The sequence below is a fragment of the Snodgrassella sp. genome (assembly GCF_024103505.1).
GTDB lineage: Bacteria > Pseudomonadota > Gammaproteobacteria > Burkholderiales > Neisseriaceae > Snodgrassella > Snodgrassella communis.
The window spans coordinates 1-115,343 of sequence record NZ_JAGGIJ010000001.1 but is presented as its reverse complement, the minus strand read 5'-3'; the positions used below and the strand labels follow the sequence as shown (position 1 = coordinate 115,343).

Sequence of the window (115,343 nt, the reverse complement as noted above, 5' to 3'; positions counted from 1 at the left end):
AACCAGCGTTAATTGATATCTGCGGGGTATTACCATGTCGTAACTCCTCGCGAATACGCTCGTTAATCAATACGTTTGAGTCGATGGCCATACCCAGTGTAAGGGCAATAGCAGCAATACCTGGTAGGGTTAGAGTAGCCTGCATAGCAGACAGGATGGCAATTAAAAACAGCAAATTACATGACAGCGCAACTACTGAAAACAGGCCAAACAGCCGATAGTAAAGCATCATGAATACGGCTACTATTACAAAACCCCATAGGGTTGAATGGAAGCCCTTGCTAATGTTTTCCTTACCCAGTGATGGACCAATGGTACGTTCTTCGATAATTTTCATAGGTGCAGCCAGAGAACCCGCACGCAGCAGCAAGGCGGTATCATTGGCTTCGGCAATATTCATATTGCCCGAAATGATAGTTTTGCCGCCCGGAATAGGTTCATTGATTACCGGAGCTGTAATGACTTCTGCTTTGCCCTGATCAATAAGAACCATGGCCATACGTTTGCCAACATTGTTGCGGGTAAGGTCGGCAAAGATGCTGGCACCTGTGCTATCAAAATTCACGCTTACACCCGGTTGGCCTCGGTCATTGAAGCTGGCCTGTGCATCATTGATGTTGTCACCAGTTAGCTCAACCTGTTTGCTGACCAGCGTTGGGGCACCATTGCCAGCTGATGACAGCAGTTCATAACCGTCTGGACTATGTCCCTGCAATGCCTGCTGATACTGATTTGGGTCGTCACTCACCATACGCACTTGCAGGGTGGCAGTACGGCCAATGATATCTTTAGCTTTGGCGGTGTCCTGAACACCGGGGAGCTGTACTACAATTCGATCCGGTCCTGCCTGCTGAATAACAGGTTCTGCTACGCCTAGTTCATTAACGCGGTTATGCAGGGTATTGATATTTTGTGTCACTGCATCGGTACGAATTCTGGCTAGCGCTGTGTTACTCAGGCTCACAATCAGCCGGTCGCCATTTAGGGTGAGTGTAGCGTCGTTAAGATATTTCTTTAATCCTGAAACGGCTGTATTGGCATCGGTAGCGGATTGAAATGGTACGATCAGTGTTTGTCCTTTTTTAACAATATTACCACTGCGAATTTGTAATTTGCGTAGCTGGCGACGAATATCACCGGCATAGCTGTCGAGCGTTTTGTCTACAGCTGATTCCATGTCAACCTGCATGGTGAAATGTACACCACCACGTAAGTCTAAACCCAGAAACATAGGTTTGGCATGGATTTTTTCCATCCATTCAGGAGTATTGGCCAATAGGTTTAATGCCACGATATAACCATCGCCGAATTTGGCTGCAATGGCATCGCGCGCTTTGAGTTGAGTCTCAGTATCGCTGAAGCGTACTTTTAAGCTACCATCGGCGATGAACATGCCCTGATGCTGGATATGTGCCGCAGCAAGTGCCTGTTGTACCGAATTTTCGGTTTGCTCATTAATGGTAATGGCCTGACGGTTGGTAGAGATTTGGACTGCCGGTATCTCGCCAAAGAAGTTGGGAATGGTATATAACAGCCCCAGTATTATTGAAACGATGATAAGCAGGTATTTCCACAAAGGATAACGATTCATATTTGCTGCCTTGCTTGCAGACTGTTGTTTTAGAATTTAGGTGAAGAAAATAAAGGCCGCAACTTTAAAGTTGCGGCAGGAAAACTGATTTTATTCTGGTACTTTGCCACTGATGGCATTGCGTTCAAATTCAACCTCTACTTTTGGTGCAATTTCCAGAGTAAAGTATTGTTCATTAACTTTGGTAATTTTGCCAACAATGCCTGCCAAAGTGATAACTTTGTCGCCTTTTTTCAACTCAGTTAGCATCTGCTGATGTTTTTTATGCTTGCTTTGCTGCGGACGAATGATGAGAAAATAAAAGATAACGAGAATTAATAAAAGTGGTAAAAATTGCATGAGGCTACTCTGTGAACCGGCAGAGTTTGCAGCATAAGCAAAATCAATCATGGGGATACTCCGTATGATTTAGGTAAATAACGCTATTAAACCAGACATTGTAATCGGCAATGGTAATTTTATCCAGTTTTGAACGGCAGTACCGGTGAATAAACTGCCTCTGGCTATTAAGGTTGTTACAACAGGCTTAAGTCTGCCATAGAGGTTATCTTTTCAGCGGTGATGATGAAATGATCGAGCAGCCGTATTTCCAGCAGGTTCAATGCAGCTTTAATCTGTTTGGTAAACTGGATATCACTGTTTGAAGGCATTGCAGATTGTCCCGGATGATTATGAGCTAGAATGATTGAGGCTGCGCGATGATTTAAAGCGGTGGTAGCAACTTCACGGATATATACTTTGGTCTCATTGATGGTACCTCGTGCCAGCTCGATGGTATGCATTAATTCATTGCGCTGATTCAGCAGTAATGCTACGCATACTTCAACTTTTTCATGGCCAATGTGTAGACGTAGGTAATCAGCTACTGCTTCGGGCTGGGTAAAAACAGGGCGACGTTGCATTTCTTCTGCCAGCATGCGCCGGCTGATTTCGCGAATAACGGCAAATTGGGTATAACTGGCCATACCCATACCATGGTGCTGGCACAACTGCTGACAGTCCGCTTCCAGTAAGGCTCGTAAACTGCCCATTTTTGAGATGAGCTCACGGGCAAGGTCTACCGCACTCATGCCACGTGTACCAGTACGCAGTAAAATAGCAAGTAGCTCAGTATCACTTAAGGCCGTAGCACCTAGTTTAAGAAGTTTTTCCCGTGGACGGTCATGTTGCGGCCAGTGCTTAATGCTCATTATTACGTTATTGTCATTTAAAGACATAATCATAATATAACTTGACAATAAAATAAATTGGCTCTGGGTATAAATTTCTCACTTCACTAAACAGCTTCCAACTCAGCGCATTTTTTTAAAATAAATCTACTCTTCTTGGTTATGATAGCGTTTATATGCTTGTTGAAAATGAAATTTCACTGTTTCACTGGGTTTTCTATCGCATAAGCTAAAAATTATAATAGCAATTGAAGCAAACAAAAATCCGGGAATCAGTGCATACAGATCAAACCATTTAAAATAGATCCACACTAATACGGTTATCGCACCAACAATCATACCGGCTAATGCTCCATTACGTGTCATGCGCGACCAAAATACTGAGAAAATGATAATCGGACCAAATGCGGCACCAAAGCCAGCCCACGCGTGGCTCACTAAATCTAAAACGCTATTATTTGGATTAATCGCTAATAAGATTGCAATCATAGATACTAATAAGACCATAATCCGTCCAACCCAGACAAGCTCTCTTTCTTTTGCTTTTGGTCTGAAGAAAGCTCGATAAAAATCTTCTGTTAGGGCACTTGAGCAGACTAATAACTGACAGCTTAATGTGCTCATTACCGCAGCAAGAATTGCTGCCAGAACTATGCCAGCAACCCATTGATTGAATAATAATTTTGATAGCTCTATAAATATGCGTTCATGCTTGCCATTATTAACCAGATAAGCCAGTTCAGGATGATTAGCAAAAAAAGCTATTCCAAAAAAACCAACGGTAATGGCACCGGCTAAGCATAGAATCATCCATGTCATACTGATGCGACGTGCATTTTTCATTACTTCGTGCGAATCAGCAGCCATGAATCTGGCTAAAATATGAGGCTGCCCAAAATAGCCTAAGCCCCAGCCAAGCAACGAGATTATTGCAATCACATCCATATGAGCAAATAGGTCTGTATATTCTGGATTAAGAGACTCAATATAAGCTATGGCGTCAGAAAAACCGCCAGCGTTTATCATCACCATGATTGGCGTTAAAATCAAGGCAAACATCATCAAACTAGCCTGAATGGTATCTGTCCAGCTAACAGCTAAAAAACCGCCAATAAATGTATAAATAATGGTCGCACCGGCTCCTGCTAACATTGCCCAGCCATAACTCATACCAAAAGTACTTTCAAATAATTTAGCCCCAGCAACTACGCCGGATGCACAATAAATAGTAAAAAAGATAAGAATGATTACTGCTGAAATGATGCGCAACAATGAGCTGTTGTCATCAAAGCGGTGAGCAAAATAGTCTGGTAAGGTTAATGAATTATGATTAATTTCAGTAAAAACACGTAGTCTGCCGGCAACCAATAACCAGTTCAGATAAGCTCCAGTTATCAAACCAATAGCAATCCAGCTTTGTGAAATGCCAAACAAAAATACAGCCCCCGGCAGCCCCATCAGCAGCCAGCCACTCATATCAGAAGCACCAGCTGAAAGTGCTGTCACCATGCTGCCAATACGCCGTCCACCTAAAATATAATCACCAAAGTTTTGCGTTGATCGATAGGCAAAAAAACCAATTGCGATCATTCCTAAAATGTACACAGCAAAGGTGACAATCATTGGTAAGGACATATCTTTGACAAACCCCGTTTATAAAATTAAAAAAATAGTAAGCTGGCTTTAGCATAACAGTTTCATGCTAAAACGCATGACAAATTATTAAAATAATAATATTAATAGTTTAGTATTTTAATAAACATTTGTATATGAAGTATATAATATTTTGTATACGCATATTGCTTACACTTGTTGTTTGGCACAGACCACTTGAAAGCAAACAGTGGAAAGTTAAAAGTGCATATTAAATATCCAATGAGCGAAGATGTCTATCAATTATTTACTTAAACTGATTTCTGCCATAGTATTTTCTGCTTAGATAGTAGATAACAGATGTAGAAGTTAACAAAGCTTTTACACCACTCAGTAATAGCCCAATATAGCTGAGTGATTTTAGCGTTAGGATTGATAAGTTAAAAAATATATTACGCGCATCAGCGCCTTGTTATATAGCTGCAATTCTTTTATGCCAGCAATTATATTAAGAATTGCTTAAGGCAAAATCGTTAAAAGAGTAGAAGAACAATAGTGTTAGAAAAAAATAAGATTAGCCGTCAGCCCAGATTAATTTGACAAGGGCGATGCACAATGAAGACATATCAATTTGCTGTTTTAGTTCCGCTATTAAGCAGCATACTGAAAGGACTGTATGATTTAACTTGAAATAAGATTACATAGTTATATAAAAGGATTATATAGGGTTTTACCATCACGCCAGAAGCTCAGGTAAAATAAAAATATCACTCAATGATTTTAGTCATCCCTATTGACGATAAACAGGTTATTAAAATATCCAATTGTTGATTCTGTAATCAGAAGAAATTGCATAATCGCGCCTACAGGCAAGCATCAGAATTAATGTGAGCAATATCATTCTTTGTTTTGCCAAATTTAGAGAAAATTTTATTGGAAAGATTGTATGGTAAAACAAAAAACTCAGTTTCAATGTCGCAATTGTGGCGGTAATTCACCCAAATGGCAGGGTCGTTGTCCGCATTGTGGTGAATGGAATACACTAGAAGAAACAGCAGTTTTACCTGCTGTTGCATCCAATAGCCGTTTTCAGTCATGGGCAGCCGGCCAAACGCAGGTGCAGTTGCTGGCAGAAGTGAGTGCGGTTGAGGTGCAACGCACTGCTACTGGCATGGGAGAACTAGACAGGGTTCTTGGTGGTGGCTTAGTTGAAGGCGCAGTCATTCTCTTGGGTGGGGATCCGGGGATTGGTAAATCCACATTACTGTTGCAAACAATAGCTCAGATGGCAGAGCAGGAATCAGTATTATATGTTTCCGGAGAGGAGTCGGCACAACAAGTAGCTTTACGTGCTCAGCGCTTGGGTGTACATGCAGACAAAGTACATTTACTGGCAGAAATCAGAGTTGAAGCGATCAGTGCTGCTATTGCACGCCAGCAGCCCAGAGTGGTTGTGATTGATTCGATTCAGACCATGTATTCGGATAGTATTACTTCTGCACCCGGATCTGTATCACAAGTGCGGGAGTGTGCAGCCCAGTTAACCCGACTGGCCAAACAGCAAGGCATCAGTATGCTGCTGGTTGGACATGTAACCAAAGACGGAGCGATTGCCGGACCACGTGTGCTGGAGCATATGGTGGATACAGTGTTGTATTTTGAAGGTGAAACACACTCAAATTACCGCATGATTCGGGCAATTAAAAACCGTTTTGGTGCTGCTAATGAGCTGGGTGTTTTTGCGATGACGGAAAAAGGACTAAAAGGGGTATCTAACCCTTCGGCTTTATTTTTATCAAGTTATCGTGACGATGTACCCGGTTCCTGTGTACTGGTCACACAGGAAGGTTCACGCCCGTTGCTGGTGGAAATTCAGGCACTGGTTGATGATGCGCATGGCTTTTCGCCTAAGCGATTAACTGTGGGACTGGCTCAGGAGCGCCTGTCCATGTTGTTGGCTGTGCTGAATCGCCATGCCGGTATTGCGTGTTATGATCAGGATGTATTCCTGAATGCTGTCGGTGGAGTAAAAATTACCGAACCGGCGGCCGATTTGGCTGTCATTCTGGCTATGTTGTCCAGTTATCGTAACCGCCCATTGCCGGAAAAACTGATTGTATTTGGTGAAGTTGGTTTATCAGGTGAAATTCGCCCTGTACCACGCGGACAAGAACGGCTACGCGAAGCAGAAAAGCTGGGATTTACGCATGCCATCGTTCCGGCGGCTAATTGTCCGAAACGTGTAGCTGATTTTCCCGGTTTGACTATTATCGGAGTAAACTCGGTACAAGAAGGTGTGGATGCAACCCGACGCGATTGAATTGATATTTGCCTGAGTCAGATTAAAAAATTAGGCTTAAGCTTGTAGCTATCATTTGCTTAAATATTATTTGATAAAAATTGATGGAGATGAAAATATGTCACAACCAATAAAGCTAGTTGCCATAATGGAACTGAAAACCGGTGCATGGCCGAATATTGCAGCAGCAGTTGAGGAGTGTGTGACACGGTCAAGTCAGGAGTCAGGCAATATTTTTTATACAGTTAACAATGATTTGGATAAAGCTGATCGCATTGTGTTTATAGAATGCTGGGCTAATCAATCTGCAATTGATGAACATAACCGTACCACCCATTTTCAAAATCTGATTAAAACTGTTGAACCATATTTGCGTGAACCTATGCAATTATTAAAATTAAGTGAAGTTACAACCTTTTAAACTGGATCTGTCTGCATTTTACTTAAGAATAACGGATAATGTGACCAGAATCTGTGATTTTAATAATCAGCTTTCGCCAGATTCATTAACTGGATTTTCACGTAACGGTTAACCTATTCTGGCTTAAACTCTATATTGGTAACGAACAATGAAAACCATTCAAATTGAAGGGCAGCGTGCTGCTTTAGGCAATATTTTTTGTATTGGACGAAACTATACAGAACATGTCAAAGAATTGCGCAATACCAAACCTGATGAACCGGTTGTATTCTTGAAACCAACTTCTTCTCTGGCTCAGGCTGGCGACAATATTAAACTACCTGCATATAGCCGTGATGTACATCATGAATGTGAGCTTGTCATTTATATTAAAGAAGATGCTGTTGATGTAAGTGAGGAAAAAGCACTGAACTATGTAGGAGGCTATGCCATCGGACTTGATTTAACAGCGCGCGATGTGCAGACAGAGTTAAAGAGCAAAGGGCTGCCATGGGAAAAAGCCAAGGGATTTCCTACAGCAGCTTGTGTTTCGAACTTTATTACGCCAGATAAAGTAAACGATATACAGTCGCAGGATTTTTGCCTTAAGGTTAATGGTGAAATACGCCAGCAGGGTAATAGCCGCGATATGATGTTTTCCTGCCAGCAAATAATCAGTTATTTGTCCCGTATTTATGGTTTGCAGGCTGGAGACATCATTTATACGGGTACACCAGCAGGTGTTGCGGCAATTGAGTCTGGTGATGTATTGGAATTAATCTGGTCGGAAAAACTTGCAGTTAAATTTCTCGTGGCATGAATTCATTCAGCCTGATAGTTAATACACAAGCGCAATTGTAATTAATTGCGCTTGTGTATTTTTACAACAAACTGATTGTTACACTATCCACTCAGTTTACTGCCAACGCTATATAGTGAAATTCCCCCAGAATCTTTACAGTACCTTTATAATGATGTGTTTTAAAAACTGATATCCGTACCATGCCCAGTAAACCGTTCTCAGTCCGGCTACCAATATGGTTAATCCTGTATTTTGTTTTATGGATTGTATTACCATTTGCGCTTTCTGCCAGCTATCCGCTAGATGTACCAGAAGGTATTTACTGGGGACGTGAATGGCAATTGGGATATTACAAGCATCCACCACTTTCAAGTTGGATACTGTATTCTTTCTATTATATTTTCGGTCACATCGGACCGTACATTCTTAGCCAGTGCACTATTGCGCTAAGTATATGGCTGGCTTATCTATTTGGACGACGCCTGATGAGCCCGGGCAGGGCATTTGTAGGTGCTCTGTTTTTATTGGCCATCTTTTACTACACCTGGCCATCACTGGAATTCAATCATAATATAGCACAAATGCCTGTATGGCTTGGCTTGGTATATCTATTTTATCTGGCTAGCCGAGAAAATCGCTGGCGATATTGGTTGCTGTTTGGTTTGCTGGCTGGCGCTGGTATGCTAGTAAAATATACGGTTGGCATATTAATTATTACCATGGTGTTGTATTCAATATGCACACCATATCGCCGTCTATGGTTGACAGCAAAACCGTGGTTGACAGTTCTGATAGCCTTACTGGTATTTGCGCCGAATCTATACTGGCTGATGCAGCATAACTGGCTACCATTAATTTATGCTTCTGCCCGTTCCGCCGAAGACGCCAGCCGCAACGGCCATTTGGCTGCTTTGGGTTATCTGGGAACACAGATAATCAATCATCTGCCCCTTATACTAATTCTGCTTATTACCCGTACCCGCCTGAGATTGCGCACACCCAGCCCGATATTGCATCGGTCTGACTGGCGTTTTCTGCTATGGATGGGAATGGCTCCTACATTGATACTCACTTGTGCAGGATTGATTTTCGGACTTGGCTTGAGAGACATGTGGGGTATGCCCATGTGGGGGCTATCTGGGCTGATAATCGTCGCCCTGATACCTGATGAAGTATTTAACAATAAAAGCAAGTGCTTACTGAAAGGCATAGCAATATGGGCGTTAATCGTCACCATATTAATGGCTATCTATGTAGAATTTGGTGCTCGTATACGCCACAAACCTTCACGCATGGACTGGCCACAAGTTGCGTTGGCCAGACAGGCTGATGAACAATGGCAAACGCTATCTTCATGTAAACTGGACAGCGTAACTGGTTCAGACTGGGTGGTTTTACTGGTTGCTTCCTATTCAAAATTTGCCCCATCCGTAATGGTGTCGGGTTCTGAGGCCTATTCACCGTGGATGAACAGTAGTCGTTTGCAACAGCATGGTACACTTGCTCTCTGGCCAGCTAACGAACAGCCGCAAGTACCATGGCTACAGCCCTTAGCGCAACAACCTAACTTAATTATGAAACAAGGGGAATGGACAATTGCATGGGATAAATTACCTGATCGTGAACCTCTGAAAGTAGTCTGGCAGGCTTATGTACCCAGAAACTGTTTCAAATAACATTGTGCTTGTTTCTTGTAAAACTGAAATCGGGCTTTATCTATACTGCGCTGAAATGGTCTCAATCAGCCAGCAGCCTGTGAGGTAAATTATATGGATAAAAATATCATTGGTTTAAGCATTATTCTACCAATATATAACGACGCGGCCGCACTAAGCCGTTTTTTGCCAGAATTATTTACTTTTACCAATCAACAAGACAAATCTTGTGAAATAATTCTGATTGATGATGGCAGTACTGATCATTTAACTGCTACATACGAACAACTCAGGCAACAGCTACCAACCAACACAGCCTTACGACTAGTACAGTTTTCACGCAACTTTGGTAAGGAAGCTGCCTTGACTGCCGGGCTGGCACAATCGCAGGGCGAACTGGTTACCATGATGGATGCTGATGGGCAACACCCAATATCTGTACTTGAACAGATGCTTGCAGTGATGCATTCCAATAATGTAGACGTAGTAGCCGCCGTACAAACCTCGCGTGAACACGAAAGCTTATTAATCCGCACATTAAAAAATGGTTTTTATCATTTTATGCAGGATACCCACCGCTTTGAACTGACACCCAACGCCGGAGATTTTCGCCTGATGACGCGTAGAGTAGTACAGGCTCTGCTTCAGTTACCTGAGCGACAGCGTTTCATGAAAGGATTATATGCTTGGGTTGGCTTCGCCACCATCTATATTCCATTTCAGGCATCCTTGCGCCAAACCGGTAAAAGTAAATTTAATTATCTTAGCCTGTTTGAATTAGCTCTGGTTGGCATCACTTCTTTTTCTCAGCGACCCTTACGCTGGATTTCCCGGATGGGGCTAATCATTTCTTTGCTGGCATTCATTTATGGTCTGTATATAGTGGCCGATACCTTATTTTTTGGCAAAGACCTTGCTGGCTGGCCAACGCTAGCTGCTGGAATTATGTTTTCTGCCGGAATTCAGTTGGTTTGCCTTGGCGTAATTGGTGAGTACATTGGCCGTATATATGAAGAAGTAAAACAGCGGCCACTTTATTTAATTGATAAAGTCTTAGATAGTCGCGATAAAAAATGAAAATTATTTCCAGACAGGGAATATTGTTTGGTTTGGTAGGAACTATTGCAGCCGCTATGCATTTTTGCTGCCTGTTGCTACTGGTACAGCATGTTCAGCTAAAACCTGTTTTAGCCAATCCATTAGCTTTTTTGTGTGCTTTTGTTATCAGCTTTATCGGACATTATCATCTTACCTTTAGTCAGACCCAGCATTCATGCTTCCAGGCTTTGTGGCGCTGGCTGTGCAGCGCCCTGGCCGGTTTCGCCCTCAATCAGATTTTATTCATGGCCGGCATAAAATGCTTTGGTAATCAGGCTTACTGGTGGCTATGGTTTATTGTTACCATCATAGTAACGTTTTTATCTTTTGTTTTGGGTAAATTCTGGGCCTTTAATGAGAAAGTAAATCATGAAGCCAGTAATGATTAATGTAGATGACTTAGGTTTGTCGGCAGCGGTAAACGAAGCCGTGCTGCGTTTAGCACAAATAGGGCGTATACAAGCCACTAGTTTTATGAGTATGGGTACCATTGCATCGGATGAAGTGGCTGAGCTGAAAAAACAAAATATTGATATCGGCCTGCATTTTGACTTAACCGGTTTTACAGCTCTGGGCAGCCTGAAACAGATTCTAATTAAATCTTATTTGCATGCTTGGTCAAAAAGAATTATACAGGATGCGATTAATCGCCAACTTGATGCCTTTGAAGACAAAATAGGTTGCGAACCTATTTTTATAGATGGTCATCAGCATATTCATCAATTTCCACAAATACGTTCTGTCATGCTAAAAACTTTATTGCAACGGTATGGCAATAAAATAGCAGTGCGCAGCACCAAAAGCCCGCAGCACGATATCAAAGCAAAATTAATTTATGCACTTGGCGGCTATCAGCTGGACAAATCATTAAAGCAGGCAAACATCACGCATAATCATGCTTTTGCAGGCATTTACAACTTTAATGCGGATATTAAAACCTTGCAGACCAAATGGAAACAATGGTTTACAAGTGCTTCAGAGCATGGTTTGCTCATAATGTGCCATCCGGCAGTTCCGTCAAAAAGTTGGAACGATGAAATTAAAAATGCACGTGAATGCGAATGGCAATGGCTGCAAAGTGAAGCATTTATCCAGTACTGGCAGCAACATCATTGTCAGGCAATGAACTGGCATGACATTCGACAAAAAAATATCTGTCACATACAGTAAATTACTTATAAATTTTACTATTATTAACATAATACTAGATTTTTTAGTTATTTACTGAAAAAATTCAGTCGGCACAGTTATGAATTATCAAGTACACTATCTGAATTACATGATAGCTACCGCATCTGGAATTAAGACACACAGAGTATTTTAAGGGTCGTTATGATCATATTTGAAAATATAAAGAAAACTTATATCAAAAATAAACAGCAAGTAAATGCCTTAAATGATATTAACCTTACTGTTGATACAGGCGATATTTACGGGCTAATTGGTTGGAGTGGCGCAGGTAAAAGTAGTTTAATCCGTCTGGTTAACCAGCTAGAAAAACCTACCTCCGGTACAGTTCGAGTTGATGGAGTTGACTTAAACAAACTGGATGCTAAGGCACAGCGAGCGCACAAAAAAAAGATTGGTATGATTTTTCAGCATTTTAATTTGCTAGAATCAAAAACCGTAGCCCAAAATATAGCGATACCATTGGTTTTGCAGGGCTTAAAACGTGAAGAAATTGACTGTAAAGTAGATGCCATGCTGACTTATGTCGACTTGGCCAGTAAAAAGCACAGCTACCCTGGCCAGCTATCAGGTGGACAAAAGCAGCGTGTTGGAATTGCACGCGCACTGATTACTGAGCCATCCATATTATTATGTGATGAGGCTACATCTGCACTGGATCCGCAGACTACACTATCAATATTAAAATTATTAAAACAAATCAATAGTGAACGGAATATTACAATATTACTGGTTACCCATGAAATGGAAGTTATCAGCTCAATTTGTAACAAAGTGGCTGTGATGGAAAAAGGTCAGGTAATAGAGCAGGGTACAGTACTGGATATTTTTTCGGCACCACAGCAGGAAACAACGAAAAAATTTGTCAGCACCGTAATCAATGCAGACATACCAGAAGCAGTACTAGACAGTCTGGTTGAACAAAATAATATTTATCGATTAGAGTTTTTAGGCAATTCAGCCAGAGAACCAGTAGTAAATGAACTGATTTTAAAACAATTAGTGGAAATCAATATACTTTTTGCCAATATGCGTGAAATAAGTGGTGTTGTATTAGGCAGCATGTTTATTCAGATGAACGGTACTGAAATAGATATACAAAAGGCTGTAGCTTTTTTACAGGCTAGAGGCGTTCGAATTGAAAGAGGTGGTGTATGAGTCAGTGGTTTGAAACTTCATTAACTGCGGAGCAATTTGGTACTGCATTATTGCAGACATTCAATATGGTCAGCATCTCATTTGTTCTGGGTTCAATATTGGGTACAGCATTAGGTGTATTATTATTGCTCACACGTCAGGGAGGAGTGTGGCCAAAACCAATGTTGTACAATTTACTAAATATTATTATTAATATACTTCGCTCATTACCTTTTATTATTCTACTGATTTGCATATTGCCCGTTGCGAGTTTGATTATTCACACCTCTATTGGCACCAAAGCAATGATTATCCCACTGATTATCTTTGTTTCGCCTTATATAGCCCGTCTGATAGAAAATTCACTATTAAGTGTACCTGCTGGGATTATTGAAGCAGCCCAATCAATGGGTGCCACCAATTTCCAGATTATTCGCTATTTCATTTTGCCAGAAGCAATGCCGTCCATTCTTCTGGCTTTAACCACCGCATTGATTGGCTTGATTGATGCAACTGCCATGTCTGGAACTGTTGGCGGTGGTGGTATAGGTGATTTGGCAGTAAATTATGGATATCAGCGGTTTGATTACGTAATCATGATTGCTACCGTCATCGTGCTAATATTGATTGTGCAAATTATTCAGACCTTAGGCAATTGGCTCGCAGCTAAAGCCAAAAAGAATTAACGGGTACAAAAACGGCTTTGAAAAAGGCCGTTTTTTTGCTTAGATGCTTATAATTTTTTAATCTATGTATATAAACAGCCAATCTTTTAATATTTTACTGCAAACATTAGACTACACAAATTAATATTATTCTACAAAATTGTAGTCAATTTCATTAAATATGATTTAAATCACAAAATTTTTACATAAACAAATTTTAATCAAATGTAAATCACTAAGCTCTATTGAAACATAGAATAAATTTTTTGTTTTTTGCCAACCGTGAGATTTAAGTCATACCTAAACTGGAGTCGATAGCATGAAGCTGGTAAAGCATCTTCTTACTTTAATAATAGCCTGTTGGGTACTGGCAGCCTGTCAGCAGGATAAGAATAATAGCAAACAGATAATTATTGGTACCTCGCCAGGCCCCTATAGCCAACTTTTTCTTGACGCAGTAAAACCGATTCTGGAAAAGCAGGGTTACAAAATTAAACAAATAGATTTTTCAGATTTAATGCAGGCAGATATTGCCTTACAACAAGGTAATGTAGACATAAATGTTGATCAGCATACCGCCTATATGGTTGCTTTTAATCAAAACAAAAAAGCCAGTCTGGTAGCTTTAACCCACATCCCAACTGTCCCTACAGCAATTTATTCCAAACGCCATGATAACTTACAAGCAATAGAAAAAGGCAGTGCTATTGCCGTTCCTAATGACCCAGCAAATGCTGCCCGGGCATATCGGTTACTAGAGAAAGCAGGCTGGATTACCTTGAAACCACTGGCCAATCTAGGCAAAATTTCAAAAAATGATATCAAAACCAATCCCTATCAATTAAACATTACAGAACTTGATCCCGGTAATATTCCTCGTACATTGTCTGATTTCGATTACTCAGTAATACCGGGAAGCAGAGCCTATGCAGCTAAAATTAACCCTAATCTTGCTCTATTACAGGAAGATATCGTACCTGCATTTGAACTGGTAGCAGCAGTACGAGCAGATAATGTACAGAAACCATGGGCGCAGGCGATCAAATCAGCTTATAACTCGGCTGAATTCAAGCAGTATATGCAAACACATAACACCAAACATTACTGGTACATACCCAAAGAAAGTAACTAAATCAAAATTCAATAACAAAACTGCCTTATTTCAAGGCAGTTTTTTGATTTTCATAATTAAAGATGAATCAGGCAGCAAAGCGCTTTTCTACTTCGCTCCAGTTAATGATTTCCCAGAAATTACTTAAGTAATTTGGGCGACTGTTACGATAATCAATATAGTAAGCATGTTCCCAAACATCACATGTCAAAAGCGGAGTATTGGTACTGGTGAGTGGTGTAGCTGCATTACTGGTTGATACTAAATCCAGCTCACCAGCCGGTGTTTTTACCAGCCAAGCCCAGCCAGAACCAAAAGTGCTGGCTGCCACTTGATCAAACGCCTTTTTAAATGCATCAAAGCTACCCCATTTAGCATTAATTGCCTTGGCCAAAGCACCGTTTTCTGCCAAAGGTACACCTTTTGGTGAAAAACCAAACCAGTAAAAAGTGTGATTCCAAGTTTGCGCTGCGTTATTAAACAATCCGCCGGAAGATTTTTTTACAATCTCTTCCAGAGGCATGTCTTCAAATTCAGTTCCCTTAATCAGATTATTCATGTTGGTAATATAAGTCTGATGATGCTTACCATAATGGTATTCCATTGTTTCTTTAGAAATATGTGGTGCTAGTGCATCAAGAGCGTAGGGCAGTACCGGTAATTTGTGTTCCATGGTTGAGATTCCTTCTGACAGAGTGATTGTTTAGTGTTTTACAATGAGTCTATTATTCAGGCAAACTGGATTAATTTGCAAATATAAAAAATGTTTAACTCACATTAAACCATTATACGGTTCATTAATATTGTAATACACTGCACTTATTAGCAGCAAATAATCTCAAGCTTAATGGTAAAATTAAAAAAGGAGTTCTTAAAGTTAAAAGACATGGAAGAAATTAATATAAGTAACGAAGAGACAAACCAGCTGGCAGTACCTCCGCATTCAATGGAGGCAGAACAATCCGTTCTTGGGGGGCTGATGCTGGAAAACAGTGCCTGGGATCGAATTGCGGATTTAATTGATGAAGATGATTTTTATCGTCATGAGCATCGCCTCATATTTAGAGGAATTAAAACACTGGTTGAGCTGTCACGTCCTGCTGACGTGATTACAGTACAAGAGGAATTGCAGCGACGCGAAGAGCTGGAATCAGCGGGTGGTCTGGAGTATCTGATTACACTGGCACAGAATACCCCTTCCGCCGCGAACATCCGCCGTTATGGGGAAATTGTCCGAGAGCGGTCCATCATGCGTCAATTAGCACAGGTCGGTACACAAATTGCCCGTTCTGCTTATAGCCCTCAGGGTAAAGATGCCGCACAGATGTTGGATGAAGCAGAAAACAGCGTATTTCAGATTGCCGAATCAACCGCACGCTCCAAGCAAGGCTTCCTAAGTATGCCCGTTTTACTTAAAGAAGTTGTGACCCGAATTGATTATCTGTACTCTCGTGACAACAAAAACGATGTTACCGGCATATCAACCGGATTTATTGATCTGGATAAAATGACATCCGGTCTACAGCCTGGTGATTTGATAATTGTAGCTGGTCGTCCTTCTATGGGTAAAACCGCCTTTTCCCTAAATATCGCCGAACATGTAGCTATTTCAGAAAAATTACCAGTAGCCGTGTTTTCGATGGAAATGGGGGGGGCACAGCTGGTACTGCGAATGTTAGGTTCAGTAGGCCGAGTTGATCAAAGCGTACTCAAAACCGGACAATTGCAGGATGAGCATTGGGGCAAACTTAATGATGCCGTAGTTAAACTAACCGACGCACCAATGTTTATTGATGAAACCCCCGGATTAACGGCTCTGGAAGTGCGTGCACGTGCGCGAAGATTGGCTCGGCAGCAGGGCGGTAAACTGGGGCTGATTGTGCTTGATTACTTACAGTTAATGTCTGGTTCTGGCCGGTCAGACAACCGCGCGTCAGAGCTTGGGGAAATTTCCCGCTCCCTAAAATCATTAGCTAAAGAGTTGCAAGTTCCCATCATCGCTTTGTCACAGTTATCACGCACAGTAGAACAAAGAACTGATAAACGACCAATGATGTCAGATTTACGTGAATCTGGGGCAATTGAGCAGGATGCTGACCTGATAATGTTTATGTATCGTGATGAATACTATCACCCCGACAGTCAGTTTAAAGGTTTAGCTGAGTGTATTATCGGTAAACACCGTAACGGACCAACCGGAAAAGTACATTTGACTTTTCAGGGACAATTTACTAAATTTGACAATGCAGCCATGCCTGATGGGTATTTTGATGATTAATTCTGAATTCCTCAGAAATAATTAGTTCAAAACAGGTGAAATGTTGTAAAATTAGCTGAATATAATTGTAAGTTAATTTGTGTCTGGTAACTTTAAGGTTGAAGTTATGGTTCCATCCAAACCTACAAATGCTGGTTTTACCTTGATAGAACTGTTAATTGTAGTTGCAATTACAGCAGTACTGGCTGCAGTTGCCTTACCTAAAATGGAAAGAATGATCGCATCACAGCGAATCAATAATCGCGCGGAGCAAATGCTTGCTTTGTTTCAGTTTGCTCGTGCAGAAGCTATCCGCGCCAATAAACCAGTATTAATTTGTCCTACAACGATCAGAAAGAATACGACTGATTCTAATGGCTGCCAAAATTTTTCAGCCTATAATGAGGGTGAGGGCTGGCAAGGGTTTTTAGCATTCATTGATAATGATATCAATGGGGAGTACGCCGCAGCTACAGATTCTTCTGTTCGTGTGGTGGCTTTAAACCAAAATACTGATGATATTAACAAAATTAAGGTGAAGCTCAAATGGCAAAACTATAAAGCAGATCAAAGCACCTATCACGACAATATAGCAAATGGAAACAAACTGGGTTTCCTGCCTAATGGTCAGTTTGGTTTTGGTGAAGGAGCAAATGGCTGGACTATCGGACAATCGAACGTAGTAATGGAAGTTAGCGATAGCAAATATCCGAATTTAAACCGTCGTGTTGTCATTACACCAAGTGGCAAACCGGTGTTATGTCAAAATGACACCTCCAACTCATTCTGTACAGTGCCGTTGCCTTAATTTTGATATATAGGGAAATTGACATGTCTCAGCATAATATTAAAAAAACGCAATACAACAGTTTGTATGCATATCAAACGCAACAAGGAACTACTATAATTGAGGCTGTTGTAGCAATATTTGTGCTTTCTTTTGGCGTACTTGCATTAATGCTGGCGCAGATTACTGCGGTAAATACAACAATTAATGCAGCTAATCAAAGTGAGGTAACCAGAGCCGTGCAAAATTATGTAGAAAAAATGCGTTCTCAGCCTGGTTTAACGATTCGGGAAACTACCGATTCAAAGAATGTTAAAATACGATACATTGCTAAAGATTATTCTCACTATGCCACCAATAATACCGCTACTTGTTCAAACAAATTAGGTATCCATCTAGTTAATGCAAGTTTAAATAGTTGTACTATTAATGCCAATGGCGAGATTACGGTTACATGGGGAGGACAATCTCTGAGTAATGATGTAAGTGATGATGAATTTTCATATAGTTTAACAGCAGGTCAGTCATGAAAAAAGCTTATCATGGGCAGATTAATCAGGGTAAAACCACAAATAAATTCGCCTCAGACTTGGTAACAACGTTAAGTAAACAAAGTGGATTTAGCCTTGTTGAAGTGATGGTTGCTTCAATTATCAGTATAATTATATTATTGGCTGCCAGCTCAACGTTCTTAACTACATATAAACTGAAAGAACAGGTTAAAACTAGAATCAGTTATGAGCAGGATGTAAGAAATACGGCAAACCTATTACGTAGTGATGCTCGCCAATTAGGTAATTTCAGCTGCATGAGTCCTCCAACAGCAAATGATTTAAATAATATATTCAACGGTTCTTTTACGGACACGAATAACAAACAATTTTTATCAACCAGTTTTGTTAACACAAGTATAGGTGTTACTCCTACTACAGGTAATCAGCCTTTAGTAATAACCTATATTAATGAAAAATATGCAAGTAACCTTGTCGCTACAGATTGTTATAAAAATATACCACAGTTGAGGCAGCATGTAGATGCTGCTGTATATGTGGTTGGTACCACAAATTCAGACGCCGAACCCGGATTATATCGCGTAAACTATAGTCGCGGTACATGGAGTGCTCCCCAACTTCTTGTAAGTAATGTATCCGATATACAATATAATTTTCATTACGATGGGCATAATGCAGTCCCAAACACAAACTTAAGCTGCCCATCGCCAACAATGCAAGCAAGCTCTCCTGCTAAGCATGTTGAGAATCCAGAAAGAAATCAGCTTGATTTTAACTTTGCTCAACCACCTGTTTTAATAACAGCAACATTATCCATAACCCAGAATGGAGAGACAGTGAATTATGCCATTAATGCAATGGTTAGACAGGGCGAGGTTTGTGTCAATAATCAGGTTCAACCATAGTTATTTAAATAGTTCTAGACTAATGGCGGCAAACATGAAAACTAATTATAAATCTTTACCAATTAAGCAATCCGGCTTTGCACTCTTTTTAGTGCTGATTATGATGATTGTTATTGCTTTTCTAGTTGTTGCTACAATGCAGAGTACTTCAATGGACTCACGTACAAGCGCAAATGATAGTGATCATCAATTTGCTCTTCAAAATGCGCAATTAGGAATAATGGCAGCTGAGGAGCTTATCAGTGGCTGGCCTGCTGTAATTACTTCAGAAGGTGCAAGAAAAAAATTTTCCTGTAATTGTACAGACGGCTTATGTGCAGCCAATGATATACAACCATCAGAGGCCAATAGTAAGTTGGCAACTGTAGAAAATTGTTCTAGTTTGCCTGAAGTCTGGAAGAGACAGAATGTATTTACCGATACAGAGAATGATCCATCTATTCAATCATCTTTATCAGAAACTCGAGACGGAAAGAAATATCGATATGTTATAGAATATTTAGGTCCGGATAAAACAGCAGGCGCGGGTATATATCTATTTCGTATTACCGCTAAAGGGTGGGGGAGTAATGAGTCAACAACCAGTTTAGTTGAGGAAAATATACAAGCTGCTCTGTATGAAAAATATTAATATATTAAAACAGATATAAAGATCTACATTTATGAATAACAAGCTTTTAAACAATGGTTTTACTTTAGTAGAGTTAATGGTTATAGTCATTATTATCGGGATATTATCTGCTATTGCTATACCTAGTTACAGAACTTATACCGAAAAAGCAAATTTAGCAGATGCAAGCACTATATTGACAAATGCGAGTCAAAAAATTTCGGAACAAAAATTGAAACGATTTAATGGCAGTCTTGTTCAGAATGATTTAAGTGGTATTGTAGCGCAACAGGTTGGTAGCGGCAGTAATAAATATAGCTTTGGTGTTAAATGTAAAAGCGATGATGATTGTTCAACTTATTACTTATATGCTGAGCCCCAAAATAGTAGCTTAAAAAAATCAGTATGGTTGGGAAGTAATATCGGTATTTATATTTGTGATATGAGAAGTGTTAGTAGCATAAGTGATGCATCTAACAATAATAAATGCACAAAAGGATAATACAGATTTGTATATTTAAACATTAATTTATTCTTATAATTTAAAAAGATTTAACAAATGTATCATTAAAGAAGATTGTAAGAATCCAACTAATATCAATTAAAATTAATAATTAACGTAGACAATTATTGATCCAGTTTTTACGTTGTTGATGATTTAAAACCTGTAAAAATTCATATTGAACTTTTAATTCATCAACATCCTGTTGTAGGCGTGACATGTAATGATTCAACACATAGCGTTTAGCTTCAGTCTCGTCAAACCTAGGCTGCATTAGGATTTGATTTAAGTGCTCATATTTACGTCTGTTGTTTGCAGTGTGTTGTAAATTTGTATTTTGATTTCGCTTATATTGTATTCTGATCAATCTAAGTCTTGTTTTTTGCATTTGAGTTAAATCAAGTTTGCGGATATCGCAATTAATTTGCCCAGACGCAAAAGTTGAGCAGGAAAATGCCAGTATGACAAAACTAGTCCAATAGCGTACTAATTTTTGCCAACTTAGGACTACCATTTTGTTTTTCCCTTTCATTTCAACTAGAATGCTAAAAGTATACTTCAATAGCAGTCAAGCACCTATAATGGTAGTAAACTTGCGTAAATAGTATTATTTACTATAAGGCTTTTTATATGAATAAGTTAATAAAATCAGATTTTATTATAGCACCAAGTATTTTATCGGCTAATTTAGCCTGTCTGGGCAATGAAATTTCTTCTGTAATTGATAGTGGTGCCGACTGGATACATTTTGATGTAATGGATAATCACTATGTGCCGAATCTCACTTTTGGTCCTATGGTTTGTCGGGCTGTAAAACCCTATGCATCTGTACCAATTGATGTACATTTGATGGTTGAACCCGTTGACGAAATGATTAATGCTTTTGCAGCTGCCGGAGCTAATATCATTACTTTTCATCCTGAAGCTAGTCGGCACATAGACAGAAGCCTGAGTCTGATAAATGCAGCAGGATGTAAAGCTGGACTGGTATTGAACCCGGCTACTCCAATCTATGTATTAGAAGAAGTAATAGACAAACTTGATGTGGTATTGTTAATGTCAGTTAATCCAGGTTTTGGCGGTCAAAGCTTTATTCCATCAACCCTGAAAAAAATAAGTCAGGTTCGAACATTATTAGATGAATATGCTAGAGAAAACGACAGATACATTCGTCTGGAAGTTGATGGAGGCATCAAGGTTGATAATATAGCTCAGGTTGCAGCAGCAGGTGCTGATACATTTGTAGCAGGATCTGCAATATTTGGACATGAAGACTATGCTAAACAAATTAGAGCGATGCGTGCACAACTAGCTGATATAAAATAGTGATTACCTAATTATAATTACCCCAAAAGTTGGTACAAAATTCAGTTGGCCAGTTAGCTAGATAACAGATAACTCTACTAGCTGGTAAACTGACCGCAATATCAATGCCTAATACCTCACGATTAAAATCATCGAAGACAGTAAAAATTTTAAATCAGAGGTTGAGTGCGACAGTGGCCACTCATAAAATCCATTGAACCACATTTACCAAAAGATATGCTTGCATATGCAAATTATTAAAAAAATATTGCTTATGCTTGTTTTAGATTTAAAAACTTATTTATAAAATGCAGCCTGATACCATCAGACTGCATTTGTATTTTGGTAAATAAAACCATTTCAAAATAGTTTAATCCAGATTTTAATGAGCCTCATCCCAGTTATATCCAGTTCCAAGGTCGGCAATTAATGGTACTTTTAACTGGGCTACCCCAGACATTAATCCCGGTAAATGAGCCTGCAAGGTTGCTAATTCAGATTTTGGTACTTGTAATACAAGTTCATCATGTACTTGCATAATCAGTTTAGTTTGCATTTTTTTCTGCTCTAGCCAACTTTGTACGGCTATCATGGCTCGTTTAATCAAATCTGATGCAGTACCTTGCATTGGCGCATTGATTGCCGCTCTGAATGCGCCTGCGCGAACTGCACCGTTGCTACTTTTTAAGTCTGGTAAATAAAGGCGGCGGCCAAAAAGTGTTTCTACAAAGCCGCGCTGTAGTGCCAGTTCTTTGGTTTTTTCCATGTATTCATGAACACCCGGATAGCGGCTAAAATAGCGGGAAATGAAATGCTGAGCCGCCTGAAGTTCGATCCCAAGAGATTTGGCCAAGCCATATTCACTCATGCCATAAATTAAACCAAAATTAATGGTTTTGGCATAGCGACGTTGCTCCGCGGTTATCAGCTCCTGACTACTTGCAAAAATTTCTGCTGCTGTACGCTTATGAATATCTTGATTTTTCTGAAACGCATCAATCAAAGTGGCATCATTGGAAAGATGAGCCATAATGCGTAACTCAATCTGAGAATAATCTGCTGAAACTATGAGTTGGTCGGGCGGGGCAATAAAGCTTCTTCGTATACGCCGTCCTTCTTCAGTACGTACGGGAATATTCTGCAAATTCGGATTATTACTGGCAAGACGTCCAGTAATGGCTACAGCCTGAGCATAAGTGGTATGTACACGTCCGGTGTGGGGATTGATTAGTTGAGGTAATTTATCTGTATAAGTAGATTTAAGTTTAGCCAGACTGCGCGTCTGTAAAATAAGTTTGGGTAGGGGATAATCGGCTGCAAGTTTTTCCAATACTATTTCATTGGTTGAAATACCACCTGATGCGGTTTTTTTCAGGCCGGAAGTAGGGATGGCCATTTTTTCAAACAGTATGGATTGCAGTTGTTTCGGGGAGTTCAAATTAAAAGGTTGCCCGGCCAGTTGGTAAGCTTCTTCCTCCAGCGTAACCAGCTGCGTACCAAGCTCATGACTTTGCTGAGCCAGTTCCTGGCGATCAATTAATACTCCTGTTCGCTCCATAATATATAAAATGTTTTCAACAGGAATTTCCAGTTCATGGTAAAGCTCAAGCTGAGCTTCATCCATCTGTTCTCTAAGTAAAATCTCAAGACGTAAAGATACATCTGCATCTTCAGCAGCGTAATTGACGGCATCGTCCAGTGCTACATCAGCAAAACTGATTTGTTTGGCTCCTTTACCACATAAATCTTCATAATGAATGGTTTGCCAGTCAAGATGCCGTAGAGCCAATTCATCTAAACCATGCCCCAGATGACTTTCAACAATATAAGAAGCCAGCATGGAGTCACCGGCAATACCTTTTAAATTAATGCTATAATTTGCCAATATATGTTGATCATATTTGATATTCTGGCCAATTTTGCCCGGTTTATCAGCTTCTAAATAAGGTTTGAGAACATTCAGAACCATTTCGAGTGGTAATTGTTCACTAACTGCGGTAGGGGTGTGACCAACAGGAATGTAGAATGCTTTTCCTGGCTCCAAAGCAATACTGATACCAACGAGACTGGCATTCATCGCATCCAGACTATCTGTCTCTGTGTCCAGAGCAATGGTATCTACTATTTCTAATTGTTTCTGTAATTCATTCAGTTGTGTGACTGTAGTAATCGCTGAATATTGCTTAGGAATATTCTTTAAATAATCTGCTGCCGATGTATTTGTTAAAATTTTATTATCAGCACCTTCATTCGTTTCAATTTCGGCAAATAAGTCATCCGCTGGCTGCGAGATAGTTGTATTCTCATGATAATGAGTCTGTGCTTCCTTTAACCAGTTTTTAAAACCAAGTTGCTCGAAATGCGGAATCAATTCAGCCCATGAAGGTGTATGCCGCTTGAGATCTTCAAGACCATGTGGCAATTCCTGCTGCAAATCAATATCTGTTTTGATGGTAATCAATTGATAAGATAACGGTAAATTTGGTAATGCAACACGTAGATTTTCACCAACTTTCCCTTTAATATCATTAGCATGCTCAATAATTTTTTGCAAATTACCATATTCCTGTAACCATTTCACCGCAGTTTTGGGACCACATTTATCAACACCTGGTACATTATCGACTTTGTCTCCAATCAGACTAAGGTAATCAATTATTTGCTCAGGTTTGACCCCAAATTTTTCTAAAACACCAATACTATCAAGCTTTTCATTACTCATGGTATTCACTAGAGTAATCTGATCATTAACCAGCTGAGCCATGTCTTTATCACCGGTTGAAATAATAACCTGATAGCCGGATTTTTGTGCAGAACAGGCTAGCGTGCCAATTACATCATCTGCTTCTACACCATTGATGGATAAAACAGGCCAACCCATTAACTTTACTAATTCCGGTAAAGCCTCAGCTTGCGGACGTAGATCTTCTGGCATTGGTGGACGGTTAGCCTTATATTCAGGAAAAAGCTGATGCCGGAAATTTTCACCCTTAGCATCAAATACGCAACAAGCATAATTGTGCGGTGTATCCAGACGTAAACGCCTTAACATGTTTAGTACACCATATAATGCACCTGTAGGCATACCAGTTGGACTGGTCAATGGCGCTAAAGCATGGAATGCTCGATATAAATATGATGAGCCGTCAACCAGTAATAATGTTTTTTGCATGCTGATTCCAGAAATGTTAATTTAGCTTGGTAGTCTCGTTAAACTAATTAGCCTGATGAAGATATCAAAAGCTTTAATTAGTTTGTATTTTACGATAAAAAATATTGCTAGTGATTTTAAACTATGGATTTGTTAGTAAAGTCAGTATATAAAACATGGAAAACAATATTCATTAAAAGCAATCTGGCTAATTCATTATAGCAATAATAACTCAGCTTTTAACTTTGCTTATTTCGCATAATATATATTATGTTAAATTTTAATATTAAAATTAAGAGATGATACAAGTTTATAATTGACAGGCTTCTCCTACTGTTAACTTTTTAGTTTACTTGTCTATGTGTTGATTTTCACAAATTATTTTTTTCTATTTAAATCCCTATAGTAATTACGAATTGTGCTTCTAAAAGTATCTTGTGGATGTTCAATCATTTTTTTTGCAAGTTTATCTAAATCCTTACTATGATAAAGATCTAAGCACTTTAAAAAATCAAATTTAATGCCTTTTATCTCAGCTTCAGCCAATGGATTAAGGTAATTACGTGACAAATAAGAATCAATTATTCTAATTTCTTCATCTATGCTCTTGTCCATGTTGTAATAAGTCCATTCAATTAACGCACTTACACTACTACCCGGATCCATTGAAGCAATGTCCCCATAGGCTTGCGCTAAACAATTTCCTAAAACCATATCCTTATAGTTTTGAATAAAAGTACGGTTTACGGCTTCAGGTGTCATGGAGTTAATGCTTGATGCACTACAAACCAATGGTAATAAAATGAAATAACAACTACACAAGATTTGCATTTTAAATTTTTTCATTTTAGCTCCCAGAAATTAGCTTGAGTTGTTATGTATTTTGTTTCTAGTTCATTTTCACTAATTGTTTTTTTATTTAAATCTCTATATTAATTACGAATTATACTTCTAAAAGTATCTTGTGGATGTTCAATCATTTTTAGCGCTAAATCTTAATTTTCAGGATTACAGTGTGATTGAAAATATTTTTCATTTATTTCTATTCAAATCCCTATAATAGTTATGTAATGAACTCTTGTAAGTCTCATGTGGATATTCAACCATTCTTTTAGCCAGCTTATTTAAATCTTTGCTATGATAAAGATCTAGACATTTGAGAAAATCAAATTTAATCCCTTTTATCTCTGCTTCAACAAGTAAATTAAAGTAATTTCGTGACAGATATGTATCTACTAAATTCTGTATTGCTTTCGTACTTTCTTCCAAATCATAGTAAGTCCATTCCTCTAATGCACTAACACTGCTTCCTGCGTCTATTGCAGCTAACTTATCATCATGATAGGCATCTGCTATACAAAATGCTAAAACCATGTCTTTATAGTTTTGAATAATTGTTCGTTTAGGCGCTTCTGGTGATGTGATATTATTGTTTGAAGCATGGCAACTGAATGCTAATATACTAAATAAACAAGTGAATATGATTTGCATTCTTAAAAAATTTTTCACAACAGTCTCCAAAAGTTAGCCCGTTCTGCGATATAAGTTGATTCAGGTTCATTAAAATAGCAACTGTCGTAACACTTATAGCCGTTGAATAAGGTAGCGTGACCTGTAGCATTAGACCAGCCGGAAACCTCAAATAAAATTATTCCTTTTTTCCAATTCGGTTTTCCCCCTCTTGATGGCGGATAGCGTACAATTTCTAGTTTACCCAATTCTGTATACAAAAAATTGATAAGGTGGTTAACTCGATAGAAATACTTGAATTTCTTATCTCCTCCAGATACTGTTTGCTTCGGTATAAACGGTATTCTGAACCCAGACTGATTCAAAATATAACTTATGCGAACTGCACAAGTGTTATTCCACCTTAGTTGCGGGTCTGGATGATATATATTATATGCAACTTGGCCACCAACTTCTTGATTATCAGCTTGATTGTAAATTATTTCTGAAGCTGCCCATGCTTTATCAAAACAGGGGCGGATATATTTTAGAGCGCCAATTTAAACTTCCTTATATTATGTTCAGATTTTGCCTTTAAAATATGCTGCGAAACTTCAATATCAAAAGTATAAAAATTCCGCAGCTCATTTAGAGCTTTTTCCTGTTTATAAATATTTTACAGGTTATAGCTACCTAAATATTGTTTTTTATTTTATTGCTGTTGCCAACGCTGCTGAGATTCACGAATAACTTTTTTAGCTTCTTCGATGTCACCCCAGTGTGTTACTTGGGTGGTGCCAGCTTTTTTCAGATCTTTGTAGTGATTGAAGTGGAATTCAATCTGTTTGATCAATTGTGTTGGTAAATCTGCTAATGTTTTAATGGCATTACCATTGTTGCGATCATCTGCTGGGACTACAACAACTTTGTCATCGACCTCTCCATCATCCACAAATTTCATTACACCAATAATCCGTGCTTCTAAAAAGATACCAGTGCTTAAGGGTTGATCGGTAAGAATTAATGCATCCAGCTCATCGCCATCTTCGTCTAGTGTTTGCGGGATAAAGCCATAGTTAGTTGGTTTAGCAAAAATAATGGGTTCTACGCGATCAAGCTTCATTGCACCTAGCTTGCGATCCCACTCTATTTTGTGGTTGGATCCTGCCGGAATTTCGACCACTACATTGATAATACCGCCGCCTACATCTCCGGCATCCAAAATCTGATTAAAATCTGCCATAATTAAATGTCCTGCATTTGAGTTTAAGTGACCATATTGTAAACAATGGCTTTTTGTTTGCCCATATTTTATTAGAAATTTAATGGCTAAAATTATAAAAAGCCAAATCATGTCAGACTTGGCTTTTTCATTAATGCTAAATTTTATAACTATTTAGCTCTTTGATTTTGGCTTCAGATTTTTTATCACCAATTAGCATAATAGTTGAGTTCTGGTAAACTTGTTAGCTGTCAGTTTGGATATATAAAGAAATTGGAAGCTGGCAATTGTTAGAAATGGTGCAAAGGTACGATCATCTGGACAATGAAAATTTGCACACACAAGCAGCAAAAATTGACAATCTCATGACAGATACATGTCAAAAAAATGTCAAAACCAGCAAACCAATGGACTATTCATTAACATCGAAATAGCTGGATAAAGCATTGAATATAATGTAATAATTTATGGTGGGTCGTCAGGGGATCGAACCCTGGACAAATGGATTAAGAGTCCACTGCTCTACCAACTGAGCTAACGACCCGAATTATGTAGATAATTATACGCGTCTTTACATTGGAAGGCAATATCTATCGCTGCGATTTAGAGATATTGCCCTTCTCTATTTTATCTTGGGGTTAGGCCTTTAATACACTTTGGCCACCCAGATAAGGCTGTAATGCTGAAGGAATGTTGATGCTTCCATTCTCATTCTGATGGTTTTCCAATACGGCAACCAATGCTCTGCCTACGGCTAAACCAGAGCCATTTAATGTATGCACTAACTGGTTTTTGCCATCACTGTCTTTGAAGCGCGCCTGCATGCGGCGTGCCTGAAAGTCTTCGCAGTTTGAACAGCTGGAAATTTCACGATAGGTGTTTTGCGCCGGTATCCATACTTCTAGATCATAGGTTTTGGCCGCGCTGAATCCCATATCACCTGTACATAATACGATTACCCGATAGGGTAATTCCAGAAGTTGCAGAATTTTTTCTGCATGGCCAACCATTTCTTCCAGTGCTGCATAAGAATTTTCGGGACGCTGAATTTGCACCATTTCTACTTTATCAAACTGATGCTGTCTAATCAGTCCCCGGGTATCTTTACCATATGATCCGGCTTCAGAACGAAAGCAAGGTGAATGTGCGGTTAATTTTTTGGGTAACTCATCTTTGCTCAGAATGCGTTCTCGCACGGTGTTGGTTAGGGTGATTTCTGCGGTTGAAATCAAATATTGTTCTTGTGTGTTTTCTTTGTCGCCACTGCTGACTTTATACATGTCTTCAGCGAATTTCGGTAATTGCCCTGTACCTACTAAGATTTCTGGGTTGACAATGTAGGGCGTGTAATGCTCGGTATAGCCATGTTGCTGTGTATGGGTATCAAGCATAAATTGCGCTAATGCCCGATGCAGTCGCGCTATTGGCCCGCGCATCAATGCAAATCGGGCACCAGACAGTTCTGATGCGCTTTTGAAGTCCAATCCCAATGGTTCACCTAAATCGACATGGTCTTTAACCTGAAAATCAAAATGCCGTGGTGTGCCAACCCGACGGACTTCAACGTTGTCGTTTTCATCTTTACCTACGGGTACTTCGCTATGCGGCAGATTTGGGATAGTCAGGATTAAGTTGTTTATCTGGTTCTGTATGCTTTGATATTGTTGATCGGTTTTTTCAAGCTCTGTTTTAATCTGAGCAACTTCAATCATTACATTGTTGGCCTCATCATGTTTGCCCTGTCCTTTTAGTGCGCCAATCTGTTTGGACAGGTTGTTGCGCTTGGCCTGTAATTCTTCTGTGCGCATCTGTAATTGTTTACGCTGCTGTTCCAGCCGAGAAAAAGCCACAGTATCCAGTGCGTAGCCACGGGTCTGTAATCTTTGGGCAATACTGCTGATGTCTTGACGGAGTAGTTGAATGTCTAGCATGATAATTATTTATTTAGTGACAGGTTATAGCCGTTATTGTAAACGATTAGTGGCTGTAATGGAGGATTACCTCTTATTTGGCAAACTGGCTTGAGAAATTTAGTTGTGTAGCCAGCTGTTGTGTTTTCAGGATAAATTCAGTTTGTTTGGCTTTGGCCTTACCTGAATCAATGGCAGTAATCGCTAAATCAACGCCCTCTTCTAATGAGGAAGTGATATCAGCTGCGTAAATTGCTGCGGCAGCATTGAGTACTACTATGTCACGGCATGGTCCTTTTTCGCCATTTAGTACTGCATTCATAATATGCAGAGATTCTGCGCTATTGGCAACTTTTAAGGGTTTCAGATCTTCAATAACAGGCATGTCAAATTGTGCTGGATGAATATCGTATTCCATTATGGTGCCATTTTTCAGCTCGGCTACGCGAGTTGAACCAGTAAGCGTTATTTCATCCAGACCGTCACTACCATGGACTACTAAAACGTGTTTGCTACCAAGTTGTTTTAATACTCGTGATAATATGCCTACTAAGTCAATATGAAATACTCCTAATACTTGATTGCAAGCCATAGCTGGGTTGGTTAATGGCCCTAAAATATTAAATACTGTACGTACGCCTAGTGCACGACGTACAGGAGCAACATAGCGCATGCTGTTGTGATGGTTGGGTGCATACATGAATCCAACCCCTAATATGTCAATGCACTCTCCCACTTGCTCGGGTGTTAATTCGAGTGCAGCACCCATGGCTTCTATTATGTCGGCTGAACCACTGGATGATGATACAGAACGCCCGCCATGTTTTGCTACTTTGGCTCCCGCCGCAGCCACTACAAACATGCTGGTGGTGGAAATATTGAATGTATGTGCATTATCACCACCGGTACCGACAATATCCACTAGGTTCTCACGCTGCTGCACTGGAACTTTTGTTGCAAATTCGCGCATTACTGTGGCTGCTGCCGCAATTTCCGATACACTTTCTACTTTAACACGTAAGCCAATAAGGATGGCAGCAATGATTTCTGGCGCCACTTCTCCATTCATAATCTGGCGCATTAAATCGGTCATTTCATCATAGAACAATTCGTTATTGTCCAGAAGACGGTTAAGTGCCTGTTGCGGCGTGATCATATTAATTCTTTCTAAGCGTAACTAGTCTGTTAAATGGTTTTACTGCTGCTATCATTTTGGTGTTGTTGCAGAAAATTATGCAACATTTCATAGCCATTTTCGGTGAGTAGTCCCTCGGGATGAAACTGAACGCCTTCGATGGCCTGAGTCTTATGTCTGATGCCCATAATTTCATTATCATCAGTCCAGGCTGTGATTTCGAGACAATCCGGTAATGTTTCTTTGTTGATAACCAGACTATGATAGCGGGTACAGTTTACAGGGTTGGGTAAGTTGGCAAAAACGGAGTTATTGTGATGGTAAACCGGTGAAATTTTACCATGCATAACATGTTTAGCACGTACAATATTAGCACCGAAAGCATATCCAATACTTTGATGTCCCAGACAAATTCCAAGAATAGGTACTTTGCCGCCAAAGTGTTTAATGGCTGCTACTGAGATACCTGCTTCTTTTGGGGTGCAAGGTCCCGGACCGATTACAATTTTTTCTGGAGCCAGAACACTTATATCTTGCAAAGTAATTTCATCATTATTTTTAACAATTATTTCTTCTCCTAGCTGACCAAGGTATTGTACGATGTTATAGGTAAAACTATCATAATTATCAATAAATAGCAGCATTGGTTATGCCTTCTTAGGTAGTATGATTTGTGTAGAACCAGTTTGTTGTCTGCTGTTTCAGAGTAAGCTTTCTAGTGGAAGCCACGAAAGCAATTTGACCCATACGCGCTGCCAAATACTGGTATCGGGTTCATGATGATAAACCTTGGTTTGATTTTTGTCGTTGGTTTTCAACCACTCGAGTTTACCCTGTGCTGAAAGTTTTACCTGATAGGTTACATCCGGCAAGGCTTCGTTGATGGCCTGATTCATGAATTTTGCCATCTCGGGTGACTGGATAACTACACCCATTTCTGTATTAAGCCGGGCTGAGCGCGGATCAAAATTAAGGGAACCGATGTAGAGCTGCTGCCCGTCTATGGTAAAGGTTTTTGCATGCAGGCTAGATTCGGAATTACCTGTGAAAGCCCGATCACGTGGTCCTTTTAAGAATCCCTGATTTTTAAGCTCATAAATCTCAACACCCTCTTTTAATAGTGGAATACGGTAATGTACATAACCTGAGTGCACGGCCGGTACGTCAGTTGCAGCCAGTGAGTTGGTAAGAATGCGCACTCTTACGCCTTCTTCTCTGAGTTTGAATAAATATTCCAAACCTGTTTGTGTTGGCACAAAATAAGGTGTGATAATTAGTAAATCTTTTTGTGGTTCTACTACAGATGCAATAAGTTCGTTCAGGGTTAAACTGGCTTTTTTATATTTGAATACTGGTGATTGTACGGTTTCTGATGCAACTAAAAGGCTGTCGGCAGGCTGGTCGACGTCTGATTGATTTTTGCCTTTGGGCAAAGCTTTATCTGGATTGTCGCTTACTAGAATCAGATGTGCCCACTGGTAATTGAGTGAGCCGTCTAGTAATCGGTTTATAAAATTGTCGCGGTTGTAGGCGTTATCATAGCTATCAGCTCGCAAGTAATTAAAACTTCGGCGCTTAAATACAGGTGTGCTGGCTTGTAGTTTGTTACGACGGTGAACGATTTTGCTGAAATCATACGCTGAAGCACTGTTCCAATAGCGATCGAAATTATTAGATACCTGATTGACGATTGGCCCTATGGTCAGTATATCCAGATCGACAAACAATGTACCTTTACCCATATCAAAATATTCATCGCCGATATTCCGTCCGCCAAGAATCGTTATCTGGTTATCGGCTGTGATTGATTTGTTATGCATACGCCGATTTAAACGGGCAAAATCTGTTAGGTAACTTAATGCTCGCCAATGTCGGTGCATAAATGGATTGAATAATCGTATCTGGATATTGGGTTCTTGATTAAGGGCAGTTAATACTTTATCCAGACCAACGGTATTGTTATCATCCAGCAGTAAACGGATATGTACACCTCGTTGAGCGGCTAAAACAAGTTCATGGAAAAGTAACTGGCCGGATGTGTCATTTCGCCAGATGTAATACTGTACGTCTAAACTGTGTTCTGCGGCACGAATCAAAGCCAATCGTGCTGCAAATGCTTCATAGCCATCATCTAGAGGATAGAGACCAGATAATCCTGGATGCTGGTTAACTAAAGAAGCATTTGCGTAAGCTAGGGAAGATGGAATATCGGCAGCTATATGAGTTTCTATGCTGCGCCCTTCCAGTGATGGCAAGGTTTGACAGGCGTTTAATATACACAGTATGCACAATTTGAGGCATAAGTTACAGGCAAGATTAATATATTTGCTGTTCATGTGTATATTTAGTGCGGGTTATTGAGCTGAAACACTGCATATTGCCTGTATAAATTTATAAACCTAAATCCTGCCATAAGGCATCAACTTTGGCTATGGTTGCGGCATCTTTATAAATTACTTTACCCCATTCTCGATTTGTTTCTCCTGGCCATTTGTTGGTTGCATCTAGTCCCATTTTGCCGCCAAGTCCGCTGATAGGGCTAGCAAAATCCAGATAATCAATCGGGGTATGATTGATTAAAGTTGTATCTCGCACTGGATCCATACGTGTGGTAATAGCCCAGATAACTTCTTTCCAATCTCGTATATTTATGTCATTATCCACGACGATAATGTACTTGGTATACATAAACTGGCGCAGATAGCTCCAGCAACCCATCATTATCCTTTTGGCGTGCCCTGCATATTGTTTTTTGATACTGACAATAGCCATGCGATAAGAGCACCCTTCGGGAGGCAGATAAAAATCAATTATTTCTGGAAATTGTTTTTGCAGTAAGGGAATAAATACTTCATTTAGTGCCACTCCCAATACTGCCGGTTCATCCGGTGGTTTACCAGTATAAGTACTGTGATAAATGGCATTTTCTCGCATGGTAATGCGTTCAACTGTGAATACCGGAAAGTAATCCTGCTCGTTGTAATAACCGGTATGATCTCCATAAGGGCCCTCAAGTGCCATTTCTTCTGGCTGTATAAACCCTTCCAGTATAATTTCCGCTCTGGCAGGAACGTGCAAATCATTGCCAATACATTTTACCAGTTCGGTACGTGAACCACGTAATAAGCCTGCAAACTGGTATTCGCTCAGGCTGTCCGGTACAGGGGTCACTGCGCCTAATATGGTTGCCGGATCACAGCCCAATACGACTGAGACTGGATAAGGCTTACCGGGATATTTCTGTTTAAACGCCTGAAAATCCAAAGCGCCACCTCGATGAGCCAGCCAGCGCATAATTAATTTATTTTTACTCAGTAACTGCTGACGGTAAATCCCCAGATTCTGGCGTTTTTTTTCTGGCCCACGTGTAACAGTTAATCCCCACGTTATCAGTGGTGCTTCATCTTCTGGCCAGCATTTCTGAATAGGAAGTTGTGTTAAATCAACATTCTCGCCTTCAAGAATGATTTGCTGACAAGGTGCCTTTTTTATAATATGCGGAGCCATGCTCCATAAGTCTTTGAGTAATGGCAATTTGGAAAATGCGTCTTTGATACCTTTTGGGGGTTCCGGTTCTTTCAGGTAAGCCAAAGTTTTGCCTATTTCCCGTAATTGACTAATACTATCTGCGCCCATCCCCATTGCCACACGTTCAGGTGTGCCGAACAGATTAGCTAAAACTGGAAAATGATATGGTTTTCCTGCTTGATTGACTGTCCGTTCAAACAATAATGCCGGTCCTTGCTTATGCAATACACGATCAGCAATTTCTGTTATTTCCAAATGGGGAGATACTGGCACATGAATCCGTTTTAAAAGTTGTTGCTGCTCTAGTGCCGCAATGAATTCACGTAAATCACGATATTTCATGACATGAACTTTCTGGGTTTATTTGCTATGCAGTTGCTGCTGTACGCTACTATATCCACCTTTTAGCATTTGAGGTATAGCTGCCAGAGATTTTTGCATGGCCTCAGTTATTAAACTTTGTTCCTGTGCTTGAGGCTTATGCAACACATAATGGATAACTAGATTTTTGTCTCCGGGATGACCAATTCCTAGGCGCAGCCGATAAAATTCTGCTGTACCCAGCCAGGCCTGTATATCTTTTAAACCATTATGACCGCCGTTACTCCCGCCTTTTTTGAATCTTACCTGCCCACATGGAATATCCAGTTCATCATGAATTATCAGAATCTCTTCAGGTAGTATTTTGTAGAACTTAGCCAGTGCTTGCACAGCAGTGCCTGACTTATTCATAAATGTTAGTGGTTTAAGGAGCCAGACTTCACCTTCATTCAGGTTAACTCGTGCTACCTGTCCAAAAAATTTTTTTTCTTCTTTTAAACTGGTTTTCCATAATTTGGCCAGTTCGTCTATAAAATCAAAACCTATATTATGGCGTGTATGTTCATATTCTGAGCCTGGGTTGCCCAGACCTACTATGAGCCGGAGATGAGACATGTGTGATCCTCAGTTATATTGCAAGCTGAATGAATTTTAAAAAGAAACTAGTCTTTCTGTAGTGCTCGTCGCCGTCGGTTTTCTTTTGGATCGATAAGTAATGGCCGATACACTTCTATGCGATCCCAGTCGCACAACATATAATTATCTTTAACTTTTTTACCAAATATACCAATAGGTGCTGTATGAAAGTCAGTTAGCGGAAATCGTTGAGGTAAGTCTGATTGCAGCAAAGCCTGACGTACACAAGTCCCTGCAGGAACTCTACTCTGCCAGAGATGCTGATGTTCAGCTGTAGCATATACGATTTCTATATTAATCTCAGTCATCATAACGCCTGTCTGCTTCCTGAATAAAGGCATCAACTAGTGTGGTGGCAATGTGATTGAACACCGGACCAATAAGCGCAGAAAGTACGGCGTTTGAAAATTCATATTCTAGTTTGAAATCAATTTTACAGCCCAGATTGTCGATAGGGGTAAATTGCCAGATGCCTTCCAATTTGCGAAAAGGGCCATTAAGTAAGCTCATCTGAATTTGATTTGGTCTGTGATTGATGTTTCTGGTAGCAAATGACTGACGGATTTTCATGTAGTCCATGTGCAAAACAGCTTCCAGAAATTGCTCATCCCGTTTTAAGATATCGGTGCGATTGCACCAAGGTAAAAACTTTGGATAATCTTCTACTGTGTTGACTAGATCGAATATGTGTTCGGCACTGTGTAGTACCAAAACGCTTTTTTCAACTGTTTTCATTTTTTGTCACATTAATAGCTTATATGATGAAGTTGTCTGCATACTATTTAAGCTGCCAAAGATAAAAATAAATGTTTAATTTCTGTCCATGCGTCGCCGTCTTCAACACCTTTAATTTGCCGGTCGATCTGCGCACATGTCTGTAAAGCACTGAGTAGACGTTTAACTCCGATGCGTCTTGCTGCCTGCGGCGCCAGTGTTTGCCTGTCGCCCCATAAACGTAGACTGTGGCGTAATTCACTGATCGCTTTACCCTGCTTTAATGCAGCAAGTAAACGCAACAGGATACGTATATCTTCGCTAATAACCCACAATAATAATACGGGTTCATTGCCCTCTGCTGCTAAACCATCAAGTAGGCGTAACATGCGCACTGAGTCCCCACTCATCCAAGCTGTTGATAACTGAAAAACATCGAAACGTGCCACATTGGCCACTGCTGTCTGCGCTTCGGTTAAGGTAACGACATGGCCTGCTGAATGAATAAGAGCTAGTTTATCAATTTCCTGTCGCGCTGCTAAAAGATTGCCCTCCACTTTTTCTGCAAATAACTCCAGAGCATCATTGTCGATGGCCAACTTAACATCAGCAAGACGGCTCCTGATCCATTGAGGTAAAGCGGTTTGACTGACTGCTTTTGCTTCCAATACACGAGCAACTTTGGCCCAGCTCGAAAACCATTTACTTTGAATTTGCAGACGTTCTAGTTTAGGTAGTATTAGAAGCAGGCAGGTATTTTCCGGCAATTGTTCTGCCAGATGTTGTAGTACGGCTGCACCCTCTTTACCAGGTTTACCTGAGGGTATATGTATTTCCAATAATTTTTTATCCGCAAATAAGCCAACAGATTGTATCGAAGCCAGCAGAGATGACCAGTCGAAACCAGTCTCTACAACTACAGTTTCTCGCTCGTCGTAGTGCTGTTCGCGTGCTGCTATACGAATGTTGTCTATAGCCTCTAGCCGCAGCAGATCTTCTTCACCATGAATCAAATAGGCTGTGGCTAAAGGCTGGATAGATAAGCCGCTCATTCGTCGGTAGTCATTACGGGCAGAAAAGCCAGACGGCGTACAATTTGCTCAGCCGCATCTGTGCGCATATCACGCCAGATCATGCGCTGTTCATCTTCCTTAGCCAAGACTTCGTGATCAGAATAATCCATATAGCGATTTACAGTTACCTGAATTGGATCCCCCAGTGGCTTATCATGACGATAGGCTTGCACACTGACATTTAGTGACAACATGTATTCGCTGGTTCCACCAGACAAGTCCACTGCTGATGTAGACGAATTCTGAGTAGCTGAAATGACTTTTATCACCACTTCCGGCTTTTCGGCATCCACAACAATATCTGGCTGTCGTCGCAGTGCGACTTCCAGTGCTCGTTGCATACTACCGCCATCAATTTTCCAGCTATGATACGGCATTGGGGCATCAAATGCAGAAGTGCCTTTCAGATGAAAGCCACAGCTAGTTAATCCGAATAAGATAATCAATACCAGCCAGTTTTTCATATTTGATCCTTATAAAGCTCAGGCCAGTTTGCTGCGCAGTAGAGATTGAACCTGTTGTGGGTTAGCTTTACCACGTGAAGCTTTCATGACTTGTCCAACTAAAGCATTAAATGCTTTCTCTTTCCCAGATTTGAATTCTTCTACAGATTTCTGGTTAGCGGCAAGTACTTCATCAATAATTTTCTCAATTGCGCCAGTATCAGTCATCTGTTTGAGGCCATCACGTTCAATAATAGCATCTGCAGTAAGATCACTGTCCCACATGGTTTCAAAAACCTGTTTAGCCAGTTTGTTACTTAAGGTATTGTCTGCAATCCGGCTTATCAAACCGGCCAGACGTTCGGCACTGATTGGGCTGGCTGAGATATCTACACCGGCTTTGTTCAGTGCAGCAGCAAGTTCTCCCAACATCCAGTTAGCAACTAGCTTGCCATGCCCGCTTAATTTAGCTGCCTGTTCAAACCAGTCGGCCTGAATGTGATTACTGGTTAGCAACCGTGCATCATAGTCAGAAATACCATACTGTTCGATAAATCGGCTAGCCATTTCTTTTGGCAACTCCGGCATGGCTGCTTTAGCAGCATCCAGCATGGCATCGGTAATTATTACTGGCAATAAATCTGGGTCGGGGAAATAACGATAGTCATGTGCATCTTCTTTGCTGCGCATGGCTCGGGTTTCACCTTTATTCGGATCAAAAAGGCGGGTTTGCTGGATAACTTTACTACCGTCCTCAATCAATTCAATTTGCCGCCCCACTTCATAATTAATCGCCTGTTCCAGAAAACGGAATGAGTTTAGGTTTTTAATTTCACAACGGGTGCCAAACTCTGTCTGACCTTTCGGGCGCACTGAAACGTTGGCATCAATTCGGAAAGAACCTTCTGCCATATTCCCGTCACAAATGTCCAGCCACGTTACCAGACTATGCATTGCCCGGGCATATGCAACAGCATCAGCAGCTGAACGCATTTCTGGTTCGGATACTACTTCAAGCAAAGGTGTGCCGGCACGATTCAGGTCAATACCTGTAAATTGTTCAAATTCATCATGAATAGATTTACCGGCATCTTCTTCCATGTGTGCTCTGGTTACGTTAATGGTTTTTACTTCGTTACCTACTACAATTTCCAGCTGACCATGCTCTACAATAGGCAGCTCCAACTGGCTAATTTGATATCCCTTGGGTAAATCAGGATAAAAGTAGTTTTTGCGATCAAAAACATTTTTCCGGTTAATCGTGGCACCTAATGCCAGCCCAAGTTTAATGGCTTTATTAACTACTTCACGATTCATTACTGGTAAGGCACCAGGCAAAGCACAGTCCACGACATTTGCCTGAGCATTAGGAGCAGCACCAAATGCAGTTGATGAACCACTAAAAATTTTTGACTGTGTATTCAACTGAACGTGGATTTCCAGACCAATTACAGTTTCCCAATTCATTCTGTCTTCTTTCAATTCGTATACTGGCAGTTAATGTTCAAATGGTGTTCTGGTATGCCAGTCACTATGTTGCTGAATCTGATGTGCAACACCAAGCAAACGGCTCTCTGCAAAGTAATTACCAATAAGTTGAACACCTACTGGCAGCCCGCTGGAAGTGAAGCCAGCAGGTATTGCGATACCAGGCAAACCAGCTAAATTAAGTGAAACAGTATATATATCGGATAAATACATTTGTACTGGATCATTATTATGACTTGCTAATGCAGGTGCCGCAGTAGGTGCAACAGGTGCAAGAATGATATCGCACTGATGTAGTACAGTCTGAAAATCATTTGCGACCATCCGGCGTAATTTTTGTGCTTTTAGGTAGTAGGCATCATAGTAACCATGAGATAAAACATAAGTTCCAATCATGATCCGGCGTTTCACCTCGTCGCCAAAACCTTCTGCGCGACTGTTACTATACATTTCATCCAGATTGCTAAATTCAGTCGCGCGATGACCATAACGGACACCATCATAACGAGACAAATTGGTACTGGCTTCAGCTGATGCAAGTACGTAATAGGCAGGTATGGATAATTCAGTATGAGGCAAGGTGACATCGACAATTTCTGCCCCTTGTTTTTTCAGTAATTCTAAAACATTATCGATAGATGCATGAACCTGAGTATCAAGCCCCTCTCCAAAAAATTCACGAGGCAAGCCCACCCTCAGTCCTTGTAACGGACGGTTTAAATCTCGTGTATAGTCTTCTTTATCACGCTCAATACTGGTTGAGTCATATTCATCAAAGCCTGCCATGCTGTTCAGTAACAGAGCACAGTCTTCAGCCGTCTGTGCCATTGGCCCAGCCTGATCAAAGCTGGAAGCATAAGCAATCATGCCAAAACGACTGACTACGCCATACGTTGGTTTCAGGCCAGTGATACCACAATGAGATGCTGGCTGACGGATAGAACCGCCGGTATCTGATCCCAGTGCTGCCGGAGCTAGACGTGCAGCAATAACTGCTGCAGAACCGCCGGAAGAACCACCCGGTACATGTTCATGCTGCCATGGATTACGGGTAATGCCATAGTGGGAAGACTCAGTAGTTGAACCCATGGCAAATTCATCCATATTGGTTCGCCCAAGGGTAACCATGCCTGCATCAAGCAGATTTTGCACAACAGTAGCTGTATAGGGGGCAATAAAATTGTCCAGCATTTTGCTGCAACAGGCACTGCGCCAACCTTGCTGGCAAAAGATATCTTTATAAGCTATAGGTACACCTGTTAAGGGTGTAGCTAAGCCTTGTTGAATAAGGTTATCAGCAGCTTTGGCTTCAGCAATGGTACGATCTTTATCCAATGTTACAAATGCATTTAGGCCGGCATTGTCCTGTGCAATTGCTGCCAGATATTCTTGCGCCAATTCGCTGGCGGAAGCCTGTTTTGATTGCAGTAAATCACTGCACTGTTTTAATGTATAATTTTTCGGCATAAGATTATATAGCTTTCAGGTAACACTTGCTTGAGGTTGCCTGCAATGAATTCAATCGGAGTAATGTAAGGTTAATGTAATAAAATATGGGCTTACTCTATAACCTTAGGGACGAGGTACAGATCTCTGTCTACTAGTGGGGCACATGACTGTAATGCATAGTGCTGATCTTTTTCGGTAACACTGTCTTCACGTAAACGTAGTGCCAGTTCATGCGGATGCGCCATCGGTTCAACCCCGTCTGTATTGACTTCCTGCATTTTTTCCACCAGCTCAAATACATGATTAAGTTCTACCAACATGTTATTTCGCTCGGTTTCTGAAAGACTCAAGCGAGAGAGGCGTGCGAGCTTATCTACATCACTTAATGTTAAAGCCATCAAAAAATCCTTAAATTTGATTTAGCAAAACGGGCAAACTGCGGTATCATTGCGCGTTCTGATTTGGTTATTACATAGTGTCAGATTATAACCGAAAACCCTATTCTTTGGCGCATTGATTTGCTTTAAGTAATGTGTCACACAATAGCTTTTGCCATACTTATAATTTTAAAGTTCATTAGGACAGTCTCATGTTTCGCTTCTTTACAAAATATTTATCCAATGATCTGGCTATTGATCTAGGTACAGCTAATACTTTGATTTTTATTAAAAATAAGGGAATTGTACTTAATGAGCCGTCGGTTGTTGCTGTGCAAAACGATACCATAAATGCGAAAAATGGTATGCTGGCTGTAGGTACAGCAGCAAAAAAAATGCTGGGACGTACCCCAGGCAGTATTCAGGCAATCCGGCCGATGAAAGATGGTGTAATCGCTGACTTTAATGTTACTGAAAAAATGCTTAAGCAATTTATCAAAAAAGTAAACAATAGCCGCTTTACTGCACCTCGTATTGTTATCTGTGTTCCATGCGGTTCAACTCAGGTTGAGCGCAAAGCCATTCGTGACTCTGCTCTGGCTGCCGGAGCTTCAATTGTTAATCTAATTGAAGAACCTATGGCCGCAGCTATTGGTGCTGGTTTGCCGATTGAAGAACCAACCGGTTCTATGGTAGTTGACATTGGTGGAGGTACAACCGAAGTAGGTGTAATTTCTTTGTCTGGTGTGGTTTATTCTCATTCAATCCGTGTTGGCGGAGATGCGTTTGATGATGCGATCATCAACTATGTTCGTCGCAATTACGGTATGTTGATTGGCGAATCAACTGCTGAAGAAATCAAGAAAAATATTGGTTCCGCCTTCCCGGGCATGGAAGTTAAAGAGATTGAAGTGAAGGGGCGCAATCTGGCTGAGGGTATCCCCCGTGCCTTTACAATCAGTTCGAATGAGGTATTAGAAGCACTGACTGAACCATTGAATCAGATCGTACAGGCTGTTAAAAACGCACTGGAACAGACGCCACCGGAACTGGGGGCAGATATTGCCGACCGTGGTTTGGTGCTTACTGGAGGAGGAGCATTGTTAAAAGGGCTGGATCGCCTTCTGTCAGAAGAAACCGGCCTACCAGTAATGATAGCTGAAGATCCACTGACATGTGTTGCTCGTGGTTCTGGTCATGCGCTGGATATGATTGGTAAAATGAATTCTGTATTTGTATCCAACCCTTAAAAGCCGTAGTTTTTTTATTGTAATTAATAATGGCAGAGCCTTCTCTCAATTTTGTCCACAATGGCCTGCGCAGTACCAGTAAACTAGTTGTCTTGTCTCTGGTTGCGGTTGCATTGCTGTTGCTTGATAATCGATATGATGTGGTTAAAATCAGCCGCAATTATATCGGTACGGCTTTATATCCCTTGCAATGGCTGGCTATGCAGCCAGTAAATATTGTTTCTAATGGTATGGTTTTTTTTGAGAAACAGCAAAACCTGAGCAGTGAAAACAAGATGCTAAAGGCTCAGAATGCGCAGCTAAAATTACAAATCAGCCAGCAGGAGGTACGGTTAAAGTCTATGGTGAATCTGAATAATCTGATTCAGCTACAGAAAACAGCACTGCCTCAGGCACAAGTGGCTCAGATTGTATCTAGTGATACTAATCCACTGGCTGATCGCTTTGTTATTGATAAAGGCAGCCATCATCAGATTCGTCAGGGCGATGCTGTAAGTGACGAACATGGGTTAATTGGGCAGGTCACATCTGTTCAGCCATTGAGTTCTGAAGTAACGCTGATAACCAATAGTAATGCGGTTATTCCGGCAATGGTGATGCGAACCGGAGTACGTACATTGGTTTATGGCCGTTCAGGCAGTCTGGATCTGCGCTATTTTCCGGCGAATGCCAGCCTATTGCGTAATGACTTGCTGGTCACTTCAGGAATGGATAGTATTTATCCGGCTGGTATACCTATTGCTACTGTAACACAAGCACAAAGTGGTAATGGTTCGCCTTATTATCGTGCACAGATTGAACCTATTGCGCAATTACGTAATAGCAATTTTGTACTTGTTATTCCACAAAAGCATGGGCAGACTGCTCATTATTCTGCTGATGCAGTAGTTACCAACCTATCATCTGCCAATCATGACTGAAGTTGACAGCCTGCACCGTCATACCCGAAAACGGCTTATTATTTTAAGCCTGATGGCTGCACTATTTTTTGACCTGATTCCTTTTCCGCAGCCATTAGCTGGCTGGCTGCCAGCCTCGACGGCTATGATGACCTTGTACTGGAGTTTACACCGGCCACAAAATATTGGTATCGGTATGGCTTTTGTATTGGGTCTAATAATGGATGTTGGTCTAGGAACGCCGTTTGGTCAACATGCGTTGGGTATAATGGCAGCAGTATATCTGGTTGAGCATAACAGGCATCAGATGCTTGGTTATTCTTATGGATATCAGGCACTAACTATTTTGGGTTGTCTGATGCTGATGACACTGGTACTGGTGATTGTACATTTCTTCGCTACCCATCAGTTTACTGGCTGGAATCTGTTTGTTTCTCCATTTATCAGTGCTCTGCTCTGGCCTCTTTTATCTAAATTCATGCTTTATCTCGCCTATTCCAGACGTCTATGAAAGCACTGCAATTTCGAACCAAAAAAAAACGTCCGTCCAAACCTACCCAGTATGGTGATTTAGGGCTACGGATTGCGGCTGCTTTTATATTAATAATTATCTGTTTTTGCTTGTTGATTGCACGCTTTGTATATCTACAGGTAATTAAATATGATGACTATGTCACTGCTGCTACAAATAACCGCATTTCATTGATATCCATCCCACCAATTAGGGGGGAAATAGTTGATATCAATGGTGTGGTACTGGCGCATAATTATCCAGCTTATTCGCTGGAATTAATCCCAAATCAGGTACCGGGTAAACTTGAAGATACAATTAATGCATTGCGAGCATATGTAGACTTCAGCAATGGTGACCTGAAACGTTTTAATAAATTCCGTGCTGATTATCGTTCTTATGACAAAGTTCCATTAAAACTCAAATTAACTATGGAGGAAGCCAGCCGTCTGGCAGCTGAGCTGTATCGTTTTCCAGGTGTAGAAATTAATGCGCGAACTTTTCGAGATTATCCGTACGGCGAATTGCTGGCTCATATAGTGGGCTATATCGGCCGTATTAGTGACCGCGATATGACGGCTCTTGATAAAGCGAATTTGACTAGCTTATACCGTGGTAGCACACATATCGGCAAAATGGGATTGGAAGATTACTATGAGCGGCAGCTGCATGGTATACCAGGTTATCGTGAAGTTGAAAAAGATGCTCAGGGGCATATTGTCCGTACAATTAAAACTGTACCGGCAATTCCTGGACAAACACTTCGTTTAGGATTGGATATCCGTATGCAGCAGGAGGCAGACCGCCTGATAGGAAATAAACGAGGTGCTTTGGTGGCCATCAATCCACAGTCGGGTGCAATACTGGCGATGGTATCTAAGCCAAGTTATAACCCCAACCTGTTTATTGATGGAATTGATACGGATACATGGAAAAGCCTGAATGAAGACTGGCGTCACCCCTTGCTAAATCGTGCTACTCAGGGAATGTACCCACCCGGCTCAACTTTCAAACCATTTTTGGCCATGGCTGCACTTGAAAGTGGCAAACTGACCCAAAGTACTGTTTTGCCAGCACCCGGTTTTTGGAGTATTCCCGGTTCTACCCATCAGTTTCGCGACGCTGCCCGCGGTGGGCATGGTTCAGCTAATCTGAGCAAAGCTATTCAAGTCTCGTCTGATACATTTTTTTATCGTCTAGGTTATGAAATGGGTGTTGACCGCATGTCACCCTATTTAGCCCAGTTTAATCTGGGTAAACAGACTGGCATTGATATTAATCATGAATATGCCGGAGTATTGCCCACTCGTGCTTGGAAAGAAAAAAGATTTGCCCGAAATAAACCACAGGCACGGGTATGGCAGCCGGCAGACAGCGTTAGTATGGCTATTGGGCAGGGTTATAATGCCTATACTCCTTTGCAGATCGCTTTTGCAACAGCAATTCTGAGTAATAATGGCGTTGTTTATCGCCCTCACCTAGTTCAAGCGTTGCTTGATCACAACTCACAAAAAATGACTTTGATCGACCCTCAGCCGGTTCGAACAGTACCATTTAAGCGCAGCAATTTTGAATATGTTAAGGATGCGATGCAAAAGGTATTGAAACCAGGCGGTACTGCTGCAGCTATAGGTTCTGGTTTGAGTTATACGATGGGCGGCAAAACCGGCACAGCACAGGTAGTACAGATTAAACAGGGTGCTCGTTATAATGCTGCGGCGCTTAAAATGCAGCTACGCGACCATGCTTGGTTTATTGCATTTGCACCAGTGGAAAAACCACAGATTGCTATTGCTGTCATTCTCGAAAATAATGGTTGGGGTGCTACAGCTGCACCGATTGCACGGCAATTGGCTGATTTTTATCTATTGAAATTAAAAAATTTACCTAGTGCCGGTCAGGCAACCAATACTGCGGATTTACCCGTAAATGATTTATCCAATGATGCCATGATGGATGCCTTGCGACACGATGAACACAGTCAAGCTGCTTTGCCACCATTACTGCGCGCTTATCGTCCTCAGTCTGGCTTGTGAGATAAATGATGATTAATGAAAAACAATGGCTCAAACGCTTCTGGTACAAATTATGGGCACCAATGGATGTATGGTTGTTCTATGCCATGCTGATTATTTATGTTATGAGCCTATTTCTACTGTATTCTGCTGACGGACAGGATTTTGGACAGCTGGAAAATAAAACTCTGCATACTATTCTCAGCTTTATTCTACTGTGGGTGATTGCTCGTACTCCACCGCAGATATTAAGTAATTTTGCTTTACCTGCATATTGTTTGGGTGTCTTATTGCTGCTTGGTGTGCATTTTGTCGGAATTACTGTCAATGGCTCAACTCGCTGGCTGAATATTGGCATTGCTCGTATTCAACCCTCTGAAATCATGAAAATTGCCGTACCCATGCTATTAGCTTGGTTTTTTCAGAAAAATGAAAGCAATATTCGCTGGTACCACTACATCAGTGCCTTTGTACTGATTCTTATTCCCGTGGCACTGATTTTAAAACAGCCGGATCTGGGTACAGCCACGCTGATTATGGCCTCTGGTCTGTTTGTGATATTTTTTGCCGGTTTGCCGTGGAAAGTCATTATTTCAGCGGTTATTGGCTTTATAGCCATGCTTCCTGTAATTTGGAATTATGGAATGCATGATTATCAACGTATGCGAGTTTTAACCCTGCTTGACCCCACTAAAGACCGCCTCGGAGCCGGATACCATATTCTACAATCCATGACAGCAATTGGTTCGGGCGGCATTTGGGGTAAGGGCTGGCTAGAAGGTTCTCAAACCCATCTTGATTATATTCCTGAATCTACGACAGACTTTATTTTTGCGGTCTTCGGTGAAGAATTTGGTCTAATCGGAAATATTCTGCTAGTGACTGTATACACATTTATTCTTATGCGAGGATTATATATTACCTTTAAAGCACCAACCTTATATTGTCGTACTTTGGCTGGTGCGTTAACCATGACCTTATTTTGTTATGCATTTGTCAATATGGGTATGGTTAGCGGTATTTTGCCGGTGGTTGGCGTGCCTTTGCCATTGGTAAGCTATGGCGGTACGGCCACTTTATCGGTAATGGTTATTCTGGCGATGCTGATGGGGATCAGTAATCAGCGCAAACAGTAACAGATATCAGACTGCTATTTAATTTGTGCGTTTATAGCAACAATAAAAAAATCGAAACCTTTAAATATTAAGGTTTCGATTTTTTGATTAAATATCAAAGCCAAATCTAAATAGCTATCTAAAATTTTTTACTTGGATCTGTGAGTTAAGACTTCATCAATCAGACCATATTTTTTCGCCTCTTCCGCAGACATAAAATTATCGCGATCGGTATCTTTTTCAATTTGAGCCAGTTTTTGTCCGGTATGCTGTGCCAGATGTTCGTTTAACTGCTTTTTCAGTTTGAGTAATTCACGCGCATGGATTTCTATATCCGAAGCCTGACCACCTAGTCCACCACTGATAAGTGGTTGATGAATCATAACCCGACTGTTTGGTAAGGCAAATCGTTTACCCTTTGCTCCAGCGGACAGGAGGAAAGCACCCATACTTGCAGCTTGCCCCAGACATAAAGTTGCTACATCGGGCTTAATAAAATTCATGGTGTCAAATATGGACATCCCAGCAGTTACTGACCCACCGGGGGAGTTGATATAAAGTGAAATATCCTTATCAGGATTTTCACTTTCCAGAAATAGTAACTGAGCTACAACCAGATTGGCGGTTTCATCAGTAACCGGACCAACCATAAATATAATCCGTTCCTTTAATAGGCGTGAATAGATATCATACGCACGTTCTCCGCGTCCACTCTGCTCTACAACCATAGGTACCAGACCCAGATTTTCAATATGTGACATGTTTTTCCCTCAATTGAAATAAAAGCACCCAAGCAGCTTCACAACTACTTCGGTGCTTTGGTCGTTGTTTAATGCGTATTACATTCAGGCTTGAGCCTGTTGTCCCATAACTTCATCAAAAGTCAGTACTTTATCTGCCACTTTTGCTTTACTTAAAACGTAGTCAACTACATTCTGCTCTATAGCCAGTGAAGTAGGTGCCTGCAAATTCTTTTTATCGCTATAATACCAGTCGATAACTTCTTGCGGGTCTTCATAGCTATCAGCAAACTCGTTGATTACGTTACGTACCTGTTCTTCTGATGGTTCCAGTTTTTCTTCACGCACCAGTTCGCCCATAATCAGGCTGATGGCCACACGACGGCTTGCCTGCTCATTGAACATATCCAATGGCAATTCCAAATCTTTCTGATCCATACCCTGCGCCGCAAAATTTTCTTTCATTCGCGCGGCCATGGTTTTTGCTTCTTCTGTAACCATTGATGAAGGAACATCAACCGGAGTAGCAGCCAGCAAAGCATTGATGGCACTGTCTTTAGTCATTTCACTTACGCGGCGGTTTACTTCACGACTGACATTTTTCTTGATTTCAGCACGCATTTTTTGTACATCGCCGTCTTCAATACCCAGTGATTTGGCAAATTCTTCATTTACTTCAGGCAACACTGCTTCAGAAACATTTTTTAGGGTAATGGTGAAAATAGCTGTTTTACCGGCAATATCCTTGCTCTGGTAATCTTCCGGGAATGTTACGGAAACTTCTTTTACATCACCCTCTTTCATGCCAGCAATACCCGCTTCGAAGTCAGGTAGCATCTGGCCTTTACCCAGCAAGAATGGGTAGTTTTCTGCACTACCACCTGCAAATACTTCACCGTCAATCTTACCGGCAAAATCGATAATCACACGATCGCCATTACGCGCTTCACGTTCTACATGATTGAAACGGGTACGCTGCTGACGCAGGATATCTACGGTTTTGTCAATTTCCGCGTCGCCAATTTCAGTACTGAATTTAGTTACTTCCTGAGTACTCAAATCACCAAGTTTAATTTCAGGAAATTCTTCAAATACGACCGCAATTTTATAGACTTTATCATCGTCCTGATCAGCGTCTTCCAGTGCAGTAAGGCTTTTCAGGCCGGCAACTTTCAGTTTTTCAGCTACGATAAGTTCTTCAAATGCTTTATGAGTCATTTCATTCAGCACTTCATCGCGAATGCCGTAACCATACATGGAATCAATTATTCTCAGCGGTGCTTTACCTGGGCGAAAGCCATCAATGCGAGCACGTTTCTGTGCCACTTTCATGCGTGCGTTGACTTTTGCTCGGATGTCTTCCCAGTTCAGAGCCAAAACAATTTTACGCTCTAAATTATCTAATTTTTCTACTGTTACGCTCATCGTAAACCCTTAGATGTCAGTTGATCTGATTTGGTTCATTTGTCTTAAAAGTACTGCTTGAGGGTGTACGCACACGGGCATTCACTCATGCAGACAAAAATTAAATGGCAAGTGTACCATAAGCCTATATAAAAGCCTATGTAATGACGAAAACACTTGTGGCTGCTTATGGCTAATTGCAGTTATGGCTTGTTTTCATTATCCGTTCTACTTCATACCAATAGCCATCATTACGTTGTTGTACCAATGCTATCATGCCCTGCCGGATTTGCTTAATCTGATTGAAATTAACAATAGCATTACTGCTTACACGTACTGGTGATATAAAGGATAAGTGATCAAGTACATAGAATCGATTGTGCGCCAGAGATTCAAATTCTGCCCAGTTTTCAATATGGCGTCCCTGCCAACACAAGGGATTTAAAGGTAGCTGAAAGTGCTGGCTGGCTGAGGGGGTGAATAGCATGCCACGGATAATGCTTGCATGTTGTAACTGGCTGGATTCAGGTATCAAGTCTTTCAATACACTTTCAGCAGCAGGCTGCGTACTTAATGCCAATTGCTGTCTGATTTTGTGCATTTTGTCTATCAGCCGGTCTGCTTTGTTCAGACCAATGAAGCTTTCTGTCTTGTCTGACTGACTAGCATAATATTTGCACGCTAATTCTAGATGATATATCTGGTTATTAAGCTGCACGATAAAATCAAAAGCGCCGATTGTACGCTGATTATTCTGAACAGGTAGATTATGGGCAATTAAGCGGCTGTGTGGTGCATGTAAAAACCAGTAATGAAGTAAACGTTCGGCGTATACCCCCAGATGAGTGTGGTAAGCACCGTGCTTTTTCAGGAACAGGTATAAATCATCCGGTTTTTCATCCAGAGACAGCAGAAATCGAAATCCGTCGTCTCCTAATAATATCGAAACAGGTAGCTCAGCAGATGATATCCAAGGTGATGGTGCGGTCAGTAAACTGGCCAAATCCCGTACAATCGTTTTTTTCAAACGCCACCAGAGTGCATCAGAAGCATAATTCATGAGTTTTTCTCTCTATATCGGTAAATCTTGCAATTAGATGCTAATTTTGCTTTTTCTGTATTTGCTGATTTACGGTGTTATAAAAGCCGCGTAGGATGTCGATATCTTCTGTGCTTAGCTGAGCCCGATCAAACATGGCAGCCATGCGCCGCATCAGTCGTTCTTCATTGCGACGGTTAAAAAATCCGGCTGTATCCATCACCTGACGTAAATGCTCCACCATACTACTGGTCTGCTGATGTGTGGCCAGATTTGGCTGCTGCTTTAAATAAGCCATGCTGATATCGACATGGCTGAAGAGTTCATAACAGATTACCTGCACTGCCTGAGCCAAGTTAAGAGAAAAATAATCAGGATTACCATTGATGGTAATCAGACGATTGCAACTTTGTACTTCTTCGATACTCAAACCAAAAGTTTCATTACCAAATACCAGTGCTATTTTCTGCCCTGTTCGCGCGGCATCAATCAGCGATGGCATAATCTCACGTGGCGTATGTAATGGCGCAGTCAGTTCTCGACGCCGGCTGGTTAAAGCACACGACAGCGTTGTATCAGCCAGTGCTTCATTGAGTGAAGCAAAAATTAGTGCATTTTCCAATACATCGCATGCACCAGATGCAAGAGTAAAACTTTCTTCAGGCAAAACAAATGCAGCAGGATTGGTATGATCAAACACGGCAGGCCGTGGTGTCATTGGAGTTTGCATCAGATTCGGAGCCACCAGTATCAATCTGTTTAATCCCATTGTTTTCATGGCTCGTGCTGCGGAACCGATATTGGCTGGGTGGCTGGTGCGTGTAAGTACAACTGTAATGTTATTAAGAAAATCGGGAAGTATGGGTTTATTCATGTTTGCAATTTTAAGAATGAGGGCACTCTGGCAGCTGGACGTAGATAAATACTGTATATTATAGCAAAATCATTCTATGCAAACGGTAGCTCTGGTGTGCCGGTTTGGGAAAAAATGCTTTTTGCCGTATAATTGCTTTCTATCTATTCTGTTTAATTGCCGCAATGTTTTTTGAGATGCGGCTTTTGTTCTTTAACACACGTCATTTTGTATCTGTTATAAGCTTTTATCAGTCCTATCACGAGAATGAGCATGAATCCTATTTTAACTACTGCCTGGAAAGCAGCACGCAAGGCCGGCCAAATGATGCATCGAGCCAGCAGCAACTTAAATACTATTAAAATTGATAATAAAGCTGCCAATGATTTTGTTTCAGATGTTGATCGTGAAGCAGAACGTATTATTGTTAATACTCTTCAGGAAGTATACCCTCACCATGCCATTTTGAGTGAGGAAGCTGGCCATCTGGGTAACGAAAATGCTGAGTATCAATGGATTATCGATCCGCTGGATGGTACGACAAATTATTTGCATGGTCATAAACAGTATGCCATTTCAATGGCTTTACTGCATAAGGGAACTTTAGCTGAAGCACTAATTTACGCGCCAGAACAAAATGATCTGTATGTCGCCAGCCGTGGTCAGGGGGCTTTGCTGAATGATAAACGCATTCGAGTAAGTAGTCGCATTGATTTGCTGCGCAGTCTAATTGCAACGGGTTTTCCAGTTGTTGATCAGACTATGATGGACACTTATCTGGCTATTTTAAAAGATGTGCTGGCAAAAACAGCTGGTGGGCGCCGTGAAGGATCGGCTGCACTAGACTTATGTAATGTGGCCTGTGGCCGTGTAGATGGTTATTTTGAGTTTAATTTGAAGTCGTGGGATATTGCAGCTGGTGCTTTGATTGTGCAGGAAGCCGGCGGTATTGTTACTGACATGCAAGGCGAGCAGACTTGGCTGGACAGTGGCGATATTGTGGCTGCCAATCCGAAAATTTTGGCACAATTATTGCAAATAATTGCACCACATTTAGTAATATAATATATTTTGTGGTGGTTTAAGTGGTTAAACCACCACCACCAAATTTTATATCTGCCTTGATTAGGGGTAGTAGTCATGAAAAAAATTCTGTTTACCACTTTGTTGGCTTCATATGCCGGTCTGGTGATGGCACAAGATATCATTGCCAATAATGCATGGGCACGATTCAGTGTATCTGGCATGTCTTCCAGCGGCGTATTTATGGATTTGGACAATCATTCTGGTAAAGATGATGTATTACTGAGTGCATCCTCACCGATAGCCAAGTCCAGTGAAATACATGAAACTGTTGAAGTAAATGGTGTGATGAAAATGCGTCCTTTAGCGCATGGTCTGTCTCTGCCTGCCGGACAGGTAACTCAGCTACAACCAGGCAAAATGCATATTATGTTGCTGGGTTTGAAAAAACCTCTGGTAAAAGGGACTACTATTCCAATTCGCCTAACTTTTCGCCATGCCAAACCGGTTACGCTTAATGTGCCGGTTAGTGTAGCTCCTGTTACTAAAACAGATCCAACCATGCCAGAACATTCGCATATGCATCACTAAGTTAGCCTCCTAGCTAGATAATTGAACTAATCTTGCTTAAATTGCAAACCTGAGTTGGTTAAGGTGACGTGGTGTAACTTTTGTTGAATTTAAGCTGTTTAACTTAGTGTTTAATCTCTGCTGTGCGTTTAGCATAGATGATCTTTGCTGTCCGTAACAGATATTTCTCTAAATACATAATTTTGTATTAAGCAGATTGCTGCTTTTTGAAAATAATTTTATTTTAACTGTTTATGATTTCCTTATTGCATTCAGGCAAATTCTGGCTGAAATTGGTAGTATTTAGCTGCCTGAGCATTATTTCGCTCTTAATCATTGATATGATTGTGCTACATTATTTGTTTAATGCAGAAGAAATCAATAAGCGTGCTAATGCACTCGTTGCTGAAAGTGGACGTCAGGTGGTTTTTGACTCCGATATCAGCCGCTCAATGTTTCCACGTCCAACTGTAACCTTGCATCAGGTACACATCAGAGATAAAGCTACCAAAACAGATGATATCAGTATTGGTAATATGAAAATTGGTCTAGGCTGGCAGAGTCTGTTTGGCCGTCTGACCATTGAAAAATTGCAGCTAACAGATGCGCATATTAGTCTGACTCGCAATAATCAGGGACAATGGAATTTAGCTGATTTATGGAAAAAGCCACGTCAGGGCAATAATTTACAGCTTAATCGTCTGATTTTGGAAAATGCGAGTCTCCGTATTCATGATGGAATTAATCTGCAACAGATTAATCAGCTAAATCTAAAATGGCGTAATCTTGGCCGTACCGGTCTGCTTCAGTTGAACGCTACATCAAGTGTTTCAGATATACCAACCATGCAATACCAGCTGAGTGCAGTATATCACCCTGATGCAGTGATGCAGTGGCAGGATGTTAAACTCGGTATAGTAACCAACCTATCAGCTTTGGGTGAAAGTAATGGCCAGTGGCATTTCAATGCTCGCTGGCTGCCGCAACAGCAGTTATTACAGACAACTGCTGTGCAATGGCAGTGGCACAGTCAGCGTAATCAATTACATGTTACTGGTAACGGGCAAAACTGGCAGGTAGGATGGACAAAACTGTTCTTACCACAGGTAAATGGTGTGGCCACGGCACAGATTGGCGATAATGAAATTAATGCAACCTTATCGGCAAGCAATATCAGTTGGTTGCAGAATCGTTGGTCTCTGCCTCAGTTTCAAATCGACAGTGGCTGGCAAAGTCATTTATATCAGACTGCATTGACCTTGAGTGGTCAATTATCTTGGCTGGATGTGCGTCACTGGAAAATTGATAATTTTTCCGTGAGCAGCCATCAAGATACCGTAAATGCCCTACCCAATTCACGTTTTATCAGTGATTTATCAGGTATCGTACAAGGTGATGATGCTGGTAATGGCCAACTCAATCTGCAAGGTCAGTTTGATAATCAACCAATAAATATTGCACTGGATTACCAAAATGGCCGGCATCAAAGCAAAATAAGTGGCAATATTCACCTAGCACAGTTAAATTTACGTCCTTACGTAGAGACGACTACAGGTTTGCTACCATCTGACTGGCAACAACTCTGGCATCGCTGGTTCAAAAACAATTTGCTGAAAACACAACTAGCTATTGATTCCATCTTCACGCCGACAATACAGCTAAACCAGTTTAAAACTCAACTAGCTATAGATGAGCGTAATTTCACTTTGGCACCCATCAACGTGCAAATGTATGGTGGTAGCAGTAATGGTATGTTGCAGGTAACTAATGCCAATCCATTGATATGGAAAGTACAGCAACACGCCAATCGTGTGCAAATGAAGTCTTTTCTACAGGACACATTTGGTTTGCATAATCTGGATGGTAATGGCGATGCAGACTTTGATTTTCATGGTATTGGCATTAACCGTCAGCAGTGGTTATCCAGCCTGAGTGGGCTGGCACGAATCCAAATTCATCAAGGTGTTTGGAATGGCATTGATATCAATAATATTCTACAGAACAGTGATAACCAGACTACAGTAACCTATAACGAGACCAACCAAACACCATTTCGGTTTATTAAACTGGCTATTCCATTAAATAATGGCTACACCAAAAACAGTCGTATTGAATTGCATGCCGATAATTTTGATATTAAAGGTACGGGCAATGTTAAGTGGTTGCAACAGCAGATGGATTACAATGTGCTGATTGCTACACGACGGGAAAAACAGCAAAACCTGTTACCATTACGTATCAATGGTACATTTACCCGCCCCGCTTTTACCATTGATTATCAGCGTTTGACTGCTGGCCTGCATACATCCCAGCAAAAACAAGACAGTTTGCGGCAAACATTACAGCAGCAATGGCTGTGGCTGAATCAGGGAAGTAGTGCATCATTCGAAAACCATGAGCCAGCACATCAACGATGAGTATTTACATTTTTCATGAATGGCCACAGCCAGATGAGTTAGCCCAGCAACTAGGCAATGATAAACAGGCAGAGATAGTGGTTGTGACTGAAAAGTGGCCAGAATCGTTGACAGCAAGATCTTCTGCTGGCCAGAACATTGCACAGTTATGGCTTGAGGCAAAAGTATTCTGGCAACAACAGCCGGTATTCAGTTATCCCTTTGGTGATGCCGGTAAATTCACGCTTATTCAGCCGCAAGTATATGAACAGTGGTGTCAGTTAAATCCTAATATGGTCTGCACCACACCTGAATACTCTAAATTTATTTATAAACCTTGGCTTACTTTGCCAACCCCAATACCGGTTAAATCGGTAGTAATTATTGGTGCCGGTATTGCCGGAGCAAGCACGGCTTTTGCACTGGCAAAACGCGGTATAGCAGTAACAGTGATTGAGCAACACTCAATTGCCAATGCGGCATCAGGCAATCATCTTGGTCTTTTATATGCGAAAATCTCAGCACACGCGACTATACAAACGGAATTGTTACTGGCCAGCTATGGGTACAGCCGTGCGCTTCTGAAAAACTGTCTGCCAGCTGGGAAAGGCTGGCTGGACTGTGGTGTTATCCATTTGGATTACAACGCAGCCGAAAAGCAGCGTAATACTTTGTTGGCACAGCAAAATCCTCACAATACACTTTTTCAGACTGTAACAAAAGCTGAGGCTGAACGGATTGCTGGTATTGATGTACCTTATGGTGGTTTGTGGTGGCCTTATGGTGCAGCAATTAATCCATTTAGTTTAACTGAGGCTTTACTCCGGCATCCGTTGATAAGCGTGTTAACTGCCACTAAAGCAAATACAATCTCCCGTCAGAATGATTTATGGCAGATTGGCTGTCAGAATCAGCAAAAGTCATTTTATCTTGATGCATCTCATATTGTGATTTGTGCTGGCGCTGAGAGTAACTCCCTCTATCCTGTGGCTGGATGGCCACTGCATCAGATACGCGGGCAGACGACCACAGCCAGCTTACGCTCGGGAGCCACTCAGATAAAGTGTGCACTCAGTGGTAATAGCTATATTACGCCACCATGGCAGCATAAACTATGCTTTGGCGCCACATTTCACCCTAACCAAACCAATGATGATTTATCCGTCGCGGATGAACATTTTAACTGGGAACAATTACGTCAATGGCTGCCACATCTGGCTGCAAACTTAAATCCGAATACTAGCCCACAGGGACATGCAGCAATACGTTGCGATGCTTTCGACCATCTACCAGTAGTAGGGCCTGTTGGAGACACAGCTGCCATGCTGGTGCAGTATGCACAATTACGTCTGGACAAAAACTACCCGCTTACCCAGCCCTGTCCGTGGCAGCCGGGTATATTTGTTAATACGGCTCATGGCAGCCGTGGGTTGGTAACCGCACCACTATGTGCAGAAGCCATAGCCGCAACTATGCTTGGCCTGCCATCACCATTATCAGTACGGCTGCAACAGGCACTCCACCCTAATCGCCTGCCCATCAGATCGCTGACGCATCACCAGTCATTCCGATTATCAACTTAAACACAATAACATTTTGCGCTGACGCAATGTTATAAGGTATCATTGCTGTAATGTTATATAGTAACATTTATTTCTAGACTGAATTTGGTAAGGGCATAACATGTTTTCTCTTTTGCTGTGTGGCGTGGGTAAACGCTTATCCTGGGTGGGTGTGATGCTCGGATTATTATGGTTAATGTATGCATGGGCAGTATCCGCATCATGAGTATTCAAGTTGAGAATGTTACTGTGAGCTATCGGCACCGTCCGGCTATTCACCATATTAGTATTGATTTTAATCCCAATGAAATGTGGGCTATATTTGGTCCTAATGGTGCGGGTAAATCAACATTGCTGAAAGCCATCATGCATCTTGTCCCCCTTGATAGTGGCGAGATTCGCTGGCAACACTTGCAACGGTCGGATATTGCCTATCTACCCCAACAATCTGATATTGATCGCAGCCAGCCAATGAGTGTTTTTGAGCTGGTAGCAATGGGACTATGGTATGAAACCGGCTTTTTTTCCGGTATATCTACAAACATGCATCAACGTATTCTGAGCGTATTAAATGAGGTAGGCATGCTGCAATATAAGCAGCGCAGTATTGCCCAATTATCCAACGGACAGTTTCAACGTGTATTACTGGCACGCATGCTGATTCAGAATGCCAAAGTACTATTGCTGGATGAGCCATTTAATGCCGTAGACGCTGCCACTACTTTTGCTTTGCTTGATATTCTCAAAGCGCACCAACAGCAACAGCATTGTACAGTGATTACCGTTTTGCATGATTACGAACAGGTACAAGCCTATTTCCCCAATACCCTGCTGATTGCGCGTGAAAAAATTGCCGCTGGAAAAACTGACAGCGTATTAACAGATCAATATTTGCAACAGGCTGCAAAAGCCATGCAACAATATGAACAGAACCAGTGGTGTGATAGGTAAATCAATGAATATTGCCCAATTACTTCTAGAGCCTTTTGCTGATTACGATTTTATGCGTTTTGCCCTGTGCTCAATAGTATTCTTGGCTGTAGGGGCAGCACCGGTAGGTGTTTTTCTGATGATGCGGCGAATGAGTTTGGTAGGAGATGCTCTGGGGCATGCTATTTTACCGGGCGCAGCAGTAGGTTATATGTTGGCAGGTTTAAGTCTGCCAGCAATGAGTATAGGTGGCTTTATGGCCGGTTTGCTAATGGCTTTACTGGCTGGGCTTGCCAGCCGCTTTGCCAATGTGCGCGAAGATGCCAGTTTTGCAGCTTTTTTTCTTACCTGTCTGGCACTTGGTGTTGTATTGGTAAGTAGAGGTGGTAATAGCGTAGATTTGCTTAATTTATTGTTTGGATCCATTCTTTCAGTGGATCGGGCGGCATTAACTTTGGTCGCCATTGTCAGCAGTATTACCATGGTGGTACTGGCGGTTATATATCGGCCGCTTATGCTCGAAAGTATCGACCCTTTGTTTTTACGTTCTGTAAATGGCAAGGGAACACTATGGCATATTATATTTTTGATACTTGTGGTACTGAATCTAGTCTCAGGCTTTCAGGCACTGGGCACACTGATGTCAGTAGGATTAATGATGCTGCCCGCCATCAGTGCACGCTTATGGCATAGAACCATGGGCGGTATGATGACAATAGCAGCCATTATTGCAGTAGTTTGTGGCTACATTGGCCTGTTATTGTCTTACTATATTGATTTGCCTTCCGGCCCAGCCATTATTTTGTGCTGTGGCTTTGTCTATATTTTGTCATTATTTGTCGGCAGCGAAAGTGGTATTTTATGGCGTTTATACAGACGCCAACGCCACCATGTTGCCTGAAATAGAGTATTGATTAATAAACATTTTAGGAGATATGATAATGAAACGTGGCTTTTTTATCTGCTTGTTAACCTTTTGTCTGACGGGCTTTGCACGCATGATTTATGCTGCCCCTGTACCCGTCATTACCAGCTTCAGTATTCTCGGTGATATAACTCAGCAAATTGGTGGTGAACGCGTTCAAGTAGATAGCCTGATTGGTACCGATCAGGATGCGCACATGTATCAGCTGGTAAGCAAGGATTTGCGCAAAATGCGTACAGCCAAGCTGATTTTGCTCAATGGTTTAGGACTGGAACCATTATCTTTACAACGTGCAGCCCAGCAAAGCCGTATTCCCGTGTTTATTATTACTAAGGGAATTCAGCCTTTGATGATGACAGATGATGGACACAATCACCATCAGCATACCGATCCGCATGTGTGGAATGATCCGGTGCTGATGCAAACCTATGCGCGTAATATTGCCAATGCACTAATCAGTGTAGATCCGCAAGGTAAAGCCTATTACCAGCAGCGGCTGGCCATTTATCAACAGCAGCTTGCGGAATTAAATAGCTGGGCCAGCAAAATGTTTAATGCTGTACCGCCAGAAAAACGAAAAGTACTGACCGGACACGATGCTTTTGCCTACATGGCTAAACGTTATCGGATTCAATTCATCGCTCCGCAGGGCGTAAGTACAGAAGCAGAACCGTCAGCGAGACAAGTAGCAGCAATCATCAACCAGATTCGGCGCGAGCATATTAAAGCCATTTTTATTGAAAATATAAAAAATCCGAAAATGGTACAGCGGATTGCCAGTGAAACTCAAACCAGAATCAGCGGTCGCCTGTATTCCGATGCATTAAGTAAAAGCACGCCTGCTGCTACCTATATTGATATGTTCCGTTATAATGTCAATGCTCTAGCTGCTGCAATGAAATAAACTGACAAACTCTCATATAACACAGTAACTTTAGATACTATTTATATAGCGATTACATTTAATTTTGCAGAGCCAGCCGCCAGTTGTGTATATCAGACTGGCGGTTTTGCTCAAAATTTTCCAGCATTTCCAGTTCGAAACGTGAGAAACCTGCCTGCTCGCGTGCATCCATATTTACATAGCCACGAAAAATAAATAAATCATAGCGACTGAGTAAGCGCCGAAATAAAGCCAATGGTTCCAGACCACGCAGTCTGCATAGATACTGATACCAATAATTTCCCACCTGCACATGACCTACTTCGTCGTGATAAATAATATCCAGAACGGCACATGTAGCATCATCGCCCTTTTGCGCTATTTTAGCACGCATTCCCGGAGTAACATCCAATCCACGCGCTTCCAGCACTCTGGGTACCAGAGCCATACGCAGCAGCGGATCAAATGCAGTTTTATAAGCCATGTCCCACAAATGATTATGCGCGGAAAAATCACCGTAATCGTAACCGAGTGTCTGTAAACGCTTTCGCATAAGCTGGAAATGATGAGCTTCTTCAGCGGCAATGCGCACCCAATCGCGCGTAAATTCTTCCGGTAACAACCTGAAACGATAGGCTGCATCAAGCGCCAGATTGATTGCATTAAACTCAATATGACAAACCGCATGCAGTAAAGCTGCATAGCCTTCTGCTGTCGTAAATTTGCGACTTGTAACTTTGTCCGGCGATACTAATTCTGGCTTCAGCGGATGGCCGGCAAAACGAAAATCTTTGATTACAGCGCATTCATCCCGTTGTAAGGCATTTGCTGGCGTTTGTGCACACATCTGTTGTGCTTCGATACTCAGAGTACATTTTTCAGCTGGCTGACAACTTAGTAAGGCTGATTCCAGCAAAACAGCAATAGACATTTTCAAAAATAAACGTAAAATAAATTATTAATAAGTATACATGCCCTGCCCATATAAATTAAACTGCCATTTAAATAGATTTAACTTTACATGCAGCACAAAGTGTCTATTGGTTTCACAATATAAAATCGTTAACGCAAAAGGATAAATACATGAATCACTCACGTACGCTCAAAGGTACCCTGCTTGTTCTGGCTTTATCAGTTACCTTTCCTGCCATGGCGGATAACAATTGGCAAACCTGTAAAGAAAAACAACAACAGATTGAACAACAGCTGCAATATGCTCGCGCCAACAATAATCAGAAACAGATTAATCGATTAAACAGAAAAAAAGCTAATATTGCCCAAAACTGTAGCAACGAAGATTTACGGCGCAAATATACCCTGAGAATCGACAAATTAAACTATAACCTTAACGATACTCAGCGTAAACTGGACAAGGCTCAGGCTAAAAATGACAGCCATAAAATCGCTCATTTGCAAAATAAACTGAATGAAAACAAAATTAAACTTCAGCAAGCAAAACAGGATTTTGCTCGTTTTGAGCAGGCAGCAAAACGTTAATTAGTTAAACCAATACTAATGAGAAATCTTATAGAATAATGATTTTTCATTAGTATTTATATTGCGCAATTAATCTTATTTCGTTCTTACATAATTAAAATATAATTCAAATGTTAAAAAATACTGTCATAACAAATGATTTATTTTATGCAATGGACAATGCATGACATATTTTAAGATTAGTATTTTTAATTTATAACTCTGTTTCAAGCCGCTTATTCTAGCTGCAACCAACCTGAAAAGCATAAAACTGCAAATCATTTCTATAAAATCGATTAAAATAATTTTGCCATTTTGTTGGTCGATTGGGAAATAATTTTCACCCCCCATTACTAAATTAACCTACTGAACCGGCAATTATCTGTCAATTTCTGGTTGAACTTTAGCTATAACCCGCTAAAATATTCACCAATAGTTAAGCAAAGGAGTAATCAATGCGAATTTTGAGTAGAGCTGTGCTTAGTGGCGTAATGGTCATCAGTTGTGCACTGGTTAATGCTGGCGGTTTAGATACTCTGCAAAAGTTCAACTCTGATACAGATGGTATATCAGGCCAGTTTACCCAGACAGTTCACAGTAAAAAACGTACTCAAACCACATCTGGGACATTTGCCATTCAACGCCCGGGGCTTTTTCGCTGGGAATACACGCAGCCTTATAAACAGACTATTGTTGGTGACGGTAAAACCGTCTGGTTATATGATCAAGATTTGGCTCAGGTAACCAAACAAGAGCAAAATCAGACAATTGGTGATTCACCGGCAGCCATTCTATCCAACAAATCAGCATTGAACGCCAATTATTCTTTGTCAGACGATGGCAATAGCGATGGCATCGACTATGTTCGTGCCATACCAAAACGCAGTAATACCGGCTATCAGAATATTCGTATAGGCTTTCGTGGCGATAATCTGGCCAACATGCAATTAAAAGACAGTTTTGGCAATCAAACTACCATCACTTTTAGCAAAATCAATACCCATCCACAATTTAACCGCAGCCAGTTTAAATTTACCCCACCCAAGGGCGTAGATGTACTGAGCCAATAATAGCAAGTGTGATTAAATAAAACAGGCAGCTAAAATCTGCCTGTTTTATTTCGCTGTCAGCACCGGTATACATATGTATGTCCGTTATGGGAGCTGCGACACCAGCGTGGCCTGAACATCATCCAATTCATGTCATCATCCCATCTGCGCTGCATTGCCCAGTCTCGCGCCTGTTGTAATTTAACCTGATTCACATAATTATTCCAAGCCAGTTTATAACAGCTCTGAAAAATCGGCAGATTAATCTTTTGCCGGTATTCTTCCGCTATTCTGGCATTGGCAGGATCAGAAAAAAAAGCCGGATTTTGCATTTGTGCCTGCATCAATTCAGCAGTACGCGCATCACATTGTGCAGCCAAATCCAGCTGAAGTTTCTGTTCAGCCGCTTTTTCCGCCGCCGCCCGAGCAGCTTTTTGTTCCGGCGTAGCACAAGCAGCCATCAATAGCCCCATCAAGCCCAAAGAACAAATTCTACGCCAATGCATCTTGAGTCCTTCAATCCGACCAACAAACAATTATCATTATACGCCAATATATTATCCCATTTAGAGGACTAATGTATAAGGCTATTGTAGTATTTTTTCTGACACCGGTTTACGCTGCCAGTAAGGTCGATAGTTATGCAATGGATTCCAATGTAATGGACTGGCAGATAAACGTGTCTGCAAACCTCCCATCCGATCTGTGCGTAACAGCATAATACCTTCCTGCGCCAGTAATTGCTGTACCTCTACATGAGGGTGACCATAAGGATTGGCAAAACCGGCACTGACAACAGCATATTGTGGCGCCACAGTACGAATAAAATTTATATCGCTTGAATTACGGCTACCATGATGACCTAAAATTAAAATCTGGCTAAATAAATTATCACCATAAGCCGTCACTAAAGCACGTTCACCTTTTTTACCTAAATCACCAGTAATTAGTATGGCTTTATCTGAACTCACAACGCGTAACACACAGCTATGTTCATTTTTTCCGCTTTTGGCTTCCACTGGTAGGTTGAGAAATTCAAACCATACTCCATCCCATTGCCAGTTGGTACCACCCTTACATGCTTGTACTGGAAATGAATATGCTTGCGGTTGCCCGACAATAATGCTTCGCGGTTGCAGATGCTGCTTAATCAGCAGCGTACCACCATCATGGTCGCTATCATTATGCGACAACACCAGCGTATCCAGCTGTCTGATACCGGCAGCACGTAAATTGGGTAATAATGCAGATTGTGCCGCATAGGCGGTTCCTGTATCAAACAATAATTCGTGTTTTGCCGTACTAATACTTACAGCCAAACCCTGTCCGATATCCCATATTCTGACAACGGTCTCACCCTGAGCTGGGCGTGGTGGCTGATAACAGAGCAATAGCAGCACAATCAACAGACATAATGGACGTAAATACCAGCCCCGCGGCAGCAGTAATAGCAAAACGGCAATAATCGCCAACACCCACAATGCCAGAGGTGCGTGGGCTGGATAATATTCAGGGGCATAATCAGCTATTGTGTATAGCAAACGCATGGTTTGTTCACTCAGATAAGAGGCAACTGTACGCAAAATATCCAAGGGAATAATTAATGACAGTAAAGCCAGCGGTACCAGAATCAGCGTGAACCAAGGAATTGCCAATGCATTCACAAGCGGGGATATTATCGGTACCGAACCAAAACAAAAAGCCACCAGTACCACCGAAGCCAGCCCAGCTGCCCACTGTGCCAGTACCAACTGCCGCCATTTGGCAGTATGGCCATAGCCCTCACCTGCCCACATCAACACAGCAACCAGTAGAAAAGACAACCAGAATCCAACGCTTAACACAGCCAGAGGATCAAACAGCAACACAATCGCTATCGTTAACCACCATAGCTGAAAAGCACGCAAATACCCGCGTCGCCACGTTAACGCCAGAATAATAATCATCAGCATACTGCGCTGGGTGGGTACAGCAAAACCAGCCAGTGCACTGTAGATAATAGCGGTAAGCACAGCTGTACATCGTGTGTAAATCCATGGCTGGTACACACGTATGGGTAAATACAGCAAGCATTTGCCGCATAACCATGCAGCTAACATCGCTAGCATACCGACATGCAGACCAGAAATACTAACCAAATGATTCAATCCAAGTGGGCGAAATATTTGCCATGCTGCTGCGGGTAATGCAGACTGCTCACCGACGGCAAGCGCTTTGAGCAAAGCAACACCCTGCGGGTAAGCCTGAATCTGTGCCTGCCAGCGTGCACTACACCATACACGCCATTGAACCAGCCATTGCTGCCAGCCAGTTGACGCAGGTAATGCTTTACGCTGCCCTTTGACAATAGTACCCATCGCACCAATATGATTAGCCAGTGCCCAGGCTTCCCTGTTGAAACCAACCTTATTGTTTTCGCCAATAATAGCACGTACTTTTGCCCTTATCTGCCATCTGCTGCCCGGTGGCCATGATTGTTTTGTGTAATCCGTCAGTAGCCATTGCTGCTGTTGGCCATTTGGTAACGTTACCTGTGCCACAAAGCGGCTGCGCTGCTGATCCTGCTGGGGAATATCTGCTACTTGAATAACAACATCTAGTAACTGTGCTTTATCAGTTAGTGGCCATTGCTGTTGCAATACTATATCAGTGCGCCATAACGCAAATATCACACCAGCACAGATTGCACAGCCAAATCGACACCATTGCCAGCCTGTCCACACTGTCAATACAACCAAAGTAACAAAAGCATATAACCACGGCAAAATTACAGGCGAGGGTAATAGATAAGATCCACAGACACCCACAACCCACCACGGTAACCAAGCACTGGCAAAACGCATACTTGTCATATAGACAGTTATAGCTTCCCTAAAAATATATAATTAAATTTTATATTTACACCAAATATATTATACCAAATAAATTTACATTAGTTTCTACTGGTAATCTATTGAAAATCAAGTAAAAATAATAAATAATTCAAGCGTTTCTAGATTAGGAATTTAAATTGACATCAGGTTGTATATTGAATTTCCAAATTTCCCAATAAGCTTTTCCTAAGCGCAAGAGAATATCGGTTCATACATCCGATAATGATTTATTGATAGAAAATACTACCATAACTGATTTGAGCAGAAGATTTAAAGAACCCTGTAACGATCTAGATAAAGATATGTGCAAGCTTATTGACACTATTTCGATGAAAGTTCAGGTAATCCGATTTAAAAGATACAAATAGTGAAATATTAGACATTATTCTTTTATAATTAAATATTTATATAAATATTACTCATGCAACCATTCTCATGCGTAAACTAAAAATTTGAATTGCATATAAAAAACTTGAAATATCTATAATAGAATACCATCATATAACAAAAGACACTTCCCGAATCATACTGAATAAATAGCATATCGGTTTTCAACTTATCGGATACATCTCATTAAAACTAATTTACCGCAAGTTGTGTTTATGCTCAGAAGATTAATTACGGGTAAAGACTGATAAAGACAGCTTATATCTGCACAAACTATCCGTTTAAAATTGAATTTAATCAACTTCAGTAATAGTCGGTGTGAAAACAACCAAATGTAGGTATAATATAGAATTTGATATTTGTAAACTGAGCAGACTAAAAGGACATAACTACACCATGGCGCAACAGCCTGCCGAGAGCGGAAAACTGAAAAAATCCCTAAAGAAATACATGCTCACTGGAGTGCTGGTATGGCTGCCCATTATTGTAACAATCTGGGTAATCAGTTACATCATTGGCATGGCAGATCAGCTTGTCAACATTTTACCGGCACGCTGGCAACCACAGGCATTTTTGGGGTTTAAACTTCATGGTATAGGTTTGCTGGCGGCGCTTATAATTGTATTTTTTACCGGTTTACTGACAGCAAATGTGTTAGGACGCAGAATATTGGCTGCTTGGGACGCTTTTTGGGGACGTATTCCGGTCGTAAAAAGCATTTATTCCGGCGTTAAAAAAGTATCTGAATCATTATTGTCAGATTCCCGCCAGTCGTTTAAAACACCTGTACTGATACCGTTTCCGCATCATGATATCTGGACTATAGGATTTGTTTCTGGCCACATACCAGATAATATTGCGTCTGCCCTGCCTCATCAGACTGGCGATACACCAACAGACGAATATATTTCTGTATATGTACCTACTACGCCCAATCCTACTGGTGGCTACTATATTATGGTCAACAAGAAAGATGTACGCGAAATAGACATGAGTGTGGACGATGCACTGAAATATGTTATTTCGCTAGGCATGGTACAGCCAGATGAACCTCCACATAAACAGTCACTACAGGCTATTTTCCCGTTACACAACCCAGCCAAACCGCACTAGTACCGCACTTGGCAGGGATAATATTCCTGATGACAAAATTAACCGTAATCACTGCAACAAAGGCATTAAAATGCGAACCAACTATTGTGGCTTAATTAACGAGCAATACCTCGACCAGACTGTCACCGTACAAGGCTGGGTACATCGCCGCCGTGACCATGGCGGTGTAATATTTATTGACTTGCGTGACCGAGAAGGCATTGTACAAGTAGTTATAGACCCGGATACACCCGAAGCATTTACCTTGGCCGACTCTGCCCGTAATGAATATGTCTTGAGCATTACTGGTCGTGTTCGCGCACGCCCAGAAGGTACCAAAAACGATAAAATGATCTCTGGCGGCATTGAACTCTTAGCCAAAGAAATTGATATACTCAATACTGCCGCTACCCCTCCTTTTCTGATTGATGATGAAAGCATCAGTGAAAATGTGCGCCTAACCAACAGGGTAATTGATTTGCGCCGTCCAGTTATGCAGAATAATCTGCGTCTGCGCTACCGTGTCGCTATGGCTGTACGCCGTTATCTGGATAGTCAGGGATTTATTGATATCGAAACACCGATGCTTACCCGCTCCACTCCAGAAGGCGCCCGCGATTATCTAGTGCCAAGCCGTGTCTTCCCGGGTGAGTTTTTTGCCCTGCCTCAGTCTCCTCAATTATTCAAACAATTACTGATGGTGGCGGGATTTGACCGTTACTACCAGATTGTTAAATGTTTCCGTGATGAAGATTTACGTGCTGACCGTCAACCTGAATTTACCCAGATTGACTTAGAGACTTCGTTCCTTAGCGAAAACGAAATCATGGATATCACGGAAAACATGGTTAAACTGGTATTTCAGGAAGCATTATCCGTAGATCTGCCAACTTTCCCACGCATGAGCTGGCATGACGCCATGTTCCTGTATGGTTCAGACAAGCCGGATTTACGAGTAAACCTGCAATTTACCGAGCTTACAGATGTCATGAAAACGGAAGAATTTAAAGTATTCCGTGCTGCTGCCGACATGAAAAACGGCCGAGTTGTGGCATTGCGCGTACCTAACGGTGCCGGATTGAGCCGTAAAGAAATCGATACTTATACCGAGTTTGTAGGCATCTATGGTGCCAAAGGTCTGGCTTATATTAAGGTTAACGATATCAGCAAGATAAACAATAGCGAAGACAGTGGCTTGCAGTCTCCGATTGTGAAATTTCTCTCTGATAGCGCATTGCAGTCGATTATTGAAAAAACCGGCGCTCAGAATGGCGATATCATTTTCTTTGGCGCAGACAAGGCAAAAGTCGTGAATGAAGCCATTGGTGCCCTGCGTATCAAAATTGGCCATGAACACGGTGCAGCCAATGGCTACTTTACCGAAGAATGGCGCCCATTATGGGTAGTTGATTTCCCCATGTTTGAATATGATGAAGAAGAACAACGCTGGTCTGCCATGCATCACCCGTTTACTGCACCCAAAGCGGGCCATGAAGACCTACTGGTAAGCGCACCTGAACAATGCCTTGCCCGTGCTTATGATATGGTGTTAAACGGCTGGGAAATCGGTGGTGGTTCCATCCGTATTCATCGTGCTGACATTCAGGAAAAAGTATTTGCTGCATTAAAAATTACGCCAGAAGAACAACAGAATAAATTCGGTTTTCTACTAAGCAACCTGAAATTCGGTGCGCCACCTCATGGTGGTCTGGCTTTCGGTCTGGATCGTCTGGTTACATTGATGGCTGGTGCTGACTCTATTCGTGACGTTATTGCTTTCCCGAAAACACAACGTTCACAGGACTTACTGGTAGATGCACCAAATCATGTTGATGAAAAACAACTGCGTGAATTAGGCTTGCGCTTACGTCAGAAAGCTCAAACTGAAGAACAGAATTAATTGCTTTATGCAATAAAAAACTGCCTGATAGCTGTCAGGCAGTTTTTTTATCAGAATCATCATTGATGATGAGAGTTAAAATAGAATGGGTATCAAAGCTAAATCAAGCCAGAATCAGCGCGTTTTAAAATTCAGAGCACAGGACTAAAACGAATAATATTAATTATTGATTAATCAACGCTTTTTTAACCAGACACCCGATTCAATATGTGGAGTAAAGGGAAATTGGTCAAACATCGCCGCCCGCTTAACTTCATGCGTAGTTAGAAGTATTTGCAGGTTTTCGTGCAAAGTCACAGGATTGCAGGAAACATAAATGATATTGTCAAATTTTTGTAACAATTCAAGCGTTGCCTGATCAATACCGGCTCGCGGAGGATCGACAAAAACCGAACTGAACTGATAATCAGCCAGATTAATGTGCTCGCTTGCCAGACGCTGAAAAGTTCTGACACCGGTATAAGCCTCAGTAAATTCCTCAGCCGACAGCCGAGCCAGCGCAATATTAGTTATCTGGTTGATTGCAATATTCCAGCGTGCAGCCTGCACAGAAGTTTTTGATACCTCAGTAGCCAGTACTCGGCGAAAATGGCGTGATAGAGGCAGAGTAAAATTACCATTACCGCAATATAGTTCCAGCAAGTCTCCGGTATTAATCGTTTGCGCCACATTCACAGCCCAACTCAGCATAGACTGACACACTTCTGCATTGGGTTGAGTAAAGCCCCCTTCCAACTGTTTATACTGAAATATCTCCTGATTTACATTTAAGCGTTCAATAACATAATCACGCTCCAAAACCACTTTCTGCCCCCGACTGCGTCCCAAAACCTGAACACCCAATTCGGCAGCCAATTTGCTGGCTGCGTGCATCCAGCCATCATCCAGCTTTTTGTGATAAATCAGCGTTACCAGCGTGTCACCTGCCAGCGTGGTTAAAAACTCAACCTGAAACAGCCGTGCCTTTAACAACTCGCTGGCCTGTATACAATCCAACAGCTTGGGCATCAATGAATTTATATTTTCATGGGCGACAGAAAAATTACACAATTTGTGAACATTGCCGGCGCTGGCTTTTTCACCCGGCGTAAACATAGCATAACTGCACTCATCCCCATCATGCCAGATGCGAAATTCAGCGCGCATCCGGTAATGCGATGCAGGCGAAGTAAAAACCTGCACTGGCGGGAAAGCGCAGTCAGCAAATAAATGTTCCAGATAAAGTTGTTTGTCAGACAATTGTTGTTGGTAAGCGGCAGTCGTCATGAAATTAACAGGCAAAACAAAAGGGAACTATTATAACAAACCCCTGTTTATTCCCGCACATCACGCTGAGTTTGCTGCCCATAATCTTCCGCTGCAATCATGGTCGCAACCTGATATGCCGTATCTTCAGCACTTTGTAATTGATTTTTCGCCTTTAAATTAATGAAATTATGTACCAGCGGAAATTTTTCCGCATTCGCCGAACGAATATTCTGCTGCATATTGGTATCCACCACTCCGGGCGCAATACTGGCAATACGTACGCGTGGATGATTCTCGGCAGCTACAACTGCTGCATGCTGATCCAGCGCAGCCTTGGTAGCACCATAAACACTCCAGCCGGCTATAGCATGACGGCCAGCACCACTACTGATATGTGCAATACGAATATCTGCCTTAGTAGCTGCTGCAATAACTGCATTAGTTAATAATAATGGTGCAGTAATATTCACTGCTATCGCTTTAATAATCGCATCATAGTCCTGCTGACCAGTCAGTGCATTCGGTTCCACGATTCCAGCATTATTAATCAGAATCACCTCATTCTTATTTTCCAGATTATTCTGCCAACTGGCTGATTGTACAAGTGTAGCTAAAGCCTCTGCATCAGCAAAATCAATCACATATTGCAATAATCGTTCTGGCGGATTGTCCCAGCCATGTCGCGACAGACCAACCACCCTGATTTCCTGAGTCAGATAATATTCAGCCAGAGCGCGCCCCAAACCGCGATTATGACCAGTAATAATCACACAATTTTGCATATCAAATTCCTTTTCCAAGATTAACCAGATTCACAGCAGAATAATGCCCTAGCCAGACAGAATACTACTTCTGGTTCTCAACCATAATCATTTTAAAACAGCTTGATATACATTGCGTAAAAGATTTACCTCAGCACGATACCATTACCGTTATTATGCCTTTAAAATTTAAAAATATTAGCATAGTCACAAATGATAGCGTATTATCGCAATTTCTAATGCTGAGGAGAAAACCGATGCGAACAGACATTAACTTTTGATAAAACAACATCCGTCTGCACACCTATCCCCATTTCTTGTCAATTTAATAATTTTAAATGGTTGGCAATATAGCATTGAATTGTATGCAGTATTGAAAATCTCAAGCTTATTACTAAAGGAAATTATTATGTCATTGGGCATTATTCGTCATAACTGGGTCTTGCCTGAAGTTATGGAACTATTTCAACTACCTTTTAACGATCTTATTTTTAAGGCTCAAACTGTACACCGGCAACACTTCAATTCAAATGAAGTACAAGTATCAACCTTATTATCGATTAAAACAGGTGCCTGCCCGGAAGATTGTAAATACTGTCCCCAGTCCGGCCATTACAATACAGGATTAGATAAAGAAAAATTACTTGAGGTACAAAAGGTCATAGAGAAAGCCAAAGCGGCTAAAGCCATAGGTTCAACCCGTTTTTGCATGGGAGCAGCATGGAAACAGCCTACCGTCAGAGATATGCCTTATGTCTTAGAGATGATAAAAGGTGTAAAAGCATTAGGCATGGAAACTTGTATGACTTTAGGTAAATTAACATCAGATCAAGCCCATGCTTTGGCCGAAGCCGGATTAGACTACTATAATCATAACTTGGATACTTCACCCGAATTTTATAGTCACATCATCACTACTCATACATACAATGATCGATTGCAGACATTGGCTTACGTAAGAGATGCAGGTATGAAAATTTGTTCAGGTGGTATTCTGGGTATGGGAGAGTCAGTCAGTGATCGCGCAAATTTATTAATTCAATTAGCCAATTTACCACAACATCCAGAAAGCGTTCCCATTAATAATCTAGTTAAAGTTAAAGGTACACCTCTAGAAAATGAACCAGATATAGAACCGTTTGATTTTATCAGAATGATTGCTGTTGCCCGTATTATGATGTCAGAATCCTATGTACGTTTATCGGCAGGAAGGCAACAAATGAATGAACAGACACAGGCATTAGCTTTTTTAGCAGGAGCTAATTCTATATTCTATGGAGATAAATTATTAACAACAGCTAATCCTCAGATAGAAAAAGATCAGGCATTATTTATTAAATTAGGGATTATGGCGGAACAACAGCAGGATTACAGCGATGAAGTACATCAAGCTGCTATAGAACAAGCTGTTATAGAGCAACATCAAGCCAAATAACAAATCAAAAGTTATCGAATTATGACTTTTTAAAATGAACTCAATCATTTCACTTTGCAGAATAGAAATTATTTAGTTGTATCAATGTGGCTTAATTATTCAATACCTCAGTTTTATTTTCCAGACAATTCTGCCAACTGGCAGATTGTCCCATCCTCATACCACAACATGAGCTGCTGGATTTACTGAGCAAGATATTACATTTAATCTGTACATACACAAACCATATTCAGTAATAATCACATAATTTACGCAGATCAAATTCTTTTTTAAATCGACCAGATTTATAGTAGGATAATGGGCAACATTCATTCCATTTGCTTATGAGTACGCCATTTACTACCCCCCCCTTAGCGCCTAAAACCATAGCTATCCTAAAACAGCTTGATATACACTGTGTAGAAGATTTACAGCGGCGTGGTGCCATTACCGTTTTTTTACAGTTAAAAAACATCAGTACAAGTAGTACTGAAAGCGTGTTATGGCAATTTATCGCTTTAGTGGAAAACCGTGCTGCACAGAGCTTGAGCGCTGAAGAGAAAACATTTTGGCGTCAACAAATAAAACAGCATCCACCAGTAGCCCTGTTTCCGTCTGCAAAAATCATGCAACACTGGATGCAACAGGCATTACATGCAGCGCAGCAGGCACAGTTACTGAATGAAGTGCCGGTAGGTGCAGTTGTGGTATACGAAAATAATCTCATTGGTTATGGCTATAATCGTTGTATTACCGACCATAATATCAGCCACCATGCTGAAATACAGGCGCTAACCGCTGCCAGTAAAGCACTGAGTAATTATCGCTTACAGGATTGTGATGTATATGTCACTCTGGAGCCTTGTGCCATGTGTGCCAGCGCCTTAATACAGGCCAGAGTGAAAAGAGTGATCTATGGTACTGCTGAAATCAAAACCGGTGCTGCTGGCAGTGTAATTAATTTATTTAACAATCGCCAGCTTAATACGCATACCGCCGTTCTGGGCGGAATACTGGCAGCTGAATCCAAAGAATTATTGCAGCAATTTTTCCGGCACAAACGCAAATCTAACCAAATAACAAATACGTCTGCCAGCAATACAGAGCTTTAAACAAGCAACCGAAGACGATAAAACTATAATATACCGAGAAAATATTATTTCAAATAAAAATTAAAGTAAATCACAGCCAAATTTACCAATCATAATACATAATAAAATAATAAATCCTTTGCGCAATAGTTTACTGCCACCACGCATAGCCAATCTGGCACCGATTAACCCGCCAGTTAAATTAGCGACAGCCAATGGAATTGCCCAGTGCCACACCACATAATGGTTTGGAATAAAGAAAATCAGTGCGGCCAGATTGGTCGTAAGATTGATGACTTTTGAAGATGCGGTAGCAGTAATGAAATCAAAGGCAAAAAAGCGCACAAATATAAAAGCCAGCAAACTACCAGTACCTGGACCAAAAATACCATCATACAGACCGATTAATGCACCCATAAACAGACCAAAAACATATTCGCGCCGGCTAAGATGGCTCTGACGCTGAACTTGTCCAAGATCTTTTTTCAGAAAAGTATAAACCGCCATCACAATTAAAATAACCAGAATGGACGGTTTCATCCATGCTGTAGGCAGATACACCACAACATGCGAACCCAAATAGGAAAAAATAAACGCAAGAACGGCAGCTGGCAACAACATTGCCCATGGTACCGGAATACGCCTAGTGTATTGTACCGCGGCTACCAACGTACCACTGGCTGATGCAAATTTATTGACCCCCAAAACAACAGGTACACTGGTTTGTGCTGGTAAGGCTCCAAAAAGTCCTGGTATCTGTAACAACCCACCACCGCCTACAGCGGCATCCATCAAACCGGCACTAAAACCAATAATTAGCAACCACCAGATATGAGCATCACTGAACCATTCCACGATAAGTCCTGTCTAGCGCATTGCGCGGGTAGTTATACGTTTCATCAATTCCTGCTGATTACGTGGCAATCCGTCTTCACAGAAAGTCTGATACAGCACAGAACGCACTTTATCCAGCTGATTTAGAGTAGTACCGATTACTTTCCACTGGCTATTGCGTGGTTGTATCCAGCGTTTATTAACATCATCTCCAAAACCGAATACTTTCATGCGTCGTGTAGGACAATGGATGGCTTCAGTAGAGAGATTATTAATACCCTGATTGGATTGCTGATTCAAAATATAATGTACAGTATGGTCAGTATGAATAGAAATACTGTTTAGCATTAATTTTGGCTGGCCTGTATACGTCTGGTTAACATAAATGTTTGCCCATTGCTCATTAGCAGTCGGATAGGCTGGCATCGGCACAGCAAGTTCTTCCCATGCCTGATTCTCATCCGGGCCAATGTAATGTTCGTTATACAAAGTTTCCTTACGAGCTAATGCCAGAGTACAAACACTAAGTAGCATAGTCACCAGCACAGTTTTGGCAATATTCATACCAAAGTCTCCGAGACTGAATATTTTATTCAGCTTAATTATTTGGAAAAAGTATTGGCACAGTGTAGCCAAAATTAAAGACTGCCTGCACTTGAAATTAAATCCGGAAACAGACAGCCTGAACAAAGAATTATAGCTTTAATGCTGCCAATACCTGAATTTTGACTGCTTCCACCGGCTGTGTGCCATCAACACGGATATAATCCGGCGCGGTAGCACCATCCTGTTTGCCATAGAAGTCAATCAGTACTTCTGTCTGTTCATGGTATACCTGCAAGCGTTTTTTAATGGTTTCTTCCTGATCATCGTCACGTTGAATCAGTGGTTCACCCGTTTCATCATCAACACCACCTACTTTTGGTGGATTATATATTACATGATAGGTACGACCTGAAGCCGGGTGCACGCGCCGACCAGACAAGCGTTCAATAATCACTTCATCAGGTACAGCAATTTCTACTACGGCGTCCAGATGTACTTCTGCCCTTTCCATGGCTTCGGCCTGAGCCAGTGTACGGGGAAAACCATCAAACAAAAAGCCGTTAGCACAATCAGGCTGAGCAATGCGTTCTTTAACCAAACCGATTATAATGTCATCACGTACCAGACCACCGGCATCCATAATTTTTTTAGCTTCGATACCCAGTGGTGTACCCGCTTTTACTGCCGCACGCAGCATATCTCCAGTTGAAATCTGCGGAATATTGAACGCAGCGGTAATATATTGTGCTTGTGTGCCTTTACCAGCACCAGGCGCACCCAACAATAAAATTTTCATTTAAACTCCTGAATATATCTATAATTTAATCTAATATACTGTAAATAATAATATTTATTTATATGTATCCAGCCAACTGGCTCGTACACGCTCCAGATCTGTCAACGTATCAACTCCCGCAGCAGGTGCATGAGACGTGATTTGTACGGCAATGTTAAAGCCATGCCATAATACCCGTAGTTGCTCAAGCGATTCTGCCTGCTCTAATGGAGAGGGTGTTAAACCAGAATACTGATGCAGAAATTGTACCCGATAACCATAAATTCCAATATGACGATAGACCGGTATATCCTTCGGCAACACTTCGGCACCGCTGCGCATCAGGTCACGTGGCCAAGGAATGCAAGCACGGCTGAAATACAATGCATTGTGCTGGCTATTCAGCACCACCTTAACACAATTAGCATCAATAAAATCTGCATAATCAGTTAACAAGTGTGCAGCTGTTGCCATTGGAGCACTGCTTTGTTGTAATTGCGTAGCCACTGCATTAATCAGTTCCGGTTCAATCAGCGGTTCATCACCCTGTACATTGACTACACAGTCATTATCAGCCAAATTCAGGATAGTAGCTGCTTCCGCCAGACGTGTAGTACCACTTTCGTGGTCTGTACCCGTTAATACGGCTTTAATTCCATGAGCTTCACACGCAGCCTGAATATCTATATGGTCGGTGGCCACAACAACATTACTGGCTTTACTCAGACGGGCGCGCTCTGCTACCCGCACAACCATCGGTTTACCATGAATATCTGCTAAAGCCTTGTTGGGCAAGCGGCTGGAAGACAGTCGCGCCGGAATCAATACGACAAAATTACTCATTTGCTCGCTGTGCATTCCTCATCAGATAATTCACGCGCCTCATTTACCAGCATATAGGGAATGCCGTCTTTAACCGGATAAGCCAGCCGCGAAGCCTTACACCACAGTTCCTGTTGCTGTGGATGCCATTGCAATTTTCCCTTGCATTGGGGGCATACCAGAATATCCAGATATTTTTGATCCATTTTTTATCCTTTAATACCACACAAGTGGTAAGCGATAGCTATCTTTTTTCATTCAGCCTGATGACCGAATAAGGCATTGCCTGTTAATAATCAACACATAACATTAATGAATGACTTTACCATATATTGAAATGACGATACAGACTACACTGAAATATCCAGCCTGAACAAAATTTTCCTTGTATCCTGATTTCTGTACCATCCATCAATCCTGTACTGACAAGTCAATCTATAGAAATTTTACCAGTAGCCAGCATTAATGACATCTTTTTCATTATGAGCATGTTTTCAATGTATCAGTAGCGCACAATTGTAATCGGGTCTGAATAAATTCAGCCAAATCCGGACAGATTTGTGCCGAAAGAGGCAAAACCCAGATATTATGTTGCAAAGGTGCTGCCAACTTCACTGCATCCTTTTCGGTAATAAAAATCACATCTGCTTGAGGCCAGTCTGCTGACTTAATCACAGCGTGATCGCTCAGCGCGATAGTCTGCTTCAGCTCAATGCCCAAAGTCTGTAATGCCTGAAAAAAACGTTCTGGTCGGCCAATAGCAGCGATAGCTGCACAATTCTTACCAGCAAAGTCTGTTGCTTGTGCAGTCTGTTGTGGCTGGTTCAGGCAATAAAAATCAGCATAATTTAATCTACTGTAACCACACCACTGTGTTTTTAGTATGCCTAACTGCTGCGCTCGCTGCATCGCTGTTGCATCGCCCTGACTGAATATTATCCCATCAGCCAAATGCAAACGACCAAGTGGTTCACGTAATGGTCCATTAGGTAATAAATCCATGTTTCTGCCAATATCTGCTGCCGGAAACACCACAATTTCCAGATCCCGCTTAAGGGCATAATGTTGCAGACCATCATCACTTAGCAAGAGCTGCAAATTCGGATGTGCCTGTAGCAATGCTTTACCCGCAGCCTCACGTGTACTGGCAACAGCAATCGGTGCCTGAGTTTGCTGAAACAGCATCAGCGGTTCATCTCCGACTTCTGAAGCAGTAGTACAGGCATTGATAATTATCGTATCGTTGCTGGAACGTCCATAGCCACGGCTAATGATACCAACCTTAATCTGCCGCTGCTGCAACGCCTGAATTAATGCAGCCACTAAAGGGGTTTTACCCACACCGCCAACATGAATATTGCCGATTACCACCACCGGACAGGACAACCGTTTACTGGATAATAGCCCGACTCGATAAAGCCAGCGGCGCAGCATGGCTATTATTTGAAAAATCCGTGCCAGCGGCCATAACAGTATGGTCAGCCCTGTATGTGGATGTTGCCAGTGGCGTTGTATCAAACCGGCTAACCAGCCCATAATTCTGCTCATAAATGACAAAATGGCACTATACCACGGTGTATACACAGAACTGAAACCCTGTTGAAAAGGTCGTATAATATACGCACCACAATATCGTTCGAAATATGGTGTTTTATGTCTGATTTCTTTGCTCCAGCTGCATTAAGCGTCTCTGAACTCAATGCATGTGCCCGGCAATTACTCGAACAGAATCTGGTTGGTTTATGGATTGGCGGCGAAGTCTCCAATCTTACCCGTGCCGCCAGCGGACACTATTATTTCTCTTTAAAAGATGCCCGCGCACAGGTTCGATGTGTACTGTTTAAAGGCGTGGCACAGCAACTTAGCCAGCCCTTACAGGAAGGCGATGACCTTGAAGTATCTGGAAAAATCAGCATTTATGAGGCTCGTGGTGAATTTCAGATTACCATCAATGCCGTCCGGCATAAAGGTTTGGGGCAATTATACGAAGCTTATGAACGACTAAAACAACAATTAACTGCGGAAGGTTTATTCTCTCCTCAACGTAAACGCCAGCTACCACCCCATCCAAAAGTAGTGGGCGTAGTCACCAGTCTGGCCGCAGCAGCTTTGCGTGACGTGATAACAACGTTACGTCGACGTCATAGCGGCATCAGCGTGATTGTCTATCCAACTGCGGTACAGGGCGCCGGCAGTGAACAGCAGATTGCAGCTGCCATAGCCACAGCCAACGAACATGCACAGGCAGATGTACTGATTATCTGCCGTGGTGGTGGCAGTATTGAGGATTTATGGTCTTACAATGAAGAAATCGTGGTACGAGCCTTAGCAGAAAGTGCTATCCCTAGCGTTAGTGGTGTTGGCCATGAAACCGATTTTACCCTCACCGATTTTGCTGCCGATGTGCGCGCTCCTACCCCTACAGCAGCCGCAGAACTGGTTAGTCCAGATATGGCACAATTACGGCATACCGTTGCTCAATGGCAAACCCGCATTTGCCAATTATTGCAACAGCGCTATTACGATGCTTCACAGAAACTCGACTGGTTGGCGCGTCAGTTAAAACATCCGCAACAAAACTGGCAGCAACAACAGCAGCAACTATCAGACTTGCAACGCCAATTACAACTAAGCATGCAACGTCAGCTCAGACAGCAACAACAAAGTCTGATACAGCAACAGCGCAACCTAAACAGCTTGCGACCACAGACTACCCATGCGCAGCAGGCACTTGCTTACCGTGAACAGCAGTTGCGGCAATTTTGGCAAAATATTCTGCTGCGAGCTCAGCAGCGATTACAACAGCAAGCTTCAGTACTGGAGGCTGTTTCACCTTTGCAGATTCTGGCCAGAGGTTACAGCGTGGTAACCAATCAGCGCGGACACATTATTAATGATGGCAGCAAACTGAAAACCGGTCAGTATCTTAATATCCGCTTCGCCACAGGTGAACGACGTGTACAAGTAGCTCCTGCCAAAGTCCAGTCTGATTTATTTGATAATTAAGCTTTACTGATATAAATCAATAATTTTAAAACGAAAAGACAACCATTAAACGATGAAAATCTATATCGTACTTTCTTAATATTGTTAACAATAAAAATCAATATTAAGCGCAGTAATTAATCAGATTATTTGCTATCTGAAATTGGGATTTTTCTAACAGATTATTTTATTACCATAACGAGTAAGTGAGCACTAATTCCCCTCTATAGTATAATTGAATATTATTTTGGCAAAAAGCCATATCGCATCATGCAAAAGTAAAAATCAAAGAAAATTTACATTGACAAAATCAACATAAACATAAACTTATCTAAAATACAGAGTGGAAATAATCACCTCATTAATAAATTAAAACCGATCAGTAAACTCATTTACAGCATTGAAATCAAAAAACAACACAACACGATTCAACACCATCAATGAAATAGAATCAGATTGTGATAATGTTTATTTTCAAGGAGTAAAAAAGACAGCACTTTATATACAGCCCAAAGGAAAACAATAAATAATTATTTAAATTCTGTTCAAAAAAATTCATTAATAATATATAAGAAAAATCAATTATTACCAAAGAATTTATTCAAACTACTTCATAATTAATTAAGATAGTTTTTAAGTTGAAAAGTCAATAAAAAAATCTTCTCTCAAAAAAATCAAACTTTTCTTTCTTGTGGTTCCCGTCCAACCCAGTCACAGACAAATTGCCACGCCACCCTGCCCGAGCGGCTGCCTCGACTCTGGCTCCAGTTAAGTGCTGCACGTTTAGTGGTGTCATCCAGATGTAAACCAGCTTGTTCCAGCCAATTTTCTACTGCCAGCAAATAAGCATCCTGATCAAATGGGTAAAAGCTCAGCCACAAACCAAAGCGATCAGACAATGATACCTTTTCTTCTACTGCCTCTTGTGGGTGGACTTCGCCACCACTACCTGTCTGGGCCGTATTGTCAGCCATATATTCAGGCATCAGATGCCGACGATTAGAAGTAGCATAAACCAGCACATTTTCACAACGTTGCGACAAGCCACCATCAAGTGTGGTTTTCAGAGCCTTGTAAGCATCGTCACCGTCTTCAAACGACAAATCATCACAGAACAAAATAAATTTTTCTGCTCGTTGCGCCAGCATAGTCAACAGTGCCGGTAAAGTGAGTAAATCACCTTTATCCACTTCCACCAGACGCAAGCCCTGAGCAGCATACTGATGCAATAATGCTTTAACCAGTGATGACTTACCCGTACCACGTGCACCAGTCATTAAAACATTGTTTGCTGGCCGGCCTGCCAGAAATTGTTCAGTATTACGTACCAGTTGACGTCGTTGCTCATCTACTGCTGCCAGACAGTTCAGGGCAAAAGTATGTGGATGAGGCAGGCTTTCCAGAATACCTTTATTACCCAGCTTATGCCAGCGATAAGCAACCGCCGTCCAGTCTGGTTCCTGAGCTAATGGAGGTAAGATGGCGTCGAGCCGCTGTAATACAGTTGTAGCCAGCTGTATCAATTCCTTGCGTTTCATCTCTAGATTCCTGTTACTTTAATTCGTGGTCTTATGCCTGCTTCTGTAACAACAAAGCATATGGTGCATTATGTACCCGATTAATAAAAGCATATTTTAATACTGCTATCTGCTGTTGTGGTAAGCCAGCAGCCCATTCTTGTACTGCTTGAGCCTCAATTCTACCCTGTTCATGCCCCGGATATAAAACCGCAGCCAATACCCCATTGATCGCCAAATGAGCTAAGCCCGCCTGCATGGCTTTTAATGTTGTACTGGCTGTAGTTGTACAGTTTTTATCTGCTCCCGGTAAATATCCCAGATTAAACATGATAGCACTGACCTCACCTTCAATATAATTATCCAGATACTCATGTCCGGCCTCAATCAGCTCAATCCGTTCACTCATACCAGCATTTTTCAGTCTTTTATGGGTTGCCTGCAATGCAGCTTTCTGGATATCAAAGGCCATTACCTTACCTTGTTCACCAACACAGGTAGCCAGAAAAAGAGTATCGTGCCCGTTACCCGCTGTAGCATCTACCACCGTATCACCAACCTGCACTACTTGCTGAATACTGGTATGCACAAAGTCCAGAATATTTAAAAGCATAACCTATTATTATTTCTAGTTGATACATAGCAATATCTGATTACATTTACCAACCAATGCCTATCAAAGGCATCAGCATATTTTCATGTAAACAAAATACCTGCGCCCACAAAGTGAACAGTATTCTTGTCCGTACCACAGCATCTGAGCAGACAAGTACTTATATTCAGTTGAATCCTACATACCCAATTCACGTAAAAAGCGAATATCGTCAGCCCAGCCAGATTTCACTTTTGCCCAAACCTTTAAAAATACTTTGGTTTCAAACAGCTTTTCCATATCTAAGCGTGCTTCAGTGGAAATCTTTTTTAATTTTTCCCCACCTTTGCCAATCAGAATACCTTTCTGGCTATCTTTATCTACCAGAACAGCAATATAAATCTGGTATAGCCCATCCTCTTCGGCAAACTGCTCCACTTCAACGTTCATAGCATAAGGCAGCTCTTCACCCAGATAGCGAAACAGCTTTTCACGCACAATCTCCATGGCCAGAAATCGTGCCGATTTATCCGTTACCATATCTTCAGGATAAAGCGGGATTCCCTGTGGCAACATGGGCTTAAGTATGTGTATCAGTTGAGCCACACCCAAACCATGCTTGGCACTAACCAATGCTACTTTAGCAAAAGTAAAAGCTTGCTGTACTTCATCAATGAAAGCCTGCATGATAGTCTGGTCTTTTGCCTTATCCTTATCCACTTTATTAATCACCAGCACCACGGGAACGCGCTGTGGTAATTGTTGCAAAACTTCGCGATCTGCATCAGAAAACCGTAAAGCCTCAACCACAAAAACAATCACATCCACACCAGCTACTGCTTCAGTAACATTCTGATTCAAACGGTCATTCAGTGCATTACGGTGATAAGTCTGAAATCCTGGCGTATCAACAAAGATCAATTGTGCTTCATTATCAGTATAAATACCATTAACTCTATGGCGGGTAGTCTGAGCCTTTTTACTGGTAATACTGATTTTCTGGCCAATAAGGTGATTCATTAATGTCGATTTACCCACATTCGGGCGGCCGACAATGGCAACAAAGCCACAGCTAAAATTGTCTGACGGGAATGGATAATTATGACTAGGCACTTCAGACATACACTCTTTCCAAAAGATATAAAATAACCACAGCGTAGCGAATAATAAACTGGCATTTTCCCAAATATGGAATTTTAAAAGACAATAAATTTACCAATGCAACGTTGCAAAATCAGATTATAGGCTACTAAGTTGCAAAGCAAAAATATAAACTATCGGGTTCATGAATACATTGCGCTGGTGATGCAATTTTTTTTACCCAGTTTGATTACCATATTATTGAAACTTCAGCATATTAGCAATTACCGATATATTACAAATAACGCTCAGAATACATCAAACTGACAAAATAAAATTACCACAATTGATTAATGAATATTTTCAAACAGTTTATGGACAATAAACGGATGAAGTATTGAAACGGGCAACATATACAAACGCCCCCAGAAATTATGATTTCTTACTGATGCAACCAGATAAAGCATGTTTTTACCAGGATTAGAAGTATTCTCAGTAATCCGCACGCATACGCAAACGTCCAAATGCGAATCTTTCACAATCAAAGTAAGCTTATCCGCAGTGTCTTCAGTTATGGTAAAAAAATGAGCTGTATTTGTCTGGCCGGATTTATAGTTGTCCTCATCCAGATTAGTAAACCCTTGTATAGCCCGCACACCTGCCGGTTTGACTAGAATATCCCTAAGATTAAATAACATCCTTAGCCATTCAGGCTGATTAGATGTCATCATTTTATAAGCTTCATATGCTGTAATATTTTTACAAATTTCTTTCTTCTGGCAGTCCAGATAATCCAATTTTTCTGCAACCAGAGTAACATTATCAGGTAGCTCAGTCAGCGTTTTGGAAATTGTCTTTTGCCTGTTAATCATTTTTTTCCTTATCAATATAAATATTTAAGTAATCTGAGTGCTTATACAGGGAATACTGATTTTCCGATTAATTGGATGATATTTGCCCATACAGGAATACTTGACACTTGCTAATCGACAGCTCAATTTTCATTTTTTGAACAATTGATTTTTGACAGGAATATACCTTTTCTTTAGCTTATCCCAATGATATATCATAGATACCTTTTTTGCATTCCCTTTTTCCGACCAAAGAATATCTTTCATTCCTGAATGAGACGTTGGCGGAATTTTAATAATATATTTATTTTCATGCAGTTCATGGTCACGTGTACCATCTTCATGCCAGTCTCCTGCATAATTAGCCAAATGATAGGTTGGTGCATTGAAAATAGGTAGTAATTCACCATTAATTACGGCAAATAATGTTACCGATTCATCATTTGCTCCACCACCAGCATAGCTTGTAAATGTGTTATGACGTATACCAAAAGCTAATACATTAGAGCTTAATCGATAAGGAGCAAAATCATAACGTCGTGGATTGCCAATAACCTCTTCACCTAAATCATTATCTAGTAAAAAGGCACTGCTTTGCAGATTATCACTATTTTCAATCCACGGTTTAGCCAGCAGTGAAAAGCCCTTTACCCGATCTAAATGCAGCACAGCGATGATTGTTTTACCTTTTTCTAGATAATGACAATAATCGTTATCATCTTTTTGAATGCTAGAACAAGCTATAAAAATATAGGTATCAGGCTGACTTGGCCATGCCTTTATACCAGCAAAATGCCAATTTCCCTCACTTGCCTGTTTTGCATCAACCAAAGCTAGAATTTTTATAAATTCATTTGGTTTTGAAAAATAATGACGGCCAAAATAATCAACTGGCTTTACGCCTCCCATTTCCTCTGCAAAAAATTCCCGACCTGCAGAATGTTTAATATTCGGATAAACAGCATCAAAAGAGTGTACTGTTTTAGCCCAGATAATATTACTCAGTAACAACATAAAGATACATATAATTCTCATTTTTATATCAATAATTGTTAAAAAATTATTTTTTCCGATTCTTTGCCGACGGGAAATTCTTTTCTAGCCAAACCAGAGCAGTCTTCGCTGTTTGCTGTTCTGCTTCACGGCGACTATGTCCGGCCGCTTCAGTTTGAAAACCCGTTTCCCCCAAATCACATTGCACTACAAACTGCTGATTATGCACATCACCAATCTGATCTACGATTCTATACTTAGGCAATGGCATATGCCTTGCCTGTAAAGCTTCCTGTAAAAGCGTTTTTGCATCTTTACCACTATTTAGCGGATTGATATGCCGGATTCGTTCTGCATACAAGCGGCGCACCACAGCTTCGGCCGTATTGAAATCAGCATCAAAACTCACCGCAGCAAACAATGCTTCCATTGCATCTGCCAGCGTGGATGGACGTCTAAAGCCGCCGCTTTTCAATTCTCCGGTACCCAGCAACAAAGCATCACCCACTTTTAATTCAGCAGCGATTTGTGACAATGTATCCTGATTCACCAGATTTGCACGCATTCTAGACAATTCGCCCTCTGTCAGGCGTGGAAATGCCTCAAACAACATCTTGGCTACAGAATAATTTAAAATTGAATCGCCAATAAATTCAAACCGCTCATTGTGTAACGCGCTGTAACTGCGATGGGTTAATGCCTGTTGCAATAGTTTTGATTGCTTAAAGTGATAGCCAAGCATCTTCTGCACATAGCCCAAAGCATTTTCATGCCGTACATCAGTTTTTTTCATTTAACCTTCTTTAATAATAAATTAATTGTTTTTCAGGAAAGATTTTGCAATCAGTCTGACAGATCAGAATCAATACATTATTGCTGCATAGACAAAGCGCAAGACAGAATCTTGCGCTTGAAATCAGCATTAGTGAATTTTGGTACCGATTCGTTTCATATCGCCCATATTCAGCCATATCAGAAACGCTTTGCCTACAACCAGTTTGTCATCTACAAAGCCCCAGTAGCGACTATCTTCACTGTTATCACGATTATCACCCATCATAAAGTATTTTCCAGCCGGAACTGTACAACTGAATCCATTGCCATCAGGATAATAAGTACATAACTCACGATCGGGAAAAGACCGTACACCCTCAGAAATAACTGAAGGCTGTTGTGGCATCTTCAACACCTGAACCGATTTATTATCAAGCTGTTCAGTCTGTTGCTGAGCCTGAATGGTTATAGTGCCAAAATTAGGTACCTGCTCGGGATAGCTGTAAAGTTTTTGCTCGTCAATATCGTTAACTGTCTTACCATTGATTGAAAGTGTTTTATCCTTATAAGTAACAACATCCCCCGGTAAACCAATCACGCGTTTAATATAATTGATCTTTGTTTTTTCAGGATAATTAAACACCATCACATCCCCGCGCTCAACCTTGCTTACGGGAATAAGCACATTATTCAGAATGGGCAGACGAATGCCATAGACAAATTTATTCACCAGAATAAAATCACCGGGAATCAGGCCCGGGCGCATTGAGCTAGACGGAATCTGAAAAGGTTCGGCCACAAATGTACGTAGTATAAATACCACCAGAATGATGGGAAAAAAACCACTCATGTAATCAGTGAAGTGATTATCATCCATCTGACCAGAATGCTTTTTCTTCTGTTTCCGGTGTACAAACCAAGCTATACCGGTAAGCAGCACGAATAGCAGTAATACCGCGGTAAAGCTCATCAGCGTTGACAACAGGCCAAAAGCACCAACCAGCATCAGCAGATAGCCCCATTGCAATGCACCACTCCACTCGCCATTTTCCCCGCGCACTTTTGCACTCTTGAAAAATAGCAGAATACCCAGTACCAGTAGTACCGCTGCGCCTATAATCATCGTATTCGACATATATTAATCTCCAACCTGCAAAATCGCCAGAAAGGCAGTTTGCGGAATTTCCACGTTGCCTACTTGTTTCATGCGTTTTTTACCGGCTTTTTGTTTTTCCAATAATTTTTTCTTGCGGGTGATGTCACCGCCATAACATTTAGCCAGCACATTCTTGCGCAGCGCCTTAACATTTTCGCGGGCAATAATCTTACCGCCTATTGCCGCCTGTACAGCAATATCAAACATCTGGCGTGGAATCAGTTCACGCATTTTGGCTACCAGTTCCCGGCCACGATGAACTGAATTACTGCGATGCACAATCAGACTGAGCGCATCAACCTTTTCACTATTGACCAAAATATCCAGTTTCACCAAGTCTGCGGCTCTAAATTCAAGAAATTCATAATCTAATGAAGCGTAACCACGTGAAGTTGATTTTAATCGATCAAAGAAATCCATTACCACTTCATTCATAGGCATATCATAGGTAAGCATTACCTGCCGCCCCATATACTGCATATTCTTCTGTACCCCACGTTTCTGGTTACATAACGTCATTACTGCACCAACATATTCCTGTGGCAGCAATATAGTTGCAGTGATAATGGGTTCATAAATCGCATCAAGAGTACCGATGTCCGGCAATTTGGATGGATTCTCAATTTCAATACGTTCGCCACTTTTCAGCAACACTTCATATACCACTGTCGGTGCAGTGGTAATCAAATCCATGTCAAATTCTCGTTCCAGCCTTTCCTGCACAATTTCAAGATGCAATAGGCCGAGAAAGCCACAGCGAAAACCAAAGCCCAGCGCCTGAGAAACCTCCGGCTCAAATTTCAGCGCTGCATCGTTGAGCTGTAATTTCTCCAATGCTTCGCGTAACGCATCATAATCGTGACTTTCTACCGGATAGAGACCGGCAAACACTTGTGGCTGAACCTCTTTGAATCCGGGTAAAGGTTCACTGGCCGGCTCGCGAGCCAAAGTGATTGTATCCCCCACCTTTGCTGAGCCCAACTCTTTAACACCAGTAATCAGAAAGCCTACATCACCTGCTTTAAGCTCTGGTTTCTGAACAGATTTTGGCGTAAATACACCCAGCTGTTCGACCTGTGTCTCGGCGCCTGTGGCCATGAAGCGAACTTTATCCTTGAGGCGCACGGTTCCATCTACCATACGTATCAACATCACTACGCCAACATAATTATCAAACCATGAGTCAATAATTAATGCTTTTAATGGTGCATCAGCCGTGCCTGTAGGTGCAGGGACCTTTTTGACAATTTCTTCCAGCACATCTTCTATACCGATACCACTTTTAGCCGAACAGCGCACAGCGTCCATAGCTTCAATGCCAATAATGTCTTCTATCTCTTCGATTACCCGTTCTGGCTCTGCTGCCGGCAAGTCAATTTTGTTCAATACCGGCAGTACTTCTACACCCAGATCAATTGCGGTGTAGCAATTGGCAACAGTTTGTGCTTCTACACCCTGTGAGGCATCAACCACAAGCAATGCACCTTCACAGGCAGACAGCGAACGCGATACTTCATAAGAAAAATCCACATGTCCCGGAGTATCAATCAGATTAAGCTGATAAACCTGACCATCACGTGCCTTATATTGCAAGGCTGCTGTTTGTGCCTTGATAGTAATGCCACGTTCTTTTTCGATATCCATGGAGTCAAGTACCTGAGCACTCATCTCCCGGTTTTCAAGACCGCCGCAATACTGAATGAAACGATCAGCCAGTGTAGACTTCCCATGATCAATATGGGCGATAATAGAGAAATTACGTATATTATTCATGCAAGCCAATAATTAATTAATTCAGTCAATAGCCTCCCAGCATCTTCAATATCAGATACCAGAAAACCAAAAATAACTGCTCATTTTAACGGAATGAGCCCAAGTTCGCCGAAAAATTTATAATCGACAATTTTTTTAAATTCACTAATATTGCCATATTCAATTCTCATCACTACTATAAATCAGTAGTGTTAACAAAATATGTCATATTATTGACAGATTTAGCCTTTATCAATTATTCTGAAAGAATATATTTATATACATCTTAAACAGTATAAAGCTCTAATCAAATGACTATAACTTTATTAAAAAGAATCACTAAATATATCCTTTTTAGCACAATAGCCATCCTAATTTTTTTGATACTGCTTTATCAATTAATAAGCAGACAGGCTATGCCCTATACCTTCACAGACAGCAGCCAGCTCACACCGCGTAATGTAGGTCTTGTATTAGGTACGGCAAAGTATTTACGCAATGGTCAACTAAATCCGTTTTATCAATACCGTATTGAGGGTGCCGTTAAACTTTATCAGCAAGGAAAAATTAAACATTTGCTTCTGAGCGGAGATCATTCTCGTAAAAATTACAATGAACCAGAAACCATGCGCCAAGACTTAATTCAAGCGGGCATTCCTGCTTCATCTATAACATTGGACTATGGCGGACTAAGAACTTTAGACTCTGTACTTCGTGCAGAAAAAATTTTTCAGGTAAACAGTTTTACCATAATTACGCAAAGCTTCCATTGTGATCGTGCCATACTTATCGCCAGAAAGCATCAGCTAGATGCACAATGCTATGCAGTAGCAGCTCCAGGTGGCAAAAACTATGCAAAAGTAATAGTCCGTGAGATTTTAGCACGTGTTAAAGCTGTAAGTGATTTATATATCAAAGATAAACAACCTAAATTTTTGGGAAAACCAGAACCAATACTTTCCTCTGCACAAGACTAATCAACTATTTAAATACAAATTTACTGACAATAACAATACTTTCAAGCAGCAAGTTAGATACACAATATCGAAAATCACCCACAAAAAGAATACAATATATCTAAATTTAAATCAGTGGCCCATATGAAAGTGATTTCATGCTTAAAATTAGTACTCAGTTTGATGGTGGTAATATAGAAATTGTAGATGCTCATACGCCTAGCAACATTCGCCTGAAATTACCCAAAGACAACGCAGCCAACATCCGCCAATGGTTTTATTTCCGTGTACAGGGTGCGGCCTACCAGAATCTTCAGCTACACTTTATCAATGCTGCCGAATCTGCCTATCCTGCAGGTTGGGAAGACTACGAAGCAATGTGTTCTTATGACCGGATCAACTGGTTTCGCGTTCCTACCACCTACGAAAACGGAATACTTTGCATTAATCACACCCCATTGGCAAACAGTGTCTATTACGCTTATTTTGAACCCTATTCTTATGAACAGCATCTTAATTTGCTTGGTGACTCACAAAGTAGCGGACTGTGTCAAATAGAAGACTTAGGTAGCACAATACAAGGGCGTGACATTAATCTATTAACTATCGGCAATCAGGTTGCCAGTGATTTGAAAATATGGATTATTGCTCGCCAGCATCCAGGCGAAACCATGGCCGAATGGTTTGTTGAGGGCGTACTTAACCGTCTGCTTGATCATCAGGATCCGACAGCTCGTGCGCTACTTGATCGGGCTACTTTTTATATTGTTCCTAACATGAATCCAGATGGTTCAGCATTGGGTAATCTTCGTACTAATGCAGTTGGTGCTAATTTAAATCGTGAATGGTTAAATCCCAGCATGGAACGCAGTCCAGAAGTTTTTGTAGTCCGGCAAAAAATGCAGGAAACCGGTGTTGATTTATTTCTGGATATTCATGGTGATGAAACCATTCCTTATGTATTTCTTTCCGGTAATGAGGGTATCCCCTCATTTGATGAACGGCTGTATACATTACAGAAACAATTTAAACATGCCTTTCTGGTGGCCAGTCCAGATTTTCAGGATAAATATGGTTATGAAAAAGATGCACCGGGCGAAGCAAATCTAAGTCTTGCCACATCTTATATCGGTGAAACCTTCAAGTGCTTAGCCTATACATTGGAGATGCCATTTAAGGATAACCATCAATGGCCTGATGATGATTTTGGCTGGAACGGACAGCGTTCACTACGCTTGGGTGAAGCCATTCTAAGCCCAATATATGCCATACTTGATAGTTTGCGTTAATTTCCGCATGTTGTATCCTAAACTTGAACATATTACAGGCTTTTTTTGTATTTTTTAGTAAAATCAAATGATTAAAAATTACATGCGCCGCATAATAAGGATGGGTTATATGTAATCATGTTGTCTATATTCATTAACAATGCTTAGGAAACAATCATGAAAAAAAGCATACTTGTGTACAGCATCATCAGCGTTCTCTCTCTGGCAGCCTGCTCCCGGGATGAATCAGCCTCATCACCGCAATTAAGCTGTAACAGTGAACAGTTGCACAACCAGATTCAACAAACTCTTCAAACCGGTATTGATAACAATGCCCGTCAGTTTGCCCAAAATGACAGTCGACAGTTTGTTGATGCCGAAAAAGTTATTGGTGCCAGTCACGAACTGAGTATTGCTTTGTCAGAAGGTAAATTAGACAAAGACGCTAATGGTAATCCTATTTGCAGCAGTGAATTAAAGATTACTATTCCGACCAATATCTGGCAGCAAACCCAAGCCAATGCACCATTGTTATTTGGTAAATCAGATTTTATTGCTCAACTTAATCAGCAGCTACAGGGAAACGAAGTTACACAACGTGATGGTGTTTTTACCAAAGCTGTTAAATATGCTCCGGTGGCCAGCAATACTAATGCAGCATCAGCAGCCACCGCTGCCAGCAATTTTGATCAGGCAGGTATTCAGACATTCGCTACAGTTCTGGGGAATGCTTTGCTGCCATTTGGTATTAAAGATACAGTGGTCATTGCCGGCCATACCTACAATCGTGCCGACGCTATTACCCTGATCACCAATCCTAATGCAAAGGTATCGCCAATAGATCAGCCAAGCGCAACTGCGCAAATGGCCAGTGCGATTCTTAACGGACATATACCTGCTATAGGCAACGACAACCAGACTGATAGCAATAATAATGCAGATAAAATTTCAGAAAACAACAGTAAACCAACTGAGATTACGGCTAATCAATTGCAACTAGCACGGGATAATAACCGCAATGCCAACAGTGTTATTAATACACACTGGCGTAATCTTGATGATACTGTACGCAAAACATTACAGCAGGAAGAGCAGAAATGGATAGCCCGTAAGAACAGTCAATGTCAGGAAAAAGCTGCTAAAGCAGATACACCGGCTCATGCAGAATTCCTGCGACTGGAATGTGATACTCAGATGACTAACGAACGCATTAAGTATCTGAGTGGCTACGCAGTACATTAATCCATAATTTCAAAGCGGGCATCAGCTATAATGTTTATTGCTGATGCCTGTTTTTAATCTCGTTAATATAGTTGTACTGTGCTAACAAACATGTACATATATATTAAATTATGCCTTAATTGTGCACATTACACATTTTCTCTACACCTACTGGACATAAATGTACTAGCTGCAGAGCTAGATTTAAATTATCAAAAAATAGCTTAAACTATAAATTAATGCAATAAACTTAGAATCAGAATGGTATAAAGTGAATGGGAATATTTCTCAAAAAGATAGTAAAATTGCCATAACGTTGAAGCAGGTAAATCCAGACATTAATAAAGCAAAATTTGAAAATGGCAGTACGGTAAGATAGCTTACATTCTCTACATTGGTTCATATACCAGCGAAAATAGTACAATACAAAAGTTATTGGATTCTATTTTATTTAATGAATTGCAAATCATTAAAAATATTAATTAAATGTATATTTATCGGCTCCAACCAATACAGAACAGGATAAATTGAAAATAATCATACTATATCGCACAGGGTAATATGTCTGAAAGAAAAATAATTCATATTGATATGGATGCTTTTTATGCTTCAGTAGAATTGCGCGACCATCCAGAACTACAAAACAAACCGGTTGTGGTTGCGTGGGATGGGCCCAGATCGGTTATCTGTGCTGCTTCGTATACTGCACGCAAGTATGGTTTACATTCAGCTATGGCTGTAAACACAGCCAAACGTTTATGTCCTCAGGCAATCTATATTCCACCAAATTTTAGTAAATATCGCGCTGTATCACAACATATACACAGTATATTTAGCCGCTACACTTATCAGATTGAACCTGTTTCACTAGATGAAGCTTATCTGGACGTAACCAGCTATCAGGGCACATTACCCTATGCACGAGATATTGCGCGTGAAATACGCGCTGCCATACAGGCTGAAACGGGTTTGACAGCTTCGGCGGGAATTGCACCCAACAAGTTTTTGGCTAAAATCGCTTCCGACTGGCGCAAACCAAACGGACAGTTTGTTATTGCGCCTTCACAAGTTAAGGCTTTTCTACATAATCTGCCATTAGGAAAAATTCCCGGTGTTGGTAAGGTTACCGAGCAGAAAATGCATTCATTAGGCTGGACTACAGTGAGTGATTTAAGTCAGGTAAGTTTATCTGTTTTAGTGCATCATTTTGGTCGCTGGGGGTACCGGCTATTTGATTTAGCTCGAGGACGCGATGACCGTGAGGTGACAGCTGAACGTGACCGTCAGCAAATCTCAACTGAAATTACACTGAATGATAACGAAAATCTAACAGAAATAGCCCATCATCTGCCTGAATTAGCACAGACGTTGTTTCAAAGCATGCAACAAAAACGGCTTCAAGGCAGTTGTGTTACATTAAAATTAAAAAATACACATTTTCAGATTTATACGCGCTCCCAAACCTATTCATCTCCTTTACCTGATGCTGCCGCTCTGATTGCTGCCGGACAGGATCTACTTAAACGCATGCCTAACGACAGTGCTCTTTTCCGGCTCATAGGTCTGGGTATCAGCCACTTCTATCAGCATGAATATCAATCAGATTTATGGACAGCGGAAAGTACAGGCAAGTAAATCCAGAGCAAAATGGCAGCTGTAATTGCGCTATTCTGCCTAAAGCAAAGTTCAGACTACATCGCACTACATTTTTCTGGCTTAAGTCAACAAAATAAAGGATAATTAACCTGACTGGCTACAAGCGGGAGTGTGTAGTCACCCATCAGAAAAAGTAACATCACAGGAGTTACCATGAGTCACATTAAAGTGCCAACAGAAGGTCATAAAATCGTTTCCGGCCAAGCCATCCCGAATGATCCTATCATTCCCTTTATTGAAGGTGATGGTATCGGTGTAGATATTACGCCAGTGATGAAAGACGTTATTGATGCTGCAGTAGCCAAAGCTTATAACGGTACGAGAAAAATAGTCTGGATGGAAGTCTACGCTGGCGAAAAAGCCACTAAAATTTATGGTGAAAACGTGTGGTTACCGGAAGAAACACTGGAAGCCATCAAAGAGTACAAAGTAGCCATCAAAGGGCCGATGACTACACCCGTTGGAGGCGGAATCCGCTCACTGAACGTTGCTATTCGCCAGCAACTTGATTTATATCAGTGTGTTCGTCCTGTACAATACTTTACCGGTGTGCCTTCGCCACTGAAAGACCCAAGTAAAGTGAATATGGTTATTTTCCGTGAAAATACCGAAGATATCTATGCAGGTATTGAATGGCTGTCTGAAACAGAAGATGCTAAAAAGGTAATTAATTTCCTGCAGGGTGAAATGGGTGTTACCAAAATCCGTTTCCCGCAAACTTCCAGCATTGGGATCAAACCTGTGTCTAAAGAAGGCTCACAGCGCCTGACTCGTGCAGCCATACGTTATGCTATTGATAATGACCGTGACAGTGTTACCTTTGTTCATAAAGGTAACATCATGAAATTCACCGAAGGCGGCTTCCGCGACTGGTCGTATGAAGTAGCTAAAAATGAATTTGGTGCGACTTTAATTGGTGAAGGTCCATGGTGCGAATTCAAAAATCCGAAAACAGGTAAAAACATTGTAATTAAAGATTGTATTGCCGATGCTTTCCTACAACAGATTTTATTACGTCCAGCAGAATACGATGTAATCGCCACCCTGAATCTGAATGGTGATTACATTTCTGATGCGCTGGCTGCTCAAGTAGGCGGTATTGGTATTGCGCCGGGTGCTAATATTTCTGACGAATATGCCGTTTTTGAAGCCACTCATGGCACAGCACCCAAATATGCCGGTCAGGATAAAGTCAATCCGGGTTCAATCATTCTTTCTGCCGAAATGATGCTGCGTCATTTAGGTTGGAAAGAAGCTGCCGAGTTGGTGAATGCAGCTATTGAAAAAGCCATTGCTGATAAAATCGTTACTTATGATTTTGCCCGTATGATGGATGGCGCAAAAGAAGTTTCTTGCTCAGCTTTCGGTAAAGCCTTAATTGAACGCATGTAATCTGAGTTTGTTTATTTAATTATATAAAGCCGAATCTGTTCCAAAGATTCGGTTTTTTATATCATTTCCTTCAAATACAAAATTCTGACTACAATAATTAATAGTTGAAGTAATGAAGCCGGTATTTTATAAAGCTGGCAATTCTATTACAATAAATTTAAATTAACAGCATTCATATGTAAAAACATGATTTTAGGAATTGAAACCGATGTATGTGGCCGTTGTACACATTATCACAATGAAAATGATATTGCCGCACTTCAATGTAATCAGTGTAAGCAATATTATGCTTGTTTTAAATGTCATGACCAAATGTGTGGCCATCGTTTTGTTCCCATGAACACTGAAAACAGCAAGCCGGTTATGTGTGGAAAGTGCAAAAACTTTCTGACTTATGAACAATATCAACAATATAAGTGCCCATTTTGTCTAGCATCTTTTAATCCACGCTGTGCATTACATAAAAATATTTATTTTAAATAGCAAACTAGTGAATATTTTTAATTATCACCTAAATCAACAATCAAGCCGTCCTCGTCCCATTGGGTTTTCCGTATCAGTTCATTTTTTTCAAATATCGATTCACTTTTTTTGGCGCCCGAATCGTACCAACTCAGTACTACACCACTTACCTTATTATTGTGTATAGCCACATCGGCAAGCAGATGCCCTTTATCATCCCATGTTGTCATGGTTTGAACCTCGCCCAGATGGACGTACATATCCTGTTTCATCTGGCCATTTGGATACCAGCGCTGCCAGCGTCCCTCTGCTTTACCATTAACAAAAAACAGCTCACCACGTTTTTGCCCGTTTTCATACCAACTCAAAGTCCGGCCACTTGGCATCCCCTTTTTCCAATTCATTTCAATAGCCATCTGACCATTAGGGTACCAAGTATGCCATTTCCCTACCGGCTTGCCGTTTTTATAGTCACCCTGAATTTTATTACCGCCATCCGGATACTTTAGCTGCAACTTACCTTCTTTCATTGCCGGAATAAATTGTTGCAATTCATCTATAGGCAAGGCATAGCTGTCACTGGGTTTGGTCGGTACATGAAAATCCTGCTTGTCTGTATGATTATTATTATCGTGAGGATGTTGCACATGATTTACTTCAGACTGTTTTTGAACAGTCTGACCATCTGCACTGGAATACACACTCTTTTGAGGATCTGATTTGATCAGCCACACGATAGCTATCAGAATGAGTATTACTGCGAGTACGAACCAGTAAGTACGTCTGGCTACATACATGAATTTTATCCCTATTTACTAAGCAGAGTCATTATTTTATGCAATGAAAATTATTTCTATCTTTATTACATTTTTTTTCAAACAGGACGTCACTATCTGTTTTAGCTGCTTATTTTTGCCAGTAAGTTTTAACATTAACAAATTCATATATCCCGAATTCTGACAGCTCACGTCCAAATCCAGAATCTTTTACGCCTCCAAATGGTAAACGTAAATCACTACTGGTATGACGGTTGATAAACACACTACCCACATTTAACTGTTCCGCAAACTGCCATGCTGTATGGGTATTCTGCGTGTAAATACTAGCCCCCAAGCCAAAAGGATTATCATTAGCCAGATTCAATGCATGAGCATTGTCTTGCGCCCGTAGAATAATAGCAACCGGCCCGAATACTTCTTCATGATATACACGACAATCTGAATTTACTTTATCCAGAATAGTAGCTGGATAAAACCAGCCTGACATATCTTTTGGAATTTCACCGCCCAGCAGACACTGTGCACCATGAGCTACTGCATCCTGTACTTGCGTGTGAACAGCGGTGCGTAAATCCTGACGGTGCAAGGGTGCTAAAGTAGTAGTTGGCAACCATGGTTCGCCCATCCGCAATTTTTGGCAATGCTGTTGCAACGCAGTAATAAAATCGTCTGCAATTTCATTATGGACTATAAGCCGTTTGGCTGCATTACAGGATTGACCAGCATCACGAAAACGCGAATAACACGCTTCTGAAGCTGCCTGTTCCACATCTGCATCATTCAATACAATGAATGCATTGCTTCCTCCCAGCTCCATTACGCATTTACGCAGATGTCGGCCGGCAAGTGCTGCCAAATACCGTCCTGTCTCAGTTGAGCCTGTAAAAGCCAATGCCTGCGTTTTTGAAATAGCATACTCAATATCATTATTATTCAGCCAGGCCAATTGTAAAGGTAAGTCTTCACCCACCAAGTCAAACAGCATCTGGCTGATTTGGCCTACAGAAGGTGCTGGTTTTACTAGACAGGCATTGCCCGCACATAAAGCCGGAATAGCAAAACGCAGAATCTGCCATACCGGATAATTCCACGGCATAACGGCCAGTATTGTTCCCAATGGTTCAAAGCGTACCTGACTCAGACTTGCCTGTGTAGCAATGGTTTTGTGTGCCAGTAGTTCAGGTGTCAGATGGGCGTAGTAGCGAATTAACGCAATTGATTTGCTGATTTCGGCTTCGCACTCGCGCAAACAGCGCCCTACTTCAATACAAATCTGATAGGCCAGCTCCGCTTTGGCCTGCTCCAGACGCTGGGCAAAGGCCAGTAAACGTTGGGTACGGGATTGTACATCTTCTTGGGCAAAGGCATATTGTTGCAGTGCCAACTGCTGATACTGTAGTCCGAATTCAGCCTTGGTCAGACTTTTACGATTAAACAGAACTTCACCTGTAACGGCATGATAACTGGTATACAACGCAACAATCCTTCATCCACAAAAAATAAATCAAACAGCACGTGCTACTAATTCATACAGGCTATTAAATAATATTGACCTTATAAACGAATTTATAAGGTCAATGATAAAAATTATTGCTCGTCTCCGGTTTCCAGTTTCTGTACACCCTGCTTAAGCTTATAACGACTCTTCATCCATTCTAGATTTAGGGTAACCAGATTTTGTGCCAGATTTCGACTGATTACTTGTTTGGCCTGTGGCAGAACATTAACCAAATCTTGTGGCGGCTTGATTGAATTAATTTTCACCAGAACCGGGTTTTGCTGGTCACTAAGCAGGATATATGCAGATTTGCCGTTTGCCGGTTTAGCTTTAATCCAAGATTGGAAATCGTCCTTGGACATAACAGCTACTGCCTGCTGTGGAGTCAAATCAGTACTGGGAGACCATGACAAAGTGGGGCTGTTACCTTTATTTATAGCATCTATAGCCTGTTTGGCCGCTGCTATGGCAAGATTTTTGGTTTCCAATGCCACATAATCCTGTTTCACCTGAGCCTTGACTTCGGCAAAGGATGCCTGATGTTCTTTGCGCACATCAAGAGCGCGCACTACCCAGTAAGTTCCGTTACCCATATCTACTGGTTCGGAATTGTAGCGTTTAACCAGTACATCATTGCCAAACAAAACATCTTCCAAGGCTTTCGGCATACCGCTGGCACTAGCCATCTCACGTGTTACCCACCCCTGATCAACTTTATGAATTTCCAAGCCAAGCTTATCTTTAATGGGTTGCAGTGTTGTAGGATTATTAAAAGCCAGATCAGCGATACTTTCTTTCATTTTAGCTACCAGTGCTGTACCCTTGCGAGCCTGTATCTCCTGTGTTAATTGTGCTTTTACATCTTCCAGAGATGGTTTTGGCGCAGAAGCTGATGCCGGAATTTTGTCATACGCTTCCTTTAGCTCCTCCGCACTGACATTTTCCTTAGCACCCAATTCTGCGGCTGACAATTGTACAAATTCATATTTTACTGCTTGTGGCTGATAATATTGTTTTTTATTGGCTTCGTAATGAGCCTTAAGTTTGTTGTCATCAATTGCCACCTGATTGACAAAGTTTGCTGCGGGAAAGGTTACAGTTTGTAATTGGCGTGCAGACTGAAGCAGATTAACCATCTGCTTTGCTTGTACATCACTTACCAGATTACCAGCTTTCATCAGATTGAGCATTGTCTGCATGGCATACTGCTTACGTATATCGTCGATTAAAGCTTCTTCAGACATGCCAGCCTGTTGCAGGAATGCGCGATATTTGGTTTCGACAAATTTTCCGTTTTCCTGAAAACTAGGTTCAGAAGCAATAATTTGCTTTATCTGTTCGAGTGATACATTAATGCTCATATCTTGAGCACCCTGCTGAATATAAGCCTGATCAACCAGTGTGTCATAAACCAGCTGTTTGCTCACTGGGTTACCAGAAGCATTCTGTAATCGCCGCTGGAAATCATTAACATCACTAACTTTGATTTTAATATCACCAACTTTACTGATGTAATCAGTACCGGGTACAGCCAGCGAATAGCCACCTGCAAACACAAAACTAAGACAAATCACACCCAGAATGATCTGGGCTGGAGTTCTATATTTTTCTACAATGTGGAACATGGGATTCAGTTAACTTTTCTAAAGCAGATAATATTCTATTGTAACGTTTTTTGTTAAGCTAAACCAATGCCGTTTGAAGCGCTAATGCATAAATACGACAACAACAGAAAAGGCGGGATATCCCGCCTTGCTGTATTACGCAATTTTAAATCAAAGAGCATCTTTCAGTGCTTTACCAGCACGGAACTTAGGTGTTTTGGCTGCTTTGATTTCTAATGGTTCACCTGTTTTAGGATTGCGTCCAGCACGGGCAGCACGCTCACCTACATAAAATGTACCAAAACCCACCAAAGTTACCGTATCGCCACCTTTCAGTGCATTGGTAACAGCGCTAATCATACCATCTAGAGCTTTAGCTGCAGAAGCTTTAGATAAATCGGCTTCTTGAGCAATAGCTTCAATCAATTCAGACTTATTCACAATAAAGTCCCTTTCTGTTGTTATGTTCATATGATTTTCAGGTGCCACATGGGTGGTGAAACCTGAACAATACATTACGCTTACTTTATAACAAGCCCAAATTCTCTGTGTCAAGCGTCGATAGGCTTGCAGTGAGTTAAATCGAACCAAAAATAAAGCCATTCACCAATTAGTGTTGGTGAATGGCTGCATATCAATGTTTTACGGTTTTTGTAGTTGACTTAGTCGCAGATTTAGCTAATACACCTTCTTCAGAAACGCTTTGCCAAGGGCTGGGTGGATATGCCAGTCCCAGATTAAGCACTTCATCAATCCATTGTACCGGATGAATGGTAAGTTCTTCACAAATATTAGCAGGAATTTCTTCCAGATCTTTAACATTATCTTTTGGAATCAACACATGTTTGATCCCACCACGCAATGCCGCCAGCAGTTTTTCTTTCAATCCGCCAATCGGTAAAACCTCACCTCTCAGGGTAATTTCTCCAGTCATGGCTACATCTGCACGTACAGGAATACCGGTAAAAGCCGAAACCAGAGCCAGAGTAATTGCACTACCAGCACTAGGTCCATCCTTAGGAGTGGCACCTTCGGGAACATGAACATGAATGTCGTTTTTCTCATAAAAATCAGGTTCAATACCCAAACTTTCAGCCCGAGAACGCACCACACTCCATGCAGCACTGACGGATTCTTGCATAACATCACCCAGCTTACCGGTACGCAGGATATTACCTTTACCACGGAATTTGCTGGCTTCAATTGTTAAAAGCTCACCGCCCACTTCAGTCCAAGCTAGACCGGTTACCTGTCCGACACGGTTCTCATTTTCTGCCACACCATAATCAAAGCGACGCACACCAAGATATTCATGCAAATTTTCAGCATTGATAATGATTTCTTCCGGCTTGGCTTTAGCTTTTTTACCCTTACCACCTGCACCGACTTTCTCTTCTGCAACCGACTGCTTCATAACTACTTTGCGGCAAATCTTGGCAATCTCACGATCTAGTGAGCGTACGCCGGCTTCGCGGGTGTAGTAACGAATAATATCGCGCACAGCAGATTCTTCGATGCAGATTTCACCATCACGTACGCCGTTCTGCTTGACTTGCTTCGCAACCAAGTATTTCATGGCAATGTTGATTTTCTCGTCTTCGGTATAACCGGAAAGACGAATAATCTCCATACGATCAAGCAACGGCGTAGGAATATTTAGACTATTGGACGTAGCTATAAACATGACATCCGATAAATCAAATTCTACTTCTGCATAGTGATCAGAAAACGAATGGTTCTGTTCAGGATCGAGCACTTCAAGTAAAGCGCTGGCCGGATCACCTCGAAAATCGTTACCTAACTTATCAATCTCATCCAGCAAGAACAGTGGGTTTTTTACACCAGCCTTAGTCATGTTTTGCAGAATTTTACCGGGCATAGAACCAATATAGGTACGGCGATGGCCTCGGATTTCACTTTCATCATGTACGCCACCCAGAGCCATGCGCACATATTTACGGCCGGTGGCTTTAGCAATGGATTCACCCAATGAAGTCTTACCCACACCAGGTGGCCCAACCAGACACAAAATTGGCCCTTTTAGCTGATTCATGCGCTTTTGTACAGCAAGATATTCAAGAATGCGTTCTTTTACCTTTTCCAAGCCATAATGATCAGCATTCAAAATCAGATCTGCTTTGGCAATATCCTTGCTAACTTTAGATTTCTTTTTCCATGGTAATTCAAGCAAAGTATCAATATAGTTACGCACAACAGTAGATTCCGCAGACATCGGGGGCATCATGCGTAATTTTTTGAACTCAGACAGACATTTTTCTTCTGCTTCCTTGCTCATACCGGCCTGACGAATCTGTGCTTCAAGATTAGCCAGATCATCATCTTCTTCACCAAGCTCTTTCTGAATCGCTTTTACCTGCTCATTCAGATAGTATTCACGCTGAGATTTCTCCATCTGCCGTTTTACCCGGCCGCGAATACGTTTTTCTACCTGAAGAATATCCAGCTCGGATTCAAGCAGATGCAGTAAATGTTCCAGACGAGTGGTAACATTTACCATAGCCAGAATCTGTTGGCGCTGATCCAGCTTAAGCTGCAAATGAGCAGCGATGGTGTCAGCCAGCCGGCTTAATTCATTAATTCCGTGAATAGTGGTTACTACTTCTGTCGGAATTTTTTTGTTTAATTTTACCAGCTGCTCAAACTGAGACAGTAATGTGCGACGCAATGCCTCGTCATCATGTGTGTCCTCATTGGCGTCTTCACATTTTTCGATATGAGCCTCAGCGTACGCACCACTTTCATCAATATACTGTACTTGAGCACGATACAGACCCTCTACCAGCACTTTAACGGTACCATCAGGTAGTTTGAGTACTTGCAGAATATTGGCCACTGTGCCCATAGCATACATATCTTCTGCATGCGGTTCATCAGTATCAGCATTTTTCTGTGCCAGTAAGAATACCGGTTCATCATGCTCCATTGCTGCATTCAGAGCCGCTATAGATTTTTCCCGCCCTACAAACAAGGGCAATACCATATGCGGGTAAACGACAACGTCACGCAGGGGCAACATCGCCATTGTGGTTGGCTGTACCGAAGGAGAATCATAAACTTCAGCCATGTAATGCCTCAATCTTTCCTGAAAATATGCAATAAAATTGAATGTAGAAATGGTGCTGAACCAACATTTTTCAAGTACTTTTGTGGTTTAGCGCCCATTGCTGCATGACAATGTTTAAAATACTAATTTATGATTGATATCAACTTATAGAGATAAGCCGGACAATTCTAATTATTTGATCTCAGTCTGCCCAGCTTTAGCTGATCAGCGAGTTACTGGTTTATAGCGAATACGTTTAGGCTTTGCTCCTTCCTCCCCTAAGCGGCGCTTTTTATCTGCTTCGTATTCCTGATAATTACCATCAAAAAATATCCATTTTGATTCACCTTCGGCAGCCAGAATATGCGTAGCTATTCGATCAAGGAACCACCTATCGTGTGATACAACCAGAACACTACCTGCAAATTCCAGTAATGCATCTTCCAGTGCGCGTAAAGTTTCCACGTCCAGATCATTGGAAGGTTCATCCAGTAATAAAACATTGCCACCAGAAATCAGCGTTTTAGCCAAATGTAACCGTCCACGTTCGCCACCGGATAGTTTACCGACAATTTTGCTCTGGTCACTGCCTTTGAAATTGAATCTTCCCAGATAGGCGCGTGCCGGTATTTCAAACTGTCCTACCTGTAAAATATCACGCCCCTCAGCAATCTCATCAAACACATTTTTATCTTCATGCAACCCGTGACGGCTTTGATCTACTACTGACAATTTAACAGTCTGCCCAATTTTCACCTGCCCCTGATCTGGCTGTTCCTGCCCAGTAATCAACTTAAATAATGTCGACTTACCTGCACCATTAGGACCAATAATACCGACGATGGCTCCCGGCGGAATTTTGAAACTTAAATCATCAATCAGTAATTTGTCACCAAAACTCTTGCTAACATGCTCAAATTCGATTACCTCATTACCCAGACGCTCAGCCACTGGTATGAAAATTTCCTGTGTTTCGTTACGCTTCTGATACTCATAATTACTCATTTCCTCAAAACGAGCTAAGCGAGCTTTTGATTTGGCCTGACGTCCGCGCGCGCTCTGGCGTACCCACTCGAGTTCTTGTTTCATAGCTTTAATACGCGCAGCTTCGGCTTTTGCCTCATGTGCCAGTCTTGCTTCTTTTTGCTCTAGCCAAGAACTATAATTACCTTTCCACGGAATACCATGACCTCGGTCTAATTCCAGAATCCATTCAGCGGCATTATCCAGAAAGTAGCGGTCATGTGTTACAGCAACCACAGTACCGGGAAAACGAACTAGAAATTGCTCCAGCCATTCTACAGATTCGGCATCCAGATGATTGGTAGGCTCATCCAGCAACAGCATATCTGGTTTGCTTAATAACAATTTGCACAAAGCTACACGGCGTTTTTCACCACCAGACAAATTACCAATTCGCGCATCCCATTCAGGTAGACGTAAAGCATCAGCGGCAATTTCTAATTGATGTTTTATATTATCTCCGGCGCCAGCGGTGATAATGGCTTCCAGACGTGCCTGTTCTTCGGCCAATGCATCAAAATCAGCGTCTGGTTCGGCATAGGCCGCATAAATCTCTTCTAGCTTCTGCTGGGCACCGGCTACATCGCCCAGTCCAGATTCCACTTCCTCCCGTACAGTTTTATCAGCATCTAATTGCGGTTCCTGTGGTAAGTAACCGATTTTGATGCCACTCATAGCAATAGCTTCTCCTTCAAATTCGGTATCCACTCCGGCCATAATTTTCAGCACAGTCGATTTACCAGCACCATTAAGTCCCAGCAAACCAATTTTTGCACCCGGGAAAAAGGATAGCGAAATATCTTTAATAATTTGTTTTTGTGGCGGCACGGTTTTACTTACGCGCAGCATTGAGTACACATATTGGCTCATAGTATGTTCATCAGTATTAGATTAGTCTTTATCAGCCTGAATGATAGACCGAAAGTTATAAATTTGATTTTAACATGCATATAACTGCTGTCACGGTATGCTTTGCGTTAAAATGCTTCCTTTTATCTTTTTTCATGCTTTATGAATATCATCTCTACCCTGATAGATTTTATTTTACATATTGATCAGCACCTGCAATTCATTGTCAGTCAATATGGTATATGGATTTATGTTATCCTCTTTGTTTTAATTTTTTGCGAAACTGGATTAGTAATCACACCTTTTCTCCCGGGTGATTCCTTACTGTTCGCAGCGGGCGGAATAGCAGCAGTCGGAGAGATGAATATCCATTTAATGGTCGTGCTGTTGCTAACTGCGGCTATTATTGGAGATGCGGTAAATTTCTCAATTGGCAAGAAATTTGGAGGATATCTGTTTGCTAATCCTCAATCTCGACTATTTAAGCAGATTTATTTACACAAAACGCAGGAATTTTATGCAAGACATGGTGGAAAAACCATAGTTATTGCACGCTTCGTGCCGATGATACGAACATTTGCGCCCTTTGTGGCCGGTATGAGCCATATGCATTATGGTCATTTTCTCCGTTACAATTGTATTGGTGCTATTCTCTGGGTATTGCTGTTTTCCTATGCCGGCTATTTTTTTGGTAATCTGCCATTTATCAAGCAGAACCTATCTTTAGCATTGATTATTATTATTGTCATTTCTGTTTTACCAGCCATAATTGAAATTATGCGGCACAAGCTAACAGCACATAAACGAAATTAAGTATTCTATACTGCTGTACATTCATAAATTATAGGCAAAATATGAGCCAGATACATCTGTTACCCGATCACTTAATTAACCAGATAGCAGCCGGTGAAGTGATAGAACGCCCTGCTAATGCGCTTAAAGAAATTATTGAAAATAGTCTGGATGCCGGTGCCAGTTATATCGATATCCAGTTAGAAGCTGGTGGTATCAAACGTCTAACTGTAACTGATAACGGACAAGGCATAAATGAGACCGACGTCCCCCTTGCTCTGCAACGCCATGCCACCAGTAAAATTAGCACACTGGATGATCTAGAAAAAGTGGTAAGCATGGGATTTCGCGGTGAAGGATTGGCCAGTATTGCCTCAGTCAGCCGCCTAACATTAACCAGCCGTACTGCCACTGCTGCCCATGCTACCCAAATTTTTGCTGAAGATGGCAAACTTAGTCCCGTCAAACCAGCAGCGCACGCGCCAGGTACCACGGTAGATGTTGTTGAGCTTTTTTTTAATACACCGGCCAGACGGCAGTTTCTGAAATCGCCAAGCACAGAATTTGCTCATTGTCGTACCATGGTAGAGCGTCTGGCACTGGCTCATCCTGATGTAGCTTTTGAATTACAGCACAATAGCAAGAATATATTCACCCTGCCTGCACAATCCCTCTCGGAGCGGTGCACCGCAATTATGGGGGTAGATTTTACCGCGGCCAGCCTAAATGTAGATGAAACAATAAACGGGATGCGATTAAACGGTCTAATTGGCAAACCTACTTTTGCACAAGGAAAAACCAGCCAGCAATACATTTTTGTCAATCAGCGCTTTGTACGTGACAAAATTATTTTACACGCTGTAAAACAGGCCTATAACGATGTTTTGCATCAAGCATTAACACCAGCATTTGCGCTTTTTCTTACCCTATCACCAACTGATGTGGACGCAAATGTTCATCCCACCAAAACCGAAGTGCGCTTCCGGCAAAGTCAGGCTGTACATCAGCTGGTTTTTCATACTTTAAATAAATGTCTGGCTGCCACCAATGCCACTCAAACTGAATCCATTTCCCAGCCAGCCGTTGTTTTGGCGGATATCATGCACAAACAGCCGGCCAGTGTACAGCAACTGTTCCCCGCGCAAGAAAACGCAGCTGGTTCAAAACAGTCACCGGCACCCTATCACCGTAGCCATACCCCCATACAGCGCAACTTGAGTTTAAAAGAATCTCAAGCTGCCATGAATACTTATGCCGAACTATATAGATCAGAAACAGTTTCTATTGCAGATAACGTTGCTACTGCCGATGCAGAGGTAATTGATAGTGAACTTAATGATTTGGAGCAAGCGCGGGGGATTACTGCTACGCAAACTCCAGTACAACTACCTGTAAATGAAACAAATACCCCCCCGTTAGGTTATGCCATTGCCCAGCTACTGGATATTTATATTCTGGCACAGGCTGAAGAAGCTTTGATTCTGGTAGACATGCATGCTACTGCCGAACGTGTCAATTATGAAAAGATGAAACAACAACGCGATGCTAATGGTAAAGTAAGCAGCCAAACATTATTGATTCCTGTCCGCTTTACTGCCAGTCATGAAGAAATTGCGTCTGCAAGCGAATATGCTACCACTTTGCAAAATTATGGTCTGAATATCAGCATTGAGAATGATCAGCAACTGGTGGTTCATACAGTACCAGCAATGCTGGTCAAAAGTGATATTCAGCAACTGGTACAACAAGTACTAGCCGATTTAATGACTATTGGCAGCAGTGATGTAATCAGAGAAAGTGAAAATCGTATTCTGTCCACTTTAGCCTGTCATGGTTCAGTCCGTGCCGGACGTAAATTAACATTGCCGGAAATGAATGCTTTACTGCGAGATATGGAACAGACTGAACGCGCAAATCAATGTAATCATGGCCGACCTACGTGGGTAAAACTGCGTTTACAGGATTTGGATGCGCTCTTTTTACGCGGACAATAATATTATCTTAGTATTGGGTACGCTATACCGAGTGTTACTAGTCTATAAATTATAATTAGAATGGTATACTGGTTCCTCAAAAATGTATCGGTGCTTCAACCAACATAGTCGGTATAGTGTACTACCTAACAAACTCTACATCCTTCATAACCATTTATAATCAGCTGATTTGCTTACCACGGAGCATGGGTCTGGAGCCATAGAATCTTGCTTTTCTTATTGATATGCCGGTTAAACCTATAGTTGGCATACTTTAGTGCGACATTAGCGCTCATTCCACCATGACTATAGTTGCTTAAACCTATTTCACAACCACGGTCTTAAGCATATTGAGAGGGTGCGATATTGGCTCTTTCTGAATTGCTTAAAGGTAAGCGACCTCCGATTAAACCATTCATCTTATCGCAAAAGACATATAATCCTTTTATAATCATAGCTATAATATATTCATACAGTCTGCATCACCTTACTTTTATCTAGCAAAGTAGAAAAGTAATATCAACGTTAATTCTACTAGAATAAATAGTATGAATATAAATCTATTGATAAATAAAATTTTTTTGTTTTTCACCGATACATAACCAAAAATAGCTTTCCAAAAAAAAATTGATACTTCCATATTATGGATAAATAAATCTTTAACTGAGCTAACTAATCCTTCTAATTTGGCCATTTTATACGTCAATATATTGCTAATAATAATTAAAATAGGAATAAAAATAATACTTAACATCAAAACAGGATTTAACATAAATTCCCTTTACCATGTAGCAAGTAAAGCTTGACCAACGGGTTTATAATAAGAATTATCTGGAGAAGATGGTTGTGCTGCTCCACCTTTTATTCTAATCGTTTTTTGATAGCCAGTTGTTTCAGAAATTTTTGCTCCAAGGGCAACACCTCCTTTACCTGGTATATTCAATTTACCATCCTTCTGTATTGGCGCAGAAATACAAACTAAACCTGATATACGAGCAAATGCACCTGCACAAATTTCAACAAAAACACCATCTGGTCTAGCACTTGATGAAAATAACATTCCAAAACCACCTTCAAAAGCAGCGCCAGTTGTAAACCTTACTGAATAGTAGCTGTTCCATTCCTATTTATTGTTATCAATACATTACCGCTTATGGCAGCTCCTGCCAAGTTCACAGTAATGCCCATATTATCCACTTTTTTATTGTCTTCGATATCTTAAAGTGATTATTTACAGCCGAATACGCAGCCTGATATCTCTGCGCCTCATCCGCCATATTGTCTCCAACTGCTGCTCCCGTCGCTGCGCCGGTAAGGCCTGCTATGGCTGAAACTGTCGCTTTTTCATCTGCGGTTAAATCTTCGCATCCTTTCCATACAACCATTTTGATACGATTGGTGCCGTTGCCTCTACTCCTGCTGCGGCCAATCCTCCAGCAAGGGCATTATTGCCTCCTGCTGCGGCCACGGCTGCGCCTAGTACGGCATGGGCTACCAGATGAGCGGTGCTGCCTTCGGCATCTTTGCCTTTAAAGTACTGCCCAATCTGATACGATAGTGCTGGACTGGCGGTGGCCGCGACAATGCCGCCTATGCTATTGGTGAGTGCAGCCAGTCCTACTCCGATCGCATTCAGTATTTGGTATTTTGTTCCATAGCCACGCTGTCGCTTTTCAGCAACTTTTAAACAGCACACCTTAGATTAAAATGTATCTACAATCCCATTTGTAATCTTGGTTTGATATTTAAATAAATCGTTTAAAAATTTAATGTTAATACCATTGAAGTATAAATACTCTACTACAATATCTGGTAAATATGATGTTTTAGGAATTTTCCTATGCTTTAAATTTGATAAACATAATTTTTTTATATCTTTCAAGCGATTAGGATTGTTAAACAATATTTTATTACTTTTACATAAAAATTCATTTTGATAGATATCCTGGCAAGGAATATGCAGAACTATTTTTTCGCTATTATCCTTAATTCCCAAACGAAGTTTATTGTCTTGTATTTCAATATATTTTAAAAAGCTATTTTCAAAATATAATTTTATTAAATAATTATTTCTATTTTTTTTTACGACTCCATAGTAAATACCATTTAAATATTTACTATCATTATCAACTGGAAATAATGATGTGATCCTAGTATTATTTTTCGAAAAATTACATAAATTTGATTGATTTTCAACAGCATTATAAACTGAATCTTGTTCATCTGCTTGAGCTAGGCATACCAATGAATACAACATAAAAAATGACATTAACTTTCTTAATATTGATATTAAATATCTCATTTATTAATCCTTTCATTAATATAAATATTATAATCAATAGGAGACTCCAATAGGTCGTATAGGTATCTTCCTTCCTATGGAATCTATTTTATAATCGAAATATATTTTTTGTTGTACACCACCATAATTATATATTTTAACTAATACACTTTTTCCTTTCCATGTTGTTAAAATAGGATGTGGATTTAAGTATTGATAAATAAAATTCTTATTTGGATACAATTCCTGTAAATAATTTAGTTCAGCCAATATACCTGCATTATGTCCAGGTGTGAATATTAAATGTCTATTGTTATTATTAACTGTTGATTTTATCCCCTCATAGTTATTAGTTTGCTCCCTTTCTTTAATATAATGAATAATTGATTGCATTAATGCATTCGGATCTGAATTCTGAAAAAAATCTTTTGTGACATCAATGTTACCAGTCTGAAAATCATCTATCAAAATTTGATCTTGACTTATAATTTTAGGATCAGAAATCAATCTCAAATAGATATCTTCATTTTTATTAATTGCGTCTATTATTGTTTTATTCGCCACATCTGTGGGATTTAATACTCCACCATTTGGATTATCCGATACTAATACAGGTGGATTTTGAGTATCATCATAATGATAACCATCAATCACGATTCTATTCTTTTCGTCTAATTTATAGTTATACTGTTTTTGTGCTTTATTTAATAAATCCAGATAACGTTTTTTAGCGGCTTTGTCACCGGTAACTATCAGCCGATTATTATCCACCGCTGCATGCCCAGCCTGATTACCCTGTGCTACATCCGCCATACTGCCGCCAACTGCCACTCCTGTCGCAGCTCCGGTAAGTCCTGCGATTGCTGAAACGGTTGCTTTTTCATCTGCGGTTAAATCCGCTGGATTTTTACCATACAGCCATTTTGATACGATTGGTGCCGTTGCCTCTGCTCCGGCTGCGGCCAACCCACCAGCTAATGCATCATTACCTTCCGCTGCTGCTACTGCGGCTCCTAATATGGCATGTGCCAGTATATGAGCTGTTTCCTGACCGGCGGTTAATTCATCTTTACCGCCGGTTATCTGGTTTTTATGAGCCAGAACTTTGAAGTACTGCCCAATCTGATACGATAATGCCGGACTGGCGGTGGCGGCGATAATGCCGCCTATGCTATTGGTGGGGGCTGCTAGTCCTGCTCCGATGGCACTCAGTATCAACCCGCCGGTATTCCATTGCGCCAATTCTTTTTCATACTATCGGTTTTGATATGATTCGTATAATTACACATAATTAGATTTATGTGGGTATTTTTCCTGATAACCAAATCGGTTCTTCATCTGATTCAAGATCATCAAATACTGTTAAAGGTATTTGTTTATAACTTATTAGATAAGGTATAGTAGTAATACAAATCATTACAGGTAGATACTCATCTTTTGAAGGAGAACCAAAATTTTCGTAACTTAATTTGGCTGATTCAACGCACTCATAAAAAGCTTTAAAATAGCGATTAAAAATATCAAATAAAGTATTACCATCTATATTTAAACAACTTTTTATTTTTCCTAATCGTATTGTAGTTATATCAATTGCTTCATTAGCATATTGTTTAAATTCCTCTTCAATAAGTTTTATCAATTCTTCTGCTGTATCCAACTCTTCCAAACGCAAATAACGACGATAAAATCGATCTGTTATTAGTATCCAGTCTCGTTCTGGGTATTTGGGAACAACATAATACTCAATACATTCAAAAAATAAAATGATATCGTTAGCTGTTCCTAATTCAAATACGTCTGATCCCCCCCCAAAACCAATTTCAATTAACATAACTTATCTATCCCTATTTATTTTTAAATTTAATCTGGTTACCCGAAATGATACCATTAGATTTTTGAATTATACCCTGTTTGATTCTATTTCTCTGAACCGGCGTTGTATTTTGCCCCCTTACATCTATCACAATTTGTTGCTGCATACCATTTGGTAAATGTTTACTTCTATCAATTGCTTGTTTAGAGACATTATTAATCAAATTATCAGCGTATTTTCCTATATCATAATTTTTCACTTCTATTGAACAGGTTGTTCGGTTACACCAGTCTGGTCTGGTGCTACCTTTTGTACCATAAGGTACTTCTTTACCGTCTTTGTAACTTACCTAAGGTTTATAATCTGGTGGTAAACTGGCTCCTACATCTTTTTCTAAATCTTTTGAGGTTGGTCGTTTTTTAGCTGGGCTTTTATCAGCCCCAGTAACACCTTTCCCAGCACTATTACCAGCTTTAGATACCTTTCCTACATTCAAATTTACCTTTTTAGTTATCAGTACAGCTGCCAGCAGCTCTCCAACAGCCTCTCTAGCCTGCAAATCCTCATGTGCTGCTTTATCCAATAACTCATAAAACTGAATATATGTGCGTGTATCAAATGCTGCTTTGATACTATTTAGTGCTGCTTTGTTTTTCGGATCTAACGTCGCTTGCATCTGATTGCATAGATTCGGCGTTAAACCTGTACAATATACTACTGCATTTAGTGAGTCTATACCATAATCACTTAATCCTACTACACTATCTAAACCATCTCCTATTAAATTGACCGCTACATTTCTTATTACATCTAGGTTATCTTTGGCTTCTTTTTCGGTATGCCAGTAGTGTTTTGCGTCCTCTATATAACTGCGTATTTTATCTCCAAATTCGGTATTGTTATCCACCGCAACATGCCCAGCCTGATTACCCTGCGCCACATCCGCCATACTGCCGCCAATTGCCACTCCCGTCGCTGCGCCGGTAAGGCCTGCTATGGCTGAAACTGTCGCTTTTTCATCTGCGGTTAAATCCGCTGGATTTTTACCATACAGCCATTTCGATACGATTGGTGCTGTTGCCTCTGCTCCTGCTGCGGCCAACCCACCAGCTAATGCATCGTTACCTCCCGCTGCTGCTACTGCGGCTCCTAATATGGCATGTGCCAGTATATGAGCTGTTTCCTGACCGGCGGTTAATTCATCTTTACCGCCGGTTATCTGGTTTTTATGAGCCAAAACTTTGAAGTACTGACCGATCTGATGCGATAATACTGGACTGGCAGTGGCGGCGTTTTTACCGTTTTTTTACTGTTATGGAGCATCTATGGAGCATCAATGCTATTTCTTTATTATATAATTTTCTTCGGATGCTTTATAAGAAAATATAAAAGTTATTTACTAAGCTCACACTTTGTTTTTACCATTTAATTTCACATCTTTCTCCTGATTTACAGAACAAATTTTTTATTAAAGGTTTGTCATCAGGTTTACACCATGGATCATCAATTTCATAATTAAAAAAACAAGTTTCTACATCAGCATCTTCAGGTAAGGGTAAAGATAAATATTTTTTGAACATTTTAGTTCCGCATGCTTTATTATTTTTCAAAAATATATCCGTAGCATTTTTATAACTTATCCCCGTATTATTTTTGAACCATGATAACCATTTATATTTTAAATCGATATACGCACGGGCTAAATTGTGTACATCACTACCATTAAAAATTAGATATTGTGGAAAAACTTCATTCAATTTCTCATAATGTGCCCATTCATATATTTGAGGAAGTTTATCATATAAATACTTAGCATTCTGTTTAATATCTCCAGTAATTTTCATAAAATAATCCGTATAATTCACGTAATCCTTATAGTCGCACGTTCCTGTGTAAAAGCATTGATCGTATTTCTCAAGCTGACAGAAAAAATCCTGTTGTTCCTTTACACTAATTTGTTTTGCAAATATTGACTTGTTTAAAACTATCAATAATGTAATTAATAAAAAAATTTCTTTTGACTGTATCAACATTATTTTTACTCTTTAAGGTAAGATTTGCCCATTTTTTAGTCTGAAGCGCATTGTTCCAGCCTGACCATTAATAGTAGCGTTAGTATTATAGTATCCATTGGAATCGGGTAATATTGTTGTTTCTCTTGGAGTAAATTGATTGCCTTTTTGCTCTTCAATAGTACCAATTACTTTATCATTGGCTTTATCTATATATAACATATTAAAATGCTTTCCTGAATTTCTATCATAAATAGAACCCTGTGCCCGATCTGTATTGTCAATTGCGTTTTGTTTTGTAAATACCCCATAGTTAGTACAAAACAGACGTAGAAAATCATGCTGCTTGTTTTAGTGTTTTATACTCAATCGGCGTCATATTATTTAATGCTTCATGAGGTCTTTCAGTATTATAAATGGTTAGCCATTCTTCGGTTACCTTTCTTGCTTGTTCTAGATTATTAAATAAATATAAATCCAATATTTCCGTGCGATAGGTACGATTAAATCGTTCAATATACCCGTTTTGATATGGACTGCCGGGGTTGATGTAATCTATAGTTATACCATGTGATTTTGCCCAATTAGTAAACGTGTTTCCAGTGAATTCCGGTCCATTATCTACTCGTATTTTTAGTGGATAACCATGATATTCGGCCAGTTTATCCAGATAACGGGTAATCCTGCCAGCTGGTAAACTGACCGCAATATCAATGCCTAGCGCCTCACGATTAAAGTCATCTATCACATTGAAAGTTCTAAAGCGTCGTTGATTGCGACTGCCGTCACTCATAAAATCCATTGACCCGCATTCACCTTGTTTATTGGGTACTGATAGCCTTTCCGGGCTTCGTGGTGGAATACGCTGTTTACGCTTTACCCTGAGATTAAGCTTCAATTCACAATACACCCGATACACACGTTTATGATTCCATTTATAGCCGAGCTTTCTGATGCGATTAAAACACTTGGGAAAGCCCCAGCGTAGGTGAGGCTGCCGGTGGTAAGCTGGTTTTTACTCGCGGCTTCAGCGGCCTCGGTGGAGGTGATGATGGCGCCTTTGAGGTTAGTTACGTACCACTAGACATCAAACTCTCATCTTCAGCCGCTAACTGACCATTAAAGTGCACTGGCTGGAGTAGCTCAAATTGCGGATTTTGAAAGTAATAGGTAAGATATGAAATGGTTGATAGGAAGAAAAAAGGATATAAATCTTGAATAAACAATTGAATAAAACAAGTAAATTCTTAAGCTATATTTTGAGGCATCAACCGGAAACTATTGGAATCACATTAGATACTGATGGTTGGGTTAATATTGATAACCTAATCATGCAAGCTAATCAACATGCAGAACCCCTTACTAGAGAATTGCTTGAGCGAGTCGTTAAAACAAGTGATAAAAAACGTTTTACGATTTCAGATGATGGTCTAAAAATACGTGCAGCACAAGGACATTCAACTCAACAAGTAAAAATTAGCCATGTAGAACAAACACCTCCAGAGTTTTTATATCATGGCACAGCAACTCGATTTATTGATTCCATTAAAAAACAAGGATTAGTTTCTGGTAATCGCCATTATGTCCATTTATCTGATAATGTGAAGACTGCCAATAAAGTAGGAGAAAGACATGGAAAACCGGTAGTATTAAAAGTAAAAGCCTTGCAGATGTATCAACAAGGCTTTAAGTTTTATCTAGCTGACAATGGAGTTTGGTTAACCCATACTGTTCATACCAACTTTTTGATATTTGACTAAACCTAACCTAATTAAGCCCTCTCGGCTTTATATCGTGCTGATTCTTCTTTGGCTTGTTTTAACCATTCATCAAAGCTATAGACACTACCTCTGTCCTCCCATCCAGGGGAAGCAAAAGTATGAACAAAGTATACTTTCGGATTGCCTGATTTATCAGAGCCATCAAAACAAACGATATCATCAGTATTAGAAGCTTTGGCAAATGGTATCAATTTTCTAGTTGGGTATTGTTTTTTTATTTCAAATAACCATTGTTTAGCAAAATTTTCAAATTCATATAAAAACCACCATGGTTCCAAATCTAGAACATCTTTCTTAGAAACAATTTCCAAAAAAGATAGTGGATATTTGAATCCTTCGGGTAATTCTTCTTTTGAATATAAGTAATGAGCCATATTATTAATCCTTAGGTTTGCCACTAATGCGAGGAGGAGTATTTGAACCATATGGATTATTTTTACTAAATCCACCTGACTGTTTATTAATTCTTCCTGTTATTGCCTCTCCCCAAGTTGTAGGTACAAATCCTTTTCTAGGATCAGAAAACCTACTTACTTCAGCAGGTGAAAGCTTATCATCGAAATTTCTAACATTAGCTTTAATATCTATACCAGCTTCTCTAGCAGCTGCTATTCTAGTATTATCCATACTCGTGAATTTTCCGTCTGGCATTTTAATTACATCAACAGGATCACCTTTCCAACCATTAGTTTTCATGTTTGTAACAAGATCGTCATAATTATATTTCATATTAGTCCCTCGTTCTACTTTATTATAAGAAACCGTATTTTGTGAGAATCTAATTTCATTAGGATTCAAAGTAGATGTATTGGAAATTCCCTTTCCTATACTAGTACCTTTCCCAGTACTCTTACCTGCTTTAGATACCCTTCCTACATTCAAATTTACCTTCTTAGTTATTAGCACAGCTGCCAGCAGCTCTCCAGCAGCCTCTCTAGCCTGCAAATCCCCATGTGCTGCTTTATCCAATAACTCATAAAACTGAATATATGTGCGTGTATCAAATGCTGCTTTGATACTATTTAGTGCTGCTTTGTTTTTCGGATCTAACGTCGCTTGCATCTGATTGCATAGATTCGGCGTTAAACCTGTACAATATACTACTGCATTTAGTGAGTCTATACCATAATCACTTAATCCTACTACACTATCTAAACCATCTCCTATTAAATTGACCGCTACATTTCTTATTACATCTAGGTTATCTTTGGCTTCTTTTTCGGTATGCCAGTAGTGTTTTGCGTCCTCTATATAACTGCGTATTTTATCTCCAAATTCGGTATTGTTATCCACCGCAACATGCCCAGCCTGATTACCCTGCGCCACATCCGCCATACTGCCGCCAATTGCCACTCCCGTCGCTGCGCCGGTAAGGCCTGCTATGGCTGAAACTGTCGCTTTTTCATCTGCGGTTAAATCCGCTGGATTTTTACCATACAGCCATTTCGATACGATTGGTGCTGTTGCCTCTGCTCCTGCTGCGGCCAACCCACCAGCTAATGCATCGTTACCTCCCGCTGCTGCTACTGCGGCTCCTAATATGGCATGTGCCAGTATATGAGCTGTTTCCTGACCGGCGGTTAATTCATCTTTACCGCCGGTTATCTGGTTTTTATGAGCCAGAACTTTGAAGTACTGCCCAATCTGATACGAAAGCACTGGACTGGCCGTGGCGGCAACAATGCCGCCTATGCTATTGGTGGGTGCTGATAGTCCAGCACCGATGGCATTCAGTATCAACCCGCCGGTATTCCATTGCGCCAGTTCTTTTTCATACTGCGCGCGCTGCTCTGGACTGAGATTTTCTTGTTTCAGTTCTTCTTTCAGTTTGTCTTTTTTGCTGTTGATGAAGGCTGAGGTAGCCTGCATGTTTTGGCTGAATTCCTGACTGACTTCGCGCTGTAAATCCAGTTCTTGCTGTACTTTGTCTTTGTCAAAGTTATTGCTCAGATAGCCGGCTTTGTCGGCATAGTTGTCGCTGGTGGTGTCTGTATGGATGCCGGCGATGGTTTGGGCGGCGTTTTTGCCTGTTTTCTGCTGCTGGGCGGTTTCATCGGTGATGATGATGTTGTTGGTGTTGATGCCGCTATGGGTGGTGCTGCTGTCGTGACCGCTGTCGCTGCCGTAACCTACGGTATTACTGGCTCCTGTACCGCCCTGATTGGCCAGATTAATGCTGTTGTTTTTGCTCGGCTGACTTTGTCCCAGTGAGGATCCGCTAACGCTGCCACTGGCTCCTATGCCGATACTGCTGCCTTTGTAATCGCTGTGGTTTTTGATGTCGCTGCTGGTGAGGCTACCGGTAATAAGCTGGTTTTTACCCGCCGCTTCGGCGGCCTGAGTTGAGGTGATGA

Annotated in this window: 110 protein-coding genes, 1 tRNA gene and 1 pseudogene (1 of these 112 running past the window's edge); 45 read left to right on the top strand and 67 right to left on the bottom strand. The window is 41.0% G+C overall.

Annotated features, from left to right (window positions below):
• From secD to putP, 4 genes are all read right to left on the bottom strand, one after another.
• A protein-coding gene (secD, locus tag J6578_RS00550; RefSeq protein ID WP_093090482.1) for a protein translocase subunit SecD crosses the window boundary here: on the bottom strand, positions 1–1,591 show its 5' portion. The gene continues 263 nt to the left of window position 1, outside the view; the window shows 1,591 of its 1,854 coding nt (coding positions 1–1,591); the start codon lies at positions 1,589–1,591; its stop codon lies beyond the left edge, outside the window.
• Positions 1,592–1,681: 90 nt separating this feature from the next.
• Positions 1,682–1,981, bottom strand: coding sequence for a preprotein translocase subunit YajC (gene yajC, locus J6578_RS00545; RefSeq protein ID WP_037405563.1), 300 nt, complete (start codon positions 1,979–1,981; stop codon positions 1,682–1,684).
• A gap of 125 nt (positions 1,982–2,106) precedes the next feature.
• Positions 2,107–2,781 carry a RadC family protein gene (gene radC, locus J6578_RS00540; RefSeq protein WP_093090824.1) on the bottom strand — a complete coding sequence of 225 codons (675 nt, stop codon included), beginning with the start codon at positions 2,779–2,781 and terminating at the stop codon, positions 2,107–2,109.
• A 126-nt stretch (positions 2,782–2,907) separates the two neighbouring features.
• Positions 2,908–4,395, bottom strand: a complete 1,488-nt coding sequence (gene putP, locus J6578_RS00535) for a sodium/proline symporter PutP (protein ID WP_287953624.1) — start codon at positions 4,393–4,395, stop codon at positions 2,908–2,910.
• 904 nt (positions 4,396–5,299) lie between these two features.
• On the opposite strand from putP, the gene radA reads away from it, so the two are divergent.
• The 10 genes from radA to J6578_RS00485 all read left to right on the top strand — a co-directional run bounded on the left by radA (position 5,300) and on the right by J6578_RS00485 (position 14,729).
• Complete coding sequence (gene radA, locus J6578_RS00530) at positions 5,300–6,673, top strand: DNA repair protein RadA (RefSeq protein WP_239364845.1); 1,374 nt, start codon at positions 5,300–5,302, stop codon at positions 6,671–6,673.
• 97 nt (positions 6,674–6,770) lie between these two features.
• Positions 6,771–7,073: a putative quinol monooxygenase gene (locus J6578_RS00525; protein WP_239364843.1), complete on the top strand. Its 303-nt coding sequence runs from the start codon at positions 6,771–6,773 to the stop codon at positions 7,071–7,073.
• Positions 7,074–7,221: 148 nt separating this feature from the next.
• Positions 7,222–7,872 carry a fumarylacetoacetate hydrolase family protein gene (locus J6578_RS00520; protein WP_239427778.1) on the top strand — a complete coding sequence of 217 codons (651 nt, stop codon included), beginning with the start codon at positions 7,222–7,224 and terminating at the stop codon, positions 7,870–7,872.
• 182 nt (positions 7,873–8,054) lie between these two features.
• The gene (locus J6578_RS00515; RefSeq protein WP_287953622.1) at positions 8,055–9,530 is read left to right on the top strand and encodes a glycosyltransferase family 39 protein; all 1,476 of its coding nucleotides are present in this window, start codon (positions 8,055–8,057) and stop codon (positions 9,528–9,530) included.
• Positions 9,531–9,623: 93 nt separating this feature from the next.
• On the top strand, positions 9,624–10,586 hold the full coding sequence (locus tag J6578_RS00510; RefSeq protein ID WP_287953620.1) for a glycosyltransferase family 2 protein: 963 nt from the start codon (positions 9,624–9,626) through the stop codon (positions 10,584–10,586).
• On the top strand, positions 10,583–10,996 hold the full coding sequence (locus J6578_RS00505; RefSeq protein ID WP_100151056.1) for a GtrA family protein: 414 nt from the start codon (positions 10,583–10,585) through the stop codon (positions 10,994–10,996). The genes J6578_RS00510 and J6578_RS00505 overlap by 4 nt, the downstream gene beginning before the upstream one ends.
• Positions 10,977–11,777 carry a ChbG/HpnK family deacetylase gene (locus J6578_RS00500; RefSeq protein WP_287953618.1) on the top strand — a complete coding sequence of 267 codons (801 nt, stop codon included), beginning with the start codon at positions 10,977–10,979 and terminating at the stop codon, positions 11,775–11,777. Before J6578_RS00505 ends, J6578_RS00500 begins: the two co-directional genes overlap by 20 nt.
• A gap of 162 nt (positions 11,778–11,939) precedes the next feature.
• Positions 11,940–12,953, top strand: coding sequence for a methionine ABC transporter ATP-binding protein (locus J6578_RS00495; protein WP_100151054.1), 1,014 nt, complete (start codon positions 11,940–11,942; stop codon positions 12,951–12,953).
• Positions 12,950–13,618 carry a methionine ABC transporter permease gene (locus tag J6578_RS00490; protein WP_093090462.1) on the top strand — a complete coding sequence of 223 codons (669 nt, stop codon included), beginning with the start codon at positions 12,950–12,952 and terminating at the stop codon, positions 13,616–13,618. Before J6578_RS00495 ends, J6578_RS00490 begins: the two co-directional genes overlap by 4 nt.
• Before the next feature lie 298 nt (positions 13,619–13,916).
• Positions 13,917–14,729 (top strand): MetQ/NlpA family ABC transporter substrate-binding protein, encoded by an 813-nt coding sequence (locus tag J6578_RS00485; RefSeq protein WP_287953616.1) that lies wholly within the window; start codon positions 13,917–13,919, stop codon positions 14,727–14,729.
• 67 nt (positions 14,730–14,796) lie between these two features.
• Here the strand turns inward: J6578_RS00485 and J6578_RS00480 are convergent, their stop codons facing one another.
• Positions 14,797–15,381, bottom strand: coding sequence for a superoxide dismutase (locus J6578_RS00480; RefSeq protein WP_093090460.1), 585 nt, complete (start codon positions 15,379–15,381; stop codon positions 14,797–14,799).
• Between the two features lie 213 nt (positions 15,382–15,594).
• On the opposite strand from J6578_RS00480, the gene dnaB reads away from it, so the two are divergent.
• The 6 genes from dnaB to J6578_RS00450 all read left to right on the top strand — a co-directional run bounded on the left by dnaB (position 15,595) and on the right by J6578_RS00450 (position 20,281).
• Positions 15,595–16,986: a replicative DNA helicase gene (gene dnaB / locus J6578_RS00475; protein WP_093090458.1), complete on the top strand. Its 1,392-nt coding sequence runs from the start codon at positions 15,595–15,597 to the stop codon at positions 16,984–16,986.
• Between the two features lie 106 nt (positions 16,987–17,092).
• Complete coding sequence (locus J6578_RS00470; RefSeq protein WP_287953614.1) at positions 17,093–17,773, top strand: GspH/FimT family pseudopilin; 681 nt, start codon at positions 17,093–17,095, stop codon at positions 17,771–17,773.
• A gap of 23 nt (positions 17,774–17,796) precedes the next feature.
• Positions 17,797–18,282 carry a type IV pilus modification PilV family protein gene (locus J6578_RS00465; RefSeq protein WP_239364828.1) on the top strand — a complete coding sequence of 162 codons (486 nt, stop codon included), beginning with the start codon at positions 17,797–17,799 and terminating at the stop codon, positions 18,280–18,282.
• Positions 18,279–19,169, top strand: coding sequence for a PilW family protein (locus J6578_RS00460; RefSeq protein WP_287953612.1), 891 nt, complete (start codon positions 18,279–18,281; stop codon positions 19,167–19,169). The genes J6578_RS00465 and J6578_RS00460 overlap by 4 nt, the downstream gene beginning before the upstream one ends.
• Positions 19,170–19,203: 34 nt before the next feature.
• Positions 19,204–19,800: a pilus assembly PilX family protein gene (locus J6578_RS00455; RefSeq protein WP_141683393.1), complete on the top strand. Its 597-nt coding sequence runs from the start codon at positions 19,204–19,206 to the stop codon at positions 19,798–19,800.
• Between the two features lie 31 nt (positions 19,801–19,831).
• Positions 19,832–20,281, top strand: a complete 450-nt coding sequence (locus J6578_RS00450) for a type IV pilin protein (protein ID WP_287950945.1) — start codon at positions 19,832–19,834, stop codon at positions 20,279–20,281.
• Positions 20,282–20,393: 112 nt separating this feature from the next.
• On the opposite strand, the gene J6578_RS00445 is transcribed toward J6578_RS00450, so the two are convergent.
• Positions 20,394–20,813: a Spy/CpxP family protein refolding chaperone gene (locus J6578_RS00445; protein ID WP_093090445.1), complete on the bottom strand. Its 420-nt coding sequence runs from the start codon at positions 20,811–20,813 to the stop codon at positions 20,394–20,396.
• Between the two features lie 98 nt (positions 20,814–20,911).
• Between J6578_RS00445 and rpe the strand changes: the two genes are divergently transcribed.
• Positions 20,912–21,607 (top strand): ribulose-phosphate 3-epimerase, encoded by a 696-nt coding sequence (gene rpe, locus J6578_RS00440; protein ID WP_239364822.1) that lies wholly within the window; start codon positions 20,912–20,914, stop codon positions 21,605–21,607.
• A 361-nt stretch (positions 21,608–21,968) separates the two neighbouring features.
• Here the strand turns inward: rpe and polA are convergent, their stop codons facing one another.
• The 19 genes from polA to gatC all read right to left on the bottom strand — a co-directional run bounded on the left by polA (position 21,969) and on the right by gatC (position 40,503).
• Positions 21,969–24,764 (bottom strand): DNA polymerase I, encoded by a 2,796-nt coding sequence (gene polA, locus J6578_RS00435; protein WP_502957984.1) that lies wholly within the window; start codon positions 24,762–24,764, stop codon positions 21,969–21,971.
• A gap of 351 nt (positions 24,765–25,115) precedes the next feature.
• Positions 25,116–25,583 carry a type VI secretion system amidase immunity protein Tai4 gene (locus J6578_RS00430; protein WP_287953609.1) on the bottom strand — a complete coding sequence of 156 codons (468 nt, stop codon included), beginning with the start codon at positions 25,581–25,583 and terminating at the stop codon, positions 25,116–25,118.
• A gap of 186 nt (positions 25,584–25,769) precedes the next feature.
• Entirely contained in the window at positions 25,770–26,246 is a 477-nt protein-coding gene (locus tag J6578_RS00425; RefSeq protein WP_287953607.1) for a type VI secretion system amidase immunity protein Tai4, read from the bottom strand.
• Positions 26,243–26,635, bottom strand: a complete 393-nt coding sequence (locus tag J6578_RS10270; RefSeq protein ID WP_353846644.1) for a type VI secretion system amidase effector protein Tae4 — start codon at positions 26,633–26,635, stop codon at positions 26,243–26,245. Before J6578_RS10270 ends, J6578_RS00425 begins: the two co-directional genes overlap by 4 nt.
• A gap of 263 nt (positions 26,636–26,898) precedes the next feature.
• A complete protein-coding gene (locus J6578_RS00420; protein ID WP_287953606.1) occupies positions 26,899–27,429 on the bottom strand; it encodes an inorganic diphosphatase in 531 nt (176 codons plus the stop codon).
• Positions 27,430–27,876: 447 nt separating this feature from the next.
• A tRNA-Lys gene (locus J6578_RS00415) sits at positions 27,877–27,952 on the bottom strand.
• A gap of 94 nt (positions 27,953–28,046) precedes the next feature.
• Positions 28,047–29,339: a serine--tRNA ligase gene (gene serS, locus J6578_RS00410; RefSeq protein ID WP_287953604.1), complete on the bottom strand. Its 1,293-nt coding sequence runs from the start codon at positions 29,337–29,339 to the stop codon at positions 28,047–28,049.
• Between the two features lie 73 nt (positions 29,340–29,412).
• On the bottom strand, positions 29,413–30,474 hold the full coding sequence (gene trpD / locus J6578_RS00405) for an anthranilate phosphoribosyltransferase (RefSeq protein ID WP_037405524.1): 1,062 nt from the start codon (positions 30,472–30,474) through the stop codon (positions 29,413–29,415).
• Between the two features lie 29 nt (positions 30,475–30,503).
• Complete coding sequence (locus J6578_RS00400; protein WP_287953602.1) at positions 30,504–31,097, bottom strand: aminodeoxychorismate/anthranilate synthase component II; 594 nt, start codon at positions 31,095–31,097, stop codon at positions 30,504–30,506.
• A 57-nt stretch (positions 31,098–31,154) separates the two neighbouring features.
• The gene (locus J6578_RS00395; protein ID WP_287953600.1) at positions 31,155–32,789 is read right to left on the bottom strand and encodes a phospholipase D family protein; all 1,635 of its coding nucleotides are present in this window, start codon (positions 32,787–32,789) and stop codon (positions 31,155–31,157) included.
• Between the two features lie 55 nt (positions 32,790–32,844).
• Complete coding sequence (gene ubiD / locus J6578_RS00390; RefSeq protein ID WP_287952694.1) at positions 32,845–34,323, bottom strand: 4-hydroxy-3-polyprenylbenzoate decarboxylase; 1,479 nt, start codon at positions 34,321–34,323, stop codon at positions 32,845–32,847.
• Positions 34,324–34,341: 18 nt separating this feature from the next.
• Positions 34,342–34,917: an aminoacyl-tRNA hydrolase gene (gene pth, locus J6578_RS00385; protein WP_287953599.1), complete on the bottom strand. Its 576-nt coding sequence runs from the start codon at positions 34,915–34,917 to the stop codon at positions 34,342–34,344.
• Positions 34,918–34,964: 47 nt separating this feature from the next.
• The gene (locus tag J6578_RS00380) at positions 34,965–35,246 is read right to left on the bottom strand and encodes an RnfH family protein (protein WP_037490891.1); all 282 of its coding nucleotides are present in this window, start codon (positions 35,244–35,246) and stop codon (positions 34,965–34,967) included.
• Entirely contained in the window at positions 35,239–35,673 is a 435-nt protein-coding gene (locus tag J6578_RS00375) for a type II toxin-antitoxin system RatA family toxin (protein ID WP_037405516.1), read from the bottom strand. Before J6578_RS00375 ends, J6578_RS00380 begins: the two co-directional genes overlap by 8 nt.
• Before the next feature lie 47 nt (positions 35,674–35,720).
• On the bottom strand, positions 35,721–36,704 hold the full coding sequence (gene holA / locus J6578_RS00370) for a DNA polymerase III subunit delta (RefSeq protein WP_287953597.1): 984 nt from the start codon (positions 36,702–36,704) through the stop codon (positions 35,721–35,723).
• Positions 36,701–37,189 carry an LPS-assembly lipoprotein LptE gene (locus J6578_RS00365; RefSeq protein ID WP_093090417.1) on the bottom strand — a complete coding sequence of 163 codons (489 nt, stop codon included), beginning with the start codon at positions 37,187–37,189 and terminating at the stop codon, positions 36,701–36,703. Before J6578_RS00365 ends, holA begins: the two co-directional genes overlap by 4 nt.
• Before the next feature lie 18 nt (positions 37,190–37,207).
• A complete protein-coding gene (gene gatB / locus J6578_RS00360) occupies positions 37,208–38,650 on the bottom strand; it encodes an Asp-tRNA(Asn)/Glu-tRNA(Gln) amidotransferase subunit GatB (RefSeq protein WP_255356332.1) in 1,443 nt (480 codons plus the stop codon).
• A 15-nt stretch (positions 38,651–38,665) separates the two neighbouring features.
• Positions 38,666–40,123 carry an Asp-tRNA(Asn)/Glu-tRNA(Gln) amidotransferase subunit GatA gene (gene gatA, locus J6578_RS00355; protein WP_287952691.1) on the bottom strand — a complete coding sequence of 486 codons (1,458 nt, stop codon included), beginning with the start codon at positions 40,121–40,123 and terminating at the stop codon, positions 38,666–38,668.
• A 92-nt stretch (positions 40,124–40,215) separates the two neighbouring features.
• The gene (gatC, locus tag J6578_RS00350) at positions 40,216–40,503 is read right to left on the bottom strand and encodes an Asp-tRNA(Asn)/Glu-tRNA(Gln) amidotransferase subunit GatC (protein ID WP_093090410.1); all 288 of its coding nucleotides are present in this window, start codon (positions 40,501–40,503) and stop codon (positions 40,216–40,218) included.
• A gap of 191 nt (positions 40,504–40,694) precedes the next feature.
• Here gatC and J6578_RS00345 point away from each other — a divergent pair, with 191 nt between their 5' ends.
• The 5 genes from J6578_RS00345 to rodA are packed head-to-tail and all read left to right on the top strand — an operon-like array spanning position 40,695 to position 46,293.
• The gene (locus J6578_RS00345) at positions 40,695–41,732 is read left to right on the top strand and encodes a rod shape-determining protein (RefSeq protein ID WP_037405504.1); all 1,038 of its coding nucleotides are present in this window, start codon (positions 40,695–40,697) and stop codon (positions 41,730–41,732) included.
• A 29-nt stretch (positions 41,733–41,761) separates the two neighbouring features.
• Complete coding sequence (gene mreC / locus J6578_RS00340) at positions 41,762–42,652, top strand: rod shape-determining protein MreC (RefSeq protein WP_287953595.1); 891 nt, start codon at positions 41,762–41,764, stop codon at positions 42,650–42,652.
• The gene (gene mreD, locus J6578_RS00335; protein WP_239348833.1) at positions 42,645–43,142 is read left to right on the top strand and encodes a rod shape-determining protein MreD; all 498 of its coding nucleotides are present in this window, start codon (positions 42,645–42,647) and stop codon (positions 43,140–43,142) included. The genes mreC and mreD overlap by 8 nt, the downstream gene beginning before the upstream one ends.
• Entirely contained in the window at positions 43,139–45,178 is a 2,040-nt protein-coding gene (mrdA, locus tag J6578_RS00330; protein ID WP_287953593.1) for a penicillin-binding protein 2, read from the top strand. Before mreD ends, mrdA begins: the two co-directional genes overlap by 4 nt.
• Before the next feature lie 8 nt (positions 45,179–45,186).
• The gene (rodA, locus tag J6578_RS00325) at positions 45,187–46,293 is read left to right on the top strand and encodes a rod shape-determining protein RodA (protein WP_100139036.1); all 1,107 of its coding nucleotides are present in this window, start codon (positions 45,187–45,189) and stop codon (positions 46,291–46,293) included.
• Between the two features lie 128 nt (positions 46,294–46,421).
• On the opposite strand, the gene clpP is transcribed toward rodA, so the two are convergent.
• From clpP to J6578_RS00305, 4 genes are all read right to left on the bottom strand, one after another.
• Entirely contained in the window at positions 46,422–47,033 is a 612-nt protein-coding gene (clpP, locus tag J6578_RS00320; RefSeq protein ID WP_037405496.1) for an ATP-dependent Clp endopeptidase proteolytic subunit ClpP, read from the bottom strand.
• An 84-nt stretch (positions 47,034–47,117) separates the two neighbouring features.
• Complete coding sequence (tig, locus tag J6578_RS00315; protein ID WP_287953591.1) at positions 47,118–48,437, bottom strand: trigger factor; 1,320 nt, start codon at positions 48,435–48,437, stop codon at positions 47,118–47,120.
• 172 nt (positions 48,438–48,609) lie between these two features.
• The gene (locus J6578_RS00310) at positions 48,610–49,476 is read right to left on the bottom strand and encodes a DUF1853 family protein (protein ID WP_287953589.1); all 867 of its coding nucleotides are present in this window, start codon (positions 49,474–49,476) and stop codon (positions 48,610–48,612) included.
• Positions 49,477–49,516: 40 nt separating this feature from the next.
• Positions 49,517–50,329, bottom strand: a complete 813-nt coding sequence (locus J6578_RS00305; RefSeq protein ID WP_093090399.1) for an RNA methyltransferase — start codon at positions 50,327–50,329, stop codon at positions 49,517–49,519.
• Between the two features lie 252 nt (positions 50,330–50,581).
• On the opposite strand from J6578_RS00305, the gene J6578_RS00300 reads away from it, so the two are divergent.
• From J6578_RS00300 to J6578_RS00270, 7 genes are all read left to right on the top strand, one after another.
• Positions 50,582–51,373, top strand: a complete 792-nt coding sequence (locus J6578_RS00300) for an inositol monophosphatase family protein (protein WP_037405487.1) — start codon at positions 50,582–50,584, stop codon at positions 51,371–51,373.
• 75 nt (positions 51,374–51,448) lie between these two features.
• Entirely contained in the window at positions 51,449–51,922 is a 474-nt protein-coding gene (locus J6578_RS00295; RefSeq protein ID WP_093090397.1) for a copper chaperone PCu(A)C, read from the top strand.
• A 233-nt stretch (positions 51,923–52,155) separates the two neighbouring features.
• On the top strand, positions 52,156–54,318 hold the full coding sequence (locus J6578_RS00290; RefSeq protein ID WP_287953587.1) for an AsmA family protein: 2,163 nt from the start codon (positions 52,156–52,158) through the stop codon (positions 54,316–54,318).
• Positions 54,315–55,880, top strand: a complete 1,566-nt coding sequence (gene mnmC1 / locus J6578_RS00285; RefSeq protein ID WP_287953585.1) for an FAD-dependent 5-carboxymethylaminomethyl-2-thiouridine(34) oxidoreductase MnmC1 — start codon at positions 54,315–54,317, stop codon at positions 55,878–55,880. The genes J6578_RS00290 and mnmC1 overlap by 4 nt, the downstream gene beginning before the upstream one ends.
• Positions 55,881–56,081: 201 nt before the next feature.
• Positions 56,082–56,810: a metal ABC transporter ATP-binding protein gene (locus J6578_RS00280; protein WP_176715015.1), complete on the top strand. Its 729-nt coding sequence runs from the start codon at positions 56,082–56,084 to the stop codon at positions 56,808–56,810.
• Between the two features lie 4 nt (positions 56,811–56,814).
• Complete coding sequence (locus J6578_RS00275) at positions 56,815–57,690, top strand: metal ABC transporter permease (RefSeq protein ID WP_100139008.1); 876 nt, start codon at positions 56,815–56,817, stop codon at positions 57,688–57,690.
• Positions 57,691–57,787: 97 nt separating this feature from the next.
• Complete coding sequence (locus tag J6578_RS00270) at positions 57,788–58,618, top strand: metal ABC transporter solute-binding protein, Zn/Mn family (RefSeq protein ID WP_287953853.1); 831 nt, start codon at positions 57,788–57,790, stop codon at positions 58,616–58,618.
• 58 nt (positions 58,619–58,676) lie between these two features.
• On the opposite strand, the gene J6578_RS00265 is transcribed toward J6578_RS00270, so the two are convergent.
• Positions 58,677–59,534 (bottom strand): ferritin-like domain-containing protein, encoded by an 858-nt coding sequence (locus J6578_RS00265; RefSeq protein ID WP_420894913.1) that lies wholly within the window; start codon positions 59,532–59,534, stop codon positions 58,677–58,679.
• A gap of 146 nt (positions 59,535–59,680) precedes the next feature.
• Between J6578_RS00265 and J6578_RS00260 the strand changes: the two genes are divergently transcribed.
• Together J6578_RS00260 and lolA are read left to right on the top strand one after the other, a co-directional pair.
• On the top strand, positions 59,681–60,094 hold the full coding sequence (locus J6578_RS00260; protein ID WP_093090385.1) for a DUF1090 domain-containing protein: 414 nt from the start codon (positions 59,681–59,683) through the stop codon (positions 60,092–60,094).
• 470 nt (positions 60,095–60,564) lie between these two features.
• Positions 60,565–61,143, top strand: coding sequence for an outer membrane lipoprotein periplasmic chaperone LolA (gene lolA / locus J6578_RS00255; protein WP_239364940.1), 579 nt, complete (start codon positions 60,565–60,567; stop codon positions 61,141–61,143).
• Positions 61,144–61,199: 56 nt separating this feature from the next.
• Here the strand turns inward: lolA and J6578_RS00250 are convergent, their stop codons facing one another.
• Together J6578_RS00250 and J6578_RS00245 are read right to left on the bottom strand one after the other, a co-directional pair.
• Positions 61,200–61,628 carry a hypothetical protein gene (locus tag J6578_RS00250; protein ID WP_141683392.1) on the bottom strand — a complete coding sequence of 143 codons (429 nt, stop codon included), beginning with the start codon at positions 61,626–61,628 and terminating at the stop codon, positions 61,200–61,202.
• An 81-nt stretch (positions 61,629–61,709) separates the two neighbouring features.
• Positions 61,710–63,974 carry a DNA internalization-related competence protein ComEC/Rec2 gene (locus tag J6578_RS00245; protein ID WP_287953582.1) on the bottom strand — a complete coding sequence of 755 codons (2,265 nt, stop codon included), beginning with the start codon at positions 63,972–63,974 and terminating at the stop codon, positions 61,710–61,712.
• A gap of 804 nt (positions 63,975–64,778) precedes the next feature.
• Between J6578_RS00245 and J6578_RS00240 the strand changes: the two genes are divergently transcribed.
• Both J6578_RS00240 and aspS read left to right on the top strand, forming a co-directional pair.
• Positions 64,779–65,495, top strand: coding sequence for a DUF502 domain-containing protein (locus J6578_RS00240; protein WP_093090377.1), 717 nt, complete (start codon positions 64,779–64,781; stop codon positions 65,493–65,495).
• Between the two features lie 70 nt (positions 65,496–65,565).
• Positions 65,566–67,374, top strand: a complete 1,809-nt coding sequence (gene aspS, locus J6578_RS00235) for an aspartate--tRNA ligase (protein WP_100151023.1) — start codon at positions 65,566–65,568, stop codon at positions 67,372–67,374.
• 174 nt (positions 67,375–67,548) lie between these two features.
• Here the strand turns inward: aspS and trmA are convergent, their stop codons facing one another.
• Both trmA and J6578_RS00225 read right to left on the bottom strand, forming a co-directional pair.
• Complete coding sequence (gene trmA, locus J6578_RS00230) at positions 67,549–68,640, bottom strand: tRNA (uridine(54)-C5)-methyltransferase TrmA (RefSeq protein WP_287953580.1); 1,092 nt, start codon at positions 68,638–68,640, stop codon at positions 67,549–67,551.
• 47 nt (positions 68,641–68,687) lie between these two features.
• Positions 68,688–69,404 carry an SDR family NAD(P)-dependent oxidoreductase gene (locus J6578_RS00225; protein WP_093090371.1) on the bottom strand — a complete coding sequence of 239 codons (717 nt, stop codon included), beginning with the start codon at positions 69,402–69,404 and terminating at the stop codon, positions 68,688–68,690.
• Between the two features lie 388 nt (positions 69,405–69,792).
• On the opposite strand from J6578_RS00225, the gene bioB reads away from it, so the two are divergent.
• On the top strand, positions 69,793–70,818 hold the full coding sequence (bioB, locus tag J6578_RS00220) for a biotin synthase BioB (RefSeq protein ID WP_287953578.1): 1,026 nt from the start codon (positions 69,793–69,795) through the stop codon (positions 70,816–70,818).
• Between the two features lie 323 nt (positions 70,819–71,141).
• Positions 71,142–71,909: a tRNA adenosine(34) deaminase TadA gene (tadA, locus tag J6578_RS00215; protein WP_287953576.1), complete on the top strand. Its 768-nt coding sequence runs from the start codon at positions 71,142–71,144 to the stop codon at positions 71,907–71,909.
• 60 nt (positions 71,910–71,969) lie between these two features.
• Here the strand turns inward: tadA and J6578_RS00210 are convergent, their stop codons facing one another.
• From J6578_RS00210 to lpxK, 6 genes are all read right to left on the bottom strand, one after another.
• On the bottom strand, positions 71,970–72,746 hold the full coding sequence (locus J6578_RS00210) for a sulfite exporter TauE/SafE family protein (protein ID WP_369796814.1): 777 nt from the start codon (positions 72,744–72,746) through the stop codon (positions 71,970–71,972).
• A gap of 9 nt (positions 72,747–72,755) precedes the next feature.
• Positions 72,756–73,286: a CNP1-like family protein gene (locus tag J6578_RS00205; RefSeq protein WP_093090365.1), complete on the bottom strand. Its 531-nt coding sequence runs from the start codon at positions 73,284–73,286 to the stop codon at positions 72,756–72,758.
• A gap of 130 nt (positions 73,287–73,416) precedes the next feature.
• Positions 73,417–74,064 carry an adenylate kinase gene (gene adk / locus J6578_RS00200; RefSeq protein ID WP_100139018.1) on the bottom strand — a complete coding sequence of 216 codons (648 nt, stop codon included), beginning with the start codon at positions 74,062–74,064 and terminating at the stop codon, positions 73,417–73,419.
• 54 nt (positions 74,065–74,118) lie between these two features.
• Complete coding sequence (gene kdsB / locus J6578_RS00195; RefSeq protein ID WP_239348875.1) at positions 74,119–74,886, bottom strand: 3-deoxy-manno-octulosonate cytidylyltransferase; 768 nt, start codon at positions 74,884–74,886, stop codon at positions 74,119–74,121.
• Entirely contained in the window at positions 74,883–75,071 is a 189-nt protein-coding gene (locus J6578_RS00190; protein ID WP_037405459.1) for a Trm112 family protein, read from the bottom strand. The genes kdsB and J6578_RS00190 overlap by 4 nt, the downstream gene beginning before the upstream one ends.
• A 274-nt stretch (positions 75,072–75,345) precedes the next feature.
• Complete coding sequence (lpxK, locus tag J6578_RS00185; protein WP_353846639.1) at positions 75,346–76,449, bottom strand: tetraacyldisaccharide 4'-kinase; 1,104 nt, start codon at positions 76,447–76,449, stop codon at positions 75,346–75,348.
• Positions 76,450–76,518: 69 nt separating this feature from the next.
• On the opposite strand from lpxK, the gene xseA reads away from it, so the two are divergent.
• The gene (gene xseA / locus J6578_RS00180; RefSeq protein WP_287953575.1) at positions 76,519–77,871 is read left to right on the top strand and encodes an exodeoxyribonuclease VII large subunit; all 1,353 of its coding nucleotides are present in this window, start codon (positions 76,519–76,521) and stop codon (positions 77,869–77,871) included.
• A 653-nt stretch (positions 77,872–78,524) separates the two neighbouring features.
• On the opposite strand, the gene J6578_RS00175 is transcribed toward xseA, so the two are convergent.
• The 8 genes from J6578_RS00175 to lepA all read right to left on the bottom strand — a co-directional run bounded on the left by J6578_RS00175 (position 78,525) and on the right by lepA (position 86,586).
• Positions 78,525–79,388: an ATP-binding protein gene (locus J6578_RS00175; RefSeq protein WP_287953573.1), complete on the bottom strand. Its 864-nt coding sequence runs from the start codon at positions 79,386–79,388 to the stop codon at positions 78,525–78,527.
• Between the two features lie 31 nt (positions 79,389–79,419).
• Positions 79,420–79,980 carry a tRNA 5-(aminomethyl)-2-thiouridylate-methyltransferase MnmM gene (gene mnmM / locus J6578_RS00170; protein ID WP_287953571.1) on the bottom strand — a complete coding sequence of 187 codons (561 nt, stop codon included), beginning with the start codon at positions 79,978–79,980 and terminating at the stop codon, positions 79,420–79,422.
• Between the two features lie 177 nt (positions 79,981–80,157).
• Positions 80,158–81,081, bottom strand: a complete 924-nt coding sequence (era, locus tag J6578_RS00165; RefSeq protein WP_287953570.1) for a GTPase Era — start codon at positions 81,079–81,081, stop codon at positions 80,158–80,160.
• A 308-nt stretch (positions 81,082–81,389) separates the two neighbouring features.
• Positions 81,390–81,911: a DUF2867 domain-containing protein gene (locus tag J6578_RS00160; RefSeq protein WP_287953568.1), complete on the bottom strand. Its 522-nt coding sequence runs from the start codon at positions 81,909–81,911 to the stop codon at positions 81,390–81,392.
• A 129-nt stretch (positions 81,912–82,040) separates the two neighbouring features.
• Positions 82,041–82,904, bottom strand: a complete 864-nt coding sequence (locus J6578_RS00155; RefSeq protein ID WP_239364720.1) for a hypothetical protein — start codon at positions 82,902–82,904, stop codon at positions 82,041–82,043.
• 46 nt (positions 82,905–82,950) lie between these two features.
• Complete coding sequence (rnc, locus tag J6578_RS00150; RefSeq protein ID WP_093090349.1) at positions 82,951–83,676, bottom strand: ribonuclease III; 726 nt, start codon at positions 83,674–83,676, stop codon at positions 82,951–82,953.
• A 129-nt stretch (positions 83,677–83,805) separates the two neighbouring features.
• Entirely contained in the window at positions 83,806–84,792 is a 987-nt protein-coding gene (gene lepB / locus J6578_RS00145) for a signal peptidase I (RefSeq protein ID WP_239364717.1), read from the bottom strand.
• Positions 84,793–84,795: 3 nt separating this feature from the next.
• Positions 84,796–86,586, bottom strand: coding sequence for a translation elongation factor 4 (lepA, locus tag J6578_RS00140; RefSeq protein WP_093090345.1), 1,791 nt, complete (start codon positions 86,584–86,586; stop codon positions 84,796–84,798).
• A 395-nt stretch (positions 86,587–86,981) separates the two neighbouring features.
• On the opposite strand from lepA, the gene J6578_RS00135 reads away from it, so the two are divergent.
• The 6 genes from J6578_RS00135 (at position 86,982) to J6578_RS10265 (ending at position 93,541) form a co-directional block, all read left to right on the top strand.
• The gene (locus J6578_RS00135) at positions 86,982–87,542 is read left to right on the top strand and encodes a SanA/YdcF family protein (protein WP_239427740.1); all 561 of its coding nucleotides are present in this window, start codon (positions 86,982–86,984) and stop codon (positions 87,540–87,542) included.
• A gap of 137 nt (positions 87,543–87,679) precedes the next feature.
• A complete protein-coding gene (locus J6578_RS00130) occupies positions 87,680–88,810 on the top strand; it encodes a M14 family metallopeptidase (protein ID WP_239364711.1) in 1,131 nt (376 codons plus the stop codon).
• A gap of 156 nt (positions 88,811–88,966) precedes the next feature.
• The gene (locus J6578_RS00125) at positions 88,967–90,031 is read left to right on the top strand and encodes a lysozyme inhibitor LprI family protein (protein ID WP_287953564.1); all 1,065 of its coding nucleotides are present in this window, start codon (positions 88,967–88,969) and stop codon (positions 90,029–90,031) included.
• 540 nt (positions 90,032–90,571) lie between these two features.
• Positions 90,572–91,645 (top strand): DNA polymerase IV, encoded by a 1,074-nt coding sequence (gene dinB / locus J6578_RS00120; protein WP_239364706.1) that lies wholly within the window; start codon positions 90,572–90,574, stop codon positions 91,643–91,645.
• 174 nt (positions 91,646–91,819) lie between these two features.
• Positions 91,820–93,058, top strand: a complete 1,239-nt coding sequence (icd, locus tag J6578_RS00115; protein WP_093090336.1) for an NADP-dependent isocitrate dehydrogenase — start codon at positions 91,820–91,822, stop codon at positions 93,056–93,058.
• Positions 93,059–93,244: 186 nt separating this feature from the next.
• Positions 93,245–93,541 (top strand): CHY zinc finger protein, encoded by a 297-nt coding sequence (locus J6578_RS10265; RefSeq protein WP_093090334.1) that lies wholly within the window; start codon positions 93,245–93,247, stop codon positions 93,539–93,541.
• Positions 93,542–93,558: 17 nt separating this feature from the next.
• Here the strand turns inward: J6578_RS10265 and J6578_RS00110 are convergent, their stop codons facing one another.
• From J6578_RS00110 to ettA, 6 genes are all read right to left on the bottom strand, one after another.
• Entirely contained in the window at positions 93,559–94,317 is a 759-nt protein-coding gene (locus J6578_RS00110) for a toxin-antitoxin system YwqK family antitoxin (RefSeq protein ID WP_239364695.1), read from the bottom strand.
• Between the two features lie 109 nt (positions 94,318–94,426).
• Entirely contained in the window at positions 94,427–95,773 is a 1,347-nt protein-coding gene (locus tag J6578_RS00105; protein WP_287953562.1) for an aldehyde dehydrogenase family protein, read from the bottom strand.
• Positions 95,774–95,886: 113 nt separating this feature from the next.
• The gene (locus tag J6578_RS00100; RefSeq protein ID WP_287953561.1) at positions 95,887–97,422 is read right to left on the bottom strand and encodes a peptidylprolyl isomerase; all 1,536 of its coding nucleotides are present in this window, start codon (positions 97,420–97,422) and stop codon (positions 95,887–95,889) included.
• A 150-nt stretch (positions 97,423–97,572) separates the two neighbouring features.
• Positions 97,573–97,842, bottom strand: a complete 270-nt coding sequence (locus J6578_RS00095; RefSeq protein ID WP_037405990.1) for an HU family DNA-binding protein — start codon at positions 97,840–97,842, stop codon at positions 97,573–97,575.
• A gap of 193 nt (positions 97,843–98,035) precedes the next feature.
• Positions 98,036–100,444: an endopeptidase La gene (lon, locus tag J6578_RS00090; protein WP_287953851.1), complete on the bottom strand. Its 2,409-nt coding sequence runs from the start codon at positions 100,442–100,444 to the stop codon at positions 98,036–98,038.
• A gap of 246 nt (positions 100,445–100,690) precedes the next feature.
• Entirely contained in the window at positions 100,691–102,358 is a 1,668-nt protein-coding gene (gene ettA / locus J6578_RS00085; protein WP_093090324.1) for an energy-dependent translational throttle protein EttA, read from the bottom strand.
• Positions 102,359–102,505: 147 nt separating this feature from the next.
• On the opposite strand from ettA, the gene J6578_RS00080 reads away from it, so the two are divergent.
• Both J6578_RS00080 and mutL read left to right on the top strand, forming a co-directional pair.
• A complete protein-coding gene (locus tag J6578_RS00080) occupies positions 102,506–103,150 on the top strand; it encodes a DedA family protein (protein WP_287953850.1) in 645 nt (214 codons plus the stop codon).
• A gap of 41 nt (positions 103,151–103,191) precedes the next feature.
• Entirely contained in the window at positions 103,192–105,123 is a 1,932-nt protein-coding gene (mutL, locus tag J6578_RS00075) for a DNA mismatch repair endonuclease MutL (RefSeq protein WP_287953559.1), read from the top strand.
• A 760-nt stretch (positions 105,124–105,883) separates the two neighbouring features.
• On the opposite strand, the gene J6578_RS00070 is transcribed toward mutL, so the two are convergent.
• The 11 genes and pseudogenes from J6578_RS00070 to J6578_RS00020 form a co-directional block, all read right to left on the bottom strand.
• Positions 105,884–106,162, bottom strand: a complete 279-nt coding sequence (locus J6578_RS00070; protein ID WP_287953558.1) for a hypothetical protein — start codon at positions 106,160–106,162, stop codon at positions 105,884–105,886.
• Between the two features lie 112 nt (positions 106,163–106,274).
• A complete protein-coding gene (locus J6578_RS00065; protein ID WP_287953556.1) occupies positions 106,275–106,487 on the bottom strand; it encodes a VENN motif pre-toxin domain-containing protein in 213 nt (70 codons plus the stop codon).
• Positions 106,457–106,798 (bottom strand): hypothetical protein, encoded by a 342-nt coding sequence (locus J6578_RS00060; protein WP_287953554.1) that lies wholly within the window; start codon positions 106,796–106,798, stop codon positions 106,457–106,459. The genes J6578_RS00065 and J6578_RS00060 overlap by 31 nt, the downstream gene beginning before the upstream one ends.
• A 6-nt stretch (positions 106,799–106,804) precedes the next feature.
• Positions 106,805–107,404 carry a hypothetical protein gene (locus J6578_RS00055; RefSeq protein WP_100149254.1) on the bottom strand — a complete coding sequence of 200 codons (600 nt, stop codon included), beginning with the start codon at positions 107,402–107,404 and terminating at the stop codon, positions 106,805–106,807.
• A gap of 33 nt (positions 107,405–107,437) precedes the next feature.
• A complete protein-coding gene (locus J6578_RS00050; protein WP_287953553.1) occupies positions 107,438–108,625 on the bottom strand; it encodes a VENN motif pre-toxin domain-containing protein in 1,188 nt (395 codons plus the stop codon).
• A 55-nt stretch (positions 108,626–108,680) separates the two neighbouring features.
• Positions 108,681–109,214: a hypothetical protein gene (locus J6578_RS00045; RefSeq protein ID WP_100149248.1), complete on the bottom strand. Its 534-nt coding sequence runs from the start codon at positions 109,212–109,214 to the stop codon at positions 108,681–108,683.
• A gap of 13 nt (positions 109,215–109,227) precedes the next feature.
• A complete protein-coding gene (locus J6578_RS00040) occupies positions 109,228–109,455 on the bottom strand; it encodes a hypothetical protein (protein WP_287953551.1) in 228 nt (75 codons plus the stop codon).
• Positions 109,456–109,545: 90 nt separating this feature from the next.
• Positions 109,546–110,433 (bottom strand): VENN motif pre-toxin domain-containing protein, encoded by an 888-nt coding sequence (locus J6578_RS00035; protein WP_287953549.1) that lies wholly within the window; start codon positions 110,431–110,433, stop codon positions 109,546–109,548.
• 181 nt (positions 110,434–110,614) lie between these two features.
• Entirely contained in the window at positions 110,615–111,040 is a 426-nt protein-coding gene (locus J6578_RS00030) for a hypothetical protein (protein ID WP_155266265.1), read from the bottom strand.
• 201 nt (positions 111,041–111,241) lie between these two features.
• Positions 111,242–111,430 (bottom strand): hypothetical protein, encoded by a 189-nt coding sequence (locus J6578_RS00025; RefSeq protein WP_287953547.1) that lies wholly within the window; start codon positions 111,428–111,430, stop codon positions 111,242–111,244.
• 115 nt (positions 111,431–111,545) lie between these two features.
• Positions 111,546–112,199 (bottom strand): annotated as a pseudogene (locus J6578_RS00020) (IS3 family transposase); the annotation flags it as partial.
• A gap of 223 nt (positions 112,200–112,422) precedes the next feature.
• Here J6578_RS00020 and J6578_RS00015 point away from each other — a divergent pair.
• A complete protein-coding gene (locus J6578_RS00015; protein ID WP_502957671.1) occupies positions 112,423–112,968 on the top strand; it encodes an RNA 2'-phosphotransferase in 546 nt (181 codons plus the stop codon).
• Between the two features lie 11 nt (positions 112,969–112,979).
• On the opposite strand, the gene J6578_RS00010 is transcribed toward J6578_RS00015, so the two are convergent.
• Both J6578_RS00010 and J6578_RS00005 read right to left on the bottom strand, forming a co-directional pair.
• A complete protein-coding gene (locus tag J6578_RS00010; protein ID WP_100121130.1) occupies positions 112,980–113,363 on the bottom strand; it encodes an SMI1/KNR4 family protein in 384 nt (127 codons plus the stop codon).
• A gap of 4 nt (positions 113,364–113,367) precedes the next feature.
• Positions 113,368–115,343, bottom strand: a 1,976-nt coding sequence (locus tag J6578_RS00005; protein ID WP_287953546.1) for a VENN motif pre-toxin domain-containing protein, incomplete at its 5' end; no start/stop codon positions are given.

Excerpts from the sequence above, each read along its gene's own strand:
- gatA (WP_287952691.1), bottom strand. The coding sequence starts at position 40,123 with ATGCCGAAAAATTATACATTAAAACAGTGCAGTGATTTACTGCAATCA.
- rpe (WP_239364822.1), top strand. The coding sequence starts at position 20,912 with ATGAATAAGTTAATAAAATCAGATTTTATTATAGCACCAAGTATTTTA.
- J6578_RS00480 (WP_093090460.1), bottom strand. The coding sequence starts at position 15,381 with ATGGAACACAAATTACCGGTACTGCCCTACGCTCTTGATGCACTAGCA.
- J6578_RS00365 (WP_093090417.1), bottom strand. The coding sequence starts at position 37,189 with ATGAAAAACTGGCTGGTATTGATTATCTTATTCGGATTAACTAGCTGT.
- J6578_RS00490 (WP_093090462.1), top strand. The coding sequence starts at position 12,950 with ATGAGTCAGTGGTTTGAAACTTCATTAACTGCGGAGCAATTTGGTACT.
- J6578_RS00110 (WP_239364695.1), bottom strand. The coding sequence starts at position 94,317 with ATGTATGTAGCCAGACGTACTTACTGGTTCGTACTCGCAGTAATACTC.
- J6578_RS00010 (WP_100121130.1), bottom strand. The coding sequence starts at position 113,363 with ATGGCTCATTACTTATATTCAAAAGAAGAATTACCCGAAGGATTCAAA.
- J6578_RS00305 (WP_093090399.1), bottom strand. The coding sequence starts at position 50,329 with ATGAATAAACCCATACTTCCCGATTTTCTTAATAACATTACAGTTGTA.
- J6578_RS00225 (WP_093090371.1), bottom strand. The coding sequence starts at position 69,404 with ATGCAAAATTGTGTGATTATTACTGGTCATAATCGCGGTTTGGGGCGC.
- J6578_RS00260 (WP_093090385.1), top strand. The coding sequence starts at position 59,681 with ATGAATCACTCACGTACGCTCAAAGGTACCCTGCTTGTTCTGGCTTTA.
- rnc (WP_093090349.1), bottom strand. The coding sequence starts at position 83,676 with ATGAAAAAAACTGATGTACGGCATGAAAATGCTTTGGGCTATGTGCAG.
- J6578_RS00485 (WP_287953616.1), top strand. The coding sequence starts at position 13,917 with ATGAAGCTGGTAAAGCATCTTCTTACTTTAATAATAGCCTGTTGGGTA.
- J6578_RS00130 (WP_239364711.1), top strand. The coding sequence starts at position 87,680 with ATGCTTAAAATTAGTACTCAGTTTGATGGTGGTAATATAGAAATTGTA.
- J6578_RS10265 (WP_093090334.1), top strand. The coding sequence starts at position 93,245 with ATGATTTTAGGAATTGAAACCGATGTATGTGGCCGTTGTACACATTAT.
- J6578_RS00445 (WP_093090445.1), bottom strand. The coding sequence starts at position 20,813 with ATGAAAGGGAAAAACAAAATGGTAGTCCTAAGTTGGCAAAAATTAGTA.
- J6578_RS00310 (WP_287953589.1), bottom strand. The coding sequence starts at position 49,476 with ATGAATTATGCTTCTGATGCACTCTGGTGGCGTTTGAAAAAAACGATT.
- J6578_RS00465 (WP_239364828.1), top strand. The coding sequence starts at position 17,797 with ATGTCTCAGCATAATATTAAAAAAACGCAATACAACAGTTTGTATGCA.
- J6578_RS00270 (WP_287953853.1), top strand. The coding sequence starts at position 57,788 with ATGATTTATGCTGCCCCTGTACCCGTCATTACCAGCTTCAGTATTCTC.
- adk (WP_100139018.1), bottom strand. The coding sequence starts at position 74,064 with ATGAAAATTTTATTGTTGGGTGCGCCTGGTGCTGGTAAAGGCACACAA.
- clpP (WP_037405496.1), bottom strand. The coding sequence starts at position 47,033 with ATGTCACATATTGAAAATCTGGGTCTGGTACCTATGGTTGTAGAGCAG.
- J6578_RS00245 (WP_287953582.1), bottom strand. The coding sequence starts at position 63,974 with ATGACAAGTATGCGTTTTGCCAGTGCTTGGTTACCGTGGTGGGTTGTG.
- J6578_RS00155 (WP_239364720.1), bottom strand. The coding sequence starts at position 82,904 with ATGTTGTTACTGAGTAATATTATCTGGGCTAAAACAGTACACTCTTTT.
- mnmM (WP_287953571.1), bottom strand. The coding sequence starts at position 79,980 with ATGCTTTTAAATATTCTGGACTTTGTGCATACCAGTATTCAGCAAGTA.
- J6578_RS00045 (WP_100149248.1), bottom strand. The coding sequence starts at position 109,214 with ATGTTAATTGAAATTGGTTTTGGGGGGGGATCAGACGTATTTGAATTA.
- J6578_RS00055 (WP_100149254.1), bottom strand. The coding sequence starts at position 107,404 with ATGAGATATTTAATATCAATATTAAGAAAGTTAATGTCATTTTTTATG.
- J6578_RS00280 (WP_176715015.1), top strand. The coding sequence starts at position 56,082 with ATGAGTATTCAAGTTGAGAATGTTACTGTGAGCTATCGGCACCGTCCG.
- lolA (WP_239364940.1), top strand. The coding sequence starts at position 60,565 with ATGGTCATCAGTTGTGCACTGGTTAATGCTGGCGGTTTAGATACTCTG.
- holA (WP_287953597.1), bottom strand. The coding sequence starts at position 36,704 with ATGAGCGGCTTATCTATCCAGCCTTTAGCCACAGCCTATTTGATTCAT.
- J6578_RS00470 (WP_287953614.1), top strand. The coding sequence starts at position 17,093 with ATGGTTCCATCCAAACCTACAAATGCTGGTTTTACCTTGATAGAACTG.
- J6578_RS00500 (WP_287953618.1), top strand. The coding sequence starts at position 10,977 with ATGAAGCCAGTAATGATTAATGTAGATGACTTAGGTTTGTCGGCAGCG.
- pth (WP_287953599.1), bottom strand. The coding sequence starts at position 34,917 with ATGTCTCATCTCCGGCTCATAGTAGGTCTGGGCAACCCAGGCTCAGAA.
- J6578_RS00460 (WP_287953612.1), top strand. The coding sequence starts at position 18,279 with ATGAAAAAAGCTTATCATGGGCAGATTAATCAGGGTAAAACCACAAAT.
- J6578_RS00190 (WP_037405459.1), bottom strand. The coding sequence starts at position 75,071 with ATGGATCAAAAATATCTGGATATTCTGGTATGCCCCCAATGCAAGGGA.
- J6578_RS00065 (WP_287953556.1), bottom strand. The coding sequence starts at position 106,487 with ATGGTTGTATGGAAAGGATGCGAAGATTTAACCGCAGATGAAAAAGCG.
- yajC (WP_037405563.1), bottom strand. The coding sequence starts at position 1,981 with ATGATTGATTTTGCTTATGCTGCAAACTCTGCCGGTTCACAGAGTAGC.
- gatC (WP_093090410.1), bottom strand. The coding sequence starts at position 40,503 with ATGGCTTTAACATTAAGTGATGTAGATAAGCTCGCACGCCTCTCTCGC.
- J6578_RS00300 (WP_037405487.1), top strand. The coding sequence starts at position 50,582 with ATGAATCCTATTTTAACTACTGCCTGGAAAGCAGCACGCAAGGCCGGC.
- dinB (WP_239364706.1), top strand. The coding sequence starts at position 90,572 with ATGTCTGAAAGAAAAATAATTCATATTGATATGGATGCTTTTTATGCT.
- J6578_RS00380 (WP_037490891.1), bottom strand. The coding sequence starts at position 35,246 with ATGACTGAGATTAATATAGAAATCGTATATGCTACAGCTGAACATCAG.
- J6578_RS00295 (WP_093090397.1), top strand. The coding sequence starts at position 51,449 with ATGAAAAAAATTCTGTTTACCACTTTGTTGGCTTCATATGCCGGTCTG.
- J6578_RS00275 (WP_100139008.1), top strand. The coding sequence starts at position 56,815 with ATGAATATTGCCCAATTACTTCTAGAGCCTTTTGCTGATTACGATTTT.
- J6578_RS00515 (WP_287953622.1), top strand. The coding sequence starts at position 8,055 with ATGCCCAGTAAACCGTTCTCAGTCCGGCTACCAATATGGTTAATCCTG.
- era (WP_287953570.1), bottom strand. The coding sequence starts at position 81,081 with ATGTCTGAAGTGCCTAGTCATAATTATCCATTCCCGTCAGACAATTTT.
- J6578_RS00175 (WP_287953573.1), bottom strand. The coding sequence starts at position 79,388 with ATGAAACGCAAGGAATTGATACAGCTGGCTACAACTGTATTACAGCGG.
- J6578_RS00290 (WP_287953587.1), top strand. The coding sequence starts at position 52,156 with ATGATTTCCTTATTGCATTCAGGCAAATTCTGGCTGAAATTGGTAGTA.
- kdsB (WP_239348875.1), bottom strand. The coding sequence starts at position 74,886 with ATGAGTAATTTTGTCGTATTGATTCCGGCGCGACTGTCTTCCAGCCGC.
- aspS (WP_100151023.1), top strand. The coding sequence starts at position 65,566 with ATGCGAACCAACTATTGTGGCTTAATTAACGAGCAATACCTCGACCAG.
- J6578_RS00455 (WP_141683393.1), top strand. The coding sequence starts at position 19,204 with ATGAAAACTAATTATAAATCTTTACCAATTAAGCAATCCGGCTTTGCA.
- ettA (WP_093090324.1), bottom strand. The coding sequence starts at position 102,358 with ATGAGCCAATATGTGTACTCAATGCTGCGCGTAAGTAAAACCGTGCCG.
- J6578_RS00240 (WP_093090377.1), top strand. The coding sequence starts at position 64,779 with ATGGCGCAACAGCCTGCCGAGAGCGGAAAACTGAAAAAATCCCTAAAG.
- lon (WP_287953851.1), bottom strand. The coding sequence starts at position 100,444 with ATGGCGATGTTGCCCCTGCGTGACGTTGTCGTTTACCCGCATATGGTA.
- mrdA (WP_287953593.1), top strand. The coding sequence starts at position 43,139 with ATGAAAGCACTGCAATTTCGAACCAAAAAAAAACGTCCGTCCAAACCT.
- J6578_RS00250 (WP_141683392.1), bottom strand. The coding sequence starts at position 61,628 with ATGCATTGGCGTAGAATTTGTTCTTTGGGCTTGATGGGGCTATTGATG.
- xseA (WP_287953575.1), top strand. The coding sequence starts at position 76,519 with ATGTCTGATTTCTTTGCTCCAGCTGCATTAAGCGTCTCTGAACTCAAT.
- J6578_RS00525 (WP_239364843.1), top strand. The coding sequence starts at position 6,771 with ATGTCACAACCAATAAAGCTAGTTGCCATAATGGAACTGAAAACCGGT.
- J6578_RS00510 (WP_287953620.1), top strand. The coding sequence starts at position 9,624 with ATGGATAAAAATATCATTGGTTTAAGCATTATTCTACCAATATATAAC.
- J6578_RS00025 (WP_287953547.1), bottom strand. The coding sequence starts at position 111,430 with ATGTTATATATAGATAAAGCCAATGATAAAGTAATTGGTACTATTGAA.
- J6578_RS00520 (WP_239427778.1), top strand. The coding sequence starts at position 7,222 with ATGAAAACCATTCAAATTGAAGGGCAGCGTGCTGCTTTAGGCAATATT.
- J6578_RS00420 (WP_287953606.1), bottom strand. The coding sequence starts at position 27,429 with ATGGCAGATTTTAATCAGATTTTGGATGCCGGAGATGTAGGCGGCGGT.
- radA (WP_239364845.1), top strand. The coding sequence starts at position 5,300 with ATGGTAAAACAAAAAACTCAGTTTCAATGTCGCAATTGTGGCGGTAAT.
- J6578_RS00430 (WP_287953609.1), bottom strand. The coding sequence starts at position 25,583 with ATGAAAAAATTTAAAATGCAAATCTTGTGTAGTTGTTATTTCATTTTA.
- mreC (WP_287953595.1), top strand. The coding sequence starts at position 41,762 with ATGGCAGAGCCTTCTCTCAATTTTGTCCACAATGGCCTGCGCAGTACC.
- tig (WP_287953591.1), bottom strand. The coding sequence starts at position 48,437 with ATGAGCGTAACAGTAGAAAAATTAGATAATTTAGAGCGTAAAATTGTT.
- J6578_RS00100 (WP_287953561.1), bottom strand. The coding sequence starts at position 97,422 with ATGTTCCACATTGTAGAAAAATATAGAACTCCAGCCCAGATCATTCTG.
- mreD (WP_239348833.1), top strand. The coding sequence starts at position 42,645 with ATGACTGAAGTTGACAGCCTGCACCGTCATACCCGAAAACGGCTTATT.
- mnmC1 (WP_287953585.1), top strand. The coding sequence starts at position 54,315 with ATGAGTATTTACATTTTTCATGAATGGCCACAGCCAGATGAGTTAGCC.
- J6578_RS00205 (WP_093090365.1), bottom strand. The coding sequence starts at position 73,286 with ATGAATATTGCCAAAACTGTGCTGGTGACTATGCTACTTAGTGTTTGT.
- mutL (WP_287953559.1), top strand. The coding sequence starts at position 103,192 with ATGAGCCAGATACATCTGTTACCCGATCACTTAATTAACCAGATAGCA.
- ubiD (WP_287952694.1), bottom strand. The coding sequence starts at position 34,323 with ATGAAATATCGTGATTTACGTGAATTCATTGCGGCACTAGAGCAGCAA.
- trmA (WP_287953580.1), bottom strand. The coding sequence starts at position 68,640 with ATGACGACTGCCGCTTACCAACAACAATTGTCTGACAAACAACTTTAT.
- J6578_RS00160 (WP_287953568.1), bottom strand. The coding sequence starts at position 81,911 with ATGATTAACAGGCAAAAGACAATTTCCAAAACGCTGACTGAGCTACCT.
- J6578_RS00345 (WP_037405504.1), top strand. The coding sequence starts at position 40,695 with ATGTTTCGCTTCTTTACAAAATATTTATCCAATGATCTGGCTATTGAT.
- icd (WP_093090336.1), top strand. The coding sequence starts at position 91,820 with ATGAGTCACATTAAAGTGCCAACAGAAGGTCATAAAATCGTTTCCGGC.
- J6578_RS00450 (WP_287950945.1), top strand. The coding sequence starts at position 19,832 with ATGAATAACAAGCTTTTAAACAATGGTTTTACTTTAGTAGAGTTAATG.
- radC (WP_093090824.1), bottom strand. The coding sequence starts at position 2,781 with ATGAGCATTAAGCACTGGCCGCAACATGACCGTCCACGGGAAAAACTT.
- serS (WP_287953604.1), bottom strand. The coding sequence starts at position 29,339 with ATGCTAGACATTCAACTACTCCGTCAAGACATCAGCAGTATTGCCCAA.
- lepB (WP_239364717.1), bottom strand. The coding sequence starts at position 84,792 with ATGTCGAATACGATGATTATAGGCGCAGCGGTACTACTGGTACTGGGT.
- trpD (WP_037405524.1), bottom strand. The coding sequence starts at position 30,474 with ATGATCACGCCGCAACAGGCACTTAACCGTCTTCTGGACAATAACGAA.
- J6578_RS00395 (WP_287953600.1), bottom strand. The coding sequence starts at position 32,789 with ATGAACAGCAAATATATTAATCTTGCCTGTAACTTATGCCTCAAATTG.
- rodA (WP_100139036.1), top strand. The coding sequence starts at position 45,187 with ATGATTAATGAAAAACAATGGCTCAAACGCTTCTGGTACAAATTATGG.
- J6578_RS00400 (WP_287953602.1), bottom strand. The coding sequence starts at position 31,097 with ATGCTGCTATTTATTGATAATTATGATAGTTTTACCTATAACATCGTA.
- J6578_RS00375 (WP_037405516.1), bottom strand. The coding sequence starts at position 35,673 with ATGAAAACAGTTGAAAAAAGCGTTTTGGTACTACACAGTGCCGAACAC.
- J6578_RS00070 (WP_287953558.1), bottom strand. The coding sequence starts at position 106,162 with ATGTTATTTTCATCAAGTGCTAGACCAGATGGTGTTTTTGTTGAAATT.
- dnaB (WP_093090458.1), top strand. The coding sequence starts at position 15,595 with ATGGAAGAAATTAATATAAGTAACGAAGAGACAAACCAGCTGGCAGTA.
- J6578_RS00495 (WP_100151054.1), top strand. The coding sequence starts at position 11,940 with ATGATCATATTTGAAAATATAAAGAAAACTTATATCAAAAATAAACAG.
- J6578_RS00505 (WP_100151056.1), top strand. The coding sequence starts at position 10,583 with ATGAAAATTATTTCCAGACAGGGAATATTGTTTGGTTTGGTAGGAACT.
- J6578_RS00135 (WP_239427740.1), top strand. The coding sequence starts at position 86,982 with ATGCCCTATACCTTCACAGACAGCAGCCAGCTCACACCGCGTAATGTA.
- J6578_RS00030 (WP_155266265.1), bottom strand. The coding sequence starts at position 111,040 with ATGAAAATTACTGGAGATATTAAACAGAATGCTAAGTATTTATATGAT.
- tadA (WP_287953576.1), top strand. The coding sequence starts at position 71,142 with ATGAGTACGCCATTTACTACCCCCCCCTTAGCGCCTAAAACCATAGCT.
- J6578_RS00125 (WP_287953564.1), top strand. The coding sequence starts at position 88,967 with ATGAAAAAAAGCATACTTGTGTACAGCATCATCAGCGTTCTCTCTCTG.
- lepA (WP_093090345.1), bottom strand. The coding sequence starts at position 86,586 with ATGAATAATATACGTAATTTCTCTATTATCGCCCATATTGATCATGGG.
- putP (WP_287953624.1), bottom strand. The coding sequence starts at position 4,395 with ATGTCCTTACCAATGATTGTCACCTTTGCTGTGTACATTTTAGGAATG.
- bioB (WP_287953578.1), top strand. The coding sequence starts at position 69,793 with ATGTCATTGGGCATTATTCGTCATAACTGGGTCTTGCCTGAAGTTATG.